This window comes from Kitasatospora sp. NPDC085879, assembly GCF_040686255.1.
GTDB lineage: Bacteria > Actinomycetota > Actinomycetes > Streptomycetales > Streptomycetaceae > Kitasatospora.
The window spans coordinates 54,795-166,366 of sequence record NZ_JBFBJZ010000003.1 but is presented as its reverse complement, the minus strand read 5'-3'; the positions used below and the strand labels follow the sequence as shown (position 1 = coordinate 166,366).

Genomic DNA, 111,572 nt, shown 5'->3' with positions numbered 1-111,572 from the left:
GGCACGCTGCGGAGCGGGAGCTGGACGCGGGTGCGGCGTCCACGCCGCGACGCCGTTCCTGAGGCCGCCGCCGGGCCGTCCGGGTGCGGCCGCGGGCGGTCGGGGGCACCGCCCTTGGATATCCCGCCCCCCCGACACGTACCATGAGCCCTATGGCGAGGGAAACATCCGAGAACCCCGGGCGGCTGCAGCAGATCCGCACGGCGTACACCATGACCAAGAAGGTCGACACCAAGATCGGCCTGATCATCGCCGGCGTCGGCCTCATCACCTTCGGCGTGTTCCTCGCCATCGGGTTTGCGATCGGACACCCCGTCTACCTGGGCATCCTCGGCTTCGTCGTGGCGTTCCTGGCGGTCGCGGTGGTCTTCGGTCGTCGGGCCGAGCGAGCCGCGTTCGGGCAGATGGAGGGCCAGCCGGGCGCGGTCGCGGCGGTACTGAACAACATCCGGCGCGGCTGGAGTGCCAACCCGACCCCGGTCGCGGTCACCCGCAGCCAGGACGCGGTGTACCGCGCGGTCGGCCGTCCGGGCATCGCGCTGATCGGTGAGGGCAACCCGAACCGGGTGCGGCCGCTGCTCGCCGCCGAGAAGAAGAAGATGGCCAGGGTCGTCGGCGACATCCCGGTGCACGACATCATGGTCGGCAACGGCGAGGGCGAGATCCCGCTGAAGAAGCTGCAGGTGCACCTGATGCGGCTGCCGCGGGCGATCACTCCGGCCCAGGTCACCGAGACCAACGACCGGCTGCGCGCGCTGGGCGACCTGCTCTCCCGGGCGCCGATCCCCAAGGGCCCGATGCCCAAGGGCGCCCGGATGCCCAAGGGCGGCCAGGTCCGCTGAGCCCCACCTCCACCGACACCACGGCCCCGCCGCGATCCTCGCGGCGGGGCCGTTCGACGTCCGGGGGACGGGTCAGATGCGGACCTCGGCGGTGCCGACCGCCTTGTCGTGGAGGCCGCGGGTGTCGCGGTCCCAGATCGCGGCGGGGACGATCAGGCAGAGCAGCAGGGTGCGCAGCAGCACCTGCGGGATGGAGGCGCGGGAGCCGTCCAGCCGGACGACGCGCAGGCCGAAGAGCCGCTTGCCGACGGTGGTGCCGCTGGTGGCGAGCAGGACGACGGTGACGACGTAGAACAGCGGGGTGGTCCACAGGTTGGCGGCGGCCTGGTCGCCGCGGGAGAGCAGCCCGTAGGCGACGAGGCTGCAGAGCCAGCCGTCGACGAACAGGGCGCCCAGGCGCCGGCCGGGGCCGGCGATCGAGCCGGGGCCCTCCTTCGGCAGGCCGAGGCGCTCGCCGCGGTGACCGAAGTCGGCGCCCATCTTCTCGGCGGCGGCCTTCGGCCCGTCCAGCCACGATCCCAACGCATCTCTGGTGTCCACGAAATCCACAGTATCCGGGCTTTACGGGCGATCTTCGGCGGCCTCCCCCGACACGCGCGGACGCCTCGCCGCGCGGTCTGGACCACTCGGCGCCATCATGGGTGTTTTGTCCCGGGCCGTATGACTTTGCCCACACTATGGGTGCCGCTGGTTAACATGCAGAGGACGGGGAAATCACCCACCGGAAACGGGCGGCTCCTACGGTGGGCCGCACGCAGCTGAGGAGGATGGATGTTCACCAACGCCGACGAGGTCAGGCAGTACATCACGGACAACGACATCAAGTTCGTCGATGTCCGGTTCTGCGACCTGCCGGGCGTCATGCAGCACTTCTCAGTGCCTGCCTCGACCTTCGACCCGTCCGAAATCCTGATGTTCGACGGCTCCTCGATCCGGGGCTTCCAGGCGATCCACGAGTCCGACATGGCACTCGTGCCCGACCTGGCGACGGCCCGGCTGGACCCGTTCCGCTCCGAAAAGCACCTCAACATCAACTTCTTCATCCAGGACCCGATCACGGGCGAGGCCTACAGCCGCGACCCGCGCAACGTCGCCCAGAAGGCCGAGGCCTACCTCGCCTCCTCCGGCATCGCCGACACCGCGTTCTTCGGCCCGGAGGCCGAGTTCTACGTCTTCGACGAGGTCCGCTACGAGACCAGCGCCAACGCCTCGTACTACCACATCGACTCGATCGCCGGCGCCTGGAACACCGGCCGGATCGAGGAGGGCGGCAACCGCGGCTACAAGGTGAAGTACAAGGGCGGCTACTTCCCCGTGCCGCCGGTGGACCACTTCGCCGACCTGCGCGCCGAGATGTCGCTGGAGCTCGCCGCCGCCGGCCTGCAGGTCGAGCGGCAGCACCACGAGGTCGGCACGGCCGGCCAGGCGGAGATCAACTACAAGTTCAACACCCTGCTGCACGCCGCCGACGACCTGATGCTGTTCAAGTACATCATCAAGAACGTCGCCTGGCGGAACGGCAAGACCGCCACCTTCATGCCCAAGCCGATCTTCGGCGACAACGGCTCCGGCATGCACGTCCACCAGTCGCTGTGGACCGAGGGCTCGCCGCTCTTCTACGACGAGCAGGGCTACGCCGGCCTCTCCGACACCGCTCGCTACTACATCGGCGGTCTGCTCAGGCACGCCCCCTCGCTGCTGGCCTTCACCAACCCCTCGGTGAACTCCTACCACCGCCTGGTGCCGGGCTTCGAGGCGCCGGTCAACCTGGTGTACTCGCAGCGCAACCGCTCCGCCGCGATCCGCATCCCGATCACCGGGTCGAACGCCAAGGCCAAGCGCATCGAGTTCCGCGCGCCCGACCCGTCCTCCAACCCGTACCTGGCCTTCTCCGCCATGCTGATGGCGGGCCTGGACGGCATCAAGAACAAGATCGAGCCGCTGGAGCCGGTCGACAAGGACCTCTACGAGCTGGCCCCCGACGAGCACTCCGCCGTACCGCAGGTACCCGCCTCGCTCGGCGCCGTCCTCGACGCGCTGGAGGCCGACCACGAGTACCTGCTCGCGGGCGGGGTGTTCACCCCCGACCTGATCGAGACCTGGATCGACTTCAAGCGCACCAACGAGATCGCCCCGATCGCCCTGCGGCCGCACCCGCACGAGTTCGAGCTCTACTTCGACCTGTAAAGGGCTTCTGACTTCGAGTTCTCGCAGGTCGGCGTCTCGCTGACCTGCGAGAACTCCTCAGCCCAGCTACCCGCTGCGACGCCGGGTAGCAGTGTCGGGACGATGGGCCTGCGGGACGGATCTGTGGTGATTCCTTCTCACCACTCCGGAACGGCCTCTGGTCTTGCGGTACGGGCAGCGCGGGCGTAGCGGGCGGCGAGGTCCCCGAACGCGGCGGCCAGTTCGGGTGGGTCGATGACGTCGATGTCGGTGTCGAAGCGGCCGATCGCGGCGGCGAGTCCGGTCCATGACCAGGAGCCGAGGATGAGCCGGCACTGGTGGGGTCCGACGTCCACGACGATTCCGTCCTCGGCGAAGGGCGCGACGTGGGCGGCCGGGAGGTGGAGGATGACTTCGCCCCGGCACGGCCAGTCGGTGGTGGTGCCGTCGTTGCCGCGGAACCGGCTGGTGACGAAGGTGGAAACGGTTCCGCCGGGGAGGTCACGCGGGGCGAAGCGGGGGCCGGTGGGTGTGCGGGGCCGGATGCGGTCGACGCGGAAGGTGCGCCAGTCCTCGCGGTGGAGGTCCCAGGCCACCAGGTACCAGCGATGACGCCAGGTGACCAGGTGGTGGGGTTGTACGCGGCGCGCGTCACCGGCCGGGGTGCCCGGACCCCGGGCGTAGTCGAAGCGCAGTTCCTCGCGGGCGTGGATGGCGCGGCTCAGCTCCATCAGGACCTGAGCGTCGACCCGGGGGGTGTCGCCGACCGCCTCGGGCGGTTGGATCGCGGTGATGCGCACCAGGTCGATGCGGTGGCGCAGGCGGGACGGCATGACCTGGCGGAGGGTGGCCAGGGCGCGGGAAGCGTCTTCGGCGACCGTGGTGCCGGCGGCCGCGCTGCGCAGCGCGACAGCCAGGGCAACGGCCTGCTCGTCGTCGAACAGCATGGGCGGCAGGTGGGTGCCGGCCTCCAGGCGGTAGCCACCGGCCGGTCCCTTGACGGTCGTGATCGGGTAGTCGAGTTCGCGCAGGCGGTCGATGTCACGGCGCACGGTGCGCGAGGTAATACCGAGACGCTCGGCGAGATCGTCGCCGGACCAGGCACGGGGCGTCTGAAGGAGCGAGAGCAGCGCGAGCAGGCGGGCGGACGTCTTCTGCATGACACCCATCCTCGCCGGAATACCGGACACACCCTGTCCTCTACCTTTGCCATCGTGGCACACGAGCCGTTCGGGAGGCGCGACCCCCGGTCACGGCAGCCGCCGCTCGGCACCGACGACCGACGGCGCACATCCGTCACACCGAGGCAAGGAACGAACCATGTCCGTCACGACCACCACCCACCTCAACTTCCGGGGCACCGCACGTGAGGCACTGGACTTCTACCAGTCCGTCTTCGGCGGGCGCACCGTCGCGGTCACCTACAAGGACGCGGGCGCCGTGCGGAACGAGAGCGAGGCGGACTGGGTGATGTGGGGCGAGGTGGTCGGCGACAACGGATTCCACGTCATGGCCTACGACGTGCCCACGCAGCTGCCCTGGCACCGGGGCGAGAACGCGTTCTTCGTCTCCGTGCGCGGAGACGACGCCGAGGAGATCAGCGTCCTGTGGGGCAAGCTCGCCGCGGGCTCGACCATCGTGAGCCCCCTGGAGCCCGCACAGTGGGCGCCGCTGTACGGCATGCTCACCGACCGCTTCGGCGTCACCTGGGTCCTGGACGTCACCGCGCCGTACAACAGCTGAACCGACCGACCCGGCCCGCCCGCGCCGTCCGAGCCGCCGCCACCCCGTGGGCGGCCCGGACGGCGCGGGCACCGGACACGTACAACAGCGGAAACCCACCCACACGGACCTGCGACGGCGCCTGTCCCACGAGCGAGCCGTCGCGAGAGAGTGCCATGACCGTCCTCGACACCCGCGCCCTCAATCGCGCCACCCTCGCCCGCCAACACCTGCTCGAGCGCAGCGACAGCTCCGTGTCGCAGGCAGTGGCCCATCTCTGCGGCCTCCAGGCGCAGGAGCCCCAGGAACCCTTCACCGGGCTGTGGTCCCGCCTCTGCGACTTCCGACCCGGGCACCTGGACGATGCGCTGACCGGTCGCAAGGTGGTGCGCACCCACCTGATGCGGCGCACCGTCCACCTCGTCACCGCCGACGACGCGCTCGCCTGGCGAGCCCGCCATGGGACCATGCTGCGCCAGCGAGTGCTGGGAACCTACCGGCGCGAACTGGCCGGCATCGACACGGACGAGGTCGCCGCCGCCGGCCGCGCGGTCATGGCCGACCAGCGGCCGCGCACCATGACCGAGCTGGTACGAGCTCTCGAAGACCGCTGGCCCGGTCCACCGCGCCGTGCCCTGGGCGAGCTGCTCGTCGCAGCCCTCGTCCCGATGGCCCAACTCCCGCCCCGCGGCCTGTGGCGCCAGACCGCCGGCGTACGCAACCTGCCGCTGAGCACCTGGCTGGCACGGGACATCGACCCCCTGCCCGCCGACGGCAGTGATCCCGTCGGACAGCAACTGCTGCTCCGCTACCTCGCCGCGTACGGGCCCGCCGCAAGCGCGGACGTACGCGCCTGGTGCGGCCTCGCCGGCCTTCCCGCCGCCGTCAAAGCCGCCCGCGAAGAACTCGTCGTCTTCCGTGACGAACGCGGCCGCGAACTGCTCGACCTGCCCGACGCGCCCCGCCCGCACCCCGACACCCCGGCCCCCGTCCGGTTCCTTCCGGCCTTCGACAACGCCATCCTGGGTTACCACGACCGCAGCCGCATCATCGACGCCCCCCACCTCGGTCTGTCCGTCGCGGGCCACCGCACCGTCCTCGTCGACGGACGCGTCACCGCCACCTGGACCGTGCGCGACCACCGACTCCACGTCAGCTCCCTGCGCCCTCTCACCGCCCCGGAACGGGAAGCCGTCCACACCGAAGCCCAGGCCCTGACCACCTTCCTGGACAACGACATCGAGCACATCGAACTCGACACATCCAGGCATTGATCAGGGCGAACCAACTCTCCGCCGCGGCGTTCGGGTCGGCGGCGCGCAGGCGGTCGCGGCTGGGTGGTGGCGAGCTGCGGCCTGAAACGCGCAAACGGTCGGCCGCACAGGTGCAGCGTGGCCGGACACGTGGACGTCCACTCCACCGGCGGCCGGCGTTCCCCCTCCCGTAGGTTGGGGTCATGAGCGACAGCACTCCATTGGGAGACTTCCTCAGAGCGCGGCGCGAAGCCCTCAAGCCGCAGGACGTCGGCCTGCCGGAGCACGGGCGCAGGCGGGTGCCGGGTCTGCGCCGCGAAGAGGTCGCCGTGCTCGCGGGCGTGAGCTCCGACTACTACATGCGTCTGGAACAGGGCCGGGAGACCGGCCCCTCGCCCCAGGTGATCGACGCGATCGCCACCGCGCTCCGGCTCGACGACGAGGCGCACGACCACCTGCGCAGACTCACCCGCGCGCCCCAGGAGCGCCGCCGCGTCCCCGCCGGTCACGACAGGGTCAGCCCCCAGCTTCTGCAGCTGATCGACAGCTGGCCCGACACCCCTGCCTTCGTCCTGGGCCCGGCCCAGGACGTCCTCGCGTACAACGCGCTCGCCGCAGTCCTGCACAGCGGATTCCAGCGATTCGACAACCTGGCCCGCATGGTCTTCCTGGACCCCGCCGGACGCACCTTCTACCAGGACTGGGACAGGGCCGCGAACTCGTGCGCGGCCGAGCTGCGCGCGGCCTACGGATGCGCCCCCGATTCCCCGCGGATCACCGAAGCCGTCGACACGCTCCGCGCGAAGAGCCCCGAATTCGCCGGACTGTGGGCACGGCACGACGTGAAGGGCAAGGCCCAGCAGGCGAAGAACCTCTCACACCCCGAGGTCGGCGCTCTGGAGATCCGGTTCTCGGCCTTCACCGTCAACGGTGCCCCGCACCAGCAACTGGTTGTCTACCAGGCAGAGCCGGCCAGTGCCACCGCGGCCGCCTTCGCCGAGCTCCGGTCCCGCATCGGCCGAGAGGCACCCGCCTACGTGGTGGAGGAAGAATCCGGCCGGGCTCTCAGCGAGACCTGACCTCCTACGGATTCCGCGTGACCCGTCAGCCGCGCGACCGGATGCGTCCCTGCCGGGCGCGGTCGTCGCCCTCGCGGTAGAGCACCAGGTGTTCGTGGAAGAGAATGCCGTCGCGGATGTCGCCGGTGGCGGTGAAGCCGATGTCGTCGACGTAGTCGATGTGGTTGCCGGTGACGGTGTAGCGGCCGGTGTAGGCGCTTTGGCGATTTCCGCGAGCCTCGTCGTAGCGGCCGTTCGGCAGCAGTTCCTGGCGGATGTGTCCGTCCGCGGTCACCCACATCCCGACGTACGGGTGCGGGTCGCGGGGCGTGTCATTGCTGGTCATGGCTCCATGGTTGGCCCGGTGGCCGCTGCCGACCAGGCTGCCGTCTCCCCAGGTGCCGGCTTCCTGGGAGCGGCACACCCACGTTCCGAGCGGGGCAGCACCTCCGCCGCACGCCTGTGCACGCCTGATCCTGGGTGCGCGCCACCTGGGGAAACGGCGGCCTGGTTGCCCCAGCGGGAGCGCTCGAGGCTGGAAGCAGTGCAGCACCGGTGCCCCTGGCAGCCCACCACCCCCGCCCTCGGACTTGCAGGAAGAAGACCCTCGTGAACGTCCACGACACCACCAGCGCCGCCGTCCTCGAACAGCTCCGGCGCCGCCCCGCCGACGGCCGGCGCATCCTGTTCACCGGCGCGACCATCGTCACGATGGACCCCGACCTCGGCATCATCGAGCACGGCGACCTCCTCGTCGAGGGCGACACCATCACCGCCATCGGCTCGGACCTCAACGCGGGCGACGCCGTGGTCGTCGACGCCACCGGCACCATCCTCACCCCCGGCTTCGTCGACACCCACCGGCACGCCTGGGAAGCCCAGCTGCGCCGGATCATGCCGGACGTCGACGACCTCGGCGGCTACGTCATGTCCACCCTGGCCGGCCACGCCACGGTCTACCGGCCCGAGGACATGTACACCGGCACCAAGCTGGCCGCTCTGACCGCGATCGACAGCGGCATCACGACCATGCTCGACTTCTCCCACAACTCCCGCACCCGCGAGCACTCCGACGCCGCCATCGGGGCCCTTCGCGACACCGGCATCCGTGGCGTGCACGCCTCCATGGGCCCGCACTTCGGCGAGTGGGACCGGCAGTGGCCCGGCGACCTGGCCCGCATCAAGGACCAGTACTTCAGCAGCGACGACCAGCTGCTCACCCTGCGCCTGGCGACCCTGGCCACCGACGAGATCGCCGGACCGGTGCTCGCCTACGGTCCCGAACTCGCCCGCGTGGCAGCTGACCTGGGCATCGGAGTGAGCGTGGACGCCGTCTTCGGCGCCTCCTCCTCGGAGGCGATCCTGCGCTGGGCCAAGGACGGCATCCTCAACCCCGGCGTCACCCTCATCCACGCCACCGGACTGACCTCCGAGGCATGGCAGGCGATGGGGCAGACCGGCACCACTGTGGCGCTCGCCCCCACCTCCGACGCCCAGATCGGCCTGGAGACCGCGATCCCCGCCGTCGACGAGGCCCTGTCCGTCGGTATCCGCCCCGGACTGAGCATCGACGTCGAAGTCGCCCTGGCCAGCGACATGTTCACGCAGATGCGGGCCCTGCACGCCATCCAGCGGATGCGAGCCGTCAACGCCGCCTACGGCACCGACCAGCAGCCCCACCGCATCACCACCCACGACGTCCTGGACTTCGCCACCCTCCAGGGCGCCCGCACCAACGGCCTGGCCGCCGTCACCGGTTCACTCACCCCGGGCAAGAAGGCCGACCTGCTGGCCATCCGGGCCGAGGACATCAACAACATGCCGCTCAACGACCCGATCGGCACCGTCGTCCTGGGCTCCGACGCCCGCAACATCAGCGCCGTCCTCGTCAACGGCGAGCCCCGCAAGTGGAACGGCAACGTCCTCGACGTCGACCTGTCCGCCCTGCGCGGCGAGGTCCGGGCCTCGCGCGAGTACGTGCTGAACACCCCGGCCGCCTGAGCATCCCCCTTCATCGTCACCCGGCCGGGCTTCCCCGGCCGGGTGACCCACTGCCCCGGCGGTGTCATCGGCCGATCGTGCCGAGCACCACCACGCGGGGTCTCTACCAGACGCCCTTTCCGGAGTTCCCATGTCCCACCCCAGCACAACCCTCGGGCCCACAGCCGGAAGCACGCACGACCGACCAACCGCCGCACTGGGCCCAGGCCGCCCCGGCCACCGTCCTGCTGACCTTGCTCGGCGTCCTGATGGTCGGCCAGATGTACACCGTGCTCGCGCTGCTGCACCCCATGGCCACCGCGCGGCCGAAGCCCAGATGCCGACCCCAGCTGCGACTCGACGCGTGGTTCGACGCCGGCCTGCACGGCAACGAGAACGCCCCCGCTGTGATCGAGGACGACCGGTCCTGGACCTTCGCCAAGGCCGACGCCCTCGCCCGCACCTGGGCCGGCCGGATCCTCTCCGCCGCCGCCACCCTCGCCCGACGCTACGGCGCCCCGCCGGCCCCGGTCCCCGCTCCGGGGGCGGGGGCCGCGGTGTGGCCGGCGGCCTCCAGAGCCTCGCGGAGACGGCCGCCGTGCGCGGCGAGCAGGCGGGCGGCGTCGGCGGGGGCCAGCCCGGTGAGCAGGGTGAGGATCGCGGGCTTCACCTCGCCGCCGGCGGCGTCGAGGGCGCGGTCGGCCGCCTCGGGGGCGGCGCCGGTGGCGAGGGCGACGATCCGGCGGCAGCGGGCCCGCAGCTTCTCGTTGGTGGCCCGCAGGTCGACCAACAGATTCCCGTAGGTGCGGCCGAGGCGGACCATGGTGATCGTCGAGACCATGTTGAGCACCAGCTTCTGCGCGGTGCCGGCCTTCAGCCGGGTCGAGCCGGTGAGCACCTCCGGGCCGACCACCACCTCGACCGGGTGCTCGGCCGCGGCACCGAGCTCCGAACCCGCGGTGCAGGCGAGCCCGACGGTCAACGCGCCCAGGGCCCGCGCGTGCTCGACGGCCGCCACCGCGTACGGCGTCCGCCCGGAGGCCGAGACGCCGATCACCGCGTCGTCCGCGGTCAGGCCGATCCCCTTCAGGTCGGCCACGGCCAGCTCCCGGCTGTCCTCGGCGCCCTCGACGGCGTTCAGCACCGCCTCCGGGCCGCCCGCGATCAGGCCCACCACCAGCTCCGGGTCGGTCCCGAAGGTGGGCGGGCACTCGGCGGCGTCCAGCACACCGATCCGCCCCGCCGTGCCGGCCCCCGCGTAGACCAGCCGGCCGCCGCGGGCGAGCCGCTCCGCGATCGCGTCCACCGCCGCGGCGATCTCCGGCAGGCGGCGGCCGACCGCCTCCGGCACCGTGCGGTCCTCGCCGTTCATCAGCGCGGCGATCTCCAGGGTGGGCAGCCGGTCCAGGCCGGCCAGTTCCGGGCGGTACGCCTCGGTCGCCAGGGTGTCCAGCCGGGCACGGAGGTCCTCCGTCACGGCGCACCGCCTTCCGTGGTCGTGAGAGGAGTCGGGGCCGGGGGCGGCGTCGGCGTCGGCGTGGGGGCCCCGGGCCGGGCCAGCCCGGGCAGGGTGTCCTGCTCGCCCGCGACGACCCGCACCGCATCCTGCGGTCCGCGGCACTCCCGGCCGAGGCGCAGCATCCGGGAGACCGGGTCGTGCAGCAGCCGGCCGCAGCGCCGGCAGCGGACACGCTCCGGCAGCCGCGGCGGGACGGGCGGGATCAGGGCGGGCTGGGACATGCGCCGATTCTCGCGGTAATCCGCTCGCAGCGGGAGCGCCCCACCCGGAAGAATCCGCGGCATGTCCGCAGCGCGCCGCACCACCCCGACCGTGTACATCTCCGTGGACGTCGAGGCCGACGGCCCGATCCCCGGCCCCTACTCGATGCTCTCCTTCGGCGCGGCCGTCGCCGGGCACCACGACGCGGACGGCTTCCGGCGGGCCGGACGGCAGGCCGCCGGGTTCTACCGCGAGCTGCGGCCGGTCTCGGAGCGCTTCGACCCGCAGGCGCTCGCCGTCTCCGGGCTGGACCGGGAGGCGCTGCTGCGCACCGGCACCCCGCCGGACGTGGCGATGGCGGCGTTCTGCCGGTGGGTGGAGGAGGTGGCGGCGGGGCCCGGCGGGCAGCGCTACCGGCCGGTCATGGTGGGCTACCCGGCGCCCTACGACTGGCTGTTCCTGTACTGGTACCTGATCGAGTTCACCGGGCGCAGCCCGTTCGGGCACTCGGGGTGCCTGGACATGAAGACGCTGTACGCGGCCCGGGCCCGGGTGCCGTTCGCCGGGATCGGCAAGCGGTCGATGCCGGCCGCGCTGCTGCCGGACCTGCCGCACACCCACCACGCACTGGACGACGCCCGCGAGCAGGCCGAGCTGTTCGCCAACCTGATGGAGTGGGCCGGGCCTTACTGATCGTTACAGAATCCGTGGCGTCTCGCGCAGTTCCCCGCGCTCTGGGCGCGCTCAGCCGTTGAGCCAGTCCTGGTAATGGGTGGGTGCCAGGCGGGCGCCGGGGCCCGGGGTGAGGACGTCTCCGTGGACGGCGGCGAACAGGCCCGCCTGGTCGTCGACGACGACGGGGCGCCGGTCGCCCCGCGCGGCCAGCGTCATGCGGCCGATCTCGTCGAGCGTGAACGTGTCGGGGCCCGCGATCTCGAGAACCCCGCCGAGCGGCGTGCCGGTGGCCACGTCTGCGAGGACGTCGACGATGTCGTGGCTGGCGATCGGCTGGAGCAGCGTCGCGGGCAGTCGCACCGCGGTCTCGTCCGAGGTCCACGACATGGTCGGTTCCATGAACTCGAAGAACTGCGTGGCGCGGACGATGGAGTAGGGCGTCGGACCGCCGCGCAGCAGCTCCTCCTGGAGCGTCTTGGCGCGGTAGTAGTCCAGTTCGGGGACCTGGTCCACGCCGACGATGGACAGAACCACCTGGTGGCGCACATGGGCCCGCTCGCCTGCGGCGAGGAGGTTGCCCACCGTGGTCCGGAAGAACTCGATCGACTGCTCGTCGAACGTGGGGGAGTTGGTCACGTTCACCACTGCCTCCGCGCCGGCGAGCGCCGTGTCGAGGCCGGCTCCGGTGAGCAGATCGACGCCGGACGACAGCGATGCGGCGGTCACCTGGTGGCCTCGTGCGGTGAGCTCGGTGGCGAGCTGCGAGCCGATGAGTCCGGTGCCGATGACGGTGATCTTCATGGTGCGCCTTCCTTCGTGAGTCGAGCCCCCGGAAACTCGGATAGATGATATCCGAGATAATACTCGGATATCCTATGTCCGAGTCAAGTGGAGGTGGCATGAAACTGTCCGGTGGCGTGGAGTGGGCACTGCACTGCTGCGTGGTGCTGACCGCGGCCGGCGATCCGGTGCCGGCGGCTCGGCTGGCCGCGCTGCACGACGTGTCGCCGAGCTATCTGGCCAAGCAGATGCAGGCGCTGTCCCGCGCGGGCCTGGTGCACTCGATCCAGGGCAAGACCGGCGGCTACGTCCTCACCAGGAAGCCCGAGGAGGTCAGCCTGCTGGACGTGGTGCAGGCCGTCGACGGGGCGAGTCCCGCGTTCGTCTGCACCGAGATACGTCAGCGCGGACCGCTGGGGACGCCGCCGGAGCAGTGCACGAAGCGATGCCCCATCGCCCGAGCGATGGGAGCGGCCGACGCGGCGTGGCGCGCATCGCTGGCTGCCGTCACGATCGCCGACCTCGCCGCATCGGTGGAGGGTGACAGCGGTCCCGAGGCCCTGCCGAGGATCGGCGCCTGGTTGAACGCGGACCCGGGTGATCGGCCTCACTGATCGTTTTCAGAATGAGTTGAGCCGCAGGTCCTGCACTCGGCGATCTCGGTCGGCAGCGTGTCCGGGTGCGTGCCGACCTTGTTCCTGACGACCTGTGGAAGCGGTTGGCTCCGCTGCTGCCGCCCGCCCCCGAACGGCGCCGCCGCTACCCGGGCGACTGCGCGTCGCGGACCGGGCGGCCCTCGCCGGCATCCTGTACGTGCTGCGGACCGGTGCCGCCTGGTGCGACGTCCCCGGCGAGACCGTGGGCTGCTCCGGAGTCACGGCCTGGCGTCGACTGCGGGACTGGACCGAAGCACACGGCTCGGGCCACAGGCATGAAGGGCAACGGCCGATCTCGGGAAGCTCGTTCGGGACGGTCAAGCACCCTGCGCCGACGCGCCGCCCGCTCCGCGCTCAAGGACGCGCGACTGCCCACCGGGAGCTTGGCGCTGGTGGAAGGCTGTGATCGCCGGCCTGCGCTTCCCGAGAGTGGCCGACTTCGTCCAGCTGCCGCGCGTGAGCGGCTGCGAGGTCAGGGCAGGGTGAGGATGCGGGGGCCGTCCTCGGTGATGGCGATGGTGTGTTCGATGTGGGCGGCTCGACTGCCGTCGATCGTGCGCAGGGTCCATCCGTCGGGGTCGGTGTAGTAGTCGTTGCGTCCTCCGGCCATGAGCATGGGTTCGAGGGCGAGGGTGAGGCCGTGGCGCAGGGGGTAGCCGCGGCCGGGTCGTCCGTGGTTGGGGACGTGGGGGTCTTCGTGCATCTGGCGGCCGATGCCGTGGCCGCCGAAGTCGGCCGGCATGCCGCAGTCGGCCGTGCGGGCGACCGTGCTGATGGCATGGGAGATGTCTCCGATGCGGTGGCCGGTGGTGGCGGCGGCGATGCCGGCGTCCAGGGCCTGCTGGGTGGCGGTGATGAGTTCGAGGTCGGCGGGGCGAGGGGTGCCGACGGTGAAGCTGATCGCGGCGTCGCCGGTCCAGCCGTCGAGTTCGGCTCCGCAGTCGATGCTGACCAGGTCGCCGTCGCGCAGGCGGTAGTCGTCGGGGATGCCGTGTGCGACGGCGTCGTTGACGGAGGCGCAGATCACGGCGGGGAAGGGGACGGGGGCGAAGGAGGGCTGGTAGCCCAGGAACGGAGAGCGTGCCCCGGCCTCGGTGAGAACGGTGCGGGCGGCTTCGTCGAGCTCGCGCAGGCGGACTCCCACGGCTGCCGCTGCGCGGGCGGCCGCGAGTGCGTGGGCCACGACGCGTCCGGCTTCTCGCATCGCCTCCAGTGCCGTGTCGGTCTTGATCTCCACCATGTGTCGTGACTCCCCGCGATGCGACGCTACCCAATACTTATACCGGTATTAGTATCACGGGTATGGTGAGAGTTCCCTTGAGTCCGCAAGAGCGGCAACGCGGAGAGCGTTTCGGTGCCCTGCTCCGCAAGGCCCGCGGTGACCGCAGCATGGTGGACGTGGCAGCGGCGGCCGGGGTGTCGGCGGAAACACTCCGCAAGATCGAGACCGGCCGGGCCCCGACCCCGGCCTTCTTCACCGTGGCGGCCCTGGCCCACGCGCTGGGTCTGTCGCTGGATGACCTGGCCGCCGCCTGCGCGGAGGACGCCGACTGCGATGGGCAGGCCATGTCGGCGTGAACGTCGGACACGCGCCATCCGGCCGAGAAAGCCGATGCTCCTGACGTGGCACGGCAACACCAACCTTCGCCGCACGACACCAGAGCGCCGATCACTTCTCGGCACGGCTCGGACTCTCACGTCAGCCCTCGAAGGAGTTCGAGAGCCGACCACTTGGACCCTCACCGTCACACCAGGCGGACGGGCTGGGTGCGGTAGCCGCGCAGGACGAGGCGGTCGCGGCGCAGGGCGGGGCCGGCCGGGGCGAGCGCGGGGAACCGGGTGAAGAGTGCGGGCAGGGCGGTCTGCGCCTCCAGTCGGGCGAGTTGGGCGCCGAGGCAGTAGTGCGGGCCGCCACCGAAACTCAGCGGGTGGCTGTCCCGGCGGGCCGGGTCGAAGCGGCCGGGCTGCTCGTACCGGGCCGGGTCGCGGTTGGCCGCGCCGAGCAGCAGGAAGACGCCGGTGCCGGGCGGGGCGGGGACGCCGCCGACGTCCAGCCCCTCGGTGAGGGCGATCCGGGAGGTCAGCTGGACGGGCGAGTCGAACCGCAGCACCTCCTCGGTGAGGCCGACCGGGGTGACGGTGCCGGCCCGCAGCCCGGCGGCGGCCTCCGGGTGCGCGAAGAGCAGGGCGACGGCGTTGCCGAGCAGGTTGGTCGTCGTCTCGAAGCCGGCGACCAGCAGCAGCACCAGATTGGCGAGCAGCTCGTGGCCGGAGAGCCGCTCGGGCTCGGCGGCGGCGACCTGGACGAGGGCGCTGACCAGGTCGTCCTGCGGGTGGGCGCGGCGGGCGGCGGCGAGCCGGGTGAAGTAGTCGGACAGTTCCTCGGCGGCCTCGTCGGCGGCGGCCAGCTCCTCGTCGTCGCCGAGCAGTTCCAGGGCCGCGGTGAGGTCGGCGGCGAGGCCGCGGAACAGGTGCCGGTCGGCCTCGGGCACGCCGAGCAGCTCGCAGATGACGCCGACCGGGAGCCGGAAGGCGAAGCCGTCCATGAAGTCGACCGCGGTGCCGTCGGCGCCCTGGGCGGCCATCTCGTCCAGCAGGCGGTGGACGGCGGCGATGACCGCGGGCTCCAGGGCGGCGACCCTGCGGGCGGTGAAGACGGAAGCGATCAGCGAGCGCATCCGGCCGTGGTCCGGCGGGTTGCGCTCCAGGATCGAGCGGCTCAGCAGGACATTCGCGGGGTGGTCGGCGAAGCCCGGCTCGAACGCCTCGCGCTGCACCGGGTCGGGTATCCCGAAGCCGGGGTTGCGCAGCACCTGGTCGCAGGCGCGGTGGCCGACGGCCATCAGGACGCCCGGGCCGCAGGGGGTGACCGGGCCGAGGCCGTGCGCCGACTCGTACAACGGGTACGGGTCGGCCCGCCCCTCGGTGCCCAACAGCTGCTCGATGATCGCTGCGCCGTCCACCCCGTGGCTCCCCTCTCGCGTCCTGCGGGTACAACCGTTCGGCGCGGGAGCGGAGTTCCCCGGGCGGTGGCGGATCACCCCCACGGGTGGTGGGCGGGCGCCGGGGACGGCCGGTGGGTGCTCGCTAGGCTGGCGGCATGGAGATCTGGATCAACCCGCGGTGCAGCAAGTGCCGCAGTGCCGTCGCGGACCTGGATGCGGCGGGTGTCGAGTACACGGTGCGGCGTTACCTGGAGGAGCCGCCGACCTCGGCCGAGTTGGCGGACGTGCTGGCGCGGCTGAATCTGGAGCCCTGGGACATCACCCGGCTGGACGAGGCCGCGGCCAAGGAGCTCGGCATGCGGGAGTGGCCGCGGGAGGCGGCCGACCGGGGGCGCTGGATCGCGGCGCTGGCCGAGCAGCCGATCCTGATCCAGCGTCCGATCATCACGGCGGACGACGGGCACGCGGTGGTTGCCCGGACGCCGGAGGCCGTCCGCTCGGTACTGCCGCAGGAGGGGCCGAAGTAGAGGCCGCCGTAGGCGCTCAGGTCCGCTCGAAGACGCGGACCCCCTGCCCCGGCCGCCAGGAGCGGATCACCAGGCGGTCGCCCTCGACGATGGTGAGCACGACCTCCTCGGGCTCCAGCCGGAAGGCGTGGAAGGAGCCGGGCGGCGCCTCGGGGAGGTCGCCCTCGTAGGCGGAGAGCTCGGTCGGGTCGGTGATCTCGACGGCGGTGCCGGAGACCTTGGCGTCGCCGTCGGCCATCGTCTCGTCGGGGGTGCTGTGCAGCGCGAAGCGGCCGTCACGGCGCAGATCGAGGGCCTTCACCGCGCCGGTCATGGAGCCGATGGTCAGGTCGGCGCCGATGAACCGGACCTCGGTGCCGCTGACCCGGGGTGCGCCGCCCCGGCGCAGGGTGGCCAGCACGTGGTGCTTGCCCGCCTCGAACCGGGCCCGTACCAGCGGGGCGAGGTCGGGGGCGTCGTGTTCGAAGTCCTGCCAGGTCGTCATGGTCCCCAGTCTGGCAGTGGCCGCTGCCACACTGGCCCCATGACGCAGACGTACATCGCCTTCCTCCGCGCGATCAACGTGGGTGGGCGCACCGTGACAATGCAGCGGCTCCGGGAGCTGTTCGGGGAGCTGGGCCTGGCCGGGGTGCGGACGTACATCCAGAGCGGGAACGTCTTCTTCGAGACGGACGAGGCGGACCGGGCGGCGCTCACCGCGCGGATCGAGGAGCAGCTGGAGCAGGCGCTGGGCTATCCGGTGCCGACGGTGCTGTGCACGCTCGGCGAGCTGGAGGAGGTCGTCGCGGCCGATCCGTTCGCCGGGATCGAGGTGACGCCGGAGCTGCGCCTGTGCGTGCTGTTCCTGTCCGAGCCGCTGCCGGCGGAGCTGACTCCGCCGGTCTCCTCCCCCAAGGGCGACTGGGAGCTGGTCGGCGCGCTGCCGAAGGCCGCGTTCGTGGTGCTGCACCTGCGGGGCGGCCGGATGGGCGGCAACCCGGCGACGCTGTTCGGCAAGGCGTTCGCGGGGACGGCGACCTCGCGGTTCTTCCACACCACGGTGAAGATCCTGGCGGCGGCGAAGAAGTGATCCGTGGGCCCGCCGGCGGGTGACCGGCGGGCCCACGGGCCTGACCGAACGCGGGCCCGGCCGGGGGCGATCAGCCGGGGGCGGGGCTAGCCGAGGGCGGGTGCGGGGACGCGGGTGCCCGCGGTGCCGAGGCCGGTCGGGCCGAGCGGGACGGGCGGCGCGGACGGGCGGACCCGGGCCGGTTCGGCGGCCCGGGCCGGCGGTGCGGCGGGCACGGCGGCAGCGGGCGGCCGGGCGCCGGCCGGGGGCTGCGGGAGCGCCGGGCGGTGGTGGCGCAGCAGGTCCGGTTCGGTGTAGCGGCGGCACTGCTGGTGCCAGGTGAGGACGGCGGCCATCCAGTCCTGGAGTTCGACGACGTAGCCGTCGAGGACCGTCCGGGCGGCCGCGTCGAGGTCGAAGTCCTCGTAGAGCTGCGGGAGTTCGCGCTCGGCGATGTGCTGGAACTGGCCCAGCCGGGACTTCATGAGGTCGTGCACGACACCGAGGGCGGTCGGGTAGTCGCAGTCGAAGAAGTTCTGCGTGACGAGCACCAGGTTGTGCACCTCGCCCTCGTACTCGATCTCCTTCTGGTACGAGAAGACGTCGTTGACGAGCATGGCCCAGTCGGCGGCGGAGTTCTCCAGGGCCTGCAGGGAGGCGTGCCGGTAGACCTCGTCGGGGACGGTGCGGCCGTGGCCGAGGCGGGCCAGGCTCATGGTGAGGTCTGAGCCGAAGGTGAGGCGGCGCATCTCCAGGTAGTCGACCGGGTCGGGGATACGGTTCTGCGCCTGGTTGAGGAGCTCCCAGAGCCAGGAGTCGAGCATCTTCACGATCGCGGCGTGGAAGCGGCGGCGGGCGCCGTCGTCCATCGGGGCGGTGGTGCGGGCCCACAGGTCGGCGAGGGCGCGCTCCAGGCCGTCGAGCGGGACGGCGGTGGCCGGGCCGTCGAGCGGCATGAGCGCCAGCAGCCGCTCGTTGCGCTGCCGGGCGCCGGCGAGGTCGCGGGGGGCGCCGTGCACGACCGGGTACAGGTCGTCGCCGTAGGTGCCCCAGGCGAGCCAGCCGGAGGCGAGGTCGAGTTCCTCGGGGGTGGCGTCCGGGTCGATGCCGGCGGCGCAGAGCGCGAAGTCGTAGTCGACCAGTTTCTCCTCCGTCCAGACGGCGGGGACGGGGTCGATCAGCTGCACCCGGCGGGCCCAGTCGACCAGGCAGGTCCGGGCGGTCTCCAGGTGCGGGTTGAGCCGGGTCGGGTAGGGCATCTCGAGGTCGGGCAGCAGCGAGGGCCCGACCTTGCGGAACGGGGTGTGGGTGAAGCTGCGGGCGCGGGCCGGGCCCACCAGGCCGCGCAGCGACTTGAGCAGGTCGGCGGCCTGGGTGCCGACGCCGGTCGGGCCGGGCAGGTCGGGGGTGCGCTCGGCCATCGCGCCGCCGCCGTTCATGTAGCGGCTGGAGCGCATGTGCCACTCGTGGCCGCCGGACTGCCAGTCCTGCAGGCCCTTGACGTACTTCATGACGTCGGCGCAGGCCCCCGGGTCGAGGCCGTGTGCGGCGAAGAGCAGCGGGAGTTCGGCGAAGACGGTGTTCTCGAACTGGTGCAGGCGGGAGGTGAGCAGGTCGTTGACCCGCTCGGCGGCCTCCTGGGTGGAGCAGCCGAAGAAGGTCTCCAGGACGAGGACGCCGTTGGAGAGTTCGCCCTCGTCCTCGACCTCGCGCTGGTAGGAGAAGAGGTCGTTGCGCAGGTGGACGCCGTCGGAGAAGGCGTCGCGCAGCACCCGCATCGGCCGGGAGGCGGCGATCTCGGCGGGCACCTCGGCGCCGACGGCGTGCTCGACCAGGCCGGCCGACCATGGTGCCCCGCCGACCTTGCGGCGCATCTCGATGTACTCGACCGGGTTGGAGACCCGGCCGGCGTTGATGTTGGAGAGTTCCCACATGGACTCGTAGAGCAGGTGCTCGGTGGACTCCCGGAAGCGCTCCCGCCAGGCGGGGGACATGCCGGGAACGGTGCGCAGCCAGAGGTCGGCGAGGCCGGCCTCGACCGGGTTGGTGGGCTCGGGCATGCCGGCGGAGAGGTCCATCGGCATGAAGTCCGGGAGCCGGTCCAGGTAGGCCTTGCCGCCCTTGCGGTCCTGGGTGCGCTTGAAGAGCTCCAGGAAGTGGTCGTCGAAGAAGAAGACCCAGACGTACCAGTCGGTGACGAGGGCGAGTTCCTCGGCCGAGCAGTCGGGGTGGGTGTAGGCGCACAGCAGGGCGTAGTCGTGGGAGTCGAGGTCGTGCTCCTCCCAGACGCCCGAGCCTTCCAGCATCCCCATGCCGCGGGCCCACCGCTTGGTGTGGGTGCGGGCGTGTTCGAGGTGGGGGTTGAGCGTCGCCGGGTGCGGGACGTAGAAGTCCGGGAGCTCGAAGGGTTGTGGCACTGCCGCGTCGCCTTTCCTGGGCCGTCCGGGGCTCCGGACGGATGCGTCCGGGCCGGCGGTCATGATCGCGGCGGAGTCTGCCCGAGCGGCGGCGACGACACACCGTCGGCGGAGCGGACGCGGAGGCAGGGCGACACACTGCGCGCCGGGCGTGAACCATCGCACGCCCGGCGCGAATCGAGCGTCGCACTCCCCCGGGTGGCCGGCGGCCGGGGGCACGCGGCCGTCAGTGCGGGAAAACCCGAGGTGGGCGCTGTGCGACCAGCCCGTCGCGGAACTCCTCGACGGCCGAACTGATCTGCCGCATCAGAACGGTCCGTTCGATCTGGTCGAGGTAGAGGTGGCGGGCGGCGAGCGCCTCCACCGTGACACCGAACCAGAGCGTCATCAACGGGTTGACGAACAGTTCGCCGCCCCGGGTCCGTTCCGTGAACGGGACGTCGCCGAACTCGCCGCGCAGGGCGGCCGCGACCGAGCCGTGCACGATGCTGGGGTGCTCCGGGCAGGCCGCCCGGGCGTGCTCGACCGCGTCCAGGTAGAGCGCGCCCTCGCGGCTCTCCCGCGGCAGCGAGAAGGCGCCGAGGTAGCCGCCGGCGCGGTCGAGCGCGGCCAGGTTCTCCAGCACCAGTGCATGGTTGACCCCGTGGTGGGCGTCGATGCCGAAGCCGAGGCAGGCGACCAGGCGGGTCGGGACGTGCCCGAGCCCGGCGACCGCCGCCAGGCTGGCCATGTCCTCCTCCGGCGTGCCGAGCCCCGCCTCGTCGCCGCGCATCAGGATGTCGGTGCCGCCGTCGACCAGCAGCACCGCGTCGACGTCCAGCCGGTCCGTCAGCGCCCGGTAGGCGGCGCGCAGCGGCTGCACGCCGACCGACGGGAAGGCCCAGACGGTGTCCGGCATGCCGTGCAGCCGCAGCCAGCGGGCCAGGGTGCGCTCCGGGAAGTACCGCTCGGCGCTGCGGGTGTCGGGGCGGATCTCGGCGACGTCCGGCTCCAGCCAGACCTCCGGGTCGAGGCCGTGGAGGTGGCTGAAGGAGAGGTTGGCCAGGTGGACCTCCTTGCCGGCGGCGCGCAGCGCGAGGGCGATCGGCAGGCCGGCGTAGACGTCGAAGCCGCCGCCGGCTCCGGCGATCAGGATCCGGTCGGCCGCCCTGAGACGGGTCAGCAGCGGCGGCTCGAACAGGGCGGGAGAGGTCATCCGGCGGACGCTACCAGCGCATTCCCGCCCGGGGGTGTGAGTTTTGCCCGCGCCCAGCCCCGAATACCCCCGGGGGTACCCCTGTTAGAGTGGAGAACAGATACCCCCAGGGGTACCTTGGAACGGGAAGGGACGGCGATGTTCTTCATCGACACCGTTGAACTCACAGGCCTCGGCAACCGCAGCTACCTGGCCGGCGGCGCCACCGCCGCCGTGGTCGTCGACCCGCCGCGGGACGTCGACCGGCTGGTCGCGGCGGCCGCGCGGCACGGTGTGCGGATCGCGCTCGTGGTCGAGACCCACGTGCATAACGACTACGTCACCGGCGGCCTGGAGCTGGCCCGGCTCACCGGCGCCCGCTACCTGGTGCCCGCGGGCGCCCGGGTCTCGTTCGACCGGGTGCCGGTCGAGGACGGCGACGTGCTGCCGGTGGACGACGGCCTGGCCCTGCGCGCCGTGGCCACCCCCGGCCACACACCGCACCACACCGCGTACGTCCTGGAGGAGGGCGGCCGGCCGGTCGCCGCCTTCACCGGCGGATCGCTGCTGATCGGCACGGTCGGCCGCCCCGACCTGGTCGAGCCGCGGCTCACCGAGCAGCTGGCCCGCGCCCAGCACGCCTCCGCGCACCGGCTCGCCGACAGCCTCCCGGACACCACCGCGGTGCTGCCCACCCACGGCTTCGGCAGCTTCTGCTCGGCCGGGCAGGCGGCCGGCGCCGGGGCCGGCGGCACGACCATCGGCGCCGAGCGCGCCCACAACGAGGCCCTGGTCAAGGACGTCGACACCTTCGTCGCCGAGCTGCTGGCCGGCCTGGACGACATCCCCGCGTACTACGCCCACATGGGCCCCGCCAACGCGGCCGGCCCGGCCCCCGTCGACCTGACCCCGCCCCGGCGGGCGGACGCCGCCGAACTCGCCGCCCGGCTGGCCGCCGGCGAGTGGGTCGTCGACCTGCGCAGCCGGGTCGCCTTCGCCGAGGGCCACCTGGCCGGCTCCTTCAACTTCGAGGGCACCGGCAGCCTCGCCACCTACCTGGCCTGGCTGATCCCCTGGGGCAAGCCGGTCACCCTGCTCGCCGGGACGGCGGACGAGGTCGCGGCCGCCCAGCGCGAACTCGTCCGGGTCGGGATCGACCGGCCCGCCGCCGCGGCCACCGGCGGCCCCGCCGCCTGGACGCCCGACGGCGAACGGCCCCGCTCCTTCCGCCGCGCCGACTTCACCGACCTGGCCGCCACCCTCGCCGACACCCCGGCGGCGGACGGCGGACGGCCCGTGGTGCTGGACGTCCGCCGGGCCTCCGAGCGGGCCGGCGGCGCGGTCACCGGATCGGTGCACATCCCCGTCCACCAGCTGCCCGGCCGGATCGCCGAGGTACCGCCCGGGACGGTGTGGGTGCACTGCGCCGGCGGCATGAGAGCCGCCATCGCCGCCTCGCTGCTCGACGCCGCGGGACGCGAGGTGGTGGCCGTCGACGACACCTTCACCGGAGCCGTCGAAGCCGGCCTCACCGGCGAACCGCGGCCGGACGCCACCTCGACACCCTGACCTGCCGCGGGGCCGAACGGCCCGGACGACTCTGCCGCCCGGGCCCCGGCCGAAGACCTGACCGACGCCGCCCCGCGCCGCCACGCCGCCGCCGTCCACCACCGTGAGGCGGAGCTCCGACCCGCGCTCGTGCGCCGTCCGACAACCCGTCACCACCCGCCCCCCCGAGGAGACACCATGTCCACCCGCACCAGGATTCCCGGCCGGCTGGCGCCCGACGAGGCGCACCGGCTGACCACCGCCGGGGCGGCCGTTCTGCTGGACGTCCGTGAGGCGGAGGAGTGGCGGGCCGGGCGGGTGCCGGGCTCGGTGCACCTGCCGCTGAGTCGGTTGGAGGCGGGGGCCGGGCTGCCGCCGGGTGCGGCGGGGCGGCCGGTGGTGGTGGTCTGCCGGTCGGGGCGGCGGTCGCTGCGGGCGGTGGATCTGCTGTGCCACCGCGGGGTGTCGGCCGTGGACGTGGCGGGCGGTCTGCTCGCCTGGTCCGAGGCCGGTCTGCCACTGGCCGGCGGGAGCTGTCCCGGCGCCGAGGGCGGCGTCGCGTGATCGCGCTGGTCGAGGCGGTGGCGGCGGGCGCGGTGGTCGGTCTGGCGCTGGGCGGGCTGGGAGGTGGCGGCAGTGTCCTGGCGGTGCCGGCGCTGATCTATCTGCTGGGGCTCGGTCCGGCGCAGGCGACCACGGCGAGCCTGCTGATCGTCACGGTGACCTCGCTGTCGGCGCTGGCCGGCCATGCCCGGGCGGGCCACGTCCGCTGGCGTTCGGGGGCGCTGTTCGCGGCGGCGGGGCTGGTGCCGGCCGCGCTGGCGGGCCTGCTGTCGACGCGGTTGCCGCAGCCGCTGCTGACCGGCGCGTTCGCGCTGGTGGCGGCTGCGGCGGCGGTGCGGATGCTGCGGCCCGCCGCGTCGGCCGGGCGCGAGCCGTCGGCGCCGCGGGCGGCGGGGGCCGGCGCCGGGCTGGGGGCGCTGACCGGGTTGCTGGGTGTCGGCGGAGGCTTCCTCGCGGTGCCGACGCTGGTCGGTGTGCTCGCCTTCGAGATGCGGGCCGCGGTCGGCACCAGCCTGCTGGTGATATCCGCGAACTCGCTGGCCTCGCTGGTCGGCCGGTCCGGTGCGGCGAGCGGGTTGGACTGGGCGGTGGTGGCGCCGTTCGCGGGCGCCGCGCTGCTGGCGGCCCGGGACGGCCGCCGGCTGGCGCACCGGCTGTCCGGACCGGTGCTGCAGCGGACGTTCGCCCTCCTGTTGCTCGCGGTGGCCGCCTTCATGCTGGTGGACGCCGTGACGTAGCTCCCCCGGCGGGCCCGGGGTCAGGCCAGCGACAGGAAGAGCTTCTCGAGTCTCGTCCGGGTCTGCTGCTGGTCTCCGTTCGCGGTGTCGCCCTCGGCGAGGCACTGCTGCAGACCGGTGGCGATGATCGCGAACCCGGCCCGGTCCAGCGCCTTGGAGGCCGCGGCGAGCTGGGTGATGACGTCCTCGCAGTCCCGACCCTCCTCGATCATCCGGATGATCCCGGCGATCTGCCCCTGCGCGCGGCGCAGCCGGTTGATCGCGCCGGTCAGTTCCTCGGGCGCCAGCTCCATGACGTCTCCTCTCCCATACCCCAAGGGGTATAGCGTACCCGGCCCGCGCCTGCTTCCCGATCTCCCGAGAATCCCGTCCCCCAACACCCCCCGACCGAAGGGACTCCCCCATGACCTGCACTCCCCTCTCCCCCGAGCAGGCGCTGGCCCGGGCCGGCGAGCTGACCGTCGTCGACGTCCGCACGCCGGGCGAGTACGCCGCCGGCCACCTGCCCGGCGCGCTCAACGTGCCGCTGGACGCGCTGGACGGCCTGCTGCCCGCGCTGCGCTCCGCCGCGGACCGCGGCGATCTGCTGCTGGTCTGCGCGTCCGGTGCCAGGTCCGGGCAGGCCGCCGCCGTGCTCGCCGGGCACGGTGTCGACACCGCGACGCTGACCGGCGGTACGGCGGCCTGGGCGCAGCGCGGCCACCCGCTGGAGCGGGCCGAGGACGGCGGCCGGGCGGCCTGGGCGATGGACCGGCAGGTCCGGCTGGCCGCCGGATCGCTGGTGCTGGCGGGCCTGGCGGCCGGGCTGGCGGCGCCGAAGGCGCGGTGGCTGTCGGCGGCGGTGGCGGGCGGGCTGGCGTTCTCCGCCGCCACCGACACCTGCGGGATGGCCGCGGCGCTGTCGCGGCTGCCGCACAACCGGCCGCGGACCGCGGACCTGGCGGCGGCGCGGGCGGCACTGGCCGGCTGACCCGCCCCGTCCGTCGCGGAAGCACGGGCGCCGCACGAGCCCCCGCCCCCGACCCCGGGTGCGGGGGCTCCGCCACGCCCCGACGGCGTCAGGACCGCAGGACGGCCTCGGCCCCGGCCACGATGACGGCCAGTCCGCGTTCGAATCGCCGGTCGTAGTCGGCGAACAGGCCGGTGCCGGAGGCGGCGGTGAGCGGGTGGTCGGCGCCGACGGCGCGGGCGCGCTCCTCGGCGTCGTAGCCGGGGGCGCGCTCGCCGGGCATCGGGTGGACGGCCTGCTCCTCGATGACGAATCCGATGGTGAAGGAGTAGGCGGTGAAGTAGGCCTCGACGGCGTCGTCGAGGGTGAAACCGTCGCGGACGAAGGCCCGCAGTTGCTCCTCGAAGCGGCCGGCGTGGCCGGTGTCGGTCAGCCGGGTGCCGCTGAAGACCTTGGCGCCGTCGCGGTGGGCTAGAAGAGTGCGGCGCAGGGTGCGGCAGGTGAGCAGCAGCCACTCCCGCCAGTCGGCACCGGGGGCGGGCGGCTCGGCGGTGAGCATCCGGCGGAGCATCTCGGTGGCCATCTCGTCGAGCAGGGCCTGCTTGTTGGCGAAGTGCCAGTACAGGGCGGGTGCCTTGACGCCGAGTTCGGTGGCGATCCGGCGCAGGGTGAGCCCTTCGAGGCCGGTCTCGTCGAGCAGGCGCAGTGCGGTGTCGACCACCTGCGTGCGTTCCAGTTTGGCCGCCACGTCCTCCACCTTCGCTGCCGGGCGCCGTCCGCGCCGCACTGTGCCGCATCCGCACCCCCTTGACAATTTAACAGCGTTAAGTGGATGCTCGTTCCATCACCACTTAACAGCGTTAAGGAGATGGGGATGCACACCGAAGTCCTGATCGTCGGAGCCGGCCCGACCGGCCTCACCCTCGCCTGCGACCTCGCCCGCCGCGGCGTGCGCTTCCGGCTGCTGGAGCAGGCGCCGGGCCTCTTCCCCGGCTCCCGCGGCAAGGGCCTGCAGCCGCGCACCCAGGAGGTCCTCGACGACCTCGGGGTGATCGGCGCCGTACACTCCGCCGGCTCGCGCTACCCGCTGATGCGCTCCTGGCAGGGCGCCGAGCCGGGCCCCGAGTGGGACCTGATCGAGCGTCGGCCCGCCGAGGACGGCGTGCCCCACCCGGAGTTGTGGATGTTGCCCCAGTGGCGCACCCAGGAGATCCTCCACGCGCGGCTGGTGGAGCTGGGCGGCCGCGTCGAGTTCGGCAGCGGCGTGCTCGCGGTGCGGCAGGACGCGGACGGCGTCGAGGTCGACACCGCGGCCGGCACCGCCACCGCCGACTACCTGGTCGCCGCGGACGGCGGGCGCAGCACCGTCCGGCGGGCGGTCGGCATCCCGATGGCCGGCGAGACCGTCGACCCCAAGGCGGCACTGGTGGCCGACGTCCGGATCGAGGGGCTGTCCCGGGACAACTGGCACGTCTGGCAGCACGCCCCCGGCGGGGCGGCGCTGCTCTGCCCGATGCCGGGCGGCACCGCGCAGGACTTCCAACTGTTCGCGCAGTACGAGGAGGGTGAGCCGGACACCTCGGCCGAGGGCGTGCGACGGATCGTCGCCGAGCGCACCCCGCTGCCGGCCTCGGCGGTCACCGAGGTGCGCTGGGTCTCGGGCTTCCGGCCGCGGGCGGCGCTGGCCGACCGGTTCCGGCTGGGCCGGGTGTTCCTGGCCGGGGACGCGGCGCACGTGCACTCGCCGGCCGGCGGGCAGGGCCTGAACACCGGCGTGCAGGACGCCTACAACCTGGGCTGGAAGCTCGGCCGGGTGCTGCGCCACGGCGCCCCCGAGGCACTGCTCGACAGCTACGAGCTGGAGCGCCTGCCGGTGGCGGCGGACGTCCTGGAGATCAGCACCTCGCTGCACCGGGCCGGCGCGGTCGGCGTCTCGGCGAAGCGCGGCGCGCACACCGAGCAGCTCGGCGTCGGCTACCGCGGCGGCCCGCTCAGCGACGAGCGGCGCCCCGGCCTGGCCGAGAACGACCTGCAGGCCGGCGACCGGGCCCCGGACGCGCTCTGCACCGACGCCGACGGCAGCGGCATCGACGGCTCCGGCACCGACGGCGGCGCGCGGCGGCTGTTCGACGTGCTGCGCGGCCCGCACGCGACGCTGGTGGTGGCGGGCCGGACGCTGCCCGTCCCCGCCGACCTGCCCGCGGAGCTGGGCACCGCGCGGGTCGAGGAGGGGTGGGGCGAGGGCTACCTGCTGGTCCGCCCGGACGGCCACATCGGCCTGGCCACCCTGGACGCGGCCGACCTCGGACCGTACCTGGCGGCGCTGGGCGCCGCCTGAGCGGCCGTCAGCAGCCCGGGCCCCACAGCTGCTCGGAGCAGCGGGCGTAGGTGGCACGCCAGTGCGGCCAGTGCCGGACGGTGGTGTCGTCGCAGTCGGCGAGCAGGCGGTCGATCTGCGCCTCGTCGACGCCGTCCAGCAGCCAGACCAGGGCGTCCGAGGAGGCCGGGCCGTCGGCGGCGCGCAGCAGGTCGAGCAGCTCGGGCAGGGTGCCGATCCGCGAGCCGGCCGGGAAGACGCCGGCCATCCGCGGCAGCAGCTGGCGCTCCTCGATCCGCAGGTGGGTCTCCAGCCGGGCGGCCAGCTCCTCGACCGCGTAGGCGACCGGCCAGGAGCTGGCCGGGTCCCGGATGGCGATCCGCACCAGGGTGGTGACCCGGGTGAAGGAGTGGTCGAGGTTGTGGTGGTCGGCCTCCAGCCAGTTGAGCAGCAGCCGCAGCTCCGGGGCGAAGCGGCGCAGCAGCGGCCACAGCCGGGTGTCCTGCTGCTCGTGGTGGCAGGTGAGCATGGCGGTCATGAAGTCCCAGTGGCGCTGCAGCGCCTGGGCGGCGGCCTCGTCGCCGGGCTGCAGCAGGCGCAGCGCGTTGGGCAGCCGGGCCAGGTCGCGGCGCAGCGCCGCGTGCACCAGCCGCAGGCCGGCGAACGGGACGGTCTCGGCCTCCGGCGTCCGGCACTCCGGGAGCGGCTGGGCGGGGATCTGCGGTGAGTCGACGGGGAGCAGGTGGCAGGACATGGCGCTCTCTTCGCGGCTGACTGGGGCTGGAACGGCTCCGGCACCGCGAGTGGTGCTCGGCCGGGGCTCCAGCGTGCGGAAAGCCCATCAGAGTCGAATCAATGACCGATTGACGCGCAGGTCAGCGGGGTGATCGGGACGTTTCGAACGATCCGCTCGATCGCCGCGGGGCCCGCGCGCCAGGGTGCCCCGGCGCCCGGACGGGCGCACTGCGGCTGGAACGGCGCGGGCCGGCGGGCCGAGCCCGCCGCCGGAATGGAGTATCCCGCTCCGCGGGGCCCGGCGGGGGCAGACTCGCCGAATTCGCACACGCCGGGCCTCCGACGGTGCGTCAGTCGGCCTCCGGCCCGGCCAGGTTCTTGCTGAGCCACTGCAGGGCGTCCGGGATCATCTTCTTGAAGTCGGTGGTGAGGTGCTTGCCGCCGGGCTGCTCGTAGTAGTCGACGGTCAGCGGCGGCACCGCCTTCTTCACCCAGGCCTTGACCAGCCCGGTCTCGTAGGCGTTGGCGCCGCCGGCGGTGGCGAGCATCCGCACGTCCGCCTTGCCCTGGGAGACCAGCTGGCCGGGGCTGTTGGCCAGCCGCTCCTGCTCGTGGCCCTGCCAGAGCGGGGAGTCGGGGTTGAAGTAGCCGTCGATCGGGACGGCCGCCTTGAAGACGTCCGGGTGCTGGAGGGCGAGCTTCGCGCTGCAGAACGCGCCGGTGGAGGCGCCCATCAGGCCCCAGCCGTCACGGCCCTTGACGGTGCGGAAGTTGGCGCGGACGAAGTCCGGGATGTCCTCGGCCATCCAGGTGCCCATCTTCGGCTGGCCCGGGATGTCGGAGCACTCCAGTGCTTTGGACTCGGCCGAGTTCAGGTTCTGCACCGGCATGATAAGGATGAACGGGTGCGCCTTGCCGGCCTTGGACAGCTCGGTGTCGATCTTCTGGATCGGCAGCTGGTTGTCCGTCCAGGTGTTGTAGCCGGCGCTCTGCCCTCCCGCGTAGAGGGTGAGCACGGGGAAGCCGTGCCGCGCGAACGCCGGGTCGTTGTACTGCGGCGGCAGCCAGACCCAGACCTTGCCGCTCACCCCGGACTTCTTGCCGGTCAGGGTGGTCATCATGATCGGCCCGGCCTCGGTGTCGCGGACCTTCTTCAGGTCGGCGGCCGGCCCGGCGGGCATCAGCACCTTCGAGGGCTTGGGCGGCGGCGTGGCGCTGGCCGGCGCACCCGACCTGCCGGCGGGCCCGGCCTTGTCCTGGGAGCTCGCGGGCTCCGCCGAGCTCCCGCAGCCGGCCAGCACCGCGGCCAGCACGGCCGCGGCGGTGCCCGCGAGGAGGGTACGACGGACGGCCCGGCGACGGGCGCGAGTGGGCTGCGGGTGCACGATCGATCTCTCCGACGGTGGGACGCCCCGGCACGGCCGGGCGGCGGGTGCCCCGGGCGGGGCCTGGCCGGGGCACCGGCGCGGACGGCCCCGGACACCCCCGATCGGCACGGCCGCCCGAAGGGCGAACGTCCGTGCCGTCCGTGATCCTATGACGCCGACCTGCACGGACCCGGTTGCGACAGGGCGGGCAACCGGCCGTCCGGCGGGGTGGCACCCCCGCCGGACGGCGGGGTACGGGAGGTTGCGCCAGCCGGTCGGCACCCGGACGGGCGGCGTGTTGGCGGCTTCGACGAGTGACACCGCCCGGCCCGCGGCGCGATCATCGACGGACCGCGAGGTCGTCGTCGAACCGAGGGAGCGCCCGCCGTGCCGCAGCAGATCGCCGTCGTGACCGGGGCCGGCAGCGGGATCGGCCGGGCCGTGGCGGTCGAGCTGGCCGCCGCCGGCTGGCAGGTGGTGCTCGCCGGACGGCGGGCCGAACCGCTGCGCGCGGCGGCCGCACTCGCGGGGGGTGGCGCGGCGGCCGTCCCCACCGACGTCACCGACCCGGCCGCGGTGGACGCGCTCTTCGCCGAGACCGCCGAACGCTTCGGCCGGGTCGACCTGCTGTTCAACAACGCCGGCACCTTCGGCACACCCACCCCGGTCGAGGACCTCGCGCTGGAAGAGTGGCGGGCCGTCGTCGACCTCAACCTGACCGGCGCCTTCCTGTGCGCGCAGGCGGCGTTCCGGCAGATGCGGGCCCAGCACCCGCAGGGCGGCCGGATCATCAACTCCGCGCACGTGCCGCGGCCGCACTCGATCGCCTACACGGCGACCAAGCACGCCGTCACCGGCCTCACCCGCTCGCTCTCGCTGGACGGCCGCCCGTACCGGATCGCCTGCGGCCAGATCGACATCGGCAACGCCGCCACCGACATGACCGCCGCGATGACCGCCGGGGTGCGGCAGGCGGACGGCCGGATCGCCCCCGAGCCGGTCATGGACGCCGCCGACGTCGCCCGCACCGTGCGGCACATGGCGGAGCTGCCACTGGAGGCGAACGTGCAGTTCGCCACCGTGATGGCCACCGCCATGCCGTACATCGGGCGCGGCTGACGCCGGCGGCTCCGCCGCTACCAGCCGATGCCGAGCGTCAGGGCGGCCGGCGGCCGGGCGTTGCCGAGGATCTGCACCGTGGAACGGTCGTTGACGTCGTCGTACGGGAAGGCGTAGGAGCGCCCGTTCAGGCCGACGCCGTGGAAGTAGGCGGCGTAGTCGTTCTTCGCGGCGCCCGTGTAGTACGCCGACGGCGTGTACCAACTCGCCGGATCGAGCGCCACCCCGCGGTTGAGGGCGGCACAGAACTCGGCACCCAGCTGCTTCTCGACGTCCGAGCCGGAGGCCAGCGCGCCCGCGCAGGCGAACACGTCCGAGGAGGTCGGCTTGGCCAGGGTGAACGGGCCCGCACCGTTCTTGGTGAAGGTGAGCGTGCTGCCCGACACCCGGCCGGTGAAGGTCTCGCCGAGCCTGGTCAGGGTGAACTGGTGGCCGGCGTAGTACGCCCAGGCCTGGTCGACGGCCGCCTGCAGGTAGGACGCCTGGGCACCGCCGGGCAGGAAGGCGGAGGCGGAGCGCGGGGCGGTGATCCGGAAGGTGCTCTGCAGCGGACGGAACGCGGCGCCGACGGCCGCCGCGTAGCCGGACATCACCTCGGCACGGGTCCGGGTGATGCCCTGGGTGGTGTCGTAGCCGGAGGAGGGCTGCTGGAGTCGGGCGGTCATCGGGAAGCCGAACTGGTCGACCTGAGTCGTGTTGCCGCCGAAGGCGACCTCGCCGGACACATAGGTGTACTCGTACCAGTCGTAGTACACGTCGGCGTTGGGGTCGGCCGGGTTGCGCAGGTCGGGCCCGCCCCAGCCCTGGTCGTCGGGCGAGACGGGGATGTACATCGGCGAACCGAGCGAGACGTAGATGCGGCCGCCCCGGATCGCGGCGGGCGACGGCACGGTGGCGGCCCGCGCCAGGGTGAAGGACATGTTGGGGTAGTTGACCCCGTTCTTGACGAGGTGCCCGGGGGCCGTCGCGGCGAGGTGGTTGATCCGGGCGGTGGTGCCGTCCGGCTTCAGGTACGACCACTGGCCGGGGACGACCTGGCCCAGCACGGTGACGTAGATCTGCGCGTCGCTCCAGGTGCCGCGGGTGTCGTTGCGGAACACGATCGGGAAGGCGCCGTTCCCGCCGGACGGGGGCGGCACGGTCGGCGAGGGGGTCGGCGTGGTGCCGCCGCCGACCGTGTGGGCGAAGTGCGGGGTGTCGTACAGCGGGCCGTTCTTCTCGTAGGTGAACCAGTAGTCCAGCCTGGCGCCCTCGGGCAGCGGGGCGGTGGTCTTCGTCCACGTGCCCGCGGCGTTGTCCATCCGGAAGTTCTGCTGGCCGGCGCCGTTCACCAGGTAGTGGACGTCGACCAGGGCGGACGGGGCGACCGGAACGAACCGGAACCGGACCAGACCGGCGCCGGCCGGCTCGGCACTCCGGGTGTAGTCGCCGGCGGCCGCGGCGGAGTGCACCCCGGCGAGCAGGGCGCCGAGCAGGAGGAGGAGGGCCGACACCACGGCGGGTGCGGCGGGACGCCGGAAGCGGGACCGGGCTCGGGGGCGGGGGCGGAGTTGGGGTCTGGGTCGGGGTCGGGTCATGACGGGCCTCTCAGCGACGGCGGCAAATGAGAGCGCTCTCGACCGGAGAGTGGCGACCGGATCCCGGACTGTCAATCCATCGGGTCAACTTTCGAAGGAAAGTGCCGGTTCAAGCTCTGATTCTCCTTCAGTTATTGACATCAATTGCCGCTCGCCGGTACCAATTTCGAGAGCGCTCTCAGTAGGTTCCCTCCGTCCCCCACCCCACGAGAGGCACCCATGCGGCTCAGACCACGCGTTCGGCACCTGCTCACCGCGGCCGGCCTGCTCGGCCTGTTGGCCACCGGCCTGGCCGGCACGATGAACGCCGAGGCGAGCGTGCCCCCGGCCCCGGCCGGCTGGACCCAGGTGTTCGCCGACGACTTCAACGGCCCGGCGGGCAGCGGCGTCAACACCACCAACTGGCGCTACACCACCGGAACCTCCTACCCCGGCGGACCGGCCGGCTTCGGCACCGGCGAGATCGAGACGATGACCGCGAGCACCGCCAACGTCGCGCTCGACGGCAGCGGCAACCTGCGGATCACCCCGGTCCGGGACGCCGCCGGCAACTGGACCTCCGGCCGGATCGAGACCAACCGGACCGACTTCCAGCCGCCGGCCGGCGGCAAGCTGCGGATCGAGTCCCGGCTGCAGATGCCGAACGTCACCGGCGCCGCCGCCAAGGGCTACTGGCCGGCGTTCTGGGCGCTCGGCGAGCCGTTCCGCGGCAACTGGTGGAACTGGCCGGGCATCGGCGAGATCGACATCATGGAGAACGTCCAGGGCCTCAACAACGTCTGGGCCACCCTGCACTGCGGCACCAGCCCCGGCGGGCCGTGCAACGAGACCACCGGCATCGGCGGTCAGCGCGCCTGCACCCCGAGCTGCCAGAGCGGCTTCCACACCTACGCGGTCGAGTGGGACCGCTCGACCAGCCCGCAGCAGCTGCGCTGGTACCTGGACGGCGTGCAGTTCCACACCGTCAACTCCAACCAGGTGGACGCGGCGACCTGGAACGCCGCCACCAACCACGGCTTCTTCGTCATCCTCAACGTGGCCATGGGCGGCGGCTTCCCCGGCGCCTTCGGCGGCGGACCGGACGGCGGCACCGTCTCCGGCGTGCCGATGGTGGTCGACTACGTGAGCGTCTGGCAGTCCGGCGGCGGCAGCACGCCCACCCCGACGCCCACCCCGACGCCGACGCCCACCGGCACCACCCCGCCGGGCAACCGGGACGCCTACAGCCCGATCCAGGCCGAGTCGTTCAACAGCCAGTCCGGGACGGCCACCGAGACCTGCAGTGAGGGCGGCCAGGACATCGGCTGGCTGGCCAACGGCGACTGGGCGCAGTACAAGGGCGTCAACTTCGGCTCCACGCCGGCCACCCAGTTCCTCGCCCGGGTCGCCTCCGGCGCGGGCGGCGGGGTCAGCGGCCTGGTGGAGGTCAGGCTCGACAGCCGCGGCAACGCGCCCGTCGGCTCCTTCGCCGTCGGCGACACCGGAGGCTGGCAGAACTGGCGCACCGTGCCCGCGAACATCTCCGCGGTGACCGGCACCCACGACGTGTACCTCACGTTCACCAGCGGCCAGCCGGCCGACTTCGTCAACGTGAACTGGTTCGACTTCGGCCACTGACCCCGGCCGACAGCGCCGCGCCGCCGCACCCCTGACAGGGCGGCGGCGCGGCCGCGTCCGGGCGCCGCCTCACTCGTCGTGCGAGTGCCGGTAGCGCAGGACCGGACCGTCGTGGTCCAGCCGGTAGACGCTGGTGGTGGGCCAGTACTCGCCCGCCTCGGTGGCGGGGAGTTCCGCGCGGAGGGTCATGCGCAGTGAGGGTGGGGGCGCGAAGGCGTGGACCCGCTTCAGATGGCCGTCCCAGCGGCCGCCGCAGAGTTCGATGTCCAGGATCGCGAAGGTGGTGGGGGTTCTGGTCACCCCGGCGATGCTGGCAGCCGACGGGGGTGGGGGGCGCCGGGTCGGCGCGGACTCCACTCCTTCGGGGGGTTTCGCCGCCGCAACCGTTACGGCCGCCGCACCACGGGGGTGCGGCGGCCGTCCGGGTGGGGCCGGTGTCAGCTGCGGAAGGTGTCGTTCAGGGTGACGAGGCCGCTCGCCGGGACGGTGGCCGTCCGGTTCGCGCCGCTCTCCCAGGTGACGTTCCCGCTCGCGTCCTTGCGGATGTACTTGTACTCGAAGGCGGTGCCGGCGGCCATCGTGACGTCCAGCTTCCAGACCGGGTAGCTCGCCGAGGAGAGCAGCAGGGCGGAGCCGGTGTTCCAGTTGCCGAGGGCCGCGTTGTTGCCGACCACATAGATGTTCTGGCCGAACACGGTGGTGGCGTTGACCGCGAACGAGGCCCCGGTGGCGCTGGCGGTCGGGGTGGAGGTGGGCTGGCCGCCCGCGCCGACGTAGATCGCGACGGCGTCACCGGCGCCGATGGTGGCGGTGAACCTGCCGTCCGAGCCTACGGTGTAGCTGGTGCCGGTGCAGCCGCCGGAGACCGGGTCGCCGTGCTGGACGTCGCAGTAGCTGCCGGCGGGCAGCGAGGTCTGGAAGGTCTGGGTGATCGAGCCGGACTCGCGGTTGATCGCGACGAAGCCCTTGCTGCCGCGGCCGAAGGCGATCGCGTTGTTGCCGTTGGACCACCAGTTGGTCATCGCGGTGCCGGAGACGGCGTTGCGGAAGCCGACCATGTTGGCGACCTGGCGCCAGGCGTGGGTGCAGTTCCAGCCGTCGCTGTAGCAGGCGTTGACCGTGCCGCCGTTCGGCGGGCCGTCGTCGTTGTTGGTGAAGGCGTAGCCGGAGTAGACGTTCGGCGAGCCGTAGGGGTGGGCCAGCATGAAGACGTTGGCCAGCGTGTACGCGGAGCCGTACTTGTAGGTGAGCGTCGAGCCGTTGCGCTCGGTGTCCCAGTTGTCGACGAAGGTGCGGGCCTGGTTGCTCGCCAGCAGGCCGTTGCCCCAGGTGGACAGGTCGGAGATCCTCCCGCCGTTGAAGGCGCTCTTCAGCCAGGTGCCGGAGCGGAACTCGTCGACGTCGCCGAGGCCGGTGTACTCGGAGGGCTGGACGGGCTCGCCGGCGCCGTAGATGACCTCGCTGACCCAGTAGGCGTTCGGGTTGCTCATCTTGGCCTTGATGCCGGCCAGGTCGGAGGCGGCGATGTGCTTGGCGGCGTCGATCCGGAAGCCGTCCACGCCGAGGGTGAGCAGGTCGCTCAGGTAGTTGGCGATGGTCTGCTGGACGTACGTGGAGCCGGTGTTGAGGTCGGACAGGTTGACCAGTTCGCAGTTCTGCACGTTGGAGCGGTCGCTGTAGTTGCTGATCGCCTGGCGGCAGGAGTGGAAGTCCTGGTCCTGGTAGTAGCCCGGGTAGTTGTACTTGGTGTAGTTGGTGCCGCCGGTGCCAGTCCCGGAGCCGGCCGACATGTGGTTGACCACCGAGTCGGCGATCACCTTGACGCCCGCCGCGTGGCAGGTGTTCACCATGGACTGGAAGGCGGTGCGGTCGCCGAGCCGTCCGGCGATCTTGTAGCTGACCGGCTGGTAGGAGGTCCACCACTGGGCGCCCTGGATGTGCTCCTGGGGCGGCGAGACCTCGACGAAGCCGTATCCCTTGGGGCCGAGCGTGTCGGTGCAGGCCCTGGCGACGGAGTCGAACTTCCACTCGAAGAGAGTGGCGGTGACGTCCTTGGTGCTGGGCGGGGTGGCCTCGGCGGTGGGGGCGATCGAAAGACCGGCGCCGATTGAGAGGGCCAGGGCGGCGGACGCGGTGAGTGCGCCGATCGCGCGGCCGCGACGGCCTGCGCTGACGGTGGTGACCACGGTGTCTCCTGGGGCTGGGTGGGGGTGAGCCAGGGCCGCCCGCGGCGTAGGGGTGGCGGGCGGTGGTGCAGGAGTGGGGGCGCGACCGCGATACGCCGTCGACGCGGACCCGCTGCTTCAAGTTTCTGCAAGACCGCTGAAACTTGCAGGAAACTTTCAGCGCGCCGAATTTACGGCGGGCGTGAACGGAGCGTCAAGAGTGTGGAAGACAACGAATCGGACTCGCCGGTAACATCCGCCGATTCCCTTGATACCTCCTCCGGACCCCGTCGCGTCTAAGAGGGGGACGCCAACAGCACGACAATCGGACACACCGGGGGACGACGGTATGCAGAGAGCACTCGAATTCGAGGAGTTCGCGAGCTCCCGCACGCGCAGGCTCTTCCAGGTCGCGTACCTCATGTGCGGGGACTGGCACCAGGCCCAGGACCTCGTCCAGACGACGCTGGCCAAGATGTTCGCCATCTGGCCGCGACTGCGCCGACGAGAGGACGAACCCGGGCTCGACGCCTACGCCCGGACCGTCCTGCTGCGCACCTACCTCTCGCAACGCCGCCTCAAGCGCTCCACCGAGGTCGTGCTCGCCGAGATGCCCGACAACCCGCAGCCGGCCGGCCACGGCAGCGACCTGAGGCTCACGCTCACCGCCGCGCTCGGCCAACTCCCGCCCCGCAACCGGGCGGTGGTGGTCCTGCGGTACCTGGAGGACCACAGCATCGAGGCGGTCGCCGAGATGATGGGCATCTCCGCCGGCGCGGTGAAGAGCCTCAACACCCGTTCCCTGGCCCGGCTTCGGGAGATCCTCGGCGAGGACCGCGAACTCCTCTTCCGGCTCTGACTCCTCCCCGCCCCTTCACAGCTCCCGGAGTGCGCACCATGGACATCGAAGACGACCTCAGCAGGCTGCTCGGCGCGGGCGCCGAACACATCCACGTCCCCGTTCAGACCATCGTCGCCGAGGCCGCCACCCGCGGCCGCCGGCTGCGCCGCCGCCGGCGCATCCTCCAGGTCGTGGGCGCCACGGCCGCGGTGGCCCTGCTCACCGGCGGGGTGGCCGCGTTCGGCCCCGACGGCGCCCCGCACGGTCAGGCACCCGCGGCCCCGGTCGCGAGCTCGGCCGCCCCGGGCGTCCTCGGCCCGACCGACCCCCCGGTGAACGGCAAGGTCGCCACCACCGGTGCCGGCCTGCTCGGCGTCCTCGCCGAACTGCTGCCCGACTCGACCAGGTTCACTTCGTTCACCGGCAGCGGCCGCCAGGACCAGTCCGCCATGATGCGGGTCGACGTGGACTTCGGCGACCACCTGCCCAGCACCGTCACCGTGGAACTCAGGAAGGACTGGGTGAAGGACGTCTGCCCGGAAGGCAAGAGCCCGCAGGCCCTCGCCTGCATCAACCAGCCCGAGGGGGCGAAGGTGTACCCGCTGTCGTTCCCCGGCGACGAGCTCCCCCACAGCTACCGGATCCTGGTCAGGCGGAAGGACGGCTCGGCCGTCGAGCTGGCCGTCTACAGCGGGCAGGTCCGCGCCGCCAACAGTGGCCAGGCCATCACCCGCACCCGGCCGGAGCCGCCGCAGACGTCGAAGTTCTGGGGCGACGTCGCCAAGTCCCCGCTGTGGAGCCTGCGGATCCCGGTCGACACCGCCAAGGACGGCGCCAACCGGGCCTCCACCATCCAGGAGTGAGGACGGGTCAGACCGCGTCCGGCCCGCGCTCGCCGGTCCGGACGCGGACGATGCCGTCCACCGGCACGCACCACACCTTGCCGTCGCCGATCTTGCCGGTGCGGGCGGCGGCGACGATGGTCTCCATCACGTCCTCGGCGTCCTCGTCCTCGACGACGACCTCGATCCGCACCTTGGGCACCAGGTCGATCCGGTACTCGGCGCCGCGGTAGACCTCGGTGTGGCCGTGCTGGCGCCCGTAGCCGCTCGCCTCGGTGACCGTGAGCCCGTGCACCCCGCGCTCCTGGAGCGCGGTCTTGACCTCGTCCAGCTTGAACGGCTTGACGATGGCGGTGATCAGCTTCATACGGTGGCGGCCTTGTCGGACGGGTGCTGTGCCAGCACGGTGGCGTGGGCCGTCGTGCCGTGGCCCAGGACGCCGTGATCGTACGCCGTCTCGGCGTGCACGGCGAGGTCCAGGCCGGTCAGTTCGTGCTCGGCGGAGGCGCGCAGGCCCATCAGGCGGTCGATCGCCTTCCCGATGCCGTAGGTGGCGGCGAAGGCGTACGCGCCCACCGCCAGCACCGCGAGCAGCTGCCTGCCGATCAGGGTGGGGCCGCCGTGCAGCAGTCCGACCGGGCCTCCGGTCATCACGGCGGAGGCGAAGACGCCGATCAGCACCGTGCCGATGACGCCGGCCACCAGGTGGACGCCCACCACGTCCAGGGAGTCGTCGTAGCCGAAGCGGAACTTCCAGCTCACCGCGTAGGAGCAGACCACGCCGGCGGCCAGGCCGATCGCCAGCGCGCCCAGCAGGTCGACGCTGCCGCAGGAGGGGGTGATCGCGACCAGTCCGGCCACCGCGCCGGAGGCGGCGCCGAGCGTGGTGGCGTGGCCGTCGCGGCGCTTCTCCACCAGCAGCCAGCCCAGCAGGCCGGTGCAGCCGGCCGCCTGGGTGTTGAGCAGGACGGCCGCGGCGGTGCCGTTGGCGCCGAGCGCGGAGCCCGCGTTGAAGCCGAACCAGCCGAACCAGAGCAGGCCGGCGCCCAGCAGCACCAGCGGCAGGTTGTGCGGCCGCATGGCCTCCTTGCGGAAGCCCAGGCGCGGGCCGAGCAGCAGGGCCAGGGCGAGGCCGCTGGCACCGGAGTTGACCTCGACCACGGTGCCGCCGGCGTAGTCCAGTGCGCCGAGCTTCGCCAGCACCCAGCCGTCGGGCGAGAAGACCCAGTGTGCGACCGGCACGTAGACCAGCAGGGTCCAGGCGGCGGTGAAGGCCACCCAGGCACCGAACCGGGTGCGGTCGGCGACGGCGCCGCTGATCAGCGCCGCCGTGATGATCGCGAAGGTGAGCTGGAAGGTCGCGAAGAGCAGGGTCGGCACGTGGCCGGTGAGGCTGCCCGGGGTGATGCCGGCCATGCCGAGGTGGTCGAGGTTGCCGATCAGGCCCCAGCCGCCGGCGTCCGGGCCGAAGGCGAGGGAGTAGCCGGCCACCAGCCAGACCACCGTCACGACGGCGATCGACACGAAGCTCATCATGATCATGTTGAGCACGCTCTTGGTGCGGACCATGCCGCCGTAGAACAGGGCCAGTCCCGGGGTCATCAGCAGGACGAGCGCGGTGCTGGCCAGCAGCCAGGCGGTGTCGCCGGTGTCGAGGCCGGCCGTGGAGTCAGCGAGCAGCATGCGGAACCTTCCCGTGCAACGCGCCTGCGGGTGGTGGGGGGCGCGCCGGTCGGGAGAGTCTGTCCGCGGCGTATTTCCCGTCGCGGACGCCCGTGTTTCCGCGGTGTTTCGTGTTGCGCGGGGGTTTCCGGAGTCTCACACCGCGAGATCGGGGCGGGGACGCGCGAGGGCCCGGCGGCCGTGGCCGCCGGGCCCTCGCTCACTGCCGGATCAGACTCAGCTGGTCTGGATCGAGGTGTCGTCGATCACGAAGCTGGTCTGCAGCGAGGAGTCCTCCACGCCGTTGAACTTCAGGGTGACGGTCTGGCCGGCGTAGGCCGACAGGTCGATCGTCTTCTGGCTGTAGCCGGTCGCCTTGTTGAGGTTCGAGTACGAGGCGACGGTGGTGCCGTTGACCGTGACGGTCAGCTTGTCGTACGCGGTGGAGGTGGTGGTCTCCGCCGTGTCGATGTGCAGCCAGTAGCTCAGGGTGGCCTTGCAGCTGGCCGGGATGGTCACCGTCTGCGAGAGGCTGTCGGTGTGGCTGGAGCCGTAGCCGTTCAGCCAGGCCTTCCAGGAGCCGCTGTGCGAGGCCTGGGAGGCGGAGTTGTCGACGACACCGCTGGTGGAGGTCCAGGTGGTGTTGCCGGACTCGAACCCGGCGTTGCCGAGCAGCTGCGCCGGGGTGCAGTTGCCGCCGGTGGTGCTGACCGTCCAGGTGAAGCTGGTGGTGCCGGTCTTGTTGGCGGCGTCCTTGGCGGTCACCGTCACGTTGTACGTGCCCGCGGTGGTCGCGGTGCCGCTGATCAGGCCGGAGCTGCTGATGGACAGGCCGGTGGGCAGGCCGGTGGCGCTGAAGGTCAGCGGGGCGGTGCCGCCGCTGGCCTGGATCTGCAGGCTGGCGCTGTTGTTGACCTTGGTGCTCTGGTTGCCCGGGTTGGTCACGGTGACCGTGCCGCTGGGCAGCGAGCCGACGTTGACGGCGGCCCAGGCGGTGGCGACCGCGTTGTACTCGGCGCTGCCGTTGCCGTACAGGTCGGTGGCGGCGTTGAGGGTGGCGGTGCGGGCGGCCGCGTAGTTGGTGGTCGAGGTCATGTAGACGCTCAGCGCGCGGTACCAGATCTTCGCGGCCTTGTCCCGGGTGATGCCGGTGACGGCGATGTTGTTGACCGTGGGCGAGTTGTAGCTGACGCCGTTGATGACCTTGGCGCCGCTGCCCTCGGACAGCAGGTAGAAGAAGTGGTTGGCGACACCGGACGAGTAGTGGACGTCCAGGTTGCCGACGCCCGAGTACCAGGAGTCGGCCGAGCTGCCGTCCTTGGAGGGCTTGTCCATGTAGCGCAGCGGCGTGCCGTCGCCGTTGATGTTGATGAGCTCGCCGATGAGGTAGTCGGGGTTGTCCGACGGGATGTTGGCGTAGAACTCGACCATGCTGCCGAAGATGTCGGAGGTGGCCTCGTTGAGGCCGCCCGACTCGCCGGAGTAGTTGAGGTTGGCGGTGTTGGCGGTGACGCCGTGGCTCATCTCGTGGCCGGCCACGTCGAGTTCGGTCAGTGGGGCGTTGTTGCCCGAGCCGTCGCCGTAGGTCATGCAGAAGCAGCCGTCGTCCCAGAACGCGTTCACGTAGTTGTTGCCGTAGTGCACGCGGCTGTAGGCGCCGACGCCGTCGTTCTTGATGCCGTTGCGGCCGTGGATGTTCTTGAAGTAGTCCCAGGTGGCCGCGACGCCGTAGTGGGCGTCGACCGCGGCGGACTCGCCGTTGGAGGCCTGGCCGTTGCCCCAGGTGTCGGTGGACTTGCTGTAGAGGGTGCCGGTGCCGGAGGTGCCGTGGTTCAGGTTGGTGGTGTAGCCGTTGCCGCGGGCGGCGTCCTTCATCTGGTACGTCGAACCGGACAGCGTGGTGCCGATGGTGACGTTGCCGACGAAGACACCGGTGCCGGTACCGGTCTTGATGCCCTCGAACTTCTGGATCACGTTGCCGGTGGAGGCGTCGGTGACGACGTGCATCCGGCTCGGGGTGCCGTCCGACTCGGTGCCGGAGACGACGGTCTCCCAGGCGAGGCGCGGGGAGCCGTCGGCGGCCCAGACGACCAGCCGCGGGGCGGTGTCCAGGGCGGAGCCCGACTCGGCGGCCAGCGCGGTGGCCTGGGCCTTCGGCGCGGCCAGCTTGGGCGTGGTGTTCACACCGGTCAGGGCGGCCTGGGTGGCCTTGTCCACGCTCTTGGTCACGCCGGCCGCGCTCTGGTGCACGACCAGGTCGCCGCCGAGGACCGGGAGTCCGGCGTAGGTGCGCTCGTACCGCAGGTGGCGGCTGCCGTCCGCGTCCACGATCGCGTCCTTGGCGACGAGCTTCTCCTGCGCGCCGAGGCCGAGCGTCTGGGCGACGGCGGCGCTGAGCTGGCCGGCGTCGGAGAGCAGCTGGGCGCGGTTGAGCGCCGCCTGCGGGGCCACGGCCGAAGGGGCGGAGGGGGCGGCGTTCGCCACGACCGGGATACCGGTCACCAGCAGTGCAGTGGTGGCCGCCAGCGCGGCCATACTCACCCGGGCAGGGGTGTAGCGGGACATGCGGACTCCTTTTCCGACCGGTCGCGGGGTCACGAGCGGTGGAGAGAACCTGGGCCGCGGGGTTGCGGCGCAGCGGGGGCCCGGCCGGTGGGTGCGCGGCACGGGTGCGGTGCAAGTGGGGGCCGTGCAGGTGTTGCGGAGGCGCTTTACATGTCGTTGGTGCGGCCGCACCGGGGGGTTGGGGTCCAGCCCGCTTGCGGCCGGAGGAATCGTGGCAGCAAACGACCTGAGAGTGACAGATGCATGCCACCAAGATGGCCAGGAAACGCCAACGGGCGTTAACGCCTGACGGGAAGTCGCCTCGATCGGCTCGGCGGACCTCCGCCGCGCCGGCGGCCGGCTGACAACCGGTCTCATTGGCTCCGACCGGCCCGGTGACCGGGCCGGTGGGTGTGCGAACCCGTCGTCCGGCAGCGGTCCCGGCACGCCATCCCGTCGCCGTAGGGCGGTTTTCGGCCAATGCGGAAGGGGCCCCGCATGGCCGCGGAGCCCCTTCTGCCTACGGACGTTCCGTCAGTGCTGGACGAACACCGCCACGGTGCGGGCCGGCACCGTGAAGGTGCCGGTGGCCGGGTCGAAGGCGGACTGCTTCACCACCGGGTCCGCGCCGTCGGCCTGCACCCGGTGCAGCGCCTGGCCGGTGCCCCGGAGGGCGGCCAGGGTCTGCTGCTGGGCGGTGGGCGTGGCGTTGAAGACCACGGTGATGCCCTTCTCGGCGCCGCGCAGGCCGGTGCCGTCCAGGTGCATGGTGATCACACCGGGGGCCTCGCCGGCGGTGCCGGAGAGCGGGAAGGACAGCCGCTTCTGCACGTCGGCGGCGGTGGTCAGGGCGAACAGCGACGAGGACTGCCGGATCCGCAGGAACTGCTGGTACATCGAGGTCGAGGCGTTGGTCTCGTTGCAGCCGACGGCGAGCTTCGGGTCGGCCAGCAGCGACTTGGCGGTCGGCCACATCGACTTGTTGTCGGCGGCCATCGGCAGGCCGCGGCCCCAGCCGTTGCCCTGGGTGCAGTCCCAGTGGATGGCGTTGAACCAGTCGCCGGAGTCGAAGGCGTTGGCGTCCAGCGACTTGGAGCGCAGCAGGTCGCTGCCGGCCTGGGCGAAGCCCGGGCCCTGGCTCAGCGCGGTGAGCGACAGGCCGAGCGCCTGCATCCGGGCCCGGTCGGCGGGCGAGGTGCCGACGGGCAGCTTGTAGGCGAGGGCGTCGAACAGGTCGGCGTTGTCGTGCGCGTCGAGGTACTCGACGGCCTCGCCGGGCTGTGCGGCGTAGCCGGTGGGGGCGCCGTTGTAGTCGACGGCCTTGCCGGTGACGGTCCTTCCGCTGCTGTCGGTGAAGGAGTAGCCGGCCAGGTTGCCGGTGAGGCCGACCTTGACCTGGTCCATCTGGTGCAGCAGGCGGGCCTTCTGCTCGGCCGGGGTCCCGTTGTCCGCCGAGCCGTTGGGGTCGGTGAACAGGCCGGACGCGAAGCCCTGCTGGGGCGCCGAGGAGAGCATGAAGTTGCCGCCGCGGGCGGCGTCGCGGATCCGGTCGTTGAAGGTGGCGATGCCGGTGCCGGCCATGTTGGTCTGGGTGGCCTGGACGAAGCGGGCGTCGTTGGCGACCACGCCGAAGTTCCAGCCCTCGCCGTACAGGAAGATGTTCTTCCCGTCGACGCCGTCCTTCTGCGGGGTCAGGCCGCGCAGCGCGGACTGCACGTCCAGCATGGTCGACTTCGGGTCGATGCCCATCAGGTCGAAGCGGAAGCCGTCGACGCGGTACTGCCGGGCCCAGGTGACGACCGAGTCGACGACCAGCTTGTTCATCATGGCGTGCTCGGGCGCGGTGTCGGCGCAGCAGCTGTCCGTGGTGACCTTGCCGGTGTCGGAGAGCCGCTGGTAGTAGCCGGGGACGACCTTGTCGAGCACCGAGTGCTCGTCCTGGCCGGCGGCGGCGGTGTGGTTGTAGACCACGTCGAGGACGACCCGCAGGCCGGCGTCGTGCATGGCCTGCACCATCTCGCGGAACTGCACGGTGCGGGCGGTGCCGTTGGGGTCGGTGGCGTAGGAGCCCTCGGGCACCGTGTAGTGCAGCGGGTCGTAGCCCCAGTTGTAGGCGTCGTCGGCCTGGACGGCGGCGACGCACTCCTGCTGCTTGTCGCTGTCGGCGGCGAGCGAGGCGAGGTCGCAGGCGGGCAGCTTCTGGTCGGCCCGGTTCTCGCGGATGGTGGCGATGTCGAAGGTCGGCAGCAGGTGGATCGTGGTGACGCCGGCCTTGGCGAGGTCGCGCAGGTGCTGCATGCCGGCCGACGTGGACTGCGTGAACGCCAGGTAGGTGCCGCGCTCGTCGGCCGGCACGGTGGTGTCGGCGCTGGAGAAGTCGCGGACGTGCAGTTCCTGGATCTGCTGCTTGGCGACCGGGATCGCCTCCGGGCTGCGGTGCCGGTCCCAGCCCTTGGGCTTGGTGCTCTGCGCGGAGAGGTCGGCGATCAGGCTGCGCTTGGAGTCGGTGGAGAGCGCGACGGCGTACGGGTCGGTGACGGTGTTGGTGACCGTCTGCTGCACGCTGGGGGCCCAGACCTTGACCTGGAAGGTGTAGTACTTGCCGTCCAGGTCGTCGTGGTCGCGGGTGAGCGACCAGACACCGGTGGCGTCGTCCCGCTCGAGCGGCACGGTCTTCGCGGTGCCGCCGGTGGCCTTGTCGAAGAGCTGGACGGCGACCTCGGTGGCGGTCGGCGCCCACAGCGACAGGGTGACCCTGCGGTTGTCGTCGCCGAACCAGCCGCTCTCCTTGCGGCCGCTGTAGACCGGGCCGAGCTGGGCCTGGGCGGCCTTCGCGGCGTACAGGTCGTCGAGCACACCGGGGATCTGGACGCCGGTGGCGGCGACGGCGGCGCCGCTCGGCAGGTGCTCGGTGAAGAGCAGCTGGCTGCGCAGGGCCTGGGTGATCCGGCCCGTGTCGCGGCTGTCGACGGTGAAGGCACGGTAGCCGGCCAGGTGGGGGAAGGCGGCCTTCTGCGCGGCGGTCAGGGTGCCGGGGTTGAGCCGGATCCACTGGCCGGGCTTGCTGAGCACGCCCTTGTCGGCGGTGATGCCGCCGGCCGGGTCGTAGATCAGCTGGGCGCTGGTGCCGCCGTTCAGGGCGGTGTCGGCGGCGCCGTAGTTGGCCGGGACGACCACCGTCCTGGCGTCGATCCACTGGGCGCGCGCGGAGGTCAGGTCGACCTGCGAGGAGCTGCCGGAGGCCTGCGGCAGCAGGTAGCCCTCCTGGCCGCCGAGGACCCAGACCTCCCGCCCGCTGGTGGCGAAGTTCAGGGACTGGTCCTGCGGGAGGTCCTTGTCGTTGCCGTTGTGGATGATGTAGCTGAGGCTGGTCGCGCCCGCGGCCAGCGGCACCTCGAAGACCGCGCCGTAGGCGTCCTTGCGGGCGGGCATCAGCGGGCTGCCCCAGTCGGTGGGGGTGGCGGCGCCCGTCCAGTCGTGCAGGCCCCAGCCGTCGTAGTTGCCGTCCGCGCGGTGGTAGTGGATGACCGCGGTGTTCTCCTTCACCGGCACCGCCGGGTCGGGGTCTGCGGTGCGGACGGTCGGGTCGCCCTCCTTGATCCACACCTCGCCGGTGGTGCCGAGGTCGATGTGGCGGTCGGTGTCGACGTCCTTGGTGCCGTTGTTCTCCACGACGAAGCCGACGTCGGAGGCGCCGGTCTTCAGCTTCACGTAGGCGAAGGCGCCGTAGGCGTCCCGGCCGACGAAGCCGTGCCCGGCCGGCCAGGTCGTGGACTCGCCGTCGGCGAGGTCGCCCCAGGCGTAGAGGTTCCAGCCGTCGTAGTCGCCGTTCTTGCGCTGGTAGTGGACGACCGCGTAGGGGCGGGAGGTGGCGCTCGGGGCCTGCTGCGGCACCGGGGCGCCGGTGGTGAAGGAGCCGGTGGTGGAGGCGAGGCGGCCGGCCGAGTCCTGGACGACGGCCTTGTAGCGGACGACGGTGCCGGGGGCGGCCGCGGAGACGTCCTGGGTGACCTTGAAGCTGCCGTTGTCGGCGGTGCCGAGGACCTGCCAGGGGCCGGTGCCGACCTGCGCGGCGAAGGTGACCCGGTCGAAGCCGCCGCCGGGCACCTGGGCGCCGACGGTGACGGTGCCGGTCGCGCCGTCGGCGGGCGCCTGCAGGGTGATCTGCGGGCCGGCGGCGGGCTTGGCGAGCTTGCCGGCCGCCTTCCAGACCACCGAGGACATCGGCGGGACGGTGACGGTGAGCTTCCGGTCGGCGCCGGTGGTGGCCTTGGGGCCGGCGGCCGGGTAGACCGGGCGGAAGTCCATGCCGGCCGAGTAGGTGTCCAGGGCGACGGTCTTCGGCTCGGCGGAGTTGTTCACCGCGACCAGGTACTCGACCTGCTGCTTGGCGTCGATCCGGGAGAAGGCGTACACGCCGGGCCCGTCGGCGGCGTACCGCTCGATCTGGGCTCCGTCGGCGAGCGCCGGGTGGGCCTCGCGCAGCGAGGCGAGGTCGGAGATGCCCTCGTACAGCGCGCCGTGCTTGCCGTAGCGGTCGGCGGAGCCCTTGGAGCCGCCGATCACGTTGTCGGCGTTGTACGAGGGGGTCTTGGACGCGAACATGTCCTGCCGGGCGTCCTTGTCGCCGCCGGCGCCGGTGAAGCCCTGCTCGTCGCCGTAGTAGACGACCGGCTGGCCGCGGGTGAGGAACTGCAGCTCGTTGGCGAGCAGGTCCTTCTTGAGCAGCAGATCCTGGCTCGCGCCCGGGTTGTCGCTCTGCAGGAAGCTGCCGAAGCGGCCCATGTCGTGGTTGCCGAGGAAGGTCGGCAGCTCGTGGGCGTCGGTGGAGCCGGTGGTGTAGCGGTAGTCCTGCGCGTACAGCTCGGCGAGGGACTTGGCGGAGCCGTTCTGCGAGACGAACCGGCGGGCCGCGTCCTGGAAGGCGAAGTCCAGGGTGGCCTGCAGCTTGCCCTTGGTGACGTAGGGCGCGGTGACGGACGGGTCGGCGGAGTAGACCTCGCCGAACATGAAGAAGTCCTTGTTGCCGCGCTGGGCGGCGAACTGCTTGAGCGCGGGTGCCCAGTTCTGCCAGAACGCCATGTTGACGTGCTTGACGGTGTCGATCCGGAAGCCGTCGACACCGGCCTCCGCGACCCAGGTCTGGTAGATCTTCTTCATGCCGTCGACGACCTTGGGGTTCTGGGTGTCCAGGTCGTCCAGGCCGGAGAAGTCGCCCTCGGTGGAGGACTCGCCGACGAAGGTCGAGTTGCCGCGGTTGTGGTAGAGCGAGGGGTCGTTCAGCCAGGACGGGGTCTTGGCGTTCGCGTCGGCCGGGGAGCGCAGCACCGGGGTGTAGGGGAACGAGTCCTTGGTGATCTTCGGCCAGGCGGTGCCGGCGTCGGCGACGGCGGTCTCGTCGACCGGGTTGCCGTCCGCGTCCAGGGTCGGGTAGGCGCCGGCCGAGCGGTAGTCGTAGCTGTGCTCGGCGAAGTCGACGACGTCGGCGGTGTGGTTGGTGATGACGTCGAAGAAGACCTTGATGCCCTTGGCGTGCGCCTTGCGGATCAGCTCCTTGAGCTGGTCGTTGGTGCCGAAGTGCGGGTCGACCTGGGTGAAGTCGGTGATCCAGTACCCGTGGTAGCCGGCCGAGGCGTCGGCGCCGGTGCCCTGGACGGGCTTGTTCTTGAAGATCGGCGCCATCCAGATGGCGGTGGTGCCGAGGTCCTCTATGTAGTCCAGCTTGTCGATCAGACCCTGCAGGTCGCCGCCGTGGTAGAAGCCCTTGTCCGCGGGGTCGAGGCCGTTGTCGAGGCGGCCGCCGGTGATGCCCCCGGTGTCGTTCGCGGTGTTTCCGTTGGCGAAGCGGTCGGGAAGGACGAAGTAGAACTGCTCCCGCGTGAGGTCGTGCCGGCCGGCGGTGGCGGCGAGCGCGGCGTCGGAGGGCGGGGCGGGCGGGGCCGCGGCGGCGGCCAGCGGAGCCGAACCGAGGGTGGCGGAGATCAGGGACGCGGCCAGCAGGACGGCTGCTCGGCGGGGTCTGCGGTACGGGGTGGTGCTCCGAGAACGGCGGGGCTGGACATCGGCCACAGCGGGCTCCCTTGGGGCGGCTCGTTCGTCATTGAGTTGAGGTGGCGTGGACGCTAGCGCGCTGCAAGATGTTTCAGCAAGATGCAGAAAATGTTGCAACCAACCTCTTGACCGAACCGTTGCCGAGACCGCAGAGTCGTATCCGTGCCCGGGGAGTACCGCCGGATACCGGGCACGTTGCACGGGGATGGCCGCCCGTCGGGTCCGGAGGACCCGGTCCGGAGCCTGACAGCACCCGACGGGCTACCCCGCCTCTCGTCACTCGCCTCCGGGCCCATCGGGCCCATCGGGCCCTTCTGCCCCTTCCGGCCCTTCCGGCCCGGCACCGGCGCGCTCTTCGGCTCGCGAGGGATCCCCCGGGTCGACCCCGGTGATGCGCACACGCAACAATGGATTGCATGCGTCCCCCCAGGCTCACTCCCCCTCCGACCGCAGGGGGACAGCCGGTGAAGAATCCCCGACCAGAGGATGAGCGGACGGCCACGGGACGTCTGGCAGACTTCTCGTCCATGGGGGAACCGACCGAGATCCACGCAGCCGCCGCCGACCGCGCCGGCGCGGCGACCACCGGCGGTTCCGTCCCGGGCGAGGACACCCATCGGGTCTCGCTGCCGGACGGAGCCACCAGCGCCGCCCGTACGCGCTCCGCCGCGCTCCGCGCCCGGGTCCGCTCGCAGCGGCGTTCCCCCGCCCGGCCCCGGCTCTGGTTCGAGCTGGCGCTGATCGGCATCAGCTACTGGCTGTACTCGCTGGTCCGCAACGCCGTCCCGGAGCAGGCCTCGATCGCCCAGCGGCACGCCGACTGGGTGTGGCGCTTCGAGCGTGCCATCGGCGTCGGCATAGAGCGGGCGGTCAACCACACCGTCGACCGGGTCGAGTGGTTGATCGTCGGTATGAACTACTACTACGCGACCCTGCACTTCATCGTGACGATCGGCGTGCTGGTCTGGCTCTACCGCAGGCATCCGGGCCGCTACGCGGCCACCCGGACAGTCCTCTTCGTGACCACCGGCATCGCCTTGGTGGGCTTCTACTGCTTCCCGCTGGCACCGCCCCGGCTGATGACCGGCGGCAACTTCGTCGACACCGTCGCCGCCCACCACACCTGGGGGTCGATGGCCTCCGGCCCGGCGGCGCACGTCTCCAACCAGTACGCGGCGATGCCCTCGATGCACATCGGCTGGTCGCTCTGGTGCGGTCTGACGATCTTCTTCCTGGCCCGCCGCACCTGGGTGCGGGCGCTCGGCCTGGCCTATCCGGTGGCCACCCTGGTCGTGATCGTCTCGACCGCCAACCATTTCTGGATGGACGCCGTCGGCGGCGTGGCCTGCCTCGCGGTCGGCTTCCTCGCCGCCCGGCTGATCTACCACGTCTGGGCGTACCAGCTGCCCAGGGTGCCGGGCGGGCGGCGGCAGCTGCCGGTCACCGTGCCGGTGCACTGGACGACGCCGGTCGGCGCCGGCCGCAACTGACCGCGGCCCCGCGGCCGGGCCGCGGCCGTCACCGGCCCGCCACGGGCCCCGTCACGGGCCGTAGAACAGCCGCTCCACCACCGCGCGGGCCCGCCGGGTGGTGCGGCGGTAGTCGTCCACCAGCTCCCCGGAGTGCCCGGCCCCGTAGCCGAGGTAGCGGGCCACCCCGGAGAGCTCCCGGGCGTCGCCGGGGAAGCTGTCCCCGGGCCGGCCGCGCACCAGCATGACCGCGCTGCGCACCCTGGAGGCCAGCACCCAGGCGGCGTCCAGCACCGTCGCGTCCTCGTCCGTGACCAGCCCGGCCCGGGCTGCCTCCGCCAGCGCCGCGCGGGTGCGGGTGGTGCGCAGCCCCGGCAGTTCGTGACCGTGCTGGAGCTGGACGAGCTGCACCACCCATTCGACGTCGGCGAGGCCGCCCCGGCCGATCTTGGTGTGGGTGGTGGGGTCGGCACCGCGCGGGAGGCGCTCGGACTCGATCCTGGCCTTGATCCGCCGGATCTCCGTCAGGTCGCGCTCCGGGACGCCGCCGCCGGGGTAGCGCAGCGGGTCGATCAGCGCGCGGAACCGCTCCCCCAGGTCGGCGTCGCCGGCGACCGGTTCGGCGCGCAGCAGTGCCTGGCTCTCCCACACGTGCGACCAGCGCCGGTAGTAGGCGGCGTACGAGGCGAGGGTGCGCACCAGCGGGCCGTTGCGGCCCTCGGGCCGCAGGTCGGCGTCGACCAGCAGCGGCGGTTCGGTGGAGGGGGCGGCGAGCAGGGTGCGCAGTTCGTGGCAGACGGCGTGCGCGGCCCGGGCGGCGTCCTCGTCGAGGGCCTCCAGCACCGGTTCGTGGACGAGCAGGACGTCCGCGTCGGAGCCGTAGCCGAGTTCGTGGCCGCCGAAGCGGCCCATGGCGATCACGGCGATCCGGGTCGGCAGTTCGCCGTTGCGGGCCTCCCAGCCGGCGATGCAGGCGCGCAGGGCGCCCTGCAGGGTGGCGGCGTTGAGGGCGGTGAGCGCCTCGGCGGCGGTGTCCAGGGCCTCGGCGGGGTCGTCGCCGAGGCGGCCGAGCACATCGGCGGCGGAGGTCCGGAAGAGTTCCCGGCGGCGGACGGCGCGGGCCGCCGCGACGCCGGCCCCGGCGTCCCCGGCCCGGCCGACCGCGGCGAGGATCTCCTGCTCCAGGGCGGCCCGGCCGCGCGGCACCAGGCCCTGCGGGTCGCCGAGCATGGCGACCGCCTCGGGGGCGCGCAGCAGCAGGTCGGGCGCGAGCCGGCCGGCCGAGAGCACCCGGGCGAGCTGTTCGGCGGCGGCGCCCTCGTCGCGCAGCAGCCGCAGGTACCAGGGGGTGCGGCCGAGGGCGTCGGAGACCTGGCGGAAGTTGAGCAGTCCGGCGTCCGGGTCGGCGGAGTCGGCGAACCAGCCGAGCAGCACCGGCAGCAGGGTGCGCTGGATGGCGGCCTTGCGGCTGACACCGGCGGCGAGGGCCGTCAGGTGGCGCAGCGCGGCGGCCGGGTCGGCGTAGCCGAGGGCCTCCAGGCGGGCCTTGGCGGCGTCGGGCCGCAGGCCGGCCGCGCCGGCGGGGAGTTCCGCGACCGCGTCCAGCAGCGGCCGGTAGAAGAGCCGCTCGTGCAGCCGGCGGACCTCGACGGTGTGCCGCTTCCACTCGCGTTGCAGGGCGGCGACCGGGTCGGCCCGGGTGTCGTCGTTGATCAGGGTGGTGAGCGAGCGGGCGAGCCGGCGCTGGTCGGCCTGGCCGGTGGGCATGAGGTGGGTGCGGCGCAGCTTGTGCAGCTGGATGCGGTGCTCCAGCGAGCGCAGGAAGCGGTAGGCGGTGTCGAGGGACGCCGCGTCGGCGCGGCCGACGAAGCCGCCGGCGCTGAGGGCCTGCAGGGCCTGCAGGGTGTTGCCGCTGCGCAGCGAGGGGTCGGTGCGGCCGTGCACCAGCTGGAGCAGCTGGACGGCGAACTCGACGTCGCGCAGGCCGCCGGGGCCGAGCTTGAGCTGGCGGTCGAGCTCGGTGACGGGGATGGAGTCGACGACGCGGCGGCGCATCTGCTGGACGTCGGCGACGAAGTTCTCGCGGGCCGCGGCCTGCCAGACCAGCGGGGCGATGGCCTCGGTGTAGGCGGCGCCGAGCTCCTCGTCGCCGGCGACCGGGCGGGCCTTGAGCAGGGCCTGGAACTCCCAGGTCTTGGCCCAGCGCTGGTAGTAGGCGAGGTGGCTGGCGAGGGTGCGCACCAGCGGGCCGTTGCGGCCCTCCGGGCGGAGGTTGGCGTCGACCGGCCAGATGACGCCCTCGCCGGTGGTGTCGGAGCAGATCCGCATCAGCCGGGCGGCGAGCCGGGTGGCGGCCTGCACCGCGCGGTGCTCCTCGGTCTCCTCGCGCGGCTCGGCGACGAAGATCACGTCCACGTCGGAGACGTAGTTGAGCTCGCCGCCGCCGCACTTGCCCATGCCGATCACGGCGAGCCGGCAGGCGGCCGCGGCGTCCGGGTCCTCGGCGGAGGCGATGTCCAGGGCGGTCTGCAGGGTGGCGCCGGCGAGGTCGGCGAGTTCGGCGGAGGCCTGCGGGAGGTCGGTGGTGCCGGTGAGGTCGCGGGCGGCGATGGCGAGCAGGCAGCGGCGGTACGCGGTGCGCAGCACGTCGGGGCGGCGGTGCGGGTCGGCGGCCCACACGCGTTCGCCGAGGGCGCGGCGGAACTCGGCCGGGCCGGGGTGGATGTCGTGCTGCTCGAAGGTGACCAGGGCGTGCCAGTCCTCGGGGTGGCGGGCCAGGTGGTCGCCGAGGGCCGCGGAGGCGCCGAGGACGGCGAGCAGCCGGTCGCGCAGCGGTTTGGCGGTGGTGAGGGTGTCGCGCAGGGTGTGCCGCTCCGGCTCGTCGAGGGCCTCCAGGAGTCGGGCGAGGCCGAGCAGGGCGAGGTCGGGGTCGGCGGTGGAGCCGAGCGAGTCCAGCAGCAGGGAGTCGTCGGCGAGGCCGGTCAGCGCCGGTTCGGCGAGGCGTCTGACGGCCGTGTCCGGGTCTTCGAAGCCGCGCCTGACCAGCCGGACCTCCAGGCGGCTGGTCCGGCCGCCGGTCCGTTCTTCCACCGACATCGCCCCTCCCGATGTTCGCGGCCCCGTACGGCGGGTGCGCGTCTACGAGCCTACGGGCCGCGGTCGACGGCGGCCCGTCCGGCCCGTGACCCGGGCGGGGGTGCGTTCCCGCGCCCGGGGGCGCCGCTCAGGCGAGCAGCAGGGTGCGTCTGATCCGGCGCCACGGGAGGGCCGCGAGCGGCACCGCGACGGCGAGGGCGATACCGGTGGCGGCGAGGTCGGGGTCGCCGCGCAGCGTCCCGGTCAGGGCGGTGGCCCAGCCTGCGCCGGCGCCGAGCAGGCCGAGGGCGCGGCGGCGGCGGTCGGAGATCGGGGTGACGACGGTGCGGCGGCGCTGGCGCCCCGTCCAGGAGACGAGGTGCCGGCCGAGCACCCACTCGCGGAACATCACCCAGAGCGCGAAGGCGGTGCCGAGGGTGCCGACCAGCAGGTACGCGGGGTAGCAGGCGAGCGCCCGGCGGACCCCGAGCTGCAGGCTGGCGGTGGTGAGGGTGATCGCCACCATGACGAGGAACCACGAACCGAACCAGCGCACCGCGTCGAACTCGGTGAAGCCGGTGGCCAGGTGGTAGAGCAGCGAGGCGTAGCCCATGGCCAGCAGGACGCTGTCGACCATCATCGCGCCGAAGACCTTGGTGAAGCCCCAGCTGCGGAAGAACAGGCCCTTGTGCTTGTCGATGGCCTGGGCCCAGCCGGAGGCCCAGCGGTGGGTCTGCGCCCAGTAATCGCGCCAGCCGCTCGGGTCGCGGACGGCGACGAACTCGCCGCGCACGAAGCCGGCCGGGCGTCCGTGGCGGTTCATCTTGAGGGCGAGTTCGACGTCCTCGCAGAGGCTGTCGGTGGACCAGCCGCCGACCGCGCGCAGGTCGTCGGCCCGGTACACGCCCGCCGAGCCGGAGAGCACCGCGACCCAGCCGTGCCAGGTCTCGACGATGCGGGAGACCCGGTGCGCGGCGGCCCACTCGACGGCCCGGGAGCGCTGGAAGAGCCCGGTGCTGCTGTGCGGGGTGACGGACAGGCAGACACCGCCGTAGCCGCGCTCGTCCATGACCCGCAGGCAGGTCTCGAAGACCTGCTCGGAGGCGAAGTAGCCGTCGGCGTCGAGGAGCGCCACGTGGCTGGTCGCCACCTGCTCCAGGGCGCGGTTGAGCGACCGGGGCTTGCTGGCGAAGCCGACCTCGATCACGTCGGCGCCGCATTCCGCGGCGATCCGCGCCGTGTCGTCCGTGCACGAATCTGCAATGACGAGGACTTTCTGCGGCGGCACGGTCTGACGAAAAGCGGATTTCACCGCGGCCGCGATGAAATCCGCCTCGTTGTGTGCCGGAATCAGCACGGTGACGGAATTCGTCACCGCCGCGCGAACCACTTCACGGCCGCGCCGACCGCGGTCGTCGCACCCCCGATGGCCAGCATGGCGAGTGAGGCGACACCGGTGTGGGCAAGTCCGTACATTCCCTCTGCCTCCTGTTCCCTCCGTCCGTGGACGGATCTCGTCCGACGGCTCCGGCCGACCGGGGAGATGGTGCGGGCCGGTGGATGAGTCAGATTTACCATGCGCTCGTCGACTGTCAGCTCATCACACAGCACAGTCGCCGCGACTCTCCGTCAATTCATCCGGTCAGCTCTGGATACGGGCATCCGCCGCGCCGACCACGCATCGTGAAACCCACCGGAGCCCGACCGCCATCCGGACGGCCCCCGGTCCGAGGAGGGACATGCACCCGCTCAACCTGTTGCTGGCCGCCGCGCTCGCCGCAGCCCCCGGCACCACCGCGGCCCACCGGGCCGTCCCCGCCCCGAGCCGCGTCGTGTTCATGGACACCTTCGCCACCCTGGACGTCGGTCCGGGGCGCACCTGGGGCTGGCAGACCGCCGCCTACTCCCGGTGCACCGACAGCAGCGACAACCCGAACGCCTGGAAGCTCGACCGGCTCACCACCTCGGCGCTGTCGACCGCCTCCGGCCACCTCGTCATCACCGCCACCCGGCGGCCGGACGGCGCCTGGAACACCGGCCTGCTCACCACCGGCGACTCCTGCAGCTCCGGCGGCAACGGCACCCAGGTCCGCACCGGGGACTTCCTGCTCGCCCACATGCGCCTGCCCCAGGCCGACACCGGCACCTGGCCGGCCCTGTGGACCTGGCGGGACGGCCACAACGAGGTCGACGTCTTCGAATGGCACGCCGACCGCCCCGAGAGCATCGAGTTCGTCAACCACGTCCGCAGCGGCGACACCGTCTTCACCGCGCCGTGCGTCGGCGCCGGCAAGTGGATCTACATCGGCGCCCGCTTCGGCGCCGACAACACCACCTGGTACATCGGCACCGACCGCAACCGGCTCACCGCCGCCTTCGCCGACCACACCGGCGTCGGCCCCGACTTCGCCGCCTACCCGATCCTGAACCTCTCGGTCAACGACGGCGCCTTCCACTCGCGCCCGCGCGGCAGCACCCCGGCCAGGCTGGAGTCCGACCTGGTGATGATCCAGCGCCCGGCGCCCGGCGGCCTGCCCGACGCACCCTGACCGGCGTCGCCCCGGCGAACCGGCGGTTCACGCCACCTGCAGGCAGGCCCGTCCGGACGTCCCCGAGCTCGACAGATAGGTCCCCGCGGACCCGCGCCCGGCGACGCTCAGCAGCTCCATCCCGTGCCGGCCGCCCGGACCGTAACCGAGTTCGGTGAGCCTGCGGCAGAGCTCCGAGGTCTGCGCCTGGTCGGCGCCGGCGACCACGCTCACCATCAGCGAACGGCGGGGCAGCCCGGCCGGCGAGGGCTGGACGAGCACCGTCCCGTGGGCCACCCCCGGCAGGCAGCGGACCTCCTCCGGCGCGGTTTCCGCCACGGTGCCGGCCGCCGTCTCCGCGGCCGGGTCCTCCGTCGCGTCGGCGGCCGGGGACGGTGCGCACGCGGCCGGCGCCGGAACAGCGGTCCGTGGCGCCGGCCGCCCGACGTCCGCCGCGCCCTCCCCGTCCGTCCGACACCCCGTCACCGCCACCAGCCCGGCAGTCGCCACGACCGCCCACGCCAGTCCCCGCACGCGCATTCCCCGCCCCCGAGCCTGTTCGAACCAGGGACGATCATATCGACGCCACCACTCCCGGCCCGACCGCTCGGACCCACCCCCACCAGCACCGACACCCCATCAGCTTGACCCGCCCGGCCCACGATCCCCAGCCCTCAGACCCCTCGGAGACCCGAGGATCCCCGTGGGCCGGCCACCGGCACGCGGGGTCAGTCGGCCATGCGGGGCGGGTACTGCGGCGGTTGTGGGGCCGCTGCCGCATGTCGGCCCGCGATGGCGGCGGCGAGCGCCAGCAACGCCTCGACCTGCGCGACCTGCGCGCGAAGCTCGTTGGTGGCGTTGATTCCAGTGATCTTGGTCCGCGCCAGGATGTCGCTCGCGGCCTGCGCGTGCACCTCGTAGTCAGCCATACCGGACTCCGGTGTGTATGGGTCATGGGAACCGAGCTACGTCGAAAGTAAGCCGGAGCCCCGACCCCGGCACCCACTCCCCCGCAGATGGCGGACCCCGCCGGGCCGACCAGAACGGTCTCGGGGCCCGGAGACGGCCCGGGAGGAGCAACCGCCCCGGAAACGCCCATCGGGCCGACGGAACGCACGTCCGCCGGCCCGATGGGATCGACCCCGACCTGCGGCTACAGCACCTGGAGGTTCTTCCGCAGCTCGAACGGGGTGACCTCGGAGCGGTACTCCTCCCACTCCTGGCGCTTGTTGCGCAGGAAGAAGTCGAAGACGTGCTCGCCCAGGGTCTCGGCGACGAGTTCGCTGCGCTGCATCAGGTCGATGGCCTCGCCGAGGTTCTGCGGCATGGGCTGGATGCCCAGGGCGCGCCGCTCGGCGTCGGTGAGGGCCCACACGTCGTCGTCGGCGCCGGACGGGAGTTCGTAGCCCTCCTCGATGCCCTTGAGGCCGGCGGCGAGGGTGACGGCGTAGGCGAGGTAGGGGTTGCAGCCGGTGTCGAGGGAGCGGACCTCGACGCGGGTGGAGCCCTGCTTGCCGGGCTTGTACATCGGGACGCGGATCAGCGCGGAGCGGTTGTTGTGGCCCCAGCAGATGTACGAGGGGGCCTCGCCGCCGGCGCCCGCGGTGCGCTGCGAGCCGCCCCAGATGCGCTTGTAGGAGTTGACCCACTGGTTGGTGACGGCGGCGGTCTCGGCGGCGTGCTTGAGCAGGCCGGCGATGAAGGAGCGGCCGACCTTGGAGAGCTGGTACTCGGCGCCGGACTCGTGGAAGGCGTTGCGGTCGCCCTCGAAGAGGGAGACGTGGGTGTGCATGCCGGAGCCGGGGTGGTCGGAGAACGGCTTGGGCATGAAGCTGGCGTGCACGCCCTGCTCCAGCGCGACCTCCTTCATGACCAGGCGGAAGGTCATGATGTTGTCGGCGGTGGAGAGTGCGTCGGCGTAGCGCAGGTCGATCTCCTGCTGGCCGGGGGCGCCCTCGTGGTGGGAGAACTCCACCGAGATGCCCATCGACTCCAGCATGGTGATGGCCTGGCGGCGGAAGTCGTGGCCGACGCCGCGCGGAGTGTGGTCGAAGTAGCCGGACTGGTCGGCCGGGATGGGCGCGGTGCCGTCGCCGGGGAGGTTCTTCAGCAGGAAGAACTCGATCTCCGGGTGGGTGTAGAAAGTGAAGCCCAGGTCGGAGGCCTTCTCCAGGGTGCGCTTGAGCACGTACCGCGGGTCGGCGAAGGACGGGGAGCCGTCCGGCATGAGGATGTCGCAGAACATGCGCGCGGTGCCCGGGGTCTCGGAGCGCCACGGCAGTATCTGGAAGGTGGTCGGGTCCGGCTTGGCGATCATGTCGGACTCGTAGACGCGGGCGAAGCCCTCGATCGCCGAGCCGTCGAAGCCGATGCCTTCTTCGAAGGCCTGCTCCAGCTCGGCGGGCGCGACTGCGACCGACTTGAGGAACCCGAGGACGTCGGTGAACCACAGCCGGACAAAACGGATGTCACGCTCTTCGAGCGTGCGAAGCACGAACTCCTGCTGCTTGCCCATGGGGACAGTCTCACCTCTGCTCTTTACGTCCGTGTTACGCCCGGCGGCGACGGGGCGGTGGCCGGAGCGGCGTGTGGTCCCGCAACCGATCCCATCATGTCGGATCTTCGCCCGTCGTCCACCTTCGGGTGGTCACCGACCGCAGGGCGGACACCGGCCGCCGAGGGGGACCCCCCGAGACATAACGTCAGATAGACGATTACACTCGGGGCATGCCGAATCTGCGTCTCGCCCTGTGCCAGAACGACCCCTGGGTCGGCGACATCGCCCGCAACAGCGACGAGGTGGTGCGCTGGACCCGGCGGGCCGCCGATGCCGGTGCCCAGCTGGTCGCGTTCCCCGAGATGGCCCTGACCGGCTACCCGGTCGAGGACCTCGCCCTGCGCGGCTCCTTCGTGGAGGCCTCGCGCACCGCCCTGGTTGAACTCGCCGCCCGGCTCCGGGCCGAGGGCCTCGGCGAGGTGCCGGTGGTCGTCGGCTACCTGGGCCGCTCGGACCACGACTCGCCGCGCCTGCACCGCCCGGCCGGCTCCCCGCAGAACTGCGCGGCGGTGCTGCACCGTGGCGAGGTGGTCACCCGCTTCGCCAAGCACTACCTGCCGAACTACGGCGTCTTCGACGAGTACCGCTACTTCGTCCCCGGCGACCAGCTGGTGGTGCTGACCCTGCACGGCGTGGACGTCGCGCTGGCGATCTGCGAGGACATCTGGCAGGACGGCGGCCGCGCCACCGCGGCGGGCGAGGTCGGGGCGGGTCTGCTGCTGGTGGTCAACGGCTCGCCGTACGAGCGGAACAAGGACGACGTCCGGCTCGACCTGGTGCGCCGCCGCGCCGAGGAGGCCGGCTGCACCCTCGCGTACCTGAACATGGTCGGCGGCCAGGACGAGCTGGTCTTCGACGGCGACTCGGTGGTCGTCTCGGCCGGTGGCGAGGTGCTGGCCCGCGCGCCGCAGTTCGAGGAGAGGCTGCTGCTCACCGACCTGGAGCTGCCGGCCGCCTCGGCCGAGCACACCGACGGGCTGATCCTCACCGACGGCCTGCACCTGGTGCGGGTGGACCTCGGCGGCGAGCCGCTGCCCGCCCCGGCCGAGCCGGTCGCCGCGGAGATCGCGCCGCGGCTGGACGACGAGGCGGAGATCTACGCCGCGCTGGTCGAGGGCACCCGGGCGTACGTGCGGAAGAACGGCTTCAAGTCGGTGCTGATCGGCCTCTCCGGCGGTATCGACTCGGCGCTGGTCGCCGCGATCGCGGTGGACGCGGTGGGCGCGGAGAACGTGCACTGCATCTCGATGCCGAGCCGGTACTCCTCGGAGCACTCCAAGGACGATGCGGCCGAGCTGGCGCGGCGCACCGGGCTGAACTTCCGCACCGTGCCGATCGCCCCGATGTTCGACGCCTACATGGGCTCGCTGGGGCTGACCGGCCTGGCGGAGGAGAACCTGCAGTCCCGGCTGCGCGGCACGCTGCTGATGGCGGTCTCCAACCAGGAGGGCCACATCGTCCTCGCGCCGGGCAACAAGAGCGAGCTCGCGGTCGGCTACTCGACGCTGTACGGCGACTCGGTGGGCGCGTACGGGCCGATCAAGGACGTCTACAAGTCGCTGATCTTCCGCCTCGCGAAGTGGCGCAACGAGGCGGCCGGGGCGCGCGGCGAGGTGCCGCCGATCCCGGAGAACACCATCAGCAAGCCGCCGTCCGCGGAGCTGCGTCCGGACCAGGTCGACACCGACTCGCTGCCCGACTACGACCTGCTGGACACCGTGCTCGACCTGTACGTCGAGGGCGACCTCGGCCGGGACGCGATCGTCGCCAAGGGCTACCCGCCCGAGGTGGTGGACCGGGTGGTCCGGCTGGTCGACACCGCCGAGTACAAGCGCCGGCAGTACCCGCCGGGCCCGAAGATCTCAGCCAAGGGCTTCGGCCGGGACCGCCGGCTGCCGATCACCAACCGGTGGCGGCGCGGCTGACCCGTGCGGTGCGCCGCGGCGGGCGGTTCCGGCGGGCGGCTCAGCCGAGGGAGGCCTGCCAGGTCCAGGAGGTGCGCCGGGGCCGCCCGGCCAGGGCGGCCCGCCCGGTGCACCAGAGCAGGACGGCTGCCGGATCGCCGGCCGGGGCGTCCGGGAAGAGCCGGGTCAGCACCGCGGCGCACAGTGACGCGGGCGGGTGCCACTCGGCGCCGAGGCCGCGGGTGATGTCCCAGGTGTGCAGCAGGGTCTCGGCGACGCCCATGGCGGCGAAGCCGGACGGGTCGCACGGGCCCCAGTGCCAGGCCCTGGCCTCCGGCCCGGAAACGGCGAGCGCCCCGACCAGCAGGCCCCCGGCGGCCCGGACGACCTGCAGCACCTCGTCGACCGGCGCTTGCCGGCGGACCACCAGGTCGAAGGGCAGGTAGCTCTCGCGGGGCCGGGCGGCGAGCTGGCCGGCGTAGGCGAGCAGGTCGTGCGCGACGTGCACGGCGGTCTCGCGGCACGTCCAGGTGAGCGGCCCGGCCGTGACGGACCAGTCGTCCTCCTCGTGGAGGATGAGCACGCCCAGTGCCGCGGTGAGGGCGCGGTCCACGTCGCGTCCGTCCATGCCAGCCATCGTCGCACGGGATGAACCGACACGGGCCGGTGGAACACGGGCCGGCAGCGGCACCGGCACCGGGCGGCGTCAGTACCGGTAGGTGGCGGTGATCGCGCGGTGGTCGCTGCCGTCGGAGGGCAGCACCCGGGAGTCGGTCGGCGTGAGCTTGCCCTTGCTGAGGATCTGGTCGATCCGGGCCATCGGGAAGGAGGCCGGCCAGGAGAAGCCGAAGCCGTCGCCGGCGGCGCCCTGGGCGGAGCGCATCTGCGAGGTGATCGGGGCCAGGCTGCGGTCGTTCATGGTGCCGTTGAGGTCGCCGAGCAGGATGACCTTCTTCAGCTGCTCGGCCTCGATGGCGTCGCCGAGGGCCTGTGCGCTGTGGTCGCGCCGGCCTGCGGTGAAGCCGCTCTCGGACTTGATCCGCACCGAGGGCAGGTGGGCGACGTAGACGGCGAGCGGGCCCTGGGGCGTGGTGACCTCGGCCCGGAAGGCGCGGGTCCAGCCGATCTTGATGTCGACCTCGTGGACGTCGTCGATCGGGTACGTCGACCACAGGCCGACGGTGCCCCGCACGACGTGGTGCGGGTAGCGGGCGGCCAGGCCCTCGGTGTAGGTGGCGACGGCGCTCGGGGCGAGCTCCTCCAGGGCGACGATCTGCGCGCCGGAGCCGTTGAGCAGCGTGAGGGTGCCGGCCGTGTCGCTGTTGGCGGCGGCCACGTTGTGGGTGAGCACGGTGAAGTCGCCGCGGCCGCCGCTCTTGTCGGTCAGCAGGCCGCCGAACAGGTTGAGCCAGACGATGACGGGCAGCAGCACCGCGGTCAGCGCGGTCGCCGAGCGGCGCCACAGGCCGACCGCGAGGAGCACCGGCACGGCCAGGCCCAGCCAGGGCAGGAAGGTCTCCAGCAGGCTGCCGAGGTTGCCCCAGCGGTTGGGGACGGCCGCGTGGAAGGCCAGCAGCAGCGCCGTGAGCACGGCGAACCCGGCGGTGACCCAGCCGCGGCGGGGGTCCAGCCAGCGGCGGCCCCCGACCGGCGGGGCCGGTGTGCCGTCCGCCGCTGCCACTGCCTCGTCCGCCTGCACCATGCGCCCCGCTCCTCCGCACCCGGCATGCACTCGTACCGCCGGGATGGTCCGTGCCTGTCTCCGGCCGAGCCGGGCGGGCGTGTGCGGCGGTCGGTGGGACCGCCCGGCACACGCCCGGTCGTATTCTCGGCTCAGCCTATGACGGCATGGACGCGCACGTGCCACCCGAAGGTTGCGGCACGCCCCGGATCAGCGGGAATGCCCTCCGGACGGCTGCGCGCCGACCCCGTTGAGGACGGCGTCCACCATCTGTTCGGCGAGCGCCGGGTCGTCCAGCGGGGCCTCGTCCCAGAGCACGGTGCGCAGCAGGATCGGGCCGATGATGATCTCGCAGACCAGCTCGACGTCGAGGTCGGAGCGGAGCACGCCCTCGTCGATGCCGCGGCGCACGATGGCCCGGGCCAGCTCGCGGCGGGGCTTGACCACCTGTTCCTGGTAGGCCTCGCGGAGCTCCGGCCAGGCGTTCATCTGGCTGAGCGCGGACTTGAGCATCCAGCGGGAGCGCTTGGCGAGGCCGCGCTTGCGCATGTAGTCGACCATGCGGACGAGCTCTTCGCGGACGGTGCCGCCGACCGGCTCGGGCAGCGGCGACTCCAGCCGGGCGACGACCTCGACCAGCAGCGCCTCCTTGTTGGGCCAGCGCCGGTAGATGGTGGCCTTGCCGACGCCCGCGGCGGCCGCGATCCGCTCGATCGACAGCTCGGAGAGGCTCCTGCCGGACTCCATCAGCTCCTCGACGGCGGCGAAGATGGCCTGCTCGGCCGCCTCGCTGCGCGGGCGGCCCCGACGCGGGGCGCAGAGCTCCGCGGCGGGGCCGTCCTCGTCGACGCCGCATTCCGAGACGGTCGGTTCGGTGTGCATGGCGCCATTCTCTCCTGACGGGCTCAAACCCTGGTCGGGCGCGGCTCGCTGTCTGCCGGAGAACCGTCGGCCGGGGCGGGGACGGCGGCCGGGCCGGCCGGTGCCCTGCCGGGCAGGAGCACCAGGGCGAGCACCACGCCGAGGGCGGTGATGCCGGCGGAGAGGCCGGCGACCACGTGCATGGCGTGCACGAAGGCGTCCTCGGCGGGGGCGACCAGGGCCTGGGTGTGGGTGCGCTCGGCGATCGCGAGGGTGGCCTCCAGGGACTCGCCGGCCTTGTCGCGGATGCCGGCCGGGAGCTGGGCGAGGTGGTCGCTCATGCCGTCGCGGTAGACGGTGGACAGGACGGCGCCGAGCACGGCGACGCCGAGCGAGCCGCCGACCTGGCGGAAGGTGTTGTTGATGGCGGAGCCGGCGCCGGCCTTCTCGCGGGGCAGCGAGCCCATGATGGCGACGGTGACCGGGGGCATGACGTGGGCCATGCCGGCGCCCATGACGAAGCCGATCACGACCAGCACCCAGATCGGGGTGGTGGTGCCGAGCAGCAGGTAGCCGAGGAAGCCGAGCACGATCAGGGCCATGCCGCCGGCGCAGGTGGCGCGGACGCCGAAGCGGTCGACGACGAGCCGGGCGCGCGGGGCGAAGGCCATCTGGGCGGCGGCCAGCGGGAGCATCAGCAGGCCGGACTGCAGGGCGCTGTAGCCGCGGACGCTCTGGGTGTAGAAGACGCCGAAGAAGGAGACGCCCATCAGTGCGAAGAAGACCACGCCGATGACGACGACGGAGGCGGAGAACACCCGGTTGCGGAACCAGCTGACGTCCAGGGCGGGGTGGGTGGTGCGCCGCTCGAAGAGGACGAAGGCGGCCAGGGCGACCACGCCGACCAGGATCGGCACCCAGGCCCCGGGGGCGGTGAAGTCGGCGAGTTCGCCGCCCTTGATGATGCCGTAGATCAGCGCGACCAGGCCGATGACGGAGAGCAGCACGCCGACCGGGTCGAGCTTGCCGGGCTTGGGGTCGCGGGAGTTCGGCACCAGCAGCGACATGGCGACCAGCGCGACGAGCACGATCGGCACGTTGACGAGGAAGACCGAGCCCCACCAGAAGTGCTCGATGAGCAGGCCGCCGGTGATCGGGCCGATCGCGATGGCGAGGCCGACCGCGCCGGCCCAGATGCCGATCGCCTTCGGCTGCTCCTTGCGGTCGAAGACGTTCATGATGATGGCGAGGGTGGCGGGCATCACGAAGGCGCCGCCGAGGCCCATGACCGCGCGGAAGGCGATGAGCTGGCCGGGGCTGTCGGCGACGGCGGAGAGCAGCGAGCCGATGCCGAAGACGGCCATGCCGGCGAGCAGGGACCACTTGCGGCCGAGCCGGTCGCCGAGCAGGCCGGCGGTGAAGAGCAGGCCGGCGAAGACCAGCGTGTAGGAGTTGATCGCCCACTCGAGGTCGCTCTGGCTGGCGCCGAGGCCGGTGGGGGCGGGCTGGGCGATCGTCTTCATCGCCACGTTGAGGATCGAGTTGTCGAGGACGACGACGAGCAGGGCGAGGATCAGGGTGCCCAGGATCGCCCAGCGGCGGCGGTGGATCGCGTCGGATGTGCGCGGTGGCGCGGCGGTGGTCATGGTGTGGATTCCCCGTCCGTACGAGTTGCGACTGTGCGGACTTACGAGCCGATGGCGTCTCGTAACCCGTTCGGCTCAAGGGTAGCCCGTTTTTCGATACGAGACGGAGCCGTATCGCAAAGTCTGGGTAAAGGGTTCGCACGGCGTACGACGGGAACGGCCGGTGCCCCGGGTCTTTGCGGCGGGCGGGCGGCGTGCAAGCATGGGAGCAGATCCGGGGACGCCGTACGGCGCCACGAGACGACAACCCTTCAGGAGCCTGTTCGATGAACGCTTCTCCGCTTCAGCCTGCCTCGGCGCAGGAAGGCACCGTGCTCTACGGCGGCATCACCAACCGGCGCGTGACCGTGCGCGACCTGGCCAAGGCCAAGCAGCACGGCGAGCGCTGGGCGATGCTGACCGCCTACGACGCGCTGACCGCCGGTGTCTTCGACGAGGCGGGCATCCCGGTGCTGCTCGTCGGTGACTCGGCAGGCAACTGCCACCTCGGCTACGAGACCACCGTGCCGGTGACCATGGACCAGATGGTGATGCTCTCCGCGGCGGTCGTCCGCGGCACCAAGCGGGCCCTGGTCGTCGGCGACATGCCCTTCGGCTCCTACCAGGAGTCGCCCGCCCAGGCCATGCACAACGCCGCCCGCCTGATGAAGGAGGCGGGTGTCGGGGCCGTCAAGCTGGAGGGCGGGGAGCGCAGCGCCCGCTCGATCGAGCTGCTGGTCGAGGCCGGCATCCCGGTGATGGCGCACATCGGCCTCACCCCGCAGTCCGTGCACGCCTTCGGCGGCTACCCCGTCCAGGGCCGCGGCGACGAGGCGGCCCACCAACTGCTGCGCGACGCCAAGGCCGTGCAGCAGGCCGGCGCCTTCTCGGTCGTGCTGGAGGCCGTCCCCGCCGAGCTCGCCGCCCAGGTCACCGAGCAGCTGGCGATCCCGACCGTCGGCATCGGCGCGGGCGTCGGCACCGACGCCCAGGTGCTGGTCTGGACGGACATGGCGGGCATGACGGCCGGCCGGGTGCCGAAGTTCGTCAAGCAGTACGCCAACCTGCGGGCCGTTCTCGGCGACGCCGCCCGCGAGTTCGCCGCCGAGGTCACCGCGGGCACCTTCCCGGCGCCCGAGCACAGCTTCAGCTGACCCCGGCTCCGGCCGACGCGGCGCCACGGCGCGCCCGCCCCCGCGGCGGGCGCGCCGTCGGCGTACCGGGGCCCCGACGGCGCGCCGACGGCGGCGTGACAGCGGCCGCCGCGGGCTGACAGCCGGACGACAGAGCGGCGACAGCGGGCCCCGGCAGCCTGAGGGCATGACATCGATCGCCACCGCCCCGAACGACCGGGGGCCCCGCAGCAACGCCGTGGAGGTCCGCGGCATCGTCAAGACCTTCGGCGCCACCAGGGCGCTCGACGGCGTCGACCTCACCGTCCGCGAGGGCACCGTCCTCGGCCTGCTCGGCCCGAACGGCGCCGGCAAGACCACCCTCGTCCGGATCCTCTCCACGCTCGTCAAGCCGGACGCCGGCACCGCGTTCGTCGGCGGCTACGACGTGCTGCGCCAGCCCAAGCAGTTGCGCCGCACCATCGGCCTCACCGGCCAGTACGCCTCGGTGGACGAGCTGCTCTCCGGCTACGAGAACCTCTACCTGATCGGCCGGCTGCTCGACCTCCCCGGCAAGGAGGCCAAGGCCCGCGCCGCCGAGCTGCTGGAGCGCTTCTCGCTCACCGACGCCGCCAAGCGACCCGCCAAGACCTACTCCGGCGGCATGCGGCGCCGCCTCGACCTCGCCGCCTCGATGATCGGCCGGCCCAAGGTGCTCTACCTGGACGAGCCGACCACCGGCCTCGACCCGCGCACCCGCAACGAGGTCTGGGACGAGGTCCAGCGGATGGTCGCCGAGGGCTCCACCGTGCTGCTCACCACCCAGTACATGGAGGAGGCGGAGCAGCTCGCCCACGAGCTCACCGTGATCGACCGTGGCCGGGTGATCGCCGCCGGCGGCATCGAGGAGCTCAAGACCCAGGTCGGCGGCCAGACCCTGCAGGTCCGCCCGCAGCACCCGGCCGAACTGCCCGAGATGGCCCGCTGCCTGCACGAGGCCGGGGTCGCCGCCACCTTCTCCGCCGACACCGGCCTGCTCTCCGTCCAGCTCACCGGCGACGACCAGCTCACCTCCGTGATCGGCGTGCTCGGCACCCGCGGCTTCGCCGTCGCGGGCATCGACACCCAGCTCCCCAGCCTGGACGAGGTCTTCCTCGCCATCACCGGCAAGCCGTCCGCCCCCGCCGCCCCGATCCTCGACAAGGAGCCCGTGGCATGACCGCCGCCACCCTCACCCCCGCCCAGGCCCACCCGGACGACCCGCGGATCGGCTTCGCCGGACACCTGCGCCACGTCGGCGCGCTGACCCGCCGTAACCTGATGCGGATCAAGGCCGACCCGGAGTCGATGCTCGACGCGGTGCTGATCCCGATCATCTTCACCGTGCTGTTCGTCTACGTCTTCGGCGGAGCCGTCTCCGGCAGCCAGCACGACTACATCCAGTACATGATCCCGGGCCTGCTCGGCACCACCGGCCTCAACCTGGCGATGGCCGTCGGCACCGGTCTGAACAGCGACTTCCAGACCGGCGTGATGGACCGCTTCCGGACCCTGCCGATCGGCCGGGCCGCGGTACTGCTCTCCAAGATCGTCGCCGAGACCTGCCGCGGCCTGGTCTCCTTCACCATCCTCATCGGCTTCTCGATGATCCTCGGGCTGGAGATCAAGACCGGCTTCCTGCAGCTGCTGGCCGCGGTGGGGCTCTCCCTGCTGTTCGGCATGTCGATCGTCTGGATCTCCATGCTGCTCGGCATGTCGCTGCGCAGCGCCCAGGCCGTGCAGGGCGTCAGCATGCTGGTCATCATGCCGCTGCAGTTCGGCAGCTCGATCTTCGCGCCGACCAGCACCATGCCGGGCTGGCTGCAGGCCTTCACCGAGTACAACCCGCTCTCCGCGCTGGCCGACGCCTGCCGCAGCCTGATCAACGGCGGGCCGCTCACCCACTCGGTGACGATCGTGCTGGTCTGGTCGGTGGCGATCACCGCGATCACCGCGCCGCTGGCCGTCGCCCGCTTCCGCAAGCGGACCTGACGACACGCCGGCCGGACCCGGCATCAGAACGCCGGCCCGGTGTCAGAACGCACCGGGGTCGTCCATCAGGGCGGCCGCCTCCGAGAGGGTGAGGCGGCCGCCCTCGGCGTACTCGGCCCCGTACACCTCGGCGCCCAGCATGCCGGTCAGCACCGCCGCCATGCGGTCGCGTTCCCGGCGCTCCATGTGGGAGCCGCGGCTGCCGTGCAGGGCGTCGTGGGCGCCGAGCAGCACGGCCGCCCGGCGGGCCGCCGGCCGCGGGTCGTCCTGCTGCTCGGCGAGCGCCACCACGATGCCGGTGGCCGGCAGCAGCAGCATCACCGCCATGTGCTCGGCGAATGCGGTCGCCCCGCCGGGCACGCCCTTCATCGCCCGGCGGCCATCGGCGAGCAGTTCCAGGCCGCGCGGCGCGTCGCCGGCCCGGGCGACGACCCAGCCGCGGATGCAGCCGACGATGCCGACGAACACGCCCGGCACGATCGGCCCGAACACCAGGTTGTTCATCACCAGCCGGTCGAGCTCCGCCAGCGCCTGGGCGTACTCGCCGCGCTGGGTGTGGATGTTGCAGAGCACCAGCCGGCCGTAGAGCATCGTGCCGTCGGCCGCGTGGTTGGCCGTCCGGACGGACGCCAGGGCCTCCCGGATCCGCCGCTCGCCGTCCGCCTCGTCGAACTCGAACAGCGCCTCGCCGAGCCGGACCTCCAGCAGCGGCACCTCCTGCCAGGCGCCGAGTTCGGCGGCGATGTCGATGGCCTGCCGGTAGGCCTCGGCGGCCCGCAGGCCCTCGCCCAGTTTGGCGGCGTTCTCGGCCTGCGCGGAGAGCGCCTCGGACATGCCCCAGCGGTTGCCGAGCCCGGTGAAGATCTCCAGCGCCTCGGCGCTGTCGGCGATCGCCTGGTCCAGGCCGCCGACCCAGTCGTTGAGCAGCCGGGCCCGCAGTTGCAGGGCGAAGGCGAGGTCCAGCGGTCGGCCGTGGCGGCGGCAGCCGTCGACGGCCTCGTCCATCGTCTCGCGCATCCGGTCCATCTCGCCGGAGAGGAAAACCGCGAACACCCGCAGCAGTGCCGGGAACCGGTAGGACTGCGGCAGGTCCGGGGTGTAGGTGGCCAGCACCCGGTTCGCGAGTTCGATCGCGCCCGGGTCGCCGAGCGCCGCCATGTTGCCGGTGAACAGGTCGACCAGCCGGTGGAGTTGGACCTGCCGGCGGGCCTCGTCCAGCATCTCCTGCGGCAGCGGCGGCGGCGCGTCCAGCGGGCCGACCTCCAGCGGCACCGGCCGCGGCGCGTCGTCGGCGTAGGCGTCGGGGCCGAGCGCGCAGACCGCGTCGTACCACTCGCCGGCCTCCCGCCGGTTGTCCCGCAGCGACCAGAACCAGCTCATGCCGAGCACCAGGACGAGCAACTCCTGCTCGTCGCCGAACTCGACGGCGGTGCGCAGCGCGGCCCGGATGTTCTCCTGCTCCCGGTCGAGCAGGCCCAGCTGGTCGATCTGCTCCGGGCCGTGCATGCGGAGGTCGGCGATCCGGACGAGCTCGCGGTAGCAGCGGACGTGCCGCAGGGCGGCGCCGTCGCCGCCGGCCTCGGCGAGCTTCTCGGCGGCGTACTCGTGGATGGTCTCCAGCATCCCGTAGCGCGGCCCGCCCTCCAGGTCGGCGATCACCAGGGACTTGTCGACCAGGGAGAGCAGCAGCTCGGCGACGTCCTCGCGGCGGACCTCGGCGCCGTCGGCGGCGACCTGCTCGGCGGCCTCCAGGGTGCAGCCGCCGGCGAAGACGGCGAGTCGGCGCAGCACGGCGCGTTCGCGCTCGCCGAGCAGGTCCCAGCTCCAGTCGACGACGGCGCGCAGGGTCTGCTGGCGGGGCAGCAGGGTGCGGGAGCCGGCGGTGAGCAGGGCGAACCGGCCGTCGAGGCGGTCGGCGAGCTGACGTGGGGTGAGGCCGCGCAGCCGGGCGGCGGCCAGCTCGATGGCGAGCGGCAGGCCGTCGAGGCGGCGGCAGATCTCGGCGCAGGCCTCCGGGTCCTCGGCCGGGTCGAAGCCGGGCCGGGCGGCGGCGCCGCGCTCGGCGAGCAGCCGCAGGGCGGCCGGGTCGGGCAGCGGCTCGACCGGCAGCACGGCCTCGCCGGGCACGCCGAGCGGCTCGCGGCTGGTGGCGAGGACGGTGAGCTCGGGGCATTCGGCGAGCAGCCGGTCGGCGAGCTCGGCGGCGGCCTGCACCAGGTGCTCGCAGTTGTCGAGGACGAGCAGCATCCGGCGCGGGGCGCAGTGCTCGACCAGCCGGCGGACGGGGTCACCGCGGCGGGTGTCCATCACCTCGGCGACCGCGCCGCCGGTGTGCAGCACCGTCTCGCGCAGGCCGAGCGCGGCGGCGACCGCGCCGGGGACTGCCAGCGCGTCCTCCAGCGGGGCGAGTTCGACCATCCAGACGCCGTCCGGCCAGGAGCCGCCGCGCTGGGCGGCGCGGCCGGCCTCCAGCGAGAGCCGGGTCTTGCCGGAGCCGCCCGGGCCGGTGAGGGTGGTCAGCCGACCCGCCGTCAGGGCGCGGCCCAGGGTGCCGAGGTCGCCGTCGCGGCCGACGAAGCTGGTGAGTCGGGGGCGGAGGTTGCCCGTGGGGGCGGCCGGGCGCGGCACCGGCGCTGCGGCGGTCGGCGGCGCGGCGGCCGGTGCGGCTGCGGCGGCGACTGCCGGGGCGGGCCGCGCGGGGGCGGGGGCGAGCAGTTCGGCGTGCAGGGCGCGCAGCTCCGGGCCGGGGTCGGTGCCGAGCCGGTCGGCCAGGATGCGGCGGGTGCGCTCGTAGCGCTGCAGCGCCTCGGCGGTGCGGCCCTCGGCGCGCAGTGCGCGGATCGCGAGGGCGTGCAGCTGCTCGTCCAGCGGGTGCAGCTCGCAGAGTTCGGCGAGTTCGGCGGTGAGGTCGGCGGTGTTGCCGAGGGCGAGGTCGGCGGTGATCCGGTGCCGGTGGGCCTCCTCGCGCTGCGCCTCCAGGCGGACGGCCGGGCCGGCCCGGTCCGGCAGGTCGGCGAGGGCGGGGCCGCGCCACAGGGCGAGGGCGCTGCGCAGCCGGTCGGCGGCCTCCTCGTGGTCCCCGGCGGCGAGGGCCCGGCGGCCGTCGGCGGCGAGCCGCCGGAAGTCGTCGGCGTCGGTGCGGCGGGCGGTCAGCCAGTAGCCGGCCGGGCCGGAGCCGATCTCGTCGCGGCCGATGGTGCGGCGCAGCCGGCCGACCAGGGTCTGCAGTGCGGCGGAGCCGTCCTGCGGGGGTTCGTCGCCCCAGACCTCGTCCACCAGCAGGTCGGCCGGGACGGGCCGGCCCTGGCGCAGGGCCAGCGCGGCCAGCAGGGCGCGCAGCCTCGCCCCGCCGAGCGGGACGGGGGTGCCGTCGTCGTGGTGGGCCGTGGTGGTGCCGAGGATGCCGTAGTGCACGGCCCCATTCTGGTCGACGGGCCGCGCGGCGGGCGCACATATATGCGGGCCGGTGGAACCGTGGGCGGGTACGGCGCGTTCTTCGGTGGCAGCTTGTCGCGGTGGAGAGCAGCGCGGCATGATCGGTCCCTGCCCGTCCCCGGCCATCCACGGAGCTCCGCACCATGACCTTCGCCACCACGCAGCGCCGCAGCGAGGAGAGCCGGATCAGCCCGGTCTTCTGGGTGCTGCTCGCGACCCTGGTCACCTCCGCGTGGGCGGTGGTGAGCGGCTTCGGCAATCCCCGCTTCGGGGTGTTCCTGTTCGTGGTCGCGGGCTGGATGGTCTCGCTCTGCCTGCACGAGTACGCGCACGCGCGCACCGCGCTGCACAGCGGGGACATCACGATCGGCGCCAAGGGCTACCTGACGCTGAACCCGTTCAAGTACGCGCACGCGCTGCTGAGCTTCGTGCTGCCGGTGATCTTCGTGATCATGGGCGGGATCGGCCTGCCCGGCGGCGCGGTCTACATCGAGCGGCACCGGATCAACGGGCGGCTCAAGCACAGCCTGATCTCGGCGGCCGGCCCGCTGGTGAACGTGGTGATCGGCATCGGCCTGCTGGTGCTGGTGAGCTCCGGGGCGTTCGACGACCCGGCGCACCCGGCGGTGCTGGACGGCCGGGAGCTGATCGTCTCGGCCTTCCCCGCGGCCCTCGGCTTCCTGGCGTTCCTGCAGGTCAGCGCGGCACTGCTGAACCTGCTGCCGGTGCCGGGGCTGGACGGCTACGGCATCGTCGAGCCCTGGCTGTCGCTGAAGACCCGCCGGGCGATCGAGCCGTTCGCGCCGTACGGGATGCTCGCGGTGTTCGTGATCTTCTGGCAGACCGCGGCCAGCCACTGGTTCTCCCAGCTGGTCTTCGCGATCACCGACCTGTTCGGCGTCTCCCAGGCCTACCCGGTGGTCGGGCAGTTCCTGTTCCGCTTCTGGGAGTGAGCACGCCCGAGGGGCGCTACGGCTGCTGCTCGCCCCGGGCGACGGCCGCGGCACGCTCCTGGCGGTCCTTGCGGATGTAGTACCAGGCCATGTTCGAGGCGACGCCGGCCATCAGCACCCAGATCACGCCGAACCAGTTGCCCTCCACGAACGAGACGACGGCGGCCGTCACCGCGAGCACGAGGACGAGCGAGGCGAGCAGGGCGTTGCGGGGCATGGTGGAACTCTCCCGGGTCGGGGCGCCCCCGGTACGGGCCGGCGGCAGTGGGCACCCCATTGTCACCGACCGGCCCCCGCGCCGGGGCGAGGGGGCCGGTGGCGACCGGCGCGTCCGGCGCGTCCGGGTCAGACGTCGGTGATCCGCAGGCCGGCGTGCGCCTTGTAGCGCCGGTTCACCGAGATCAGGTTGGCGACCAGCGACTCGACCTGGTGGGCGTTGCGCAGCCGTCCGGCGAAGATGCCGCGCATGCCGGGGATCCGCTCGGCGAGCGCCTGCACGGTGTCGGTGGCGGCGCGGTCCTCGCCCAGCACCATCACGTCGGTGTCGATCTCCTCGATCGAGGTGTCCTGCAGCAGCACGGCCGACAGGTGGTGGAAGGCCGCGGTCACCCGGGAGTCCGGCAGCAGGGCGGCGGCCTGCTGGGCGGCGCTGCCCTCCTCGGGCTTGAGCGCGTAGGCGCCCTGCTTGTCGAAGCCGAGCGGGTTGACGCAGTCCACGACGATCTTGCCGGCGAGTTCCTCGCGCAGGGCGGCGAGGGTGGCGGCGTGGCCGTCCCAGGGCACGGCGACGATCACCACGTCGCTCTCCCGGGCGCAGGCCGCGTTGTCGGCGCCGCGTACACCGAGGCCGATCTCCTCGGCGGCGGCTTCGGCGCGCTCGGCCGTCCGGGAGCCGATGACGACCGGCTGCCCGGCCTTGGCCAGCCGGTAGGCGAGGCCGCGGCCCTGGTCGCCGGTGCCGCCGAGGACACCCACGACGAGCGAGGACACGTCGAGCGGAGCGGGGGCCGCCGCGGCGGCGGGATTCACCGATTCGGGTTGCGTCATGGACAAGATCCTGCCAAAGGCCGGGCCGCTCCTCCATGCTGTGCCGCATGGACGCGGTGAGACTTTCCGCACTGAGCGCGACCTTGGCGGGCACCGGCCTGCTGGACGTCACCCGGGCCTTCGGCGGGGCCCTGCACCGATCGGTCACCCGGCGCGCCGCGGCGGGCCTGCTGCTGGTCGGCACCGAGCAGTACGAGCCGTGGCACCTGGCCGCACACCTGGACGAGGAGGCGGCATTCTCCGGGATCGGCGCGCTGGCCCCCGTACTGGTGCGGCACGAGGTCCCGGCCTCGGCGCCGGCGCACCTGGCGCACGGGCTGCGGCGGCTCGGCGCGGCGCCGCGCGGTGCCACGGTGCTGGTGGTGGCGCCGCACGCGCCGGGCGAGGGCCTGCTGGAGCGGGTCGAGGACGCCCGCCGCGGCGGGGCGACCGTGCTGGCGCTGGACGCGGGCGACGCCGAGCTGGGCGCGCTCGCCCACGAGCGGCTCGCGGTGCCGGTGGCCGGCGAGGGCCCGTTCGACCTGGTGCAGCACCTGGTCGGCGCGGCCGCCTCGGTGCCGCCCGCCCGGGGGCTGCGCAGCCGGCTGGCCGACCTCGCCGAGCGCATGGTCGCCCCGCCGGTGCTGCGCTGGTGATCCCGCCGTCCCGATCGGTGGTGTACGGCCGGTAAATCGGTTGCCCGGGCCTCCCGGGCCGACCGAGGATGGCCGACCGTGACCTCCCAACCAGCGCCGGCGCCGCCGACCCGGCTGCGCACCGCCGTACGCGGACTGCTCCCGGACACCGCGCCGTGGCGCAGCTCGCGGGACTTCCGGCTGCTCTGGAGTTCGGGCTGCGTGAGCAGCCTGGGCAGTTTCCTCACCTACGTGGCGGTGCCGCTGCAGGTGAAGGACCTCACCGGCTCCTCCTTCCAGGTGGGCCTGGTCGGCGCCTTCGAGCTGGTGCCGCTGGTGGTCTTCGGCCTGTGGGGCGGGGCGCTCGCGGACGCGCTGGACCGCCGCCGGCTGGTGCTGCTCGCCGAGGGCGGCCTCGGCGTGCTGAGCGCCCTGCTGCTGGTCAACGCGCTGCTGCCGCAGCCGCTGCTGTGGCCGATCTACGCGGTGGCGGCGCTGGTCGCCGCGGTGGACGGGCTGCAGCGGCCGGCCCTGGACTCGCTGACCCCGCGGATCGTGCCGCACGAGCAGCTGACCGCCGCCTTCGCACTGAACTCGCTGTACCGGAACGTCGGTTCGGTGGCCGGTCCGGCGCTCGCGGGCGTCGTGGTGGCGGTCGCCGGGGTGCAGACCGCGTACGCGCTGGACGTCGTCAGCTTCGCCCTCTCGCTGCTGCTGCTCGCCCGGATCCGCGCGGTGCCGCCGGCGTCCGGCGCCGAGCGCCCCTCGCTGCGGACGATCGCCACCGGTGTCCGGTACGCGTGGAGCCGCAAGGACTTGCTCGGCACCTACGCGATCGACGTCTGCGCGATGCTGTTCGCCTACCCGGTGGCGATCTTCCCGTTCCTGGCCGCCGAGTTGGACGCCGGCTGGGCGCTCGGCCTGCTGTACGGCGCCTCCGCGGCCGGTGCGCTGGCCGTCTCCGGGACCAGCGGCTGGACCTCCCGGATCCACCGGCACGGCCGGATGCTCGTCCTCGCCGCGCTCGGCTGGGGCGCCGCGATGACGCTGGCCGGCCTGGTCGGCGACGTCTGGCTGGTGCTGCTGTGCCTGGCCGCGGCCGGCGGCGCCGACCAGATCAGCGGCATCGCCCGCTCCACCATGTGGAACCAGTCGATCCCCGACGGGCTGCGCGGCCGGCTCGCCGGGGTGGAGCTGCTCAGCTACTCGGTGGGCCCGCAGCTCGGCCAGGTCCGGGTCGGCGGCGCGGCCGGGCTGATCGGGGTGCGGGGCGCGATCTGGAGCGGCGGCGCGGCCTGTGTGCTCGGCGTCGCCGTGCTGGCCGTGGCGCTGCCGAGCCTGCTCGCCTACGACGACCGGACGGACCCGAACGCGGCGGCCGTGCGGGCCGCCGCCGAGGGCCGCGGAGCCGAGGGCCGCGACGCCGGCGGGCGGGAGCCGGTGCCGGCGGCCTGACGGCGGCTCAGTCCTCGTCGCCGCCCTTGGGCGGGCCGTCGTGCCAGCGCGGGTCGTTCTGCCACTCCCGGTTGCGCTCCGCTGCGATCTCCAACGCCGCGGCGGCCTCGCCCGGGGTGGCGTACGGCCCGAGCCGGTCCTTGGCGGGGCACTCCGGGCCCTCCTCGACCTTGCCGTGCTTGATGCAGTAGAACCACTCGCCCGGCTTCCCGGTGGGCTTGCGGCCGAATCCCATGGGCATGAGAGCTGCTCCTGTTCGGTTCGTCGTCCTGGGGTGATCCTTTCCCGATGCCGCCCGCGTACACACGGCGCGCCGCCGGTCCGGCGCCCGCACGCACGGCCGGGCCGCCGCAGGCCCGGCGGATAGACTCGCGGCATGGCTCTCGTACCCGGCACCCTGTCCCCCACCCGCAAGGTTCCCTCGCACATCGCGCGCCCGGAGTACGTGGGCAGGCCCGCGCCCGCGCCGTACACCGGCCCCGAGGTGCAGAGCGCCGAGACGGTCGAGAAGATGCGGATCGCCGGCGGGATCGCCGCCCGGGCGATGGAGGAGGCGGCCAAGCTCATCGCGCCCGGCGTCACCACCGACGAGCTGGACGCGGTCGCCCACGCGTACATGTGCGACCACGGCGCCTACCCGTCCGACCTCGGCTACCGCGGCTTCCCCAAGTCGATCTGCACCTCGATCAACGAGGTGATCTGCCACGGCATCCCGGACTCGACGGTCCTTCAGGACGGCGACATCGTCAACATCGACGCCACCGCCTACATCCACGGCGTGCACGGCGACCTCAACGCGACCTACCTGTGCGGCAACGTCGACGAGGAGTCCAAGCTGCTCGTCGAGCGCACCCGGGAGGCGCTCAACCGGGCGATCAAGGCGGTCCGGCCGGGCCGTCAGATCAATGTGATCGGCCGGGTCATCGAGTCCTACGCCAAGCGCTTCGGCTACGGCGTCGTCCGGGACTTCACCGGCCACGGCATCAACACCTCGTTCCACTCCGGCCTGATCGTCCCGCACTACGACAGCGAGCGGGCCACCGAGGTGATCAAGCCCGGCATGACCTTCACCATCGAGCCGATGCTGACCCTGGGCACCTACGACTACGACATCTGGGAGGACGGCTGGACGGTCGTCACCGGGGACCGCAAGCGGACCGCCCAGTTCGAGCACACCCTGGTGGTCACCGCGGACGGCGCGGAGATCCTCACCCTGCCGTAGCCGGGCCGGGCGGACGGGGCTGCGGATTTCCGTTATCCGCGGCCCCGCGGCGGATCTCCCAGGGCAAGGAGCACGACCCACCCTCACGCCGCCCGCCCCGCCCTCCCCCGGGGTGCCCGGGCGGCACCCGCCCCGGGAGCAACGTCCATGAGCCTCGACCGCCGATACCTCGGAGCCGTCCTCGCCGCGCTGACCGCCGCTGCCTCGCTGGCCGCCTGCGGACCGACGGACTCCGGCGGAGGGACGGCGGTCGCCGCCGCACCCGCGAGCAGCACCGCCGCCCTTGAGCCGCCGGCACCGCTGCCGACCCCGACCGCCGCCACCGCGAGCCCGAGCACGGTGAGCGCCGCGCCCAGCACCCCCGCCCGTCCTGCCACGACGACGGCGCCCGCCAAGACCACCAAGGCGCCCGTCTCGCTGGCCGGCTACAGCGCGACCGCGAACGCCCAGAAGGAGATCGACGCGGCCCTCGCCCAGGCGAAGGGCGACGGCCGGCGCGTCCTGCTCGACTTCGGCACCAACGAGTGCGGGGTGTGCCGGGCCGTCGACGGCCTGTTCGGCAAGAGCCGGATCCGCAGCACGCTGGACGCCTCGTACCACGTGGTGAAGATCGACCTGGCGAACAGCCGCACCAACATGGCGATCCTCAGCCGCTACGACCACTCGAACGGCTTCGCCACCCCCGTGCTCATCGTCGTCGACGCCCAGAACAAGGTCGTCACCGACACCCAGCAGACGGGCCTGCCGAAGCTGACCGAGACCGGCTTCGACGGCTTCCTCCGCCAGTGGGCGAAGTGACGGCACGTCGGCCGCGGCGGCCCCTGCGTCCCTGGGCCGCCGCGCTGGCGGCCGGGCTGGCGGTCGGCCCGGCCGCGGGCTGCGCGCCCGACACCCGGCCGGCCCCGGCCGCCGTCCCGGCCCCCTCCTCGGCGCGGTTCACCGAGAACGGCGTGACGGTCGACGTCGCCCTCCGCGGGTGGGACGGCTCGGCGGGCACGCTGACCGCCGTGTTCACCCCCGCCAAGGCGGGCTACCACCTCTACAGCCTGGACCTGCCGCCCGACGGGATCGACGGCGTCGGGCGGCCCACCTCGCTGCGGCTGCGCGGCGGCCTGGCGGAGGCCGGGCGGCCCGCAGCCGATCGCCCGGTGCACCGGCTCCAGCTGCCCGGCGGCCTCGCCCCGGTGCCGGTCTACCCCGACGGGCCGGTCACCGTGACCCTGCCGGTGCGGCGGGCCCAGGCGGGGACGGCGACCGTCCTGGTCGGCTACGCCGCCTGCAGCGAGACCCAGGGCTGCATGTTCCCGGTCGAGGGCCACCCCGTGGGCGTGACCGTCGACGGCGGCACCGTACGGTTCACCGACCCCGTCCCGGCCACGCCCACCGGCTGACCCCCACCCCCGCTCCGCCCTCTGGCGGCCGTACCGGGCCCCCGACCGGTACGGCCGCCCACCCCGACGCATCCCCGGACCGCCCCAGCCCCTCGGACGAACACACCCATGGACAGACCGATCCACCCCACCGCGCGCCCGGCCGGCAGCGCCGTCCTCGGCCACCGCGCCGCCGTGCTCGGCTACGCCCGCCTGTGCTGCCGCGACGAGCGGAGCGCCCGGCAGCTGGTGGACGAGGCCGCCGCCCTGGCCCTCCGCACGCTCCATCCTGGGGCCTACCCCGGCGAGGCCTGGCGGCCCCGCACGGTGTCCGCGCTCCGCCGGACGGCCGCCCGGTGGGCCGACGACGGCCGACAGGCCGACCTGTCGGAAGGCTTCCGGGCCTGGCTGCGCGAGGCGGCCGCCCGCCACCCGGGACGCGGCTTCGCCGGCGCGCTGGCCGCCGTCGAACAGGACACGCCGCTGCTGCAGGCCTTCGACCGGCTGCCCGGGTCCCTCCAGGAGGAACTGTGGCGCGGCCTCGGCCGGGACGCCGACCACCGGCCACCCGCCCTGCCCGCCCGGGTCGCGTTCCTCGACACCTACCTGCGGGTGTACGCGGCACGGGTCCCCGCCCGGGCCTGCCGCCAGCTGGTCGCCCGGCTGGGCGACGCCGTTCGGCGCGACACCGCCCCGCAGGACGAACTCGCCCGCCACCTCCCCTGCTGCGCGCAGTGCGGTGCGGCCCGCGCCGAGCTCGCCGCCGTCCGGGACTGGCACCGCCCGGTCCTGGTCCCCGCCCTGCTGCTGTGGACGGGCGGGCCGACCCCGACCCCGAACCCGGCCCCGGAACCGGTGGTGTCCGTCCCCCCGCCGCGCCGCCGCCTCGCGCCGCGTGCCGCCGCGGCCGCGGTCGCCGGAGCCGCCGTGCTGGCCCTCGCGCTGGCCGCCGCCGCGGCCGCCCTGCCCGACCGCCCGCTGGTGCCGGCCGCCGCCGTCCCCGCACCGACCAGCGCGGAACCCACCACCGCACCGCCGACGAGACCCCCCGCGACTCCCACCACGCCCGCGCCCCCGGTGTCGCCGACGCCGTCCCGGACGGCGCCCTCGCCCACCCCGTCGCGCAGCCGCACCACGCCCCCGACGGTGCCGCCCTCCGTACCCCCACCGGTGCCGCCGCCCACCCCGGTGGTCACGGTCACCGTCGTCTACGTCCCCTGAGGACCCGCTCCCGCGGCCACCGGGCCACCGGACGGAGCCGCCCGCAGGCGTCCGGCGCGGTGCGGTCGCAGGCTGGAGGGCGGAGTGACCGGCCGACGGCGAGGTGTGGTCGATGGACGAGGCGCAGGGGCTCGAACGGGTCTCGAAGCGGGCCGCGGAAGCGGCACAGCACGTGGAGGCCGTGCGGCGGCAGTCCCGTACCCAGGTGCGGGAGGCACTCGTACGGGTGACGGAGGACGCCGCCCGGCGTGCCGGGCCGGCGCGGGAGGCGGGCGGCGCGGAGGAGCGGCCTGGCTCGGCCTGGCACCATCTGCGCGAGAGCTGGCACCGGCATGTGGGTGCGGCACGGGACCGCGTGTCGGAACGCGAGGCCCGGCACGATGCCGGCGCCACCCGGCGGGAGGCCGAGTACGCCGAGCGCTACGCGCTGGAGGCCGTCGACTTCGCGCTGGAGGCGGTCGACGAGGCCGAGTACGCCGCCCTGCGCGCCGTGGAGGCCCGCCTGGAGGCGGAGGAGGCGGCCGGGCGGAGCGGCCCGGACGAGTAGCCGGTCAGGCCGAACCGGCGTCCGCGGGCGGCGAGTTCACAGCCCGGGGACCGTCCGGTCACCCGCTCACCCGATCAGCCACTGCTCCTCGGCGACCGCGCCGACCTCGGTGCAGGCGTCGGTGAGCACGTCCAGCACCCGCAGCGGGTCCGGCAGCGGCTGGTCGGGGCCGCGCAGCCAGCGGACCTCGGAGCCGTCCGGCAGCGCGGCCGGCGGCAGCAGCGTGTACGAGCCGCGGCAGTGCCAGCGCAGGCCGGGGTGCTCGGACATGGTGTCCGGGGTGGAGTCGAGGGCGCTCGTCCACCACTCGTCCTCGTCGGCGGGGGTGCCGCGGGTGGCGGTGAAGAAGAGGTAGCGGTCGTCGCCGACCGCGGCGACCGGGCCGCGCACGCCGCGCTCCTCCAGGCGCTCCAGGGCCAGACGGCCCGCCTCGGCGGGAACGTCCAGCACGTCGTGGACGCGGCCGGTGGCGGTGACGAAGTTGGCCTGGGGATCGCGGGCGAGCCAGCGGGCCAGCTGCTCGGCGTCGGTGGTCGCCTGGGTCTGCCAGGCGAAGGAGACGGGGTGCTGGGCCGGCGCCGGACACCCCACGCGGTCGCAGGAACACCGGTGGCCCGCCGGATGCGCCGCGGGCGCCAACGGGAACCCGGCGCGCACCGCGCCCAGCAGCAGATCCAGCCTCGCAGCCGCCTCCCCACCCGTGACCGGACGGTCCTGCCGCCGCTCACGCCGCCACCAGGTCGTCCACCTGCTGCTGGCTTCCATCGGGCCCCTTCCGCTCTGCCGTGACCTGCCGTGCCTGGTGCGGCACGGCGAACGACGCACCGTCCGACGCAACAACGGCGAACGCCCGCTGCTTCCCGGGGCATCCGTCCATCGCGTCCGCCGCAGCCGCGGCCGGGATCACCGGGACGGCCAACGCCCGGGGCACGATACGGAGTTCGAGAAGATACGACTCGGCGGACGGGCGCGAATGCACGCGCCTCGACCGGCCCGTGCGGGCCCGCGGACCCGGGCCGAACCCGGAGGCGTACGTAGCAGGATAAGGGTGCGCACGGCCCCGAAATGACCAGGGGCGGTGCTGCGCCGGTCACATCGGCTCCACATCGCCCCTGCCGGACCTGCACGCGGCGCCCGCCGGCCGGTGCCCCGGCACACCCCGAGAGGCGCCGGGAGACCCCGCGTACCCTGGAGGACGTGAAGAGCGCGGAGACCGAATTCGTCGGCGGGCCCCTGGACGGCAGGGTCCTGCCGATCATGCTGGGCAGCTTCTGGACGATCCCCAAGGTCTACCGCGTGCCCGTCCCCGCGCAGGACGGACTGCCCGCCGTGACACTGGTCTACCGGCGGACGAAGGTGTTCGGCACCAAGGGCTGGCGCTGGCGCTACGAGTACGACACCGAGGCCTGAACCCCCCTGGCACACACGCCGGCACACATGCCCGCCCGCACGCCCGGAACGCCGCGGCCCCGCCGCGGCGGATGCCGCGACGGGGCCTGCCGACCGACCCCTCGGCCGGTCAGACCTGCTCGTCGGCGAGGATCAGGTACAGCTTGCGCTTGGCCTCGTTGAGGACGGCGAGGCCCTTGGCCCGCTGCTCCTCCGTGCCGGTCAGCATGACCTGGCGGATCGCGTGGTCGACGGCGCCGATCGCCGCACCGACCTCCTGGATCGCCTCCCAGTCGACGCCGCGGCCGGCCTCCTCCCACGGGGACTCCTCCCCCGCGTCGGCCTCGGCCCGGCCGGCCTCGGTCAGCTCGAACAGCTTCTTGCCCGAGGACTCCTGAGCCACGATCAGCCCCTCCTCCTCCAGCAGCTGGAGGGTCGGGTAGACCGAGCCCGGGCTGGGCCGCCACGCACCGCCGGTGCGCTCGCCGATCTCGGTGATCATCTCGTAGCCGTGCATCGGCCGCTCCTTGAGCAGCGCGAGCAGCGAGGCACGGACGTCCCCGCGGCGGGCCCGGCCGCCGCGGCGGCCCGGACCGCGGCCCCAGCCGCCGCCCCGCGGGCCGCGGCCGCCACGGCCGTGCCCGCCGTGGCCGGGGAAGGGCCCCGGCCCGCCGAAGCCGTGCCCGAACGGACCGGGCCCCGGCACTCCCGGGCCGCCGGGCGGCACCCCGGGCGGACCGAACGGCCCGAACGCGAACCGCCTTTCGAAGCCCTCGCCCGGCATCCCTTCGCCGGGCACCGGCCCGCGGCGGCGTCCTCCTCGATTTCGCCTTCCTTCGCGCATGATGCGCACCACCTTTCGTCCGTGATGCTTCCCCCGAAGCATCTCGATAACTCGACGATATATCGGTGACTGTCGCTCGTCAACGGTTTCCGACAGCCCGACCGGCGTGTCCCGTGACAGGCGACCTGGACCGACTGCCATCGAAGTCGGACCGGGAGTCGTTCGTGACAGCGAAGTCGGACCGCCGAATGTCAGGTCCCGGGACTGTGGCCTACCAGGGGTCAAGCCAAGGTGAGCCCATAAGGGGCAGTGGGAAGAGCGACAGCTCTTGACACGCTAATTTGGGGCACCCCGAAGCAGAGGAGAGCCCCGTGGGCAAGGTGGTCATGTACGGCTCGGTGTCGGTGGACGGCTTCGTCGCGGACGAGAATGACCAGCCCGGACCGCTGTTCGACTGGTTGTCCAGCGGTGACGTCCCGTTGGACGAGAGCGGCGAGCTGAAGGTGTCGCAGACGTCCTACGACTACACCCGGCCGTACTGGGACCAGATCGGAGTCACGATCGTCGGCCGCCACGTCTTCGACCTGACGGACGGCTGGGACGGGCAGCCGCCGGGCGGGATCGACCACGTGGTCGTCGTGACGCACCGGCCGGAGCCCGAGGGCTGGGACCCCGAGGCGCCGTTTCACTTCGTCGACGGCGTCGAGGCAGCCGTGGCCGAGGCGCAGGAGCTTGCGGGTGACCGCACGGTCGAGGTCGCCGCCGGCGACGTCGGTGGCCAGGTGCTCGCCGCGGGCCTGATCGACGAGGTGCGCATGGACGTCGTACCCGTCGTGTTCGGGTCCGGCAAGCGCTACTTCGGGTCGGTCCACGCGCAGCACCTGCTGGAGGATCCTGACGTGGTGATTCAGGGCAACCGGGTGCTTCACCTGCGCTATCGGGTGCGCCGTTGACCGATCTGAGCGGGTACGCGAAGAAGTCCACTGCGAACGGTGACTCAGGATCGGCCTCCGGCTGCGTTTGCGCATCGCTGTCCCTGGTCGGGCAGCCGACGCCGATCCGCCCCGGGACCTGACCTGCGGCGGTCCGACTTCGCTGTCACGAACGACTCCCGGCCCGACTTCGACGGCAGTCGGTCCAGATCGCCTGTCACAGGACACGGCGGCTCACCGGACGAGGCTCACCCGCGCTCGGGCTCCACCGGGAGCCACAGCTCGGCGTCGGCCTCGGTCCCGTCCGGCGACGGGCGGACGCGCAGGATCTCGGGCCCGGTCCGGCTGCGGTACGGGTTCGAGGGGAACCACTCGGTGAACACGTCCCGCCAGAGGTCCTGGATGGCCTGCGGCGCCGGCCCGGAGGTGGTGAAGACCGCCCAGGCACCGGCGGGGACGGCCAGGGCAGTCGTGCCCTCGGGCGCCGCCATCGACGTGATCACGCCCTGGTAGTAGTCGAGTTCGGTGCCGTCGGCGCGACTCGGGTCCAGGTCGTCGCAGACCGCGACGATGCCGTGCGGCTCCTGGTCCGACAGCTTCTCCAGGCGCTCCAGCGTCCGCGGGTCGATCCCGCGGACGAAGTCGACGATCGCCCCGTTCTGCCCCGAATGCACCAGCGGCACCCGGGCCTTGAGGCCGACGACGGTGAAGTCCGGCTTGGCCACGATGCGGTATCGCATACTGCTGCTCCCTTCGACGGTGAGTCGGAAGGCCATCCGGGGCTGGGAGCTGAGAGCGGCGCCGGTCCGTCGGGCCTCGCCCGGTCCGGTGCCGTGCACGGCGCGGAACGCCCGCGCGAACGCCTCGCCGGAGCCGTAGCCGTAGCGCACCGCGATCTCCAGCAGCGTGTCACGCCTCGCCAGCACCTCGGCGCCCGCGACGGTGAGCCGACGGCGCCGGACGTACTCCGACAGCGGCATGCCCGCGAGCGCGGAGAACATCCGCCGCAGATGGTACTCCGAGGTGGCCGCGATGCGCGCCAGCTCTGCCACCTCGATGTCCTGGTCGAGATGGCGCTCGATGTACTCCATGGCCTGGTTCAGCCGCTCCAGCACGCCCGGTCTCCTTCCTCTTGACGACCACCACGCTAGGCAGCGCCCAACCTGCCGGACCCGACATCCTGTGCCCGATCGCATCGGGTGCGGACGTCAGCGGCGCGGCTTGAGCATGCGCAGGGTCCAGCCCTCGCCGTCCGGATCGAGCGGACGGGTGGCCTGCTTGAAGAGGTGCTCGGCACGTTCGTAGGAGAGCCGGGCGCGGCCGGTGTCCGGGCAGAGGTCGGCCGGGGCGGGGGTGCGGGCGGGGCCGGGGCGGCGGTCGGTGAGGAAGAGCGGGCCGCGGGTGCGTCCGGCCAGCAGGCCGGGGAGGAGCCGGGCCGTGGCGGAGCGCCAGGCGATCCAGGTGTCGCCGGTGCGGGCCCTGCGGTCGTCCAGGTCGAGGTCCTCGACGTTCAGCGACAGGACGGCCCGCACCGGGGCGCCGGACTCGTGGAGCATCCGCCACAGGGTGCGCTCGCGCACCGTGGGCCCCGGCAGCTCCCAGAGCCGCTCCAGCCGGTCCGGGCCGATCGCCGGGGTGCGGCCGGGCGGTTCGGGGCGCCGGTCGAGCCCGGCCGCCGGGTCGTCCAGCCCGGCCCAGGCGGCGAAGGAACGGACGGCGGCGCGGTGCCGGTTCCAGGTGCGCGGCGCGGCCTCGCCCCAGGCGGTGGTGAAGACCTGCGCGACCTGGTCCGCGGTGAGCGAGCCCAGCGGCAGTTCGTCGCCGAGGGCGAGCCGCAGCCGCCGCAGGGTCTGCCCGTACGAGCGGACGGTCGCCCCGTCCAGGTCCTCCCGGTCGAGGAACTCCCGCGCGGTGGCGCCGAGGACCGCGGTGGGCGGGCCGGCCGTCGCGAGGGCGGCGGCGCGGCGGTCGAGGAAGGCGCGTTCGGCAGCGTTGCGGGTGAGCGCGGCGGCCCGCCGGAACTCCAGGCGGGCGTCCTCGGTGCGGCCGAGCCGCTCCAGCAGGTCCCCGCGGACGCTGGGCAGCAGGTGGTAGTCGCGCAGCGCGGGGTCGGCGGTCAGCTCGTCGGCGAGGTCGAGCCCGGCCTGCGGCCCGTGGGCCTTGCCGACCGCGACGGCCCGGTTGAGCCGGACGACCGGGGTCGGCAGCAGCCGTTCCAGGGCCGCGTACAGCGTCGCGATCTGCGCCCAGTCGGTGGCCTCCGCGGTGCGGGCCTGGGCGTGGCAGACCGCGATCGCCGCCTGCAGCACGTACGGGCCGGGCGGGCCGCCGCACTCGCGGGCGCGGAGCATCGCGGCGAAGCCGCGGCGGATCAGCAGCGGGTCCCAGCGGCCGCGGTTCTGCTCGTGCAGCTGGACGGGCTCGCCGGACGGCCCGGTCCGCGCGGCCGAGCGCGAGGCCTGGATCTCCATCAGCGCGACGAGCCCGTGCACCTCGGCCGCGTGCGGGACGGCCGCGGCGAGCAGCCGGCCGAGCCGGAGCGCCTCCAGGCAGAGCCCGGGCCGCATCAGGTCGTCCCCGCTGGTCGCCGAGTACCCCTCGTTGAAGACCAGGTAGACGACCTCCAGCACCGAGGAGAGCCGGGCGGCGAGTTCCTCGCCGGGCGGCAGCTCGAACGGCACCTGCCGCTCGGCCAGGGTCCGCTTGGCAGCCGCGATGCGCTGCGCCACCACCGGTTCCGGGACGAGGAAGGCGCGGGCGATCTCCGCGGCGGTCAGTCCGCCGAGCAGACGGAGGGTCAGCGCGACCCGGGCCTCGGTCGGCAGCACGGGGTGGCAGGAGACGAACATCAGGCGCAGCAGGTCGTCCTGCTCGTCCGCCCGTTCGGTCTCGCCCGACCGCCGCAGCTCGTGGGCGAGTTGCTCGTGCCGGCGCTCCAGCCGCTCGGAGCGGCGGATCCGGTCGACGGCGCGGCGCTTGGCGACGGAGGTCAGCCAGGCGCCGGGGTTGTCGGGGACGCCCTCGGCCGGCCACTGTTCGAGGGCGGCGACCAGGGCGTCCTGGGCGAGCTCCTCGGCGAGGCCGACGTCGTGCACGAGCCGGGTGAGCGCGGCGATGATCTTCGCCGACTCGAGTTTCCAGACCGCGTCGATCGTGCGATGGACATCGGGCACGGCCACGATGAGAGCACCCGCCCCGGCCGGTTCGCAAACCGGGGCGGGGCGGGTGAGCCGTGGTCGGATCCCCGGGACGCCGGTCAGCCGCCGAAGACCTGCTGGACGATGCTCTCGCCGTCGCCGACGATCCGGCGGAAGCGGCGGGCCAGCTCGATCGCCTCCTCCTTGGAGCGGACCTCGACCAGGGCGAAGCCGGCGACGGCCTCCTTCGCCTCGGCGTACGGCCCGTCGGTGACGGTGATCTCGTCGCCGGCGGAGACCAGTCGCACCCCGCCGGGCTCCAGGCCGCCGGTCGCCAGCAGCACGCCGGCCGCGGTCAGCTCCTCGATGAAGGCGCCCATCTCCGCGAAGAGCTTCTCGTCGGGGGCGGCGTCGGTCGGCTTGGTGGTCATCAGGAAACGCATGGGATCTCTCCTTCGGGTGGCGCTCCGTGGCACCGCGGTTCTGTTCTGCCACCACGTCGAACGAGGAGATGTGACAGGGAACGGCAGGCATTCCCTGTCACATAAGCCGTTCGACGTGGTGGCAGAACACCCAACAGCCGCAGCGCCACAGACCGGAGAAGCCGCCATGACCACCGCTCACGCCCGTACCGCCCCTGCCCGTACCACCCCTGCCCGTACCGCCTCCGCCGCCCCGGCGGGCACCCGCACGCTGCTGGTCTGCGGTGCGGTCGCCGGGCCGCTCTGGGCGGCGGTCGCGCTGACCCAGGCCGCCACCCGGCAGGGCTTCGACCTGACCCGCCACCCGCTCAGCGCACTGAGCAACGGCTCCCTCGGCTGGCTGCAGATCGCGGACTTCCTGCTCGCCGGCGCGCTGACCGTCGCCGGGGCGGCCGGACTGCGCCGCGTCCTCGCCGGCACGCCCGGCGGCCGCTGGGCGCCCCGGCTCGTCCGCACCTACGGCCTCGGCATGGTCGCCGCCGGAGCCCTTGTGATGGACCCGGCCGACGGATTCCCCATCGGCACACCCGACGGCGTGCCGGCGAGCCTGAGTTGGCACGCCGTCGGACACCTGCTGGCGGGCACGATCTCGTTCGCCGCGCTGATCGCCGCCTGCTACGTCCTGGGCCGCCACTTCGCCCGCGCCGGCCGCCGCGGCCACGCCCTCGCCTCCCGCGCCGCCGCCACCGCGCTGCTGCTCGGCAACATCTGGGCCATGACCGGGGGCCCGGCCGGCTCGCTGACCCTTGCCGTCGGCGCGATCGCCGCGATGCTCCAGGTGTCGGCCGTCGCCGCCCTCCACCTGCGCCTCATCTGACCGACCGTCGCCGAACCATCCACCGAAGCGCCACTCACGTTCGAAGGACGATCGACATGCCCGCCACCACCACCGTGCCGCAGTACCTCGACACCCTCCCCGCCGCCCAGCGCGAGATCGCCGACCGGCTCCTGCCGCTCGTCGAGGCCGCCCTGCCCGGCGCCGGCGCCGTCTGGCACGGCCACCCGGTGTGGAGCCTCGGTGCCGCCCCCGGCAAGAACCCGGTCTGCTTCGTCAAGTCGTACAGCAGCTACCTCACCCTCGGCTTCTGGCGCGGCCAGGAGATCGCCGACCCGTCCGGCCGGCTCGCCCCCGGCGCGCGGGCCATGGCCTCGGTCAGGCTCCGCACCGCGGACGACGTCGACACCGCGCTCTTCGCCGACTGGCTGGACCGGGCCCGCGACCTGGAGCAGACCGCCTGACCGACCCCCATGCCCTCCCTGCGACCCGAACCCCGAACCCGGCGGCGCCGGGCGGACGGCAGAGGTGCACCCCGGTGCCCCCCGTCCGCCCGGCGCTCCGCCGTGTCCTGCGCGGACGTGACCGGGCGTCACCTGCCCCGCCCACAGGACGACACACCGGCGGCGGACGGGGACTGCCCGCGGGCCCCGCCACGCACTACGGTGGCGCCATGGCCGCCGAACGAGACCTCACCGCCCTGCTCGCCGGGCTGCGACCCGTACTGAATCCGGGACGGTACGTGTACTGCACCCTCCCCGGGAAGGTGCCGCCCGGCCTGCGCCCGGTGGTCACCGTCGCCGAGGCGGAGGGTGTCACGGTCGTGGTGCCGCAGGAGGAGGCGGACTCGCTCGGGTTGCGCTACGAGTACATCGCCGGCTGGATCACCCTGCGGATCCACTCCGCCCTGGAGGCGGTCGGCCTCACCGCCGCGGTCGCCACCGCGCTCGCCGACCACGGCATCAGCTGCAACGTCGCCGCCGGCTTCCACCACGACCACCTGTTCGTCCCGGCCGCCGACGCCGAACGGGCGCTGCGCGCCCTGGAGGAGCTGTCGGCCGTCCAGGGCTAGCGCCTGCCGGTCCGTCGGGCCCGGCGCGGCCCCGGTGCACCGTGATCGGGGAGCGGAGGTCCTCGCGCGGGTACCACCCGTACGACCGGATCCGCTCCACCGGGAACGGAGGACGCACGTGACCACCACTCCCTGGACACCCGCGGCCGCGGCCGCCCTCGCCGACGCCCTCGACCACGCCGTCCTGGACCGGGGCGTCCCCGGCGGCGTCCTCGTCCTCGGTACCGCCGACACCACGGCCGCGGTCGGCCGCACCGTGATCGCCCGCGGCACCGTCGCCCCCGAGTGCGGCCCCGCGGTGCCGGACGACCGCACCCGCTACGACCTCGCCTCCCTCACCAAGATCACCGTCACCTGGGCGCTCACCGGCCGCGCCCTCGCCGCCGGCCGGCTCGACCTGGACGAGCCGCTGCGTAGCCGCTTCCCACAACTACCAGCTCCCGGTGGCTGGTTGACCGTACGGCAACTGCTCGCACACAGTGCCGGACTGCAGCCCGAGACCCGCCTCGACCGCTATCTGCACCTCGACCGCCCGCTCGCCGAACTCCTCTGCGCCGAACAGCTGGTGGCCACACCCGGCACCGAACACCGTTACATCAACCGGGGATACGTCCTGCTGGGCCTGCTGCTCGCCGCCGCCCACGAGACCCCGCTGGACACCCTCGCCGACCGCTATTGGCGCGAACTCGGCATGGACGAGACCGAGTTCGGGCCAGTCCGACGCTCCCCCGCGGTGGCTCCCACCGAGCAGCGGCTGCGCGGCGCACCCCGCACCTGGGGCATCCCGCACGACCCCAACGCCGCACTGCTGAACGGGATCGCCGGCCACGCCGGGGTGTTCTCCACCGCCGCCGACCTCGCCGCGTTCGCCGAACACCTGCTGACCGCGGAGGACCCGTGGCTGACCGCCAGCCTGCGGCCGCAGATCGCCGTCGAGGCAGGCCGCTCCCGGGGCCTCGGCTGGCTGCTCGCCGACACCGGCGCCGCCTACCACCACGGCTACACCGGCACCAGCCTGTACCTCTCCCCCGGGCGCGGCCGGTACGCCGTGCTGCTCACCAACGCCGTCTACCACGGCTTCAGCGGCAGCCGGCTCACCCCGCTGCGCGACCGCATCCTCGCCGCGGCCACCGCGCCCTGAGCCGGACGCGCGGGTGCCCGCACCGGCGCACGGCCGGTGCGGGCACCGCGGGCGGGCCGGTGGGGCGGCCCGCCGGGAACGGCTCAGCCGCAGCCCACGTAGGTGGCGTGGGCCGGGTCGAGCGCGTTGGTCACGTGGTGCAGCGAGGTCGGGTCGAAGGCCACCAGGACGTGCTCGGACAGGTCGATCAGGCAGCTGTCCTGGATGGTGATGTTGGTGACGTTCGGCCCGCTGAGGAACTGCGTCCGGTACGGGGTGACCACCTCGTCGAAGACGGTGGAGATCACCGTGTAGCGCACCCCGGGCACGGTGTCCGGCAGCGAGGAGAGCTTCTGGTTGAACGCCGAGCCGACCACCTGGTCCTTGCAGGCCGGGCAGGCGGTGTAGATCAGGTCCGCCACACCGGGCAGATAGGGCGCGAGGTTGGCGATCCCGGAGAGCGTGGTGCCGTGGTTGGACGGCGCCAGCGCGACCAGCTTGTCGACCTTGCTCGCACCGCCGAGGAACTTCAGGTAGTAGTTCGGGATCATGCCGCCCTGCGAATGGCCGACGATGTCCACCTTGGCCGCACCGGTGTACGACCTCACCAGGTCGACGAACCGGCCGAGTTGGGCCGCGGACTCGGCGGCCGGGCCGAGCCCGCCGATCGGCAGCAGCAGCCCGCTGCCGGAGGAGGTGACGCCGGGCACGGTGCCGTATTCGAGGGCGAAGACGCAGTAGCCCTTGCTCTTCAGCAGCGGCGAGAGCACCAGCCAGTTCTCGAAGCGGTTGGCGAAGGTGCCGTGCACCAGGACGACCGGATTGGGGTGGGCCGCCGTGGGGCGGCAGTTCCAGTCGTTGGCGCCGGGCGGCGAGGCCACGGTGTCGCCGTCGGGCGGGGTGGCGGCGGACGCGGCGGAGGAGCTGTCGGCGGCGAGGGCGGCGGGGGCGCCCCCGCCGAGCAGGGCGGCCGCCAGCAGGGCCGATCCCAGGGCGCCGACGAGCCTGCGGCGGACGGGTCTTGCGGAGAAGCAGAGAAGTGGGGTTCTCAACTGTTGCCTCCACACCAGAAGTTTGTTACCAACAGGTAACCCGGAGTGCCTCCATGATGGGGGCGCCGCACCGGACCGGCCCCAGTGCGTTCCCCAGACCTGGACGGTGATTTCTGTGACCGGTCACAACTCCCCCGCGCAGGTCACGGGTTGGCACGCCCCGACGATCGGCGGGGTCCCCGCGGACCAGCGGCTGCTCGCCGCCCTGCCGGAACTCGTCCAGGCGGTGCTCGCCGCCCTGCTGGACCGGCTGCCCACCTACCGGCGGCTGCCCCGCGAACAGGTCGACGGCGAACTCGCCCGCACCGCCGAGCGCCGGATCCGCACCCTCGCCCGGGCCGTCCGCACCGGCCGGACCGCCCCCGACGAGGAGTTCGCCACCGTCCGCGAGACCGCCGCCCGGCGCGCCGAGGAGGGCCTGCCGCTGGACGCCGTCCTGCTCGCCCACCACATCGGGCTGGAGGTCTGCTGGGAGTGGATGACCCGGCAGGCCGGCGACGGCGACACCGCGGGGCTCCTCGTCCTCCACCGGCTGCTGCTCGACCACCTCCGCCAGGTCACCGCCGCGGCCGGCGCCGGCTACTTCGAGGAACGCCGCACCATGGTCGACGAACGGCACGCCGCCCGGCACGCCCTGATCGGCGCCCTCCTCGACGGCGCCCCCGCGGACGAGGCCGCAGCCCGGGCCGGACTACGACTGCCGCCCGGCTACGCCGTCCTCGCCCTCGCCGTCGCCGACCACCCCGACGAACACGCCGACGGTGTCGACCGCACGGTCGCAGGCCGCCGCAAACTCCGCCGTCTGCGCGCCGAACTCGACCACCGCACCCGGCACGGCGCCCTCTCGGTGCTCGCCGCCGACGGCGGCCTGGTCCTCGTCCCGCTCGACACCCGCCCCACCGCCCTGCCCGCCGCCGATTGGCACCGCCTCGCGGACACCGTAGCCGCCACCGCGCGGGCCGCCGGCGCGCCGGTGCTGGCCGGCGCGGCCGCCGCCGAGCCCTCGGCGGTCGCCGCCGCCGCGGCACTCGCCTACGAAGTCCTCGACGTGGCCCGGGTCTTCGGCCGCCCGCCCGGGCTCTACCGGCTCGACGACCTGCTGCTCGAGTACCAGCTCAGCAGACCCGGCCACGCCAGACCCCGTCTCGCCGCCCTCATCGACCCCCTGCAGCATGCGGGCGACCTGCTCACCACCCTCCGCACCCACCTGGACGGCGGCCTCAACCGCCGCCACACCGCGAGCGCGCTCCACCTCCACCCCAACACCGTCGACTACCGCCTGCGCCGCATCGCCGCCCTCACCGGCCTCGACCCCGCCCGCCCCGCCGACCTGCTGCGCATCACCGCCGCCGTCGCCGCCCACGACGCCGAACGCGCCTGAACCGCCGTGGAGGGCCTCTGACGCGAAGAAGGCCCTCCGCTCCTGCGACGACGCAGGTGCGGAGGGCCTTCCCTCGGCTGGGGCAGCGGACGAGGCGGCCTGTACGCCGGGTTCTGTCTCCCGGGTTGCTTGCGCGGCCCGGGGAGGCGGCCATCCATCTAGGGCTGCCGTTGCCGACAGCCTCGTGCGGTCCACCCGCGGACTCGGGCGAGCAGCCCTCGAACATCCGCGCACGGCGCCCCGAGGGGCACCGATCTTGACCTTGCTCCAGGTGGGGTTTACCGAGCCGGCCGAGTCACCTCGGTCGCTGGTGGTCTCTTACACCACCGTTTCACCCTTACCCGCCGCCGAAGCGGTGGGCGGTCTGTTTTCTGTGGCACTGTCCCGCGGGTCACCCCGGGTGGGCGTTACCCACCACCCTGCTCTGTGGAGCCCGGACGTTCCTCGGCAGGCCCCGTGAGGGACCCGTCGCGACCGCCCGGCCGGCTCGTCCGCCGTAGTGGTCATCGTAGCCGCTCGGGGGCACCGCCCGGCACACCGGCCCGGCCCGGATCCAGCCGGGCGGCGACCCCGGCGGCGCTCGCGGCGGCCCGCGGCGTCGTGGTGACCAGACCGAGGCCGATGATGGCGAGGCCGAGCCCGGTGACGATCCACCAGCCGGCGTGGCTGGCCTCCGCGAAGCCGGTGGCGACCGGCGCGACCAGCGCGGAGGTGACCACGGTGCCGATCACCGCGACCCCGAGCGACTGGCCGACCGAGCGGCTGGTGGAGGCGACGGCGGCCGCCACCCCGGCCTGGGCGAGCGGCATCCCGGAGACCGCCGAGTTGGTGATCGGCGCGTTCACCAGCCCGAAGCCGAGACCGAACAGCGCGTAGGCGCCGAGGACGAGGGCCGGTGGTGAGTCCACCTCGACCCGGGTGAGCAGCAGCCCGCTGGCGGCCAGCGCGATGCCCGCGCAGACCATCGGCATCCGCGGCCCAGACCGCCCGACGATCCGCCCGGAGACCGGCGCGAAGACCAGCATCATCACGGCCATCGGCAGGGTGAACAGCCCGGCCTCGACCGGGTCGTAGCCGCGGACGTCCTGCAGGTAGAGCGCATTGAGGAAGAGGAATCCGCCGAGCGAGGCGAAGGCGCAGACCGCGGTGACGGTGGCACCGCTGAACGGCACGCTGGCGAAGAACCGCGGGTCGATCAGCGGCTCGCTCACCCGCGACTCCCACAGCGGCAGCAGCACGAGGGCGGCCAGCGCCACCCCGGCGAGGGCGAGGATCAGCGGGGACGTCCAGCCGTGCCCCGGGCCCTCGATGATCGCGGCGGTGCCGCAGCCGAGCAGCAGCAGCATGAGCAGTTGGCCGACCGGGTCGAGCCGGCGCGGCCGCGGCGAGCGGGACTCGGGCACGTACCGCACGGTCAGCACGAAGGCGGCGAGGCCGATCGGCACGTTGACCAGGAAGATCGCCGGCCAGCCGGCGCTGTCCACCAGGAAGCCGCCGATCAGCGGGCCGAGCGCCATGGAGATGCCGACCACGCCGCCCCAGACGCCGATCGCCTGGGCGCGCTCGCGCGGGGCGGTGAAGGTGTTGGTGATGATCGACATCGCGACCGGGTTGAGCATCGAGCCGCCGACCGCCTGCAGGCTGCGGAAGGCGATCAGCCAGCCGAGGCCGGGGGCGAGGCTGCACAGCAGCGAGCCGAGGACGAAGACCAGCAGGCCGATCAGGAAGATCCGCCGCCGCCCGACCCGGTCGGCGACCGAGCCGGAGAGCATCAGCAGCGCGGCGAGCACCAGGGTGTAGGCGTCGATGACCCATTGCAGGCCGGAGGCGGGCGCGCCCAGGTCGTGCTGGACGGCCGGCAGCGCGACGTTCACCACGGTGGTGTCGAGGCTGACGATGAACAGGCTGAGGCAGCAGACCGCCAGCACCAGCAGGCGGCGCCGCCGGTCGGCGGCAGGGGCGGGCGGAGCGGTGGCGGGGCCGTCACAGCCGGGGCCGGGCGGCGGCGGGGGAACGGGTCGGCTCAGGGACATGCGGGCGGCTCACACGGGTGCGAAGCGGACGGTTCGGGTGGCGGGGTCGGCGCTGGTGAGACGGACGCGGATGCGTTCGCCGAGCGGCAGTCCGACCCCGTCGCCGTCGCACTTGGCCACGACGGCGGGCTCGGCGAGTTGCACGGTGCCGTGGGCGGGGCGCCGCTCGTCGACGTCGATCACCACGGCGTCGAAGTCCTCGCCCTCGCGGCCGCGCAGCACCTCGGCCTCGATCAGGTCGACGCAGGCCCGCTCGACCTCGTGGGCCCGCCGGTCCCCGCGCTCCATCACCTCGGGCACACCGAGCAGTTCCTCGCGCACCCAGCCGGGCACGTCGGTGCCGCCGGCCACCGCCAGGCAGATCTCCTGGGCGTACCGGTCGGCCAGCCGGCGCAGCGGCGCGGTGCAGTGCGCGTACGGCGCGGCCAGCGCGGCATGGCCGGGGTCTGCGGGCGGCGGCACCCCCTGACCGGAGTCGAAGGCGTGGTATCCGGCGCCGCGCAGCAGGCCGGTGCACTCCTCCAGGAAGGCGGCGTTGCGGGCGTCGGCGGGGTCGAGTGAGCGGATCAGCTCGGGGTAGGACACGGCGGCGGGCCAGTCGACGCCAAGTGCGCGGGCGACCCGGCGCAGCCGGGCGTAGGCGGCCTCGGGGGCGGCGGGCAGGGTGCGGAGCAGGCCGATGCCGGCGTCCAGCATGAGGTCGGCCGCGGCCAGCCCGGTGAGCAGGGAGATCTGCGCGTTCCAGGCGTCGGCGGGGCGCGGCGTGCGGTAGGCGAGGCGGTAGCCGCCGTCGACCGGTTCGACCTCCTGCTCGGGGACGGGCAGGCTGATGCCGCCGCGGGCGGCCTCCTGCTGCTCGCGGAGCCGTCCGATCTCGGCGAGCAGTCGCAGCTGCTCGTCGGCCTCGCCGGCGTCGAGGGCGGCCTGGACGCCGGCGTAGTCGAGTCTGCGGCGGGAGCGGACCTGGGCGCGGCGGACGTCGGCGAGCACCACGGCGCCGTCCGCGTCGAGGTCGATCTGCCAGAGCGCGGCGGGGCGCAGCCGGCCGGGCAGCAGGCTGGCTGCGCCCTCCGAGATCCGGGGCGGGTGCAGCGGCACCCGGATGTCGGGGAAGTAGAGGGTCTGCACCCGGCGCAGGGCCTCGGTCTCCACGACCCCGCCCGGGAGGACGAAGGCGGCGACGTCGGCGATGGCGTAGTGCACCCGGTAGCCGCCGTCCCGGCGGGCCAGGTGCATGGCCTGGTCGAGGTCCAGGGAGTCCGGCGGGTCGAGGGTGAAGAGTTCGAGGTCGGTGGCGTCGGTGTCGGGCAGCCGGGGGACGGCGGCCGCGCGGTCCGCCTCGGCGAGCACCTCGGCGGGCCAGTCGGTGCGGATCTCCAGCCGGCTGCGCAGCTCGGCGAGCTCGGTGTTGATCCGGGCGGTGTCGGCGGTGCGGACACTCAGTTGACGACGCGGCATGACCGCAGCGTAAGGGCGCGGGGGGCGGCGGGCCCGTCGGGCGCGTCCCGTCCGGTGGTCGGGGCAGGTGAGTGGTCGAGGCCCGGAGTTGACGCGCCTCCGGCTGTGGACGGCTTCGGACGGCTGTGGACGGCTTCGGGGCGGGGCGGCGTACGCCAGTACAGTGGCGGGGTCGTCTGCCACAAAGTGTTGAGGAGTGCCGCCGTGCTGGTCCTGTTGCCGCCCTCGGAGGGGAAGGCCGCGTCGGCAGAGGGCGCGCCGGTCGACCTGGACATGCTGTCGCTGCCCGGGCTGACCGCGGCGCGGCGGGCCGTGCTCGACGCACTCGTCGGGCTCTGCCGCGGCGACGAGGACACCGCCGCCGAGGTGCTGGGGCTGTCCCCGGGGCTGCGCGGCGAGATCGCCCGCAACGCCGGGCTGCCCACGGCCGGTGCACTGCCGGCCGGCGAGGTGTACACCGGTGTGCTCTTCGACAACCTCGGCCTCGCCAAGCTCGACCAGGAGGCGTACGAGCGGGCCGAGCGCTCGCTGCTCGTCTTCTCCGGGCTGTGGGGAGCGGTGCGGATCGACGACCGGATCCCGCCCTACCGGTGCTCGATGGGGGTGAAGCTGCCGCCGCTCGGCGCACTCGGCGCGTACTGGCGGGCCGCCACCGCGGACGTCCTGCCGGCGGCGGCGGGCGAGGGGCTGGTGCTCGACCTGCGGAGTTCCGCGTACGCGGCGGCGTGGAAGCCGGCAGGGGAGGTGGCGGGGCGGACGGCGACGGTGCGGGTGCTGCACGAGCGCGAGGTCGGCGGCGAGCTGAAGCGGTCGGTGGTCAGCCACTTCAACAAGGCCACCAAGGGACGGCTGGTCCGCGACCTGCTGAACGCGGGCGCCGACCCGGCCACCCCCGGCGAACTCGTGGACGCCCTCACCACCCTGGGCCACCGCGTCGAGGTCCACGCCCGGGGCACGGTACGGCGCCCCTGGCAGCTCGACGTCGTGGTCAACGAGATCCACTGAGAGAACGCCCAGGGGCGGCCCTGCCCCTGTGTGGCCGACCCTGTGCCCCTGGCAGGCGCAGGCCTACCGCAGGTGGCTGGTGTCGTTGAGGAGGCGCAGGGAGGCGTTGCCGTCGCTGTAGTACTGGACGGCGCAGAGGGAGGCCGCGGAGAGCTCCATGCGGTAGACGGCGTCGGGCGGGGCCCCGAGGGCGAGCCGGACGAGGGTCTTGATGGGGCTGACGTGGGAGACGACGAGGACCGTCCGGCCGGGGTGGCGGGCGAGGATCTTGTCGCGGGCGACGCCCGTCCGGTGGGCGAGGCCGGCGAAGCTCTCGCTGCTGCCGGTGGGCTTCGCCTTGGCGGAGGCGAGCCAGGTGTTCAGGTCGTCGGGGTACTGCTGCTGGACCTCGGCGAAGGTGAGGCCCTCCCAGGCGCCGAAGTCGAGCTCCCGTAGGCCGTCCTCGATCCGGACCTCGAGTCCGAGCCGCTGGGCGACGGCCTCGGCAGTCTCCCGGGTGCGCCGCATCGGGGAGCTGACGACGGCCTGGACGGTGCCGCGGGCGGCGAGCGCCTCGGCGACCCGTTCGGCCTGCCAGCGGCCCTTGTCGGAGAGTTCGGGGTCGGTGCCGCCGCTGCCCGAGAAGCGCTTCTGCGGGGTGAGGGCGGTCTCGCCGTGCCGGAGCATGACGAAGGTGGTGGGGGTGCCGAGGTCGGCGGGGGCGGCCCAGCCGGCCCGCGGGGCGGCAGGCTCGGGCAGTGCCTCCTCCGCCGGGGCTGCCGCGGCGGTGGCGGCGGCCTTCGGCTCCCACTGGCGGCCGGCGCGGCCGGCGTCCATGGCTTCGTTGGCGAGCCGGTCGGCGTCCTTGTTCCGCTCGCGCGGGATCCAGGTGTAGGTGACGCGGCCGCGCGGGAAGACGGTGCGGGCCTCGGCGGCCAGCGGCTGCATGTCGGGGTGCTTGATCTTCCAGCGGCCGGACATCTGCTCGACGACGAGCTTGGAGTCCATCCGGACGTCGACGGGGGCGTCCGGGTCGAGGCCGTGGGCGGCCCGCAGGCCGGCGATCAGGCCGCGGTACTCGGCCACGTTGTTGGTGGCGTGGCCGATGAACTCGGCGGCCTCGGCGATGATCGCCCCGGTGTCGGCGTCCCGGACGACGGCCCCGTAGCCGGCCGGCCCCGGGTTGCCCCGGGAGCCGCCGTCGGCCTCGACGATGAACCTGCGGGGGGACATTCCGATCAGACGCCCGGCTCGGCGGTGCGCACCAGGATGCGGCCGCAGTTCTCGCAGCGGACGACCGCGTCGGCGGGCTCGGCCTTGATGGCGTTGAGGTCGGTGATGGCGAACTCGACCCGGCAGCCCTCGCAGCGGCGCTGCTGGAGGCGGGCCGCGCCGACGCCGCCCTGCTGCTCGCGCAGCCGGGTGTAGAGCTTGAGCAGGTCGGCGGGGATGACCTTGGCGACGGTCTCGCGGTCGCGGGTGGTCTTCTCGACCTCGGCGTCGATCTCGGCCCAGGCGGCGTCGCGGTGCTCCTCGGCCTCCTTGAGGACGACGTCGGAGTGCTGCAGACGGGCCGTCAGCTCGGTGACCCGGCTCTCGGCGGACTCCAGGCGCTCCATGACCTCCAGGACGACGTCCTCCAGGTCGGACTGGCGCTTGGCGAGCGAGCCGGTCTCGTGCTGGAGGTTCTCCAGGTCCTTCGGGGAGGTGACGGTGCCGGAGTCCATCCGCTGCTGGTTGCGGGCGGCGCGGGCGCGGACCTGCTCGACGTCCTGCTCGGCCTTGGTCTGCTCGCGGGTGGTGTCGGAGAGCTGGGCCTGGGCGGCGATGACCAGGTCCTTGAGGGCGGTGTGGTCGGCGCCGGCCTTCTCGATCTCGGCGAGCTCGGGCAGGGTGCGGCGCCGGTGGGCCAGCTGGTCCAGGCGGGAGTCGATGGCCTGCAGGTCGAGCAGGCGGATCTGGTCGGCGGGCGCGGCGTTCAAGCGGGAAGCTCCTGTGTGAATCGATCAGGTGTCAGGCGGTGTACGGCATGGGGGCGTGCCCCGTCCACGGGTCGGTGACCAGGTGGGAGACCTTGGTCTCCAGCTCCCAGCCGTGCTTGCCGGCCGCCTCGGTCAGCGACTGGGCGGCGAGGTTCAGCCAGGGCCACTCGGTGGCCCAGTGCGCGGCGTCGACGAGCGCGACCGGGGCGGCCTCGGACGCCTCGGACGCAGGGTGGTGGCGCAGGTCCGCGGTGACGTAGGCGTCGACGCCGGCGGCGCGGACCTCGGCGAAGAAGCTGTCACCGGAGCCGCCGCAGACGGCGACCCGGCTGATCGTCCGCTGCGGGTCGCCGGCGACCCGGACGCCGGTGGCGGTGGCGGGGAGCCCGGCGGCGACCTGCGCGGCGAAGGCGGCGAGGGTCATCGGCTCGGGCAGCACGCCGATCCGGCCGCCGCCGCGGCGGCCCGCCGGGTCGGTCGGGTCGGGAACGAGCGGGCCGGTGACGCGCAGCCCGACCGCCTCGGCGAGGGCGTCGGAGACGCCGGGGTCGGCGTGGTCGGCGTTGGTGTGCGCGACGTGCAGCGCGATGCCCTGCCGGATCAGGGAGTGCACCACGCGGCCCTTGAAGGTGGTGGCGGCGACACTGGTCGTGCCGCGCAGGTAGAGGGGGTGGTGGGTGACGACCAGGTCCGCGCCCCACGCGGCGGCCTCGTCCACGACCGCCTGCACCGGGTCGACGGCGAAGAGCACCCGGCGGACCTCGGCGTCCGGGTCGCCGCAGACCAGCCCGACGGCGTCCCAGGACTCCGCCCACTGCGGCGGGTACAGCTCTTCGAGCGCGGCGATCACGTCGGACAGTTTCGGCACCTGTCGAGACTACCGCGCCCGGCGGGCGCGCCGGTCCCGCACCGGTCCGCGGCAGCCCGCACAGCTGCACGTCAACCCGCGCCCGGCGGCGCACGGTACGAGCGCCGGCCGGTCAGCGGCGCACGTCGGACGGGGCGCGCTCCGGAGCGCCGGGCCCGATCCGGTCGCACTCCGGAGCCCGCGCACGACCGGAATCGGATCTGGATCACCCTTATGAGTGAAGTGACCCGGGCTGCGTTGAGTCACACCGACCACGAAAGTAACTTCAGTTCCGCGAACGAGAGTTGCCCTGACCTGGGGGGTCGGGAAGGGGCGCCGGGCGCCGACCCGGGCCGGGCGAGTGGCCCGGGGAGGTCCGGTACCGGGCGGCTCTCGTCACTTCCAGGACGACCGGGTCGCGGTGCAGGAGCAGTGGGCAACCGCGGCGTCGACACGAAGGGGTGTGAAGCGATGGGGGCGGGCACACCGCTGCGTTCGGCCTCGGTGGCGGGGTCGGTCGGTGACGGGCCGGATGCGGACGGCACCGCACTGGGGGTCGTGCGGACGGCCGCGGCCGGTGCGCAGGGGCGGGGAGGCGAGGGCGGCCCGGTGGCCGCCGTCGAGAGCCCCCGGCGCACCGCCCGGCCGTCCGCGCCGGCGTACCGCGCGACGAGGCGCGGTCGGCCGGTGGAGGCGGAACTCCGTGGTGGCGCGCGGGGGTTCGCCGTACCGCCGGTCGACCCCTTCGAGGGGAGGGGGTCGACCGGGCCCGGGTGGCGGGCCGGGGAGCGCGAGCGGTTATCCGCCGCACTCGCCGCGGCCGGCCTGGCCGCACCGCCGGGGCCGCGACCGGAGGGGACGACACTCGACCACTGGGTCGCCGAACGGCTGGGCCGCTCCGGCGACCCCGGCGTCCCGTGGCCGGACGCCCGCCCGGTCGCCACCGCCCTGGTCGGCCTGATGGCCCGGGTGCACGCCCTGGGGGCGGCGCTGTGCGACCTCTCCGCCGAACAGGTCCTGGTGGGCCCGGACGGCCGACTGCGGCTGGCCGGCCCCCGTCCCTACCCGGCGCCCCGGCCCGGGGCCGTTTCGCTGCGCCGCGGGCCGTACGGCGACGACCGCCACGCCCTCGGCGGGCTCCTCTTCCTGCTCGCCACCGGCCGCACCCCGCTGCTCGCCGAGGAGTTCCCGGAGGCCCGGGCCGGTACCCCGCCCGCGGCGCCCGCCGCGGTCCGGCTGCGCCGCTGGCTGGCGCTGGCCGCCCGGACGGGCGAGACCGCCCGCCGGCTCACCCCGCTCGTGCTCGGCCTCTGTGCCGAGGACCCGGCCGACCGCTGGCCCCCCGAACGGGCCGCGGCCGCGCTGGGCCCTCCCTTGCGGATCTCGCCGGGCGTCGCGTGCCCGGCGAGATCCGAGAGGAAGGGCCCGGTCGACCCGGCACCGCCCGGCACCTGACCCGGCCGCACCCCGCGTGCCGCCCGCCCCAGCCCCCGTACGGATCAGGAGAGCCGCACCGATGAGCACCGTCGCCCGGACCGCCTCCCAGGCACTGCGCCGGTTCGGGTTCACCTTCGCCGCCGACGGCTCGCACGCCGCCTGCCTCGCCGCCGGTCCGGACGGCGGCTGGTACGCCGAGAGCTGGCGGCTGCCCGCGGACGGCTCCCCCGCGGAGCCCGTCCCGCTGCCGCCGCCCGCCGGCCGCACCGAGAGCCTGCGCTCGCAGCCCGTCGCGATGTCCGACGGGCGGGTGCTGGTCTGCCGGCACGACGGCGAGCGGCACGACCTCGTCGTCCTGTCGGCCGCCCGGGAGGAGCGCGAGCAGCAGCTGGCCCGGCTCTGGCTGCCGGGGCTCCGGCTGCTGCCGGTGCCGGGCGGCGGGGCGGTCGCGCTCGGCACCGACGGGCGGCCGGTCACCACGGTCTGGCGGATCGCCGCCGACGGTTCACCGCCCGCCCAGGTCGCCGAACTGCCCGGGATGTACGGCGGCGGCCTCTGGCTGGACACCGCGGGCCGGCTGCTGGCCCTGGACCGGGTCGCCGACGGGTCGGTGCGCACCGTCGTCCTGGATCTCGACGGTGGCGCCGTCACCCCGCTGCTGGAGATCGCCGAGGGCAGCAACGACCGGCTGGTGCTGTTCGACCCGCCGAGCGGCTTCGGAGTCGTCCGCAGCGACGCCCCCGGGGCCGACCGGCTCGGCTGGGCACTGCTCGGCGGCTCCGACCCGGTCCGGTTCCCGGACTGCCTGCACCAGCCCGGCCCGGTGCCGCGGCCGATCGCGCTCGCCCCCGGCGGGGGCACCGATCCGCGTGTCGTCCTGCAGCTCGACCACGGTGCGGCGACCGCCCTCGCGCTCTGGCAGCCCTCCGCCGGCCGGCTGGACCGGCTGCCCGCCCCACCCGGCCGGTTCGGCGAGACCGGCCACTGGTCGGCGGCCGGCCTGCGCGTCCCGTACTCGGCGCCGGACCGCCCGGCCGCCCTCGCCACCCTCGACGTGGACGCCCTGCTGGCGGCCGGCGCCGCCGCCGGCCCGGGCGCCGTGCCGCCGCCACTGCCGCTGCAGCTCGCCCCGCTGGCCCCGCACGCGGCCCCCGACGACCTGCCGGGCGGCGCGCACCCGCCCGGCTGGCGGGTCGACGGCTCGGCCGAGCCCGGGGACGGCGGCAGCTGGCAGGCCGCGCGGCCGGTGCACCTCGGCGGCCCGGCCGGCCCGCTGGAGGCCGTGGTGTACGGCGGGGACTCCTGGCTGGCCGCCCCGCACCTGGTGCTGGCGCTGCACGGCGGCCCGGCCGATGCCTGGCGGCTGGAGTTCGACCCGGCGCTGCAGCGGATGGCCGGCCGCGGCACCGCCGTGGTCGCCCCCAACCAGCGCGGCTCGACGGGCTACGGGCCCGCGCACGAGGCGGCCGTGCACGGCGCCTGGGGCGGCCCGGACCTCGACGACGTCCTGCACCTGCTGGACGGCCTGGCCGAGCAGCGGGCCGCCCTCGGGCTGGAGCCGCCCGCCCTCTTCGGCGTGAGCTACGGCGGCTTCCTGGCGCTGCTCGCCGCCGCGCACGCGCCCGCCGGGCACCTCGCGCGGTGCGCGGTGGTGGCGCCCTTCCTGTCCGGTGCCCGGTTGCTCGCCGAGGCGGCGGAGCCGGTGCGGGCGATGTGCGAGCGCCTCGGAGGCGCCGCCGAGGCGCAGGACGTCCGCGGGCCGCGCGACGTGCTGCGGCTGGCCCACCGGCTGACCGCGCCGCTGCTGATCGTGCACGGCGACCGGGACGAGGTGGTGCCGGTCGGGCAGTCCCGCACGCTCCGTCACGAGCTGCTGCGGCTCGGCCGCGCCGAGGGCACCGACTTCCGGTACGTGGAGGCGGCCGGGGCCGGCCACGAACTGCTGGCCGAGGAGGGCGCCGCCGTCCTGCACGAGCTGCTGGCCGGATTCCTGCGCACCGGCCGGCCCGCCTGACGACCCGCCGAGCGCCCACCGGATCGGAGTCTGCCGTGCGCGGGCAGTGACCGCCCCGATAGGCTCGTACCCGATTCGGCCGCCCCGGCGGCCGCGGTCCCGGGCGCCGAACGCCCGGACGGTCGGGCAGCCGAGTGCCCGGCCGAACGACGCTGCGCCCGCAGCACCGCACAGCACGGAGAAGACAGAAGCTCATGTCCGAGACCCTCACCGACACCACCGAGCACGACCGCACCGCGCCCGGCGCCGACGAGGCCATGGCCGAGGACACCGCGCACGGCCGCCACCGCGGCACGACGGCACCGGACGACCGCCCCGACGCCGACCCGCACGGCCGGCACCGCCGCTGACCTGCTCGCACACCGCGCGGCCCGGGGCTCTCGCCCCGGGCCGCCGGCGTTGCGGGCCCGCCGCCGGACGGCCGGCATCGCGCTCAGTCGAAGGTGAGCACCGTGCGCAGTGCCTCGCCGCTGCGCATCCCGGCGATCGCCCGGCCGACCTCTTCGAGCGGCACCCGGTGGGTGACCAGCGCGGCCAGGTCGAGCCGGCCGGCCCGCCACAGGTCGACCACCCGGGCCGCGGTGCGGGCGACGTCGCCGCCGCCGTACAGCGAGCTGAGGACCCGCTTCTCGTTGAAGAACAGTTCGCCGAGGCTGAACGCGACCCTGTCGTCGCGGGCGCCGGCGCCGACCACCACCACGGCGCCACCGCGGCGGGCGGCGTCGTAGGCGGCGCGGACGGTCTCCGAGCGGCCGACCGCCTCCACCACGTAGTCGTAGCCGCCGAGGGCGAGGCCCTTGGCGGCGGCGCGCAGCTCCTCGGGGGCGATCGCGTCGGTGGCGCCGAGTGCCAGGGCCCGCTCGCGGCGGGCGGCGACCGGGTCGACGGCGGTGACCCGGGCGGCGCCGCTGATCCGGGCGGCCTGCACGGCGGCCGCGCCGACCCCGCCGGCGCCGAGCACGGCGACGGTGGCGCCCGGCTCGACCCGCGCGGTGTTCACCACCGCGCCGAAGCCGGTGGTGACCCCGCAGCCGACCAGGGCGGCGAGCTCGAAGGGCAGGTCCGCGGGCATCCGCAGCACGGCGTCGGCGGCGACCACGGCCTCCTCGGCGAAGCTGCCGGTGCTGTAGAAGCCGTACGCGGCGGTGCCGCCGCCGAACCGGAAGGTGGGCTCGGCGAGCCGCTTGAGGCTCGCGGTGCACAGGTGGGTCTCGCCGCGGGCGCAGAACGCGCAGCCGCCGCAGGGCGGCATCCAGCAGAGCACCACCCGGTCGCCGGGGGCGAGGCCGGTGACGCCCGGGCCGACCTCGGTGATCTCGCCGGCGCCCTCGTGGCCGGGCACGAACGGCGCCGGCTGCGGCAGGACGCCGCTCATCGCCGAGAGGTCGGAGTGGCAGAGTCCGGCGGCACGCATCCGGACCCGGACGGTGCCGGGCCCGACGTCGACCGTCTCCACGTCGTCGCGGACCTCCAGCGTGTCCTGGCCGGTCTCGTGCAGGATCGCTGCGCGCATCGGTGCTCCCGTTCCCCTCGTGCGGTGGCGTCTGACGGCAACGAGGGTACGGGCGCGGCCCGGTCGGGCACCCGGGCCGGGCGGGCACCCGGGCCGGCCGTACCGTCGGGTAGGGTCCGCTGCACCGTTCCGTCCGCCAGCAGGGAGCAGCAGCATGACCGACCGCCACGACGCGCCCGCCGCGGCCCTGCCCGGGCCCGAGGTGCTGAAGGCCTTCGAGGCGGCGACCGGCTTCATGCCGGTGGACGAGGGCCTCGCGCTGTACGCGGCGGCGGTGGAGGCCGCGGGGCGCACCGGGCTGCCGGTGCTGGAGATCGGGACGTACTGCGGCCGCTCGGCGGTCCTGCTGGCGGACGCGGCCCGCCGGACCGGCACGGTGGCGCTCACCGTGGACCACCACCGGGGCTCGGAGGAGCAGCAGCCGGGCTGGGAGTACCACGACCCGACGCTGGTCGACCCGGAGGTCGGCCGGATGGACACCCTGCCGGTCTTCCGCCGCACGCTGTTCCACGCGGGCCTGGAGGAGCACGTGGTGGCGCTGGTGGGCCGCTCGCCGCAGATCGCCGCGCTGTGGGGCGGCCGGCTGGCGCTGGTGTTCATCGACGGCGGGCACACCGACGAGCACGCCACCGGCGACTACGAGGGCTGGGCGCCGCACCTGGCCGAGGACGGCCTGCTGGTCGTCCACGACGTCTTCCCGGACCCGGAGGACGGCGGGCAGGCGCCGTACCGGGTGTACCTGCGGGCGCTGGCCGAGGGCTTCGAGGAGGTCTCGGTGACGGGTTCGCTGCGGGTGCTGCGGCGCGCGCGGGGCTGAGGACGCGCCGCGGGGCGGGCCGCCGCGGGCACGATCCCGGGCGCTCCGCCGTCGTACGACACGGGCGGTACCCTCCGGGTGCCGTGCCGTGGCGCGCCCGGGGTCTGTACGGTGTCCGACAGCAGTCGAACGGCTGGGCACGGCGCGGTGGGTGCGACGCGACTACGCAGCGGGGCGAGGGCGAGGGAATGACGGATCAGGACAACACGCCGCCGGCGGTCTGGGACCCGACCGCGCGCGGCGGTGCCGGCGGCTGGGTGCGGCGCCGGCCGGGGCCCGAGGGTGCCCCTCCGCCGCCCCCGGCCGGCCCCCCGGGTTTCCCGGCCGTGGCGCCCTCGGGCTTCCCGCCGCACGCCCAGGCGCAGCCGTTCCCGCCGACGGCGCCGCCGGGCTTCCCGCCGGCCCGGGTGCCGGCGGCGGACGAGCAGGCGACGACGATGCTGCCGCCGGTGCCCGCCGGCGGTCCGGGCGACCAGGGACCGCCGTTCGGTGCCCGGCCGTACGTGGCCGCGCCGCCGTCCGCGCCGGGCTTCCCGCCGCAGGACCGGACGCAGGCCTTCCCCGCGCAGGGCTTCCCGCCGCCCGGGCCCGGATTTCCGCCTCCGCAGGGCGCCGCGCCGTTCGACGGCGGACGGGCGCCGTTCCCGGCCTTCGACCCGGCCGGGCCGCGGCCCGCGGGCGCCCCCGCGCCGGTGTACGAGGACCTGGACGATCAGGAGCCGCCGCGCAACCGGACACCGATGCTGATCGGCGCGGGTGTCGTGCTGGTGCTGCTGCTCGGCGTGGGCACCGTCTGGGCGGTGCAGAACTCGGGCTCCGACGGCAAGACGGGTGCGGCGCGGGCCGTCTCGCCGCCCGCGCAGGGCGGGGCCGGTGGCGCGGCGCCGTCCGCCGCCGCGGGCGGGTCCTCGGCGGCCGCGTCGCCGAGCGGCTCGCCGAGCGCCGGGGCCGGGTCCGAGGGGCAGGCCAAGGCGCTGGACGCGCTGCTGGCCCGCGGCGAGAGCGCGAAGGCGCCGATCGGCAGCGCGGTGGCCAAGGTGGCGAGCTGCCCGGACAAGTCGGAGATCGAGAGCGCCGCCCAGGTCTTCGACGACGGTGCGACGCAGCGCGACCAGCTGGTCGCCGACCTCGGCAAGCTGGCGCTCGGCGACCTGCCGGGCGGCGCGGAGGCGGCGCAGACCCTGAAGTCGGCCTGGCAGACCTCGGGCGACATCGACCGGGCGTACGCGGCCTGGGCCCGTACCGTGGCGAGCCAGGGCTGCTCCGGCAGCACCGCCCCGAACACCGCCGACAAGAAGCACGCCAACGACCTCAATCCGCAGGCCACCCAGTCCAAGAAGGACTTCGTGGCGAAATGGAACGCGATCGCGAAGACCTACGGTCTGACCGAGCGCACCTGGGACAGGATCTGAACCACCCGTGACCGGCACCACCACCGACACCCAGTACCCGGAGCGCCCCCGCCGCGCCCGCCGCCTCGGCCTCGCCCTGCTCGTCTGCACGGTGCCCGTGCTCGCGGCGGGCGGCTGGTTCGGCTGGCAGGCGCTCGCCGACGGCTCCCGTCCGGGGGCGGCTCCCCCGGCCTCGTCGGGCCCGGCCGCGGATCCGGCGCCGGCCTCCTCCGACCCGGAGTCGGCGGGGGCGTCGGCGGCGGCGCCCTCCTCGGGTCCGGCGCCGTCCAACGCGGTCCCGAGCGCCTCGGCGCCGACCGGTTCGGGCCCGCTGAACGGCCGCACCGTGCTGCTGGACCCGGGGCACAACCCGGGCAACGTCAAGCACACCACCGAGATCAACCGGCAGGTGGACATCGGCAACGCCCGCAAGGAGTGCGACACCACCGGCACGTCCACCAACGCGGGCTACAGCGAGGCCTCGTACACGCTGGACGTGGTGCACCGGGCGCGGGAGATCCTGCGGCAGCGCGGCGCGAGCGTGGTGCTGACCCAGGACGGCGACCGGCCGTTCGGGCCGTGCATCGACGAGCGGGCCCGGATCGGCAACCAGGCGAAGGCGGACGCCGCGGTGTCCGTGCACGCCGACGGCGCCCCGGCCGGCGCGCACGGCTTCCACGTGATCATGCCGGGGAAGGTGACCGCCGGGCCGGCCGACACCTCGGCGATCGTCGACCCCTCGCACCGCCTGGGCGTGCTGCTGCGCGACGACTTCCGGCAGGCGACCGGCCAGCCGTACGCCGACTACATCGGCAAGGACGGCCTGGACACCCGGACGGACCTGGGCGGCCTGAACCTGTCGCGGGTGCCGAAGGTGTTCATCGAGTGCGGCAACATGCGCAATGCCGCGGACGCCCAGCACATGACGGACCCGCAGTGGCGGCAGAAGGCCGCCGAGGGCATCGCGGAGGCGGTGACCGCCTTCCTGGCCGGCGGCTCCTGACCGGGGGCGCACGGCCGGCGCGGCCCGTCCGGCCGGTCCGCCGGTGGTGCGCCTGACCAGGAGCCACGGCGATTTCGCAACGAATTCGGGGGTTTCCCCGGGGCGCTGTGCACAGCGCACGACCCGGGCCCTAGGCTCTTGCACGTCCGGGGACGACCCGACATGCAGTACACGACACACCAACGAGGGGAACGTTAGTGAATCTGCGCGCTCTCACGCGGGGAGACGCCGCCGTCGCAGGTGCGGCCGTGCTGCTCTTCATCGCGTCCTTCCTGCCCTACCTGACGGTCGAGTTCTGCATCGCCGGGCGGTGCTCCTCGGACAGTCAGAACGCGTGGAAGGCCTCGCTCTTCCCGATCCTGCCCTCGGCGTTCCTGCTGGGCATCGTCGCGGCCGTGCTGATCCTGCTGCACCGCCTGCAGGGCGAGGCGTCGACCGGGCGCCAGGTGCTGGGCCTGCGCCTGGACCAGTGGGGCACCGCGCTGTCGGTCGCCACGCTGTGGTCGGCGCTGTGGGCGCTCGCCGGCGGCGGCGAGGGTGTCAGCCACGGCTTCGGTGCCTGGCTCGGCCTGCTGGCCGCGCTGGTGCTGGCCGGTGGCGCTGCCGCGGGCCCGCTGGTGCCGGCGCTGCAGGCGCCGCTGCTGACGGACAAGCCGGCCGCGCCGGCCCCGCAGGCGTACCAGGGCTTCCCGCAGGGCGGCCAGCCGGGCCAGCCCGGTCAGCCCGGTCAGTACGGCTACCCGCAGGCCGGGCAGCCGGGCGCCGTGCAGGCCCCGGCGTTCGGTGCCGAGCAGCACGGCGGCTACGGCTACCCGGCCGGGGCCCAGGCCGCCCCGCAGCAGGTGCACGACGCCGCTCCGGCCGCGTCGTTCCAGCCGTTCTGGTTCGCGGTGCCGGCCGTCCGCCAGCTGGCGAACAAGGACAACCCGGCGGGGCCGCCGGTCGGCGAGCTCGTCCCGGGCACCTGGTACCTGGCGGTCGAGCAGCGCGGCGCGGCGCTGGTGGCGCAGCTGCCTGACGGTTCGCACGGTCTGCTGAGCGACACCTCCGGCATCCAGCGCGGCTGACGGACGGACACCCGAAAGGGGCGGTACCCGGTCGGGTACCGCCCCTTTCGGGTGTCCGGTCAGCAGCAGTCGTTGACGACCAGGCCGGCGGGCAGGCCCTCGCCGCCGAAGACGGCGACGGTGGCGTGGTCGCCGCCGAGGGCCGCGACGGCGAGCAGCAGGGCGCCGGCCGTCCAGGTGGTGCGCTCCTCGGGCCAGATGGCGTCGTCCTCGAAGACGTAGCCCGTCCAGTAGGAGCCGTCGGTGTGCCGCAGGTGCTGGATCCAGCGGAGGATCTCCACGGCGCGGTCGGACTGGCCCACCGCCCAGAGGGCGAGGGCGAGTTCGGCGCTCTCGCCGCCGGTGACCCAGGGCCGGTCGCTGACGCAGCGCACGCCGAGGCCGGGCACCACGAAGCGGTCCCAGTCGCGGGCCATCCGCCGCTCGGCCTCGACGCCGCGCAGCGCGGTGCCGAGGACGGGGTAGTACCAGTCCATCGAGTAGCGGTCCTTGTCGAGGAACCGCTCGGGGTGGTGGGCGATCGCGTGGCGCAGCCGTCCAGCGGCCAACTCCCAGTCGGGCTGGGGCTCTTCGAGGTGGTCGGCGATGGCGAGGCCGCAGCGCAGGGCGTGCAGGATCGAGGAGGAGCCGGTGAGCAGCGCCTCGTCGGGGGCGGTGCCGTCCTCGTCCTGGCGCCAGGCGATCGGGCCGCCGGGCAGCCGCAGGCCGACGGTGAAGTCGAGGGCGCGGCGGACGGTGGGCCAGATCCACTCCAGGAAGGCGTCGTCGCCGGTGGCCAGGTGGTGGTGCCAGGCGCCGACGGCGATGTACGCGCAGAAGTTGGTCTCCTTCGCGGCGTTGGTGACCTCACCGTCGGGGCCGCCGTGGCCGTAGGAGTAGGCGGCGTACCAGGAGCCGTCGGGGTTCTGGTGGTCCACCAGCCAGCGGTAGGCGGCCTCGGCGGCGGCGTGCTCGCCGGCGGTGTCGAGGGCCATCGCGGCCTCGGTGTGGTCCCAGGGGTCGAGGTGGCCGCCGTGGAACCACGGCAGGGCGCCGTCGCGCTGCTGGTCGGCGAGGATGGAGCGGACGGTGGCGGCGGCCTGCTCGGCGTCGAGGACGCCGTCGAGCAGCAGCGCGTCGGGGACGGCCGCGGTCACTTGCCGGCCCGGTGCGGCTTGGAGGCGTACACCACGAAGCTCTTGCCGATGACGGGGTTGAGCGCCTTCTCGGCGGCCTTGGTGAGGGTGCTGATCACCGGGGTGCCGACGATGTCCCAGACCAGCAGCTGGTGGTAGGCGCGGACGGGCAGCGCCTTGTCGTTGTTGACGCCGACCGCGCACTTGATCCACCAGTACGGGGAGTGCAGCGCGTGCGCGTGGTGGGTGCCGTAGGGCTCCAGGCCCGACTCGCGGACCTTCTCGACGAGTTCGTCGCCACGGTAGATGCGGATGTGGCCGCCCTCGACCTCGTGGTACTCGTCGGAGAGCGCCCAGCAGATCTTCTCCGGCAGGTAGCGGGGCACGGTGACGGCGAGCAGCCCGCCCGGCTTGAGGACGCGGACCATCTCGGCGAGCACGCCCTTGTCGTCCGGGATGTGCTCCATGACCTCGGAGATGATGATCCGGTCGAAGGTGTCGTCGTCGAAGGGCAGGTTGAGCGCGTCGCCCTCCATGGCCACCGCGGAGGAGCCGGCGGGGGCCTCGCCCGCCTGCTCCATCGCCGCGAACCACTTGCGGACCTCGGCGATCTCGTCGCCGTTCTGGTCCAGGGCGACGACGTTCGCACCGCGCCGGTAGGCCTCGAAGGCGTGCCGGCCCCCGCCGCAGCCCAGGTCGAGCACCCGGTCGCCGGGGGCGAGCGGGAAGCGGGAGAAATCGACGGTCAGCACTGCGGGGCTCCCATTCGTTGCTGCTGTACTGAAGGAGGTGAGGCGAAGCGTCAGGGGACGTAGCGCCAGCCGCGGCCGGCGCGGGCGTGCTGCCCGGCCCCGGTGGCGACGGCCGCGCGGTAGCGCTCGGCGGTGAGTTCGGCGGCCCGCTGCCAGGTGAAGTTCGCCAGGACGCGGGCCCGGCCGGCCTCGCCGAGGCGTTCTCGCAGGGCGGGGTCGTCGAGCAGCCGGCCGAGGGCGGCGGCGAGCGCGCCGGCGTCGGCGGGCGGCACCGCGAGGCAGGTCTCGCCGTCCGGGCCGGCGACCTCGGGGATGGCGCCGCCGGTGGTGGCGACCAGCGGGGTGCCGGTCGCCATCGCCTCGGCGGCGGGCAGCGAGAAGCCCTCGTACAGCGAGGGCACGCAGGCGACCTCGGCGGAGCGGTACAGGTCGACGAGTTCGCGGTCGGTCAGGCCGGTCCGGAAGTCGATGTACTTCTCCAGGCCGAAGCGGCGGACGGCGTCGGCGACCGGGCCGTCCTCCTTCTGCGGCTTGCCGACGACGACGAGGTGGGCCTCGCGCTCGGTGCGGACCTTGGCGAGCGCCTCGACGAGGTGGACGAGGCCCTTGAGCGGCACGTCGGCGGAGGAGGTGGTGACGATCCGTCCGGGCACGGTGGCCACCGACGGGTCGGGCGACCAGAGCCGGGTGTCGGCGCCGATCGGGACCACGGAGACGGCGCTGGCGCCGATGCCGAGGTGCTCGACGATCTCGGCGGCGGAGCTCGCGGAGACGGTGATGACGTGCTCCAGGCGCCGGGCGACCCGCTTCTGCATCCGGGTGAAGGCGTACCAGCGGCGCAGCGAGAGCCGCTTGACGGCGGTGGCCGCGGCCTCCAGCTCCAGCCGGCGGTCGACGGTGATCGGGTGGTGCACGGTGGTGACCAGCGGGAAGCCGTGCCGCTCCAGGCCGAGCAGACCGTAGCCGAGGGTCTGGTTGTCGTGCACGACGTCGTAGCGGCCGCGGTGGCGGGCGAGGTACTGGCGGGCGCGCAGCGAGAAGGTCAGCGGCTCGGGGAAGCCGCCGGTGCGCATGGTGAGGAACTCCAGCACGTCGACCGGGCCGCGGTACTCGGCGAGCGCCGGGGTGCGGAAGGGGTCGTCGGCGCGGTACAGGTCGAGGCTGGGCAGTTCGACGAGCCGCACCGAGCCGGGGCCTTCGACCTCGTCGAGGACGGGGAAGGGCTGGGCGCCGATCACGTCGACGTGGTGGCCGAGCCGGGCGAGCTCACGGGACAGGTGCCGGACGTAGACGCCCTGGCCGCCGCAGAACGGGTCGCCGCGGTAGGAGAGCAGGGCGATCCGCAGCGGTCGCGGCGACGCGGTCATGCTGGTCCCCTTGTCCCTACTCAACCCGGCATGGCGGCCGAAGCGGTTAAAGTAGATCACGTTTCATGGTGGTGTGGTCATCGTCGTCTTGTATGTGAACAACGAGAGACCTCGAAGATACCGGCCCGTAGCTTCGCGGTTCGGGCCGGGGATGGTGATTCACGCCACGTGCCCGGTCCCGTCCCGTCGATGCCCTGGGGGGCTGTGTTGACCGCGTCCACCACTGCCGGCCGCCGGCTCTCCCCGCGCCAGGCGGAGCGGCGCCGCGGGATGCTGCGCGCCGCCGCCGCGCTGGCCTCCCGGGGCGGCTGGGAGGCCGTCCAGATGCGGGAGGTCGCCGAGGGCGCCGAGGTCGCGCTGGGCACGCTCTACCGCTACTTCCCGTCCAAGGTGCACCTGCTGGTGGCCGTGATGGAGGAGCAGCTGCGACAGCTGAAGGAGCAGGTGAGGCGGCATCCGCCGACGGCGCCGGACCCGGCGGGGCGGGTCGCCGAGACGCTGACGCTGGCCTTCCACGCGCTGCAGCGCGACCCGCGGCTGGCGGAGGCGATGGTGCGGGCGCTGTCCTTCGCGGACCGCTCGGTGGGGCGGGAGGTGGACGCGGTGGCCGAGCTGACGTCCGAGATCGTGCTCGCCGCGGCCCGGCTGCCCGGCCCGCCGACGGCCGAGCAGCAGGCGGCGCTGCGGGTGGTCGGGCACACCTGGCACGCGACCCTGCTGAGCTGGCTGTCCGGGCGCAGTTCGCTGGCCGAGGTGCGGGCCGATCTGCACACCGCGGCGCGGCTGCTGACCCCGGCGGGCTAGGAACCCCGGGGAGGTACCCGTACGCCGGCCCGGAACTGGAACGTGTTCCACCAGTGCCGCTGCGGGCGCTGCGCGGGTGGCCGTTAGAGTCGGTGCGCACGACAACTCCATCCGCCCCTCCCGGGGGAAGCCGGTGCGAATCCGGCGCTGACCCGCAACCGTGAGCCCGCCGGGCGGGCGAGCCGGACTGCCCGGGGCCGGGGCGAGCGGCCGGCCGGGCGTGGCACGCCCGGTTCCGTCGAGGTCTACGGGCAGCCCGCCGGGCTGCTGCACCGCTCACCGAAAGGCTCACCCTCACATGCTCACCGCCGCCCGCCTGGGCGCCTCCGCGCTGGCCGGCCTGCTGCTGGCCGCCGGCGCCGCCGCACCGGCCCTGGCCGACACCCCGGCGCCGTCCCCGGTCACCCCGCCCGCGGCGTTGTACGGCAAGGGCGACCCCACCTACGACGGCGTGTGGCGCCAGTCGCTGGCGCTGACCGCGCTGGCCGCCGCGAAGGTCGTCCCGGCCGACTCCGCCGTCTCCTGGCTGACCGGCCAGCAGTGCGCGGACGGCGGCTGG

Annotated in this window: 102 protein-coding genes, 1 other RNA gene, 1 pseudogene and 1 riboswitch (2 of these 105 cut by a window edge); of the genes and pseudogenes, 53 read left to right on the top strand and 51 right to left on the bottom strand. The window is 73.6% G+C overall.

Annotated elements, in window-relative coordinates:
* Positions 1–62, top strand: partial view of a hypothetical protein gene (locus AB0P35_RS03975; protein WP_363506121.1) — the final stretch only. The gene continues 151 nt to the left of window position 1, outside the view; 62 of the gene's 213 nt are visible here — the last part of the coding sequence; the start codon falls outside the window, past its left edge; the stop codon is at positions 60–62.
* A gap of 90 nt (positions 63–152) precedes the next feature.
* Positions 153–842 carry a DUF4191 domain-containing protein gene (locus tag AB0P35_RS03970; RefSeq protein WP_095877019.1) on the top strand — a complete coding sequence of 230 codons (690 nt, stop codon included), beginning with the start codon at positions 153–155 and terminating at the stop codon, positions 840–842.
* A 72-nt stretch (positions 843–914) separates the two neighbouring features.
* On the opposite strand, the gene AB0P35_RS03965 is transcribed toward AB0P35_RS03970, so the two are convergent.
* Complete coding sequence (locus tag AB0P35_RS03965; protein ID WP_363506118.1) at positions 915–1,382, bottom strand: RDD family protein; 468 nt, start codon at positions 1,380–1,382, stop codon at positions 915–917.
* A gap of 231 nt (positions 1,383–1,613) precedes the next feature.
* On the opposite strand from AB0P35_RS03965, the gene glnA (AB0P35_RS03960) reads away from it, so the two are divergent.
* On the top strand, positions 1,614–3,029 hold the full coding sequence (glnA, locus tag AB0P35_RS03960) for a type I glutamate--ammonia ligase (protein WP_363506116.1): 1,416 nt from the start codon (positions 1,614–1,616) through the stop codon (positions 3,027–3,029).
* 137 nt (positions 3,030–3,166) lie between these two features.
* On the opposite strand, the gene AB0P35_RS03955 is transcribed toward glnA (AB0P35_RS03960), so the two are convergent.
* A complete protein-coding gene (locus AB0P35_RS03955) occupies positions 3,167–4,168 on the bottom strand; it encodes a WYL domain-containing protein (protein WP_363506113.1) in 1,002 nt (333 codons plus the stop codon).
* A gap of 160 nt (positions 4,169–4,328) precedes the next feature.
* On the opposite strand from AB0P35_RS03955, the gene AB0P35_RS03950 reads away from it, so the two are divergent.
* The 3 genes from AB0P35_RS03950 to AB0P35_RS03940 all read left to right on the top strand — a co-directional run bounded on the left by AB0P35_RS03950 (position 4,329) and on the right by AB0P35_RS03940 (position 7,062).
* A complete protein-coding gene (locus tag AB0P35_RS03950; RefSeq protein ID WP_363506110.1) occupies positions 4,329–4,751 on the top strand; it encodes a VOC family protein in 423 nt (140 codons plus the stop codon).
* Between the two features lie 155 nt (positions 4,752–4,906).
* Positions 4,907–6,004: a winged helix DNA-binding domain-containing protein gene (locus AB0P35_RS03945; protein ID WP_363506107.1), complete on the top strand. Its 1,098-nt coding sequence runs from the start codon at positions 4,907–4,909 to the stop codon at positions 6,002–6,004.
* 182 nt (positions 6,005–6,186) lie between these two features.
* Positions 6,187–7,062, top strand: coding sequence for a helix-turn-helix transcriptional regulator (locus AB0P35_RS03940; protein ID WP_363506104.1), 876 nt, complete (start codon positions 6,187–6,189; stop codon positions 7,060–7,062).
* Positions 7,063–7,087: 25 nt separating this feature from the next.
* Here the strand turns inward: AB0P35_RS03940 and AB0P35_RS03935 are convergent, their stop codons facing one another.
* A complete protein-coding gene (locus AB0P35_RS03935) occupies positions 7,088–7,387 on the bottom strand; it encodes an Atu4866 domain-containing protein (protein WP_363506101.1) in 300 nt (99 codons plus the stop codon).
* A gap of 263 nt (positions 7,388–7,650) precedes the next feature.
* On the opposite strand from AB0P35_RS03935, the gene AB0P35_RS03930 reads away from it, so the two are divergent.
* A complete protein-coding gene (locus tag AB0P35_RS03930) occupies positions 7,651–9,042 on the top strand; it encodes an amidohydrolase family protein (RefSeq protein ID WP_363506099.1) in 1,392 nt (463 codons plus the stop codon).
* Positions 9,043–9,529: 487 nt separating this feature from the next.
* Here the strand turns inward: AB0P35_RS03930 and murQ are convergent, their stop codons facing one another.
* On the bottom strand, positions 9,530–10,498 hold the full coding sequence (gene murQ, locus AB0P35_RS03925) for an N-acetylmuramic acid 6-phosphate etherase (protein WP_363506096.1): 969 nt from the start codon (positions 10,496–10,498) through the stop codon (positions 9,530–9,532).
* Positions 10,495–10,761, bottom strand: coding sequence for a DUF6011 domain-containing protein (locus AB0P35_RS03920; protein ID WP_363506093.1), 267 nt, complete (start codon positions 10,759–10,761; stop codon positions 10,495–10,497). Before AB0P35_RS03920 ends, murQ begins: the two co-directional genes overlap by 4 nt.
* 61 nt (positions 10,762–10,822) lie before the next feature.
* Between AB0P35_RS03920 and AB0P35_RS03915 the strand changes: the two genes are divergently transcribed.
* Positions 10,823–11,434 carry an exonuclease gene (locus AB0P35_RS03915; protein WP_363506090.1) on the top strand — a complete coding sequence of 204 codons (612 nt, stop codon included), beginning with the start codon at positions 10,823–10,825 and terminating at the stop codon, positions 11,432–11,434.
* 51 nt (positions 11,435–11,485) lie between these two features.
* Here the strand turns inward: AB0P35_RS03915 and AB0P35_RS03910 are convergent, their stop codons facing one another.
* Positions 11,486–12,217 carry an SDR family oxidoreductase gene (locus tag AB0P35_RS03910; RefSeq protein WP_363506088.1) on the bottom strand — a complete coding sequence of 244 codons (732 nt, stop codon included), beginning with the start codon at positions 12,215–12,217 and terminating at the stop codon, positions 11,486–11,488.
* 98 nt (positions 12,218–12,315) lie between these two features.
* On the opposite strand from AB0P35_RS03910, the gene AB0P35_RS03905 reads away from it, so the two are divergent.
* Positions 12,316–12,810, top strand: coding sequence for an Rrf2 family transcriptional regulator (locus tag AB0P35_RS03905; RefSeq protein ID WP_363506085.1), 495 nt, complete (start codon positions 12,316–12,318; stop codon positions 12,808–12,810).
* Between the two features lie 65 nt (positions 12,811–12,875).
* Positions 12,876–13,099, top strand: a pseudogene (locus tag AB0P35_RS03900) (transposase); the annotation flags it as partial.
* 225 nt (positions 13,100–13,324) lie between these two features.
* On the opposite strand, the gene map (AB0P35_RS03895) reads toward AB0P35_RS03900, so the two are convergent.
* Complete coding sequence (map, locus tag AB0P35_RS03895; protein WP_363506082.1) at positions 13,325–14,092, bottom strand: type I methionyl aminopeptidase; 768 nt, start codon at positions 14,090–14,092, stop codon at positions 13,325–13,327.
* Between the two features lie 62 nt (positions 14,093–14,154).
* Here map (AB0P35_RS03895) and AB0P35_RS03890 point away from each other — a divergent pair, with 62 nt between their 5' ends.
* Positions 14,155–14,430, top strand: a complete 276-nt coding sequence (locus AB0P35_RS03890; protein WP_363506079.1) for a helix-turn-helix transcriptional regulator — start codon at positions 14,155–14,157, stop codon at positions 14,428–14,430.
* A gap of 167 nt (positions 14,431–14,597) precedes the next feature.
* Here AB0P35_RS03890 and AB0P35_RS03885 read toward each other — a convergent pair whose 3' ends face one another.
* Positions 14,598–15,815: a cytochrome P450 gene (locus AB0P35_RS03885; RefSeq protein ID WP_363506076.1), complete on the bottom strand. Its 1,218-nt coding sequence runs from the start codon at positions 15,813–15,815 to the stop codon at positions 14,598–14,600.
* A 137-nt stretch (positions 15,816–15,952) separates the two neighbouring features.
* On the opposite strand from AB0P35_RS03885, the gene AB0P35_RS03880 reads away from it, so the two are divergent.
* A complete protein-coding gene (locus AB0P35_RS03880; RefSeq protein ID WP_363506073.1) occupies positions 15,953–16,324 on the top strand; it encodes an arsenate reductase family protein in 372 nt (123 codons plus the stop codon).
* 16 nt (positions 16,325–16,340) lie between these two features.
* Here the strand turns inward: AB0P35_RS03880 and AB0P35_RS03875 are convergent, their stop codons facing one another.
* Entirely contained in the window at positions 16,341–16,808 is a 468-nt protein-coding gene (locus AB0P35_RS03875; RefSeq protein ID WP_095877035.1) for a pyridoxamine 5'-phosphate oxidase family protein, read from the bottom strand.
* A 39-nt stretch (positions 16,809–16,847) separates the two neighbouring features.
* On the opposite strand from AB0P35_RS03875, the gene AB0P35_RS03870 reads away from it, so the two are divergent.
* The gene (locus tag AB0P35_RS03870) at positions 16,848–17,393 is read left to right on the top strand and encodes a DUF1697 domain-containing protein (RefSeq protein WP_363506070.1); all 546 of its coding nucleotides are present in this window, start codon (positions 16,848–16,850) and stop codon (positions 17,391–17,393) included.
* A gap of 86 nt (positions 17,394–17,479) precedes the next feature.
* On the opposite strand, the gene AB0P35_RS03865 is transcribed toward AB0P35_RS03870, so the two are convergent.
* Positions 17,480–19,789, bottom strand: coding sequence for a terpene synthase family protein (locus tag AB0P35_RS03865; RefSeq protein ID WP_363506067.1), 2,310 nt, complete (start codon positions 19,787–19,789; stop codon positions 17,480–17,482).
* A gap of 226 nt (positions 19,790–20,015) precedes the next feature.
* Complete coding sequence (locus tag AB0P35_RS03860; protein ID WP_363506065.1) at positions 20,016–20,984, bottom strand: DUF1152 domain-containing protein; 969 nt, start codon at positions 20,982–20,984, stop codon at positions 20,016–20,018.
* 138 nt (positions 20,985–21,122) lie between these two features.
* Between AB0P35_RS03860 and AB0P35_RS03855 the strand changes: the two genes are divergently transcribed.
* From AB0P35_RS03855 to AB0P35_RS03845, 3 genes are all read left to right on the top strand, one after another.
* The gene (locus AB0P35_RS03855; protein WP_363506063.1) at positions 21,123–22,532 is read left to right on the top strand and encodes an MBL fold metallo-hydrolase; all 1,410 of its coding nucleotides are present in this window, start codon (positions 21,123–21,125) and stop codon (positions 22,530–22,532) included.
* A gap of 177 nt (positions 22,533–22,709) precedes the next feature.
* A complete protein-coding gene (locus tag AB0P35_RS03850) occupies positions 22,710–23,075 on the top strand; it encodes a rhodanese-like domain-containing protein (RefSeq protein ID WP_363506060.1) in 366 nt (121 codons plus the stop codon).
* Positions 23,072–23,812, top strand: coding sequence for a sulfite exporter TauE/SafE family protein (locus AB0P35_RS03845; protein ID WP_363506057.1), 741 nt, complete (start codon positions 23,072–23,074; stop codon positions 23,810–23,812). The genes AB0P35_RS03850 and AB0P35_RS03845 overlap by 4 nt, the downstream gene beginning before the upstream one ends.
* A gap of 20 nt (positions 23,813–23,832) precedes the next feature.
* On the opposite strand, the gene AB0P35_RS03840 is transcribed toward AB0P35_RS03845, so the two are convergent.
* Positions 23,833–24,105, bottom strand: a complete 273-nt coding sequence (locus tag AB0P35_RS03840) for a metal-sensitive transcriptional regulator (protein WP_095877039.1) — start codon at positions 24,103–24,105, stop codon at positions 23,833–23,835.
* Between the two features lie 110 nt (positions 24,106–24,215).
* Here AB0P35_RS03840 and AB0P35_RS03835 point away from each other — a divergent pair, with 110 nt between their 5' ends.
* The gene (locus AB0P35_RS03835; protein WP_095877040.1) at positions 24,216–24,782 is read left to right on the top strand and encodes a rhodanese-like domain-containing protein; all 567 of its coding nucleotides are present in this window, start codon (positions 24,216–24,218) and stop codon (positions 24,780–24,782) included.
* 88 nt (positions 24,783–24,870) lie between these two features.
* On the opposite strand, the gene AB0P35_RS03830 is transcribed toward AB0P35_RS03835, so the two are convergent.
* A complete protein-coding gene (locus tag AB0P35_RS03830) occupies positions 24,871–25,509 on the bottom strand; it encodes a TetR/AcrR family transcriptional regulator C-terminal domain-containing protein (protein WP_363506053.1) in 639 nt (212 codons plus the stop codon).
* A gap of 126 nt (positions 25,510–25,635) precedes the next feature.
* Between AB0P35_RS03830 and AB0P35_RS03825 the strand changes: the two genes are divergently transcribed.
* Positions 25,636–27,099, top strand: a complete 1,464-nt coding sequence (locus AB0P35_RS03825; protein WP_363506050.1) for an FAD-dependent monooxygenase — start codon at positions 25,636–25,638, stop codon at positions 27,097–27,099.
* A gap of 7 nt (positions 27,100–27,106) precedes the next feature.
* On the opposite strand, the gene AB0P35_RS03820 is transcribed toward AB0P35_RS03825, so the two are convergent.
* Complete coding sequence (locus AB0P35_RS03820; protein WP_363506047.1) at positions 27,107–27,832, bottom strand: hemerythrin domain-containing protein; 726 nt, start codon at positions 27,830–27,832, stop codon at positions 27,107–27,109.
* Positions 27,833–28,163: 331 nt separating this feature from the next.
* Entirely contained in the window at positions 28,164–29,198 is a 1,035-nt protein-coding gene (locus tag AB0P35_RS03815) for an alpha/beta hydrolase-fold protein (protein ID WP_363506044.1), read from the bottom strand.
* Between the two features lie 369 nt (positions 29,199–29,567).
* On the opposite strand from AB0P35_RS03815, the gene AB0P35_RS03810 reads away from it, so the two are divergent.
* The gene (locus AB0P35_RS03810; RefSeq protein ID WP_363506041.1) at positions 29,568–30,299 is read left to right on the top strand and encodes an SDR family oxidoreductase; all 732 of its coding nucleotides are present in this window, start codon (positions 29,568–29,570) and stop codon (positions 30,297–30,299) included.
* A 17-nt stretch (positions 30,300–30,316) separates the two neighbouring features.
* Here AB0P35_RS03810 and AB0P35_RS03805 read toward each other — a convergent pair whose 3' ends face one another.
* Positions 30,317–31,792 carry a glycoside hydrolase family 64 protein gene (locus AB0P35_RS03805; protein ID WP_363506038.1) on the bottom strand — a complete coding sequence of 492 codons (1,476 nt, stop codon included), beginning with the start codon at positions 31,790–31,792 and terminating at the stop codon, positions 30,317–30,319.
* A 303-nt stretch (positions 31,793–32,095) separates the two neighbouring features.
* Here AB0P35_RS03805 and AB0P35_RS03800 point away from each other — a divergent pair, with 303 nt between their 5' ends.
* Positions 32,096–33,493 (top strand): glycoside hydrolase family 16 protein, encoded by a 1,398-nt coding sequence (locus AB0P35_RS03800; RefSeq protein WP_363506035.1) that lies wholly within the window; start codon positions 32,096–32,098, stop codon positions 33,491–33,493.
* 69 nt (positions 33,494–33,562) lie between these two features.
* Here AB0P35_RS03800 and AB0P35_RS03795 read toward each other — a convergent pair whose 3' ends face one another.
* Positions 33,563–33,793 carry a hypothetical protein gene (locus AB0P35_RS03795; RefSeq protein WP_363506032.1) on the bottom strand — a complete coding sequence of 77 codons (231 nt, stop codon included), beginning with the start codon at positions 33,791–33,793 and terminating at the stop codon, positions 33,563–33,565.
* A 137-nt stretch (positions 33,794–33,930) separates the two neighbouring features.
* Positions 33,931–35,601, bottom strand: a complete 1,671-nt coding sequence (locus AB0P35_RS03790; protein WP_363506341.1) for a carbohydrate-binding module family 20 domain-containing protein — start codon at positions 35,599–35,601, stop codon at positions 33,931–33,933.
* A 406-nt stretch (positions 35,602–36,007) separates the two neighbouring features.
* On the opposite strand from AB0P35_RS03790, the gene AB0P35_RS03785 reads away from it, so the two are divergent.
* Together AB0P35_RS03785 and AB0P35_RS03780 are read left to right on the top strand one after the other, a co-directional pair.
* The gene (locus AB0P35_RS03785) at positions 36,008–36,517 is read left to right on the top strand and encodes a SigE family RNA polymerase sigma factor (protein ID WP_095877047.1); all 510 of its coding nucleotides are present in this window, start codon (positions 36,008–36,010) and stop codon (positions 36,515–36,517) included.
* A 38-nt stretch (positions 36,518–36,555) separates the two neighbouring features.
* On the top strand, positions 36,556–37,362 hold the full coding sequence (locus tag AB0P35_RS03780; protein WP_363506029.1) for a hypothetical protein: 807 nt from the start codon (positions 36,556–36,558) through the stop codon (positions 37,360–37,362).
* A 7-nt stretch (positions 37,363–37,369) separates the two neighbouring features.
* Here AB0P35_RS03780 and AB0P35_RS03775 read toward each other — a convergent pair whose 3' ends face one another.
* The 4 genes from AB0P35_RS03775 to pulA form a co-directional block, all read right to left on the bottom strand.
* Entirely contained in the window at positions 37,370–37,708 is a 339-nt protein-coding gene (locus AB0P35_RS03775) for a P-II family nitrogen regulator (protein WP_095877049.1), read from the bottom strand.
* Positions 37,705–39,024 (bottom strand): ammonium transporter, encoded by a 1,320-nt coding sequence (locus tag AB0P35_RS03770; protein WP_363506026.1) that lies wholly within the window; start codon positions 39,022–39,024, stop codon positions 37,705–37,707. The genes AB0P35_RS03775 and AB0P35_RS03770 overlap by 4 nt, the downstream gene beginning before the upstream one ends.
* 216 nt (positions 39,025–39,240) lie before the next feature.
* Positions 39,241–41,568, bottom strand: coding sequence for a M4 family metallopeptidase (locus tag AB0P35_RS03765; protein ID WP_363506023.1), 2,328 nt, complete (start codon positions 41,566–41,568; stop codon positions 39,241–39,243).
* A 513-nt stretch (positions 41,569–42,081) separates the two neighbouring features.
* Positions 42,082–47,547 (bottom strand): pullulanase-type alpha-1,6-glucosidase, encoded by a 5,466-nt coding sequence (gene pulA / locus AB0P35_RS03760; protein ID WP_363506338.1) that lies wholly within the window; start codon positions 47,545–47,547, stop codon positions 42,082–42,084.
* A gap of 578 nt (positions 47,548–48,125) precedes the next feature.
* Here pulA and AB0P35_RS03755 point away from each other — a divergent pair.
* A complete protein-coding gene (locus AB0P35_RS03755; RefSeq protein ID WP_095877053.1) occupies positions 48,126–49,088 on the top strand; it encodes a phosphatase PAP2 family protein in 963 nt (320 codons plus the stop codon).
* A 51-nt stretch (positions 49,089–49,139) separates the two neighbouring features.
* On the opposite strand, the gene AB0P35_RS03750 is transcribed toward AB0P35_RS03755, so the two are convergent.
* Together AB0P35_RS03750 and AB0P35_RS03745 are read right to left on the bottom strand one after the other, a co-directional pair.
* Positions 49,140–52,163 (bottom strand): bifunctional [glutamine synthetase] adenylyltransferase/[glutamine synthetase]-adenylyl-L-tyrosine phosphorylase, encoded by a 3,024-nt coding sequence (locus tag AB0P35_RS03750; RefSeq protein ID WP_363506020.1) that lies wholly within the window; start codon positions 52,161–52,163, stop codon positions 49,140–49,142.
* A gap of 127 nt (positions 52,164–52,290) precedes the next feature.
* Positions 52,291–53,499, bottom strand: coding sequence for a glycosyltransferase family 2 protein (locus tag AB0P35_RS03745; RefSeq protein ID WP_363506335.1), 1,209 nt, complete (start codon positions 53,497–53,499; stop codon positions 52,291–52,293).
* Between the two features lie 382 nt (positions 53,500–53,881).
* Here AB0P35_RS03745 and AB0P35_RS03740 point away from each other — a divergent pair, with 382 nt between their 5' ends.
* Complete coding sequence (locus AB0P35_RS03740; RefSeq protein ID WP_363506017.1) at positions 53,882–54,691, top strand: beta-glucanase; 810 nt, start codon at positions 53,882–53,884, stop codon at positions 54,689–54,691.
* A 27-nt stretch (positions 54,692–54,718) separates the two neighbouring features.
* Here AB0P35_RS03740 and AB0P35_RS03735 read toward each other — a convergent pair whose 3' ends face one another.
* From AB0P35_RS03735 to glnA (AB0P35_RS03725), 3 genes are all read right to left on the bottom strand, one after another.
* Positions 54,719–55,009, bottom strand: a complete 291-nt coding sequence (locus tag AB0P35_RS03735; protein WP_363506014.1) for a hypothetical protein — start codon at positions 55,007–55,009, stop codon at positions 54,719–54,721.
* Positions 55,010–55,398: 389 nt separating this feature from the next.
* The gene (locus AB0P35_RS03730; protein WP_095877058.1) at positions 55,399–55,599 is read right to left on the bottom strand and encodes a hypothetical protein; all 201 of its coding nucleotides are present in this window, start codon (positions 55,597–55,599) and stop codon (positions 55,399–55,401) included.
* 224 nt (positions 55,600–55,823) lie between these two features.
* Entirely contained in the window at positions 55,824–57,185 is a 1,362-nt protein-coding gene (gene glnA, locus AB0P35_RS03725; protein WP_095877079.1) for a type I glutamate--ammonia ligase, read from the bottom strand.
* Positions 57,186–57,397: 212 nt separating this feature from the next.
* On the opposite strand from glnA (AB0P35_RS03725), the gene AB0P35_RS03720 reads away from it, so the two are divergent.
* Positions 57,398–59,152: an NAD+ synthase gene (locus AB0P35_RS03720; RefSeq protein WP_363506010.1), complete on the top strand. Its 1,755-nt coding sequence runs from the start codon at positions 57,398–57,400 to the stop codon at positions 59,150–59,152.
* A 40-nt stretch (positions 59,153–59,192) separates the two neighbouring features.
* On the opposite strand, the gene AB0P35_RS03715 is transcribed toward AB0P35_RS03720, so the two are convergent.
* The 4 genes from AB0P35_RS03715 to AB0P35_RS03700 form a co-directional block, all read right to left on the bottom strand.
* A complete protein-coding gene (locus AB0P35_RS03715; RefSeq protein WP_363506007.1) occupies positions 59,193–59,759 on the bottom strand; it encodes a maleylpyruvate isomerase N-terminal domain-containing protein in 567 nt (188 codons plus the stop codon).
* Between the two features lie 78 nt (positions 59,760–59,837).
* Positions 59,838–60,833 carry an endonuclease/exonuclease/phosphatase family protein gene (locus AB0P35_RS03710; protein ID WP_363506004.1) on the bottom strand — a complete coding sequence of 332 codons (996 nt, stop codon included), beginning with the start codon at positions 60,831–60,833 and terminating at the stop codon, positions 59,838–59,840.
* 189 nt (positions 60,834–61,022) lie between these two features.
* Positions 61,023–61,694, bottom strand: a complete 672-nt coding sequence (locus AB0P35_RS03705) for a TetR/AcrR family transcriptional regulator (protein WP_095877083.1) — start codon at positions 61,692–61,694, stop codon at positions 61,023–61,025.
* A 23-nt stretch (positions 61,695–61,717) separates the two neighbouring features.
* On the bottom strand, positions 61,718–63,319 hold the full coding sequence (locus AB0P35_RS03700) for an MFS transporter (RefSeq protein WP_363506000.1): 1,602 nt from the start codon (positions 63,317–63,319) through the stop codon (positions 61,718–61,720).
* A 266-nt stretch (positions 63,320–63,585) separates the two neighbouring features.
* Between AB0P35_RS03700 and panB the strand changes: the two genes are divergently transcribed.
* The 3 genes from panB (at position 63,586) to AB0P35_RS03685 (ending at position 66,441) form a co-directional block, all read left to right on the top strand.
* A complete protein-coding gene (panB, locus tag AB0P35_RS03695; RefSeq protein ID WP_095877085.1) occupies positions 63,586–64,452 on the top strand; it encodes a 3-methyl-2-oxobutanoate hydroxymethyltransferase in 867 nt (288 codons plus the stop codon).
* A gap of 166 nt (positions 64,453–64,618) precedes the next feature.
* Positions 64,619–65,629: an ATP-binding cassette domain-containing protein gene (locus tag AB0P35_RS03690; RefSeq protein WP_095877086.1), complete on the top strand. Its 1,011-nt coding sequence runs from the start codon at positions 64,619–64,621 to the stop codon at positions 65,627–65,629.
* The gene (locus AB0P35_RS03685) at positions 65,626–66,441 is read left to right on the top strand and encodes an ABC transporter permease (RefSeq protein ID WP_095877087.1); all 816 of its coding nucleotides are present in this window, start codon (positions 65,626–65,628) and stop codon (positions 66,439–66,441) included. The genes AB0P35_RS03690 and AB0P35_RS03685 overlap by 4 nt, the downstream gene beginning before the upstream one ends.
* Positions 66,442–66,483: 42 nt before the next feature.
* Here the strand turns inward: AB0P35_RS03685 and AB0P35_RS03680 are convergent, their stop codons facing one another.
* Positions 66,484–69,855, bottom strand: coding sequence for a BTAD domain-containing putative transcriptional regulator (locus AB0P35_RS03680; RefSeq protein ID WP_363505995.1), 3,372 nt, complete (start codon positions 69,853–69,855; stop codon positions 66,484–66,486).
* A 164-nt stretch (positions 69,856–70,019) separates the two neighbouring features.
* On the opposite strand from AB0P35_RS03680, the gene AB0P35_RS03675 reads away from it, so the two are divergent.
* Positions 70,020–70,829: a site-2 protease family protein gene (locus tag AB0P35_RS03675; protein WP_095877089.1), complete on the top strand. Its 810-nt coding sequence runs from the start codon at positions 70,020–70,022 to the stop codon at positions 70,827–70,829.
* 16 nt (positions 70,830–70,845) lie between these two features.
* Here the strand turns inward: AB0P35_RS03675 and AB0P35_RS03670 are convergent, their stop codons facing one another.
* Complete coding sequence (locus AB0P35_RS03670) at positions 70,846–71,046, bottom strand: hypothetical protein (protein WP_095877090.1); 201 nt, start codon at positions 71,044–71,046, stop codon at positions 70,846–70,848.
* Between the two features lie 128 nt (positions 71,047–71,174).
* Positions 71,175–71,876: an NADPH-dependent F420 reductase gene (npdG, locus tag AB0P35_RS03665; protein WP_095877091.1), complete on the bottom strand. Its 702-nt coding sequence runs from the start codon at positions 71,874–71,876 to the stop codon at positions 71,175–71,177.
* A gap of 47 nt (positions 71,877–71,923) precedes the next feature.
* Here npdG and AB0P35_RS03660 point away from each other — a divergent pair, with 47 nt between their 5' ends.
* Positions 71,924–72,511 carry a hypothetical protein gene (locus tag AB0P35_RS03660; RefSeq protein ID WP_363505990.1) on the top strand — a complete coding sequence of 196 codons (588 nt, stop codon included), beginning with the start codon at positions 71,924–71,926 and terminating at the stop codon, positions 72,509–72,511.
* Positions 72,512–72,589: 78 nt separating this feature from the next.
* Entirely contained in the window at positions 72,590–73,945 is a 1,356-nt protein-coding gene (locus tag AB0P35_RS03655; RefSeq protein WP_363505987.1) for an MFS transporter, read from the top strand.
* Between the two features lie 7 nt (positions 73,946–73,952).
* Here AB0P35_RS03655 and AB0P35_RS03650 read toward each other — a convergent pair whose 3' ends face one another.
* Entirely contained in the window at positions 73,953–74,186 is a 234-nt protein-coding gene (locus AB0P35_RS03650) for a hypothetical protein (RefSeq protein ID WP_095877092.1), read from the bottom strand.
* Between the two features lie 135 nt (positions 74,187–74,321).
* Between AB0P35_RS03650 and map (AB0P35_RS03645) the strand changes: the two genes are divergently transcribed.
* The 5 genes from map (AB0P35_RS03645) (at position 74,322) to AB0P35_RS03625 (ending at position 78,305) form a co-directional block, all read left to right on the top strand.
* Entirely contained in the window at positions 74,322–75,167 is an 846-nt protein-coding gene (gene map, locus AB0P35_RS03645; protein WP_095877093.1) for a type I methionyl aminopeptidase, read from the top strand.
* Positions 75,168–75,314: 147 nt separating this feature from the next.
* Entirely contained in the window at positions 75,315–75,965 is a 651-nt protein-coding gene (locus AB0P35_RS03640) for a thioredoxin family protein (RefSeq protein ID WP_363505983.1), read from the top strand.
* Positions 75,962–76,558, top strand: coding sequence for a hypothetical protein (locus AB0P35_RS03635; RefSeq protein WP_363505980.1), 597 nt, complete (start codon positions 75,962–75,964; stop codon positions 76,556–76,558). Before AB0P35_RS03640 ends, AB0P35_RS03635 begins: the two co-directional genes overlap by 4 nt.
* Before the next feature lie 108 nt (positions 76,559–76,666).
* Positions 76,667–77,758: a hypothetical protein gene (locus AB0P35_RS03630; protein WP_363505977.1), complete on the top strand. Its 1,092-nt coding sequence runs from the start codon at positions 76,667–76,669 to the stop codon at positions 77,756–77,758.
* A 112-nt stretch (positions 77,759–77,870) separates the two neighbouring features.
* Entirely contained in the window at positions 77,871–78,305 is a 435-nt protein-coding gene (locus tag AB0P35_RS03625) for a hypothetical protein (protein WP_363505974.1), read from the top strand.
* Positions 78,306–78,371: 66 nt separating this feature from the next.
* Here the strand turns inward: AB0P35_RS03625 and AB0P35_RS03620 are convergent, their stop codons facing one another.
* Positions 78,372–79,070 (bottom strand): bifunctional DNA primase/polymerase, encoded by a 699-nt coding sequence (locus tag AB0P35_RS03620; RefSeq protein WP_363505971.1) that lies wholly within the window; start codon positions 79,068–79,070, stop codon positions 78,372–78,374.
* Positions 79,071–79,502: 432 nt separating this feature from the next.
* Between AB0P35_RS03620 and AB0P35_RS03615 the strand changes: the two genes are divergently transcribed.
* Positions 79,503–79,715, top strand: a complete 213-nt coding sequence (locus AB0P35_RS03615) for a hypothetical protein (protein ID WP_363505968.1) — start codon at positions 79,503–79,505, stop codon at positions 79,713–79,715.
* Between the two features lie 109 nt (positions 79,716–79,824).
* Here AB0P35_RS03615 and AB0P35_RS03610 read toward each other — a convergent pair whose 3' ends face one another.
* A complete protein-coding gene (locus AB0P35_RS03610) occupies positions 79,825–80,478 on the bottom strand; it encodes a PadR family transcriptional regulator (protein ID WP_363506332.1) in 654 nt (217 codons plus the stop codon).
* A gap of 371 nt (positions 80,479–80,849) precedes the next feature.
* On the opposite strand from AB0P35_RS03610, the gene AB0P35_RS03605 reads away from it, so the two are divergent.
* Positions 80,850–81,431 (top strand): dihydrofolate reductase family protein, encoded by a 582-nt coding sequence (locus AB0P35_RS03605; RefSeq protein ID WP_363505965.1) that lies wholly within the window; start codon positions 80,850–80,852, stop codon positions 81,429–81,431.
* Between the two features lie 227 nt (positions 81,432–81,658).
* On the opposite strand, the gene AB0P35_RS03600 is transcribed toward AB0P35_RS03605, so the two are convergent.
* The 3 genes from AB0P35_RS03600 to AB0P35_RS03590 form a co-directional block, all read right to left on the bottom strand.
* Entirely contained in the window at positions 81,659–82,525 is an 867-nt protein-coding gene (locus AB0P35_RS03600) for an AraC family transcriptional regulator (protein WP_363505962.1), read from the bottom strand.
* 93 nt (positions 82,526–82,618) lie between these two features.
* The gene (locus AB0P35_RS03595; RefSeq protein WP_363505959.1) at positions 82,619–84,583 is read right to left on the bottom strand and encodes a sigma-70 family RNA polymerase sigma factor; all 1,965 of its coding nucleotides are present in this window, start codon (positions 84,581–84,583) and stop codon (positions 82,619–82,621) included.
* An 83-nt stretch (positions 84,584–84,666) separates the two neighbouring features.
* On the bottom strand, positions 84,667–84,990 hold the full coding sequence (locus tag AB0P35_RS03590) for a YciI family protein (protein WP_363505956.1): 324 nt from the start codon (positions 84,988–84,990) through the stop codon (positions 84,667–84,669).
* A gap of 166 nt (positions 84,991–85,156) precedes the next feature.
* Here AB0P35_RS03590 and AB0P35_RS03585 point away from each other — a divergent pair, with 166 nt between their 5' ends.
* The 4 genes from AB0P35_RS03585 (at position 85,157) to AB0P35_RS03570 (ending at position 88,017) form a co-directional block, all read left to right on the top strand.
* Entirely contained in the window at positions 85,157–85,846 is a 690-nt protein-coding gene (locus tag AB0P35_RS03585) for a DUF998 domain-containing protein (RefSeq protein ID WP_363505953.1), read from the top strand.
* A gap of 56 nt (positions 85,847–85,902) precedes the next feature.
* On the top strand, positions 85,903–86,268 hold the full coding sequence (locus tag AB0P35_RS03580) for a DUF1801 domain-containing protein (protein ID WP_363505950.1): 366 nt from the start codon (positions 85,903–85,905) through the stop codon (positions 86,266–86,268).
* Positions 86,269–86,477: 209 nt separating this feature from the next.
* Complete coding sequence (locus AB0P35_RS03575) at positions 86,478–86,876, top strand: ACT domain-containing protein (protein WP_363505947.1); 399 nt, start codon at positions 86,478–86,480, stop codon at positions 86,874–86,876.
* A gap of 118 nt (positions 86,877–86,994) precedes the next feature.
* The gene (locus tag AB0P35_RS03570; protein ID WP_363505944.1) at positions 86,995–88,017 is read left to right on the top strand and encodes a serine hydrolase domain-containing protein; all 1,023 of its coding nucleotides are present in this window, start codon (positions 86,995–86,997) and stop codon (positions 88,015–88,017) included.
* 83 nt (positions 88,018–88,100) lie between these two features.
* On the opposite strand, the gene AB0P35_RS03565 is transcribed toward AB0P35_RS03570, so the two are convergent.
* The gene (locus tag AB0P35_RS03565) at positions 88,101–89,048 is read right to left on the bottom strand and encodes an alpha/beta fold hydrolase (protein WP_363505941.1); all 948 of its coding nucleotides are present in this window, start codon (positions 89,046–89,048) and stop codon (positions 88,101–88,103) included.
* 115 nt (positions 89,049–89,163) lie between these two features.
* On the opposite strand from AB0P35_RS03565, the gene AB0P35_RS03560 reads away from it, so the two are divergent.
* Positions 89,164–90,429, top strand: coding sequence for a helix-turn-helix domain-containing protein (locus AB0P35_RS03560; RefSeq protein ID WP_363505938.1), 1,266 nt, complete (start codon positions 89,164–89,166; stop codon positions 90,427–90,429).
* Between the two features lie 86 nt (positions 90,430–90,515).
* Here the strand turns inward: AB0P35_RS03560 and rnpB are convergent.
* The 3 genes from rnpB to AB0P35_RS03545 form a co-directional block, all read right to left on the bottom strand.
* An RNA gene (rnpB, locus tag AB0P35_RS03555) (RNase P RNA component class A) lies at positions 90,516–90,919 on the bottom strand.
* 13 nt (positions 90,920–90,932) lie between these two features.
* On the bottom strand, positions 90,933–92,462 hold the full coding sequence (locus AB0P35_RS03550; RefSeq protein ID WP_363505935.1) for an MFS transporter: 1,530 nt from the start codon (positions 92,460–92,462) through the stop codon (positions 90,933–90,935).
* 9 nt (positions 92,463–92,471) lie between these two features.
* A complete protein-coding gene (locus tag AB0P35_RS03545) occupies positions 92,472–93,920 on the bottom strand; it encodes an RNB domain-containing ribonuclease (RefSeq protein ID WP_363505932.1) in 1,449 nt (482 codons plus the stop codon).
* A 204-nt stretch (positions 93,921–94,124) separates the two neighbouring features.
* Here AB0P35_RS03545 and yaaA point away from each other — a divergent pair, with 204 nt between their 5' ends.
* A complete protein-coding gene (gene yaaA / locus AB0P35_RS03540) occupies positions 94,125–94,925 on the top strand; it encodes a peroxide stress protein YaaA (protein WP_363505929.1) in 801 nt (266 codons plus the stop codon).
* 63 nt (positions 94,926–94,988) lie between these two features.
* Here the strand turns inward: yaaA and AB0P35_RS03535 are convergent, their stop codons facing one another.
* From AB0P35_RS03535 to AB0P35_RS03525, 3 genes are read right to left on the bottom strand one after another with little or no spacing between them, the layout of a single operon-like run.
* Positions 94,989–96,137: a bifunctional RNase H/acid phosphatase gene (locus tag AB0P35_RS03535; protein WP_363505926.1), complete on the bottom strand. Its 1,149-nt coding sequence runs from the start codon at positions 96,135–96,137 to the stop codon at positions 94,989–94,991.
* 5 nt (positions 96,138–96,142) lie between these two features.
* The gene (locus AB0P35_RS03530) at positions 96,143–96,886 is read right to left on the bottom strand and encodes a C4-type zinc ribbon domain-containing protein (RefSeq protein WP_363505923.1); all 744 of its coding nucleotides are present in this window, start codon (positions 96,884–96,886) and stop codon (positions 96,143–96,145) included.
* 31 nt (positions 96,887–96,917) lie between these two features.
* Complete coding sequence (locus AB0P35_RS03525; protein WP_095875081.1) at positions 96,918–97,754, bottom strand: Nif3-like dinuclear metal center hexameric protein; 837 nt, start codon at positions 97,752–97,754, stop codon at positions 96,918–96,920.
* Between the two features lie 450 nt (positions 97,755–98,204).
* Here AB0P35_RS03525 and AB0P35_RS03520 point away from each other — a divergent pair, with 450 nt between their 5' ends.
* The 3 genes from AB0P35_RS03520 (at position 98,205) to AB0P35_RS03510 (ending at position 101,534) form a co-directional block, all read left to right on the top strand.
* Positions 98,205–99,188 (top strand): hypothetical protein, encoded by a 984-nt coding sequence (locus AB0P35_RS03520; protein WP_363505920.1) that lies wholly within the window; start codon positions 98,205–98,207, stop codon positions 99,186–99,188.
* A gap of 61 nt (positions 99,189–99,249) precedes the next feature.
* Positions 99,250–101,184 (top strand): alpha/beta fold hydrolase, encoded by a 1,935-nt coding sequence (locus tag AB0P35_RS03515; RefSeq protein WP_363505917.1) that lies wholly within the window; start codon positions 99,250–99,252, stop codon positions 101,182–101,184.
* Positions 101,185–101,378: 194 nt separating this feature from the next.
* Positions 101,379–101,534 (top strand): hypothetical protein, encoded by a 156-nt coding sequence (locus AB0P35_RS03510; RefSeq protein WP_179419215.1) that lies wholly within the window; start codon positions 101,379–101,381, stop codon positions 101,532–101,534.
* Between the two features lie 83 nt (positions 101,535–101,617).
* On the opposite strand, the gene AB0P35_RS03505 is transcribed toward AB0P35_RS03510, so the two are convergent.
* Entirely contained in the window at positions 101,618–102,697 is a 1,080-nt protein-coding gene (locus AB0P35_RS03505) for an alcohol dehydrogenase catalytic domain-containing protein (protein ID WP_363505914.1), read from the bottom strand.
* A 154-nt stretch (positions 102,698–102,851) separates the two neighbouring features.
* On the opposite strand from AB0P35_RS03505, the gene AB0P35_RS03500 reads away from it, so the two are divergent.
* From AB0P35_RS03500 to AB0P35_RS03485, 4 genes are all read left to right on the top strand, one after another.
* The gene (locus AB0P35_RS03500) at positions 102,852–103,514 is read left to right on the top strand and encodes a class I SAM-dependent methyltransferase (protein ID WP_095875077.1); all 663 of its coding nucleotides are present in this window, start codon (positions 102,852–102,854) and stop codon (positions 103,512–103,514) included.
* 188 nt (positions 103,515–103,702) lie between these two features.
* A complete protein-coding gene (locus AB0P35_RS03495; RefSeq protein WP_363505911.1) occupies positions 103,703–104,926 on the top strand; it encodes a hypothetical protein in 1,224 nt (407 codons plus the stop codon).
* A gap of 7 nt (positions 104,927–104,933) precedes the next feature.
* Positions 104,934–105,908, top strand: a complete 975-nt coding sequence (locus AB0P35_RS03490; RefSeq protein WP_363505908.1) for an N-acetylmuramoyl-L-alanine amidase — start codon at positions 104,934–104,936, stop codon at positions 105,906–105,908.
* 248 nt (positions 105,909–106,156) lie between these two features.
* A complete protein-coding gene (locus AB0P35_RS03485; protein ID WP_363505905.1) occupies positions 106,157–106,975 on the top strand; it encodes a hypothetical protein in 819 nt (272 codons plus the stop codon).
* 59 nt (positions 106,976–107,034) lie between these two features.
* Here the strand turns inward: AB0P35_RS03485 and AB0P35_RS03480 are convergent, their stop codons facing one another.
* Genes AB0P35_RS03480 through AB0P35_RS03470 form a run of 3 tightly spaced genes read right to left on the bottom strand, consistent with a single transcriptional unit; the run spans position 107,035 to position 110,209 of the window.
* Positions 107,035–108,111 (bottom strand): prenyltransferase, encoded by a 1,077-nt coding sequence (locus tag AB0P35_RS03480; protein ID WP_363505902.1) that lies wholly within the window; start codon positions 108,109–108,111, stop codon positions 107,035–107,037.
* A complete protein-coding gene (locus AB0P35_RS03475; RefSeq protein WP_095875072.1) occupies positions 108,108–108,842 on the bottom strand; it encodes a class I SAM-dependent methyltransferase in 735 nt (244 codons plus the stop codon). The genes AB0P35_RS03480 and AB0P35_RS03475 overlap by 4 nt, the downstream gene beginning before the upstream one ends.
* A 50-nt stretch (positions 108,843–108,892) precedes the next feature.
* Complete coding sequence (locus AB0P35_RS03470; protein ID WP_095875071.1) at positions 108,893–110,209, bottom strand: glycosyltransferase family 4 protein; 1,317 nt, start codon at positions 110,207–110,209, stop codon at positions 108,893–108,895.
* A 270-nt stretch (positions 110,210–110,479) separates the two neighbouring features.
* On the opposite strand from AB0P35_RS03470, the gene AB0P35_RS03465 reads away from it, so the two are divergent.
* Positions 110,480–111,013, top strand: coding sequence for a TetR family transcriptional regulator (locus AB0P35_RS03465; protein WP_363506329.1), 534 nt, complete (start codon positions 110,480–110,482; stop codon positions 111,011–111,013).
* 123 nt (positions 111,014–111,136) lie between these two features.
* Positions 111,137–111,206, top strand: a riboswitch (cobalamin riboswitch).
* Between the two features lie 105 nt (positions 111,207–111,311).
* A protein-coding gene (locus AB0P35_RS03460) for a prenyltransferase/squalene oxidase repeat-containing protein (protein ID WP_363505898.1) crosses the window boundary here: on the top strand, positions 111,312–111,572 show its start. Its footprint extends 1,074 nt past the window's final position; the window shows 261 of its 1,335 coding nt (coding positions 1–261); it begins with the start codon at positions 111,312–111,314; the stop codon falls past the right edge of the window.

Coding starts and splice junctions, on each gene's coding strand:
- AB0P35_RS03495 (WP_363505911.1), top strand. CDS start 103,703: ATGACGGATCAGGACAACACGCCGCCGGCGGTCTGGGACCCGACCGCG.
- AB0P35_RS03470 (WP_095875071.1), bottom strand. CDS start 110,209: ATGACCGCGTCGCCGCGACCGCTGCGGATCGCCCTGCTCTCCTACCGC.
- AB0P35_RS03800 (WP_363506035.1), top strand. CDS start 32,096: ATGCGGCTCAGACCACGCGTTCGGCACCTGCTCACCGCGGCCGGCCTG.
- AB0P35_RS03765 (WP_363506023.1), bottom strand. CDS start 41,568: ATGTCCCGCTACACCCCTGCCCGGGTGAGTATGGCCGCGCTGGCGGCC.
- AB0P35_RS03945 (WP_363506107.1), top strand. CDS start 4,907: ATGACCGTCCTCGACACCCGCGCCCTCAATCGCGCCACCCTCGCCCGC.
- AB0P35_RS03910 (WP_363506088.1), bottom strand. CDS start 12,217: ATGAAGATCACCGTCATCGGCACCGGACTCATCGGCTCGCAGCTCGCC.
- AB0P35_RS03775 (WP_095877049.1), bottom strand. CDS start 37,708: ATGAAGCTGATCACCGCCATCGTCAAGCCGTTCAAGCTGGACGAGGTC.
- AB0P35_RS03905 (WP_363506085.1), top strand. CDS start 12,316: ATGAAACTGTCCGGTGGCGTGGAGTGGGCACTGCACTGCTGCGTGGTG.
- AB0P35_RS03670 (WP_095877090.1), bottom strand. CDS start 71,046: ATGCCCCGCAACGCCCTGCTCGCCTCGCTCGTCCTCGTGCTCGCGGTG.
- AB0P35_RS03545 (WP_363505932.1), bottom strand. CDS start 93,920: ATGCCGCGTCGTCAACTGAGTGTCCGCACCGCCGACACCGCCCGGATC.
- AB0P35_RS03875 (WP_095877035.1), bottom strand. CDS start 16,808: ATGACGACCTGGCAGGACTTCGAACACGACGCCCCCGACCTCGCCCCG.
- AB0P35_RS03520 (WP_363505920.1), top strand. CDS start 98,205: ATGGGGGCGGGCACACCGCTGCGTTCGGCCTCGGTGGCGGGGTCGGTC.
- AB0P35_RS03550 (WP_363505935.1), bottom strand. CDS start 92,462: ATGTCCCTGAGCCGACCCGTTCCCCCGCCGCCGCCCGGCCCCGGCTGT.
- AB0P35_RS03515 (WP_363505917.1), top strand. CDS start 99,250: ATGAGCACCGTCGCCCGGACCGCCTCCCAGGCACTGCGCCGGTTCGGG.
- AB0P35_RS03675 (WP_095877089.1), top strand. CDS start 70,020: ATGACCTTCGCCACCACGCAGCGCCGCAGCGAGGAGAGCCGGATCAGC.
- AB0P35_RS03840 (WP_095877039.1), bottom strand. CDS start 24,105: ATGGAGCTGGCGCCCGAGGAACTGACCGGCGCGATCAACCGGCTGCGC.
- AB0P35_RS03575 (WP_363505947.1), top strand. CDS start 86,478: ATGGCCGCCGAACGAGACCTCACCGCCCTGCTCGCCGGGCTGCGACCC.
- AB0P35_RS03650 (WP_095877092.1), bottom strand. CDS start 74,186: ATGCCCATGGGATTCGGCCGCAAGCCCACCGGGAAGCCGGGCGAGTGG.
- AB0P35_RS03920 (WP_363506093.1), bottom strand. CDS start 10,761: ATGTCCCAGCCCGCCCTGATCCCGCCCGTCCCGCCGCGGCTGCCGGAG.
- AB0P35_RS03785 (WP_095877047.1), top strand. CDS start 36,008: ATGCAGAGAGCACTCGAATTCGAGGAGTTCGCGAGCTCCCGCACGCGC.
- AB0P35_RS03940 (WP_363506104.1), top strand. CDS start 6,187: ATGAGCGACAGCACTCCATTGGGAGACTTCCTCAGAGCGCGGCGCGAA.
- map (WP_095877093.1), top strand. CDS start 74,322: ATGGCTCTCGTACCCGGCACCCTGTCCCCCACCCGCAAGGTTCCCTCG.
- AB0P35_RS03850 (WP_363506060.1), top strand. CDS start 22,710: ATGTCCACCCGCACCAGGATTCCCGGCCGGCTGGCGCCCGACGAGGCG.
- AB0P35_RS03820 (WP_363506047.1), bottom strand. CDS start 27,832: ATGTCCTGCCACCTGCTCCCCGTCGACTCACCGCAGATCCCCGCCCAG.
- AB0P35_RS03660 (WP_363505990.1), top strand. CDS start 71,924: ATGGACGCGGTGAGACTTTCCGCACTGAGCGCGACCTTGGCGGGCACC.
- AB0P35_RS03835 (WP_095877040.1), top strand. CDS start 24,216: ATGACCTGCACTCCCCTCTCCCCCGAGCAGGCGCTGGCCCGGGCCGGC.
- AB0P35_RS03630 (WP_363505977.1), top strand. CDS start 76,667: ATGGACAGACCGATCCACCCCACCGCGCGCCCGGCCGGCAGCGCCGTC.
- AB0P35_RS03970 (WP_095877019.1), top strand. CDS start 153: ATGGCGAGGGAAACATCCGAGAACCCCGGGCGGCTGCAGCAGATCCGC.
- AB0P35_RS03625 (WP_363505974.1), top strand. CDS start 77,871: ATGGACGAGGCGCAGGGGCTCGAACGGGTCTCGAAGCGGGCCGCGGAA.
- AB0P35_RS03585 (WP_363505953.1), top strand. CDS start 85,157: ATGACCACCGCTCACGCCCGTACCGCCCCTGCCCGTACCACCCCTGCC.
- AB0P35_RS03890 (WP_363506079.1), top strand. CDS start 14,155: ATGGTGAGAGTTCCCTTGAGTCCGCAAGAGCGGCAACGCGGAGAGCGT.
- AB0P35_RS03590 (WP_363505956.1), bottom strand. CDS start 84,990: ATGCGTTTCCTGATGACCACCAAGCCGACCGACGCCGCCCCCGACGAG.
- AB0P35_RS03880 (WP_363506073.1), top strand. CDS start 15,953: ATGGAGATCTGGATCAACCCGCGGTGCAGCAAGTGCCGCAGTGCCGTC.
- panB (WP_095877085.1), top strand. CDS start 63,586: ATGAACGCTTCTCCGCTTCAGCCTGCCTCGGCGCAGGAAGGCACCGTG.
- AB0P35_RS03510 (WP_179419215.1), top strand. CDS start 101,379: ATGTCCGAGACCCTCACCGACACCACCGAGCACGACCGCACCGCGCCC.
- AB0P35_RS03700 (WP_363506000.1), bottom strand. CDS start 63,319: ATGACCACCGCCGCGCCACCGCGCACATCCGACGCGATCCACCGCCGC.
- AB0P35_RS03580 (WP_363505950.1), top strand. CDS start 85,903: ATGCCCGCCACCACCACCGTGCCGCAGTACCTCGACACCCTCCCCGCC.
- AB0P35_RS03950 (WP_363506110.1), top strand. CDS start 4,329: ATGTCCGTCACGACCACCACCCACCTCAACTTCCGGGGCACCGCACGT.
- npdG (WP_095877091.1), bottom strand. CDS start 71,876: ATGACGCAACCCGAATCGGTGAATCCCGCCGCCGCGGCGGCCCCCGCT.
- AB0P35_RS03955 (WP_363506113.1), bottom strand. CDS start 4,168: ATGCAGAAGACGTCCGCCCGCCTGCTCGCGCTGCTCTCGCTCCTTCAG.
- AB0P35_RS03755 (WP_095877053.1), top strand. CDS start 48,126: ATGGGGGAACCGACCGAGATCCACGCAGCCGCCGCCGACCGCGCCGGC.
- AB0P35_RS03870 (WP_363506070.1), top strand. CDS start 16,848: ATGACGCAGACGTACATCGCCTTCCTCCGCGCGATCAACGTGGGTGGG.
- AB0P35_RS03500 (WP_095875077.1), top strand. CDS start 102,852: ATGACCGACCGCCACGACGCGCCCGCCGCGGCCCTGCCCGGGCCCGAG.
- AB0P35_RS03620 (WP_363505971.1), bottom strand. CDS start 79,070: ATGGAAGCCAGCAGCAGGTGGACGACCTGGTGGCGGCGTGAGCGGCGG.
- AB0P35_RS03610 (WP_363506332.1), bottom strand. CDS start 80,478: ATGCCGGGCGAGGGCTTCGAAAGGCGGTTCGCGTTCGGGCCGTTCGGT.
- AB0P35_RS03825 (WP_363506050.1), top strand. CDS start 25,636: ATGCACACCGAAGTCCTGATCGTCGGAGCCGGCCCGACCGGCCTCACC.
- AB0P35_RS03730 (WP_095877058.1), bottom strand. CDS start 55,599: ATGGCTGACTACGAGGTGCACGCGCAGGCCGCGAGCGACATCCTGGCG.
- AB0P35_RS03915 (WP_363506090.1), top strand. CDS start 10,823: ATGTCCGCAGCGCGCCGCACCACCCCGACCGTGTACATCTCCGTGGAC.
- AB0P35_RS03685 (WP_095877087.1), top strand. CDS start 65,626: ATGACCGCCGCCACCCTCACCCCCGCCCAGGCCCACCCGGACGACCCG.
- AB0P35_RS03780 (WP_363506029.1), top strand. CDS start 36,556: ATGGACATCGAAGACGACCTCAGCAGGCTGCTCGGCGCGGGCGCCGAA.
- AB0P35_RS03465 (WP_363506329.1), top strand. CDS start 110,480: ATGCTGCGCGCCGCCGCCGCGCTGGCCTCCCGGGGCGGCTGGGAGGCC.
- AB0P35_RS03750 (WP_363506020.1), bottom strand. CDS start 52,163: ATGTCGGTGGAAGAACGGACCGGCGGCCGGACCAGCCGCCTGGAGGTC.
- map (WP_363506082.1), bottom strand. CDS start 14,092: ATGGTGGAGATCAAGACCGACACGGCACTGGAGGCGATGCGAGAAGCC.
- AB0P35_RS03855 (WP_363506063.1), top strand. CDS start 21,123: ATGTTCTTCATCGACACCGTTGAACTCACAGGCCTCGGCAACCGCAGC.
- AB0P35_RS03710 (WP_363506004.1), bottom strand. CDS start 60,833: ATGGTGCAGGCGGACGAGGCAGTGGCAGCGGCGGACGGCACACCGGCC.
- AB0P35_RS03705 (WP_095877083.1), bottom strand. CDS start 61,694: ATGCACACCGAACCGACCGTCTCGGAATGCGGCGTCGACGAGGACGGC.
- glnA (WP_363506116.1), top strand. CDS start 1,614: ATGTTCACCAACGCCGACGAGGTCAGGCAGTACATCACGGACAACGAC.
- AB0P35_RS03740 (WP_363506017.1), top strand. CDS start 53,882: ATGCACCCGCTCAACCTGTTGCTGGCCGCCGCGCTCGCCGCAGCCCCC.
- AB0P35_RS03505 (WP_363505914.1), bottom strand. CDS start 102,697: ATGCGCGCAGCGATCCTGCACGAGACCGGCCAGGACACGCTGGAGGTC.
- AB0P35_RS03715 (WP_363506007.1), bottom strand. CDS start 59,759: ATGGACGGACGCGACGTGGACCGCGCCCTCACCGCGGCACTGGGCGTG.
- AB0P35_RS03720 (WP_363506010.1), top strand. CDS start 57,398: ATGCCGAATCTGCGTCTCGCCCTGTGCCAGAACGACCCCTGGGTCGGC.
- AB0P35_RS03535 (WP_363505926.1), bottom strand. CDS start 96,137: ATGTCCCCCCGCAGGTTCATCGTCGAGGCCGACGGCGGCTCCCGGGGC.
- AB0P35_RS03690 (WP_095877086.1), top strand. CDS start 64,619: ATGACATCGATCGCCACCGCCCCGAACGACCGGGGGCCCCGCAGCAAC.
- AB0P35_RS03860 (WP_363506065.1), bottom strand. CDS start 20,984: ATGACCTCTCCCGCCCTGTTCGAGCCGCCGCTGCTGACCCGTCTCAGG.
- AB0P35_RS03640 (WP_363505983.1), top strand. CDS start 75,315: ATGAGCCTCGACCGCCGATACCTCGGAGCCGTCCTCGCCGCGCTGACC.
- AB0P35_RS03935 (WP_363506101.1), bottom strand. CDS start 7,387: ATGACCAGCAATGACACGCCCCGCGACCCGCACCCGTACGTCGGGATG.
- AB0P35_RS03770 (WP_363506026.1), bottom strand. CDS start 39,024: ATGCTGCTCGCTGACTCCACGGCCGGCCTCGACACCGGCGACACCGCC.
- glnA (WP_095877079.1), bottom strand. CDS start 57,185: ATGGGCAAGCAGCAGGAGTTCGTGCTTCGCACGCTCGAAGAGCGTGAC.